We start from the raw sequence: 114676 nt of genomic DNA, 5'->3' as shown, positions 1-114676 counted from the left end.
GCGTCATGAAGTGCCAGAACGCCTTCGGTGGCGCCTCCCTGCCGCCGATCCCGATCGTCGAGTGCGCCCGCCCCTGGGGGTCCACCAGCCGGTTCCTGCCGGTCCCGGTGAGCATCCTGGGTGAGTCGACCCCGGGGATGTCGATGAGCGCCCACGGTATCGAGTGCCCGGTCGGCAGCGTGGCGTGCCGGCCGTCGACGCCGGTGATGGCGTGCCCGTCGTCTCCCGTGGACACACGGAACCCCATCAGGTCCCCACGACTGCCCAAGGGTGACCCGGGTATCCCGCCCGGTAGCGCCACGAGGGAGCTGTAGGTGATGCTCCATTTGTGACCCGCCGGACGTTCCGCGTCGTCGAAGAACGACGGGAACGACACCCGTCCGAGTTCACCGGTGGCGGGGTCGATCTCGTGGACGTCCCACGAGTGGTTCGCCGCCGACCAGAACGTCTCGCCGTCGGTGAGGCCCTTCCAGCGTTGCGCCTCCAGCGTGTCCTGTCCGCGGTGCAGTACCTCGCCGCGACTGAGCAGCCTGCCCTGCGGGTTCAGCAGGTGGTAGCCCTGGTCCTCGCTGCGGTCCCCGATCCAGGAGGTCTTCAGTTCCTCCACCCGGGCGGGGTCGTGACTCCAGTAGAAGTGGTTGGTGCTGTAACTGACGTTCCACACGACCATGAAGGCGTCGTCGGAGTACGTCACGATGATCCGGCTCGGCTTGCCCGCGAATCGCAGTTCGTGTTCGGCGATCCGGCCCTGCGGACCGATCGCGATCGCCTTCTCGGTACTGTAGACGGTCAGGATCGGCCAGCTCGCGGTCATCCGGATCCGACCGTCCAGTTCGGACACCGCCTCGTCGAAGGCCGCCCAACCCAGCTCGCCCGGCAGGCCCGCCCGCAGCGAACGCGCCAGGGTCTCGGCGACGTCGATGTCGATCAACGCGCGGTCCGCCTTGGGGAAGGACTCGAGTTCGACGTGCGTGAACAGCGGCAACACGGCGTCGAGGTCGAGTAGGCCGCAGTCCACGGTGCGTTCCGCCCGCGAGGTGATCCAGTCCTCGATGACGGGCCGCAGCTTCGGGTGGCGTATCGCCTCGGCGTGACCGGCCAACCGGTCGAGCGCCCTGTACAGCATGGGCCGGAACCTCGGGTCGGCCGCTATCGGGTCGATCTCGGTGTTGGCCGACGCGTACCAGTCCCCCGGCCCCAGGTGGGCCTTCGCGTCGGGTTCCTTGATCGCGACGCCCGACGTCAGGCACACGCTGAGCAGGTCCATGTTGATCCGCGGGTTGTACCGACGCTGCTCGGAGCCCAGGTCGAGGCCCGTCAACCGGGGCGCCAACTCCTTCACGAGGTCGATCAGCCGCTGCGGGGCGCTCTGCCTGCGGTCGGAGACCTTCAGCTCCGCGACCGCCCGGTTCATCCACTCCACCGGGGCGTCGGACTCCGCGAGCAGTCGCAACGCGCCCGCGTCGTCGAGCAGGTCCAGCCACCACTCGAAGAACCCGGCGGTGGCGTCCTGGCGTCCGTTGGTCTGCGGGAACAGGAACAGCAGGCTGCGCGCGTGTCGTGGCTCGGAACGCCCCAGCGCCACCAGCGACGCCCGGCACTGTTGCCAGAACTTCACCGGCGCCGACCGCATCGGGGCGGCGTCGAGCAGTTCCGCGAGCAGTCGCCGTTCCTCCGCGGTCGAGTCCCGCCCGGCGGACTTGGTGAGCCGCCGCCACTGCTTGGGCAGGTCGGCCCAGGGCGACAGCCCGCCCCGGATCCTGCCCAGGGTCAGCGACTCGAAGGAGTCGGCGGCGGTGTCGGGGTCGTACCGGCTGGTCAGCTCGTTCAGGTATTCGGTGAGCGCCTTGACCGACAGGGCGCCGGCGAGCGCGAACTCCAGGAACACCGCGCGGCGGAGGTTCTCGTCGACTGGCAGCGCGTGGACGCGTTCGACCTCGCGGGCGCGTCCGAACATCTGGCCCGCGAAGTGGGCGCGGTCGGCGTCGAGGAACGCCCGGCCCGCCTGCTCCCAGAAGGAGGGAAGGTGCGTCTGTGGCAGTTTCGCCGCGATCTGCGTGAATCCGGCCTGCGCGTCCAGCGGCGAGGCCACGGCCTTGCGTGCGGCGCGTTCCATGTCGGGGACGACCGACAGGGCCAACCTGCCGTTGTCGGGATCGTTGATCAACGCCCAGGCGGGGTATCCGGAGCCTCCGGCGACGATGCGTCCCAACGGTTCCGAGATACGCGGTTCGGTGAAGCCGAGGAACTCCAGGGTGCGGTCCTCGGCCTCGGCGACCTGGTCGCCGGCGAGGCGGACGACCGGGCGCGTGCCGAGCGCCGGGTGCGAGTAGGTGCGGGCGCGGAGGGGCATGCCGTCGGGGGCGTCCAACGGTGCCAACCCGGCGCGCAGCAGGGCGTCACTCGTCATCGGTCTTCCTTCCGGCGTAGATCAGTTCGGCCATGCGCACTCCCTCGGACCAGGCGATCGGTCCGACGTCGGTCAACGGGACGGGACGCTCGTCGTCGTCCACCCACAGCAGGTCCCCGGTGTACGCCTCGTAGTCGGGACCGTCGTCGCCCAGCCAGTAGCGCGCCTGGAGTTCGGTGCCGCCGTCGGTGGCGTGGGTGGTGGCGTAGCCGCCTCGGACACCGAAGCCGAACTTGATCGCCCGGCCCTTGGCCTGGCGGAGCTCGTCGAAGACCCCGCCGCCGTACCGTCCGAGGCTGTTGCCCTCGACGGTGTCGGGTTTGGTGAACACCTCCCGGACCAGTTGCGGGACCCGCTGAGAGACACCCAGTTCCACGGCGAAGTCACGTACGTCGTCCAGGTCGGGAAGCAGCACCGGATGCGGGATGTAGAGGCGCTCGGCGTCGATCCACTCGGTCTCGGCGTCGAGGTTGACGACACCGATCCTGCCGTCGTCGTCGATCTGCCGCAGCAGGCCGGGCTCGCCGCCCGGTTCCTCCGCGACCGCCAGGTCGGCCAGTGCCTGACGCCACGCGGGGTCCGGCCAGATCTCCAGGAGCAGCGGCACCGGTATGGGGAGGGCGCCCAGCATCCAGGATTCGACGGTGGCGTGACAGTGCCGTTCGTGTCGTTCCAGGAAGTCGCGGACCGCGAGCAGTTCCTCCGCCACGGCGCCGTCGCGGACCGCCTTGGGAACCGATTTGAGGCGTTTGCCCTTGTCGTTACGGCATACGAGGGTCGCGCCGTCGAGGGCTATCTGGTACTTGTCGGTGGCCTCGCGCCACACCAGGTCTGCGTCGGCCGTCGCGGCCGGAGGGGGAGCCATGGCGACGATAGTGGCACATCGATGCGACATCGCCGTGCCGGTGGCGGGCCCGTCACGGTGGGCTTCCGGTCGCGCGCCGGGTGTGCCCGAGGGCCGGGAGGCCGTGGTGGCGGCGCTCCCGGCGGTCGTTCGTCAGCAGCAGCCGACGTACTCGCGGCAGCAGGTGTCGCAGTGGACGTTGACGTACCGGCGGTACTTGGCGTGTCCGCTGGCGCACACGCCGGAGCGCACGCAGTAGGTCTGCCAGTACGGCGAGCAGGCGGCCTTGGCCGTGGCCTCTCCCACCAGCTTGGACAGCGTCTTGTCGGCGATGCGGTTGATGAGACTCAAAGTGACCATCCTCGAATAGACGGAAGTGGTGCAGGGCGGCACCACCGGGGGATCATATCGAGGAATAAGTGCGCGTCAATGGGGTTGAGCTGTGGGTCCGCGCCCGGTGACGGTCGGCGGTCGCGGCCCTCTCCGTGGGCGCGGGTCAGCAGCAGCCGACGTATTCGACGCAGCAGGTGTCGCAGGTGCCCATGATGTACTTGCGGTACCGGACGTGTCCGCCCGAGCAGATCGCCGGGTTGTACGAGCAGTAGTAGTGCCAGTACGGTGCGCACGCGGCCTTGGCGGTCGATTCGCCGACCAGTTTCGACAGGGCCTTGTCGGCGACGCGGTGGATGCGGTTGACGAGTGTCATGGTGTCTCCCGGGGTGATGCGTTGCAGGGGGCGGGTCGCGATGAAGCACGCCGGTAGGGCGGCGTGCGACGTTGCCGGGGGTCGTGGGGGCACGCCGGTAGGGCGGCGTGCGGGGTCGTGCGTCGTGTCAGCAGCAGCCGACGTGTTGGGTGCAGCAGGCGGTGCAGTCGACCGTGATGTACCGGCGGTATCTGGCGTGGCCGCCGGTGCAGACGGCCGGGTTGAAGGAGCAGTAGTACTCCCAGTAGGGGACGCAGGACGCCTTGGCGGTCGACTTGCCGACCAGTTTGGACAGTGCTTTGTCCGCGATCCGGTTGATGCGCTTCATTCACATACCCCTTGCGTGACGATGCGGCGCAGGCGCGCCGCTGTCGCACATGATATCGAGCCATCCATGGCCGTCAATGTGAATGATGGACGGCCTGTGGATCCGGACGGCGGAGGTTCGCCCGTCGCACGGCCAACCCGCGCGTGCCCGTGCGGTTTCCGTGCGTCGTGAGACGACCATCACGGGATGTATCTCATTCACCTGGGTCCGCTGATCGACGAGAACCACCAACGCCGGGAGAAGGCGATGTCATACGTTCTCATGCCTCTCATGCTCGGGTTCCTCTTCGGTCCCGCGATACCGCTCTACATGATCTCCGAGGAGGTCCGTCCGGTCTGGGCGGTCATACTGGTGAATCTGGTGCTGCTGTCGGTGATCGTGGCGGCGACCTGGCACGGCGTCCAGAAGATGAACGCCGCCAAGCGCGCCGTCGAGCCGACGCGGCAGTGGGAACGGCTGCACGCCGACCGCATCGAGATCGGCTTCGCCGACGGCACCGTGCGGTCGTTGCCGTTGCACGCGGCCGACCTCAGTGTGAGTATCTGTCGGGTGGCCGGATGCCGGTCGACCAGTACGTACTGGCCGCGACCGATCACGAGGGGACGCCGGCGAAGGTCCTGACGGTGAACACACCACGGTGGAACCCCCTGTCGGGATACATGACGACGCCGGTTCGGCAACCCGACCACGTCCTGGCGGCGATCGCGAACGTGGCCGCCGGTTCCCCCCCATCCCACCGGGCGACAGACCGCCACCGCCCTCCGCGGGTTCATCGGTACCCGGGTGACCACGAACGGCTGGGAACACGCCTGACCCGGTTCCCGTCGACGGCACGTGATCTCTCCCGGCACTCGTGCGGGTTCCGTGCCGTTACGCGTCAGGATGACGGCGTGTACCTGACCTACCTCGCCGAAGTGATGGGAGCCCACCACACGTCCAGGGTGCGGGGATACCTCGTCGGCATCCTCGTCCTCGTACTCGGATGCCCGATGCCGGTCGTCCCGTTCATCCTGGTGGAGGAGAACGGTCTGCCCGTCTGGCTCGCCGTGGCGTCGGCGGTGGTGCTGCTGCTCGCGATCGCGGCGGGACTCCGGTACGGCGTCAAGGAGGTCAAGGCCGCACGGCGGGACGGTGGGCCCCGACGACGCTGGGAGTTGTTGACCGCCGACCGGATCTCCATCGGATTCGCCGACGGCCGGATCGCGTCACTGCCGTTGCACACGCCGGACCTCGAATTCGAATACCTGCGTGGCGCCGCCCTGGTACCGGTCGACCAACACGTGCTGTCGGCCACCGGAAACGACGGGCAGCGGATCCGGGTGCTCATCGTGCACACGTCGCGGCGGGCCAGGCAGGTCGGCGCCGCGAGCCTGGCCGGTAGACAGCCCGACCCGGTCCTGGCGGCGATCGCCGCCGTCGCGGAGTCCTCCCCGCACTCCGCCGGTAGGCGGGCCGCCGCCGGCCTGCGCGGTTTCATCGGCACCCGCATGACCACGAGGGGATGGCGGCACTCGGACGCACCCGTGCCGCGCCACCGGCATTCGGAGTTACCCGCGGCGGGTGGGGGCGTTCGGTCGCGCGGAGAGCCCTGCCCCGTGTCGGCGTCGTCCACCCCGCGCGGGGGTGGAGTGGTGCACGATGGAGCGTGACATCGCCGCGTTCGGCTCAGGAGGGGAACACCATGACCGCGACGTACACCTTCGACATCTTCACCAGCGTCGACGGGTTCGGTTCGTACAACGAGAAGGGCGACTGGGGCGGCTACTGGGGCAAGCAGGGGCCGGAGCTGTTGGAGCACCGCCTCGACCAGTACAGGGAGGATCAGCGGCTGGTGCTCGGTGCCACCTCGTTCCGGCAGTTCGCGGAGATGCTGGGGCCGGACGGGGGGCTCCCGGAGACCCGGGACCCCTGGGTGCAGCGGTTCAGGAACCTGCCGACCACCGTGATCTCGAACAGCCTCGACGATACGCTCGGATGGCCGGACGCGACCATCGTGAGAGGGGACGCCGTCGAGGTGGTCGCCCGGCTCAAGGAGGAGTCGGAGGTGCCGTTGCGCTCACACGGCAGCCTGTCGATGAATCGTGCGCTGCTGGCGGCCGGCCTGGTCGACCGCGTTCAGGTGACGATCTTCCCGGTGATCACCGGTCGGTCGGGGAGCGATCCGATCTTCCGCGGCGCCGACGACTTCGACCTGGAACTGCTGGAGACCCGGACACTCGACGGCCGCACGCAGGAACTCGTCTACCGGCCCACCCTGCACCGGTCGTCCACCCGGTGACCGATCTGGCGACCCGTATGCCGGGCGAACCCCCGGTCGCCCGGCTGCGGGTGCACAACGACGCCGAAGAGCCGCTCGAGCTGAGCGTGGAACCGTGGGGGAGCGACCACTGGTTGCACCCGGGGGAGACGGCGCTGGTGTGGACGGTCGGCTCCACCGACGCCGAATCTCCGTGGAGCGGAACGACGCACGGAGACGAGCCGTTCGAGGTGTCGCATCACGGGCGCGGGATCCAGGTGCACTGCAACGGTGTCCGGGCGCACGTGACCGACCCCGACGGCGTCGTACTCGAATGCGGTCACCAACGACCGGAGACGCCCGCACGGTGACGGCCCTCCCTCGCGGTCGGTTCGCCGATACCGTGCTGAGGCACGGCGCACCCGACCCCACTCGGCTTGGTTGGGCAAAATGCTGCCTTGGTTGGTCATACGACGGCCGAAAACCGGACATCAGGGCCTATTCGAGGCATGTCGATCGTCGTACGGCCAACCAAGCCGCGAAATGAGGGCGCTCAGGTGGGTGCCGGGCTACCGGTCGGACTCGACGGCGGCGAGCAGCCCTGCCCATTCGGTGACGGGCACGATCAGGTGCGGGAAGTCGCCGGTGGTGGCCAGTTTCGAGTCACGCAGTGCGATCGCGGCGGCCACCGGCGCGACCTCCAGGCAGGCAGAACCGCCGTTGCCGTTGCTGTGCGTGCTCTTGCGCCACGCGGCGTCGTGGAGGCAGGCCACCTCGACACAGTTGCCGTTGCCTGTTCCGTTACTACGGGTGCTCTTTCGCCATCTTGCGGTGGGAAGCGGATTGCTACGCCTGGTCACGGTGATATTTCCCTTATGAGCGTCTCTATGCATGTCATGCTGTTGGATTCGCTGAGGGCGTCGTCTTGCCAGAGCGAATTGAACGTGTTGGTAAACGAGTGTATGTCGGGTGCTTCCTTGTAGATTGCGCCCGCTGAGGTGTCAACTCCAACAACCGTTGGGAACGGCTCTCGTAGTTCGAAGACCGTGTACTCGGTTGCCATCCCGGCGGCGGTGTGCCTCCAGGCGGTAAGTGGCAGGACCTTCAACTCCACGCGGGGATACGCCGAAAGGCTCAACAAGTTTCTTAGCTGCCCAGCTGTAACCTCCGGGCTCCCCACCTGCTGATGCAGTAGAGCTTCATGGAGCAAAAATCGAAATGAGGGCGATTCCGGCCTTTCGAGAAGCTGTTTCCGTACCAGACGTGCTTCCAGGAGTCGTTTCATCTCGAACTCGTCGTGGCGCTGTGGACCGTTGCTGATAAGCGCGGTGGCATAGTCCGTCGTCTGAAGTAGACCCGAAATCGACGTGAGCCCGAGAAAGCTAACGGCATGGGCGTTGTTCTCCAGCCACACGAAGTCGGCGAAGTTGTTGTTGATGAACGGCCGGTAGCCGTCCCACCAGCCGCGTTGCGCGACGTCTTCGGAGAGTTGTAGAAGGTCGGATCGCTGGCCGATGTCCGAGACGCCGTACAGGTCCAGCATTTGCAGCAGTTCGTTGCTGGGGATGGGGTACTCACCGGATTCGAAGCGGCTGACGGTTCCCTGGTGCCGCTTCAACAGGTCGCCCACCTGCGCGAGTTTCAGCTTCCGTGCCTTGCGGAGTTCCTTCATCTTGCTGCCCAGCCAGCGTGCCCGCAGCGTAGGCCCCATGGTGTCGGTCATGACTTCGCCCCCAACGGCTTCGGTAATCGAAACGCCACTCAGTTTAGAAGATGGCGACTCGCCGCGATTTAGCCACTCCCACAACTTGTGTCGCGCGAGAATCTATGGCAACATGTAGTCGGTACCTCACAGATCGCAAGGGGACTCGCGCGTCGTCGCGCTGAGCAAGGAGGTGGTTCCGGTGGGGATGTCGCGTCGGGAACCGGCAAGGGATGTCTCGGGGGAGGCATGCCGCAAGTTCAAGTGGCGCACCGAAGCCACCCGGGAAGTCGTACTGGAGTGCTTCACCCACGGCCGTTACTGGCCGTGCGACCGGGGCACCGAACCGCGTCCGCCGGAGACCGGCTGACCGAGACATGAACCCGCCCGCGTCCTCGACGGCGGCGGGCGAACGGGAACGGCGGCACCGGTGCTCCTGGTCGCACCGGACGTTCCCGGATCGGGGCGGGTGCGTCGCGATCGCCGTCCTTCCGGCGGACTCCGCCCACCGGGCATCCCCCGATCCCGGTGACGTCCGCCTCGGCGCCGGCGCACCCGCCCATCGACCGTCCACACCGCACGGCGGTGGCCGGACACGTCCAGAGAGGTTGACACCATGGAGTTCCGGCCCCACGGTTACCGGATCGCCGCCGGCGAGCCGACCCGCCCGGCACCCGAACATCCCGACCCGGCCGTCGCGGCACGGCTCGCCACCGTCGCCAGGCGAGTCCGGCCGCGCCGGTTCGCGCTGTGCCAGGCGATCCCGGCCGGGCCGGACGTCGACGACCTGGTGGTCCGGCCGCAGTACCAGGGCCTGCAGAACCCGGACGGCAGTTGCGTCCTGTTGATCGCCGGTCAACCGTACGGCTGGTACCGGTCGATCGACGCCGCGTACGCCCACGCCGAGGGCACCGACCTATGGCTGGTGTGGCTCGACCCGGAACCCGGCCCACCCGAGGCCGAATCGGCAGCCGCCCTCGACGAGGCCCGCGACGGCGACGTCGGAACCTGGCTGGTGGGGCTGCCGTTCCTCGCTCACGGACCCAACGACGCGCGGATCCGCGCCATCGAGATGGCCCACCACCTGGAACCGGCCACGCCCGGTCTCTCCAGGCGTTCCGCGCTGCTGTTCACCGGCGACGACCCGTTGAACCCGATCACGCTGTACTGCCCGACCGCGCCCTGCGCGCGACGGCCGTTCCACGACGGCGAACACCTGCCGCCGAGTCCACAATAGAAAAGGCGGCCGACCGACACCACCGGTAGACCGCCACATCACAAGGGAATGGAGCCCTTGCCATGTCGAAGACGAGCCTAACCCATCAAGACGTCGACTACATACGGTGGGCGAACCGTATCCGGAGAACCCACAGGCCCGTCCGCCGCCGACTCCGCCGGGTCTGCGCCGACTGCGGGAGACCCTGGGGCCACCACGGCTGCCCGAAACACCTGTGGGCTGTCGACTTCCTGTCGCAGTTCTCGGTGATCCTGGTGCCGGGACGACCCGATCGGCCCCGCCGCCGGCACGGTCGCGCCTACGTCGCGGCCCTGCGCGAGGCCACCGACCTCATCACCCGCGCCCACCGCCCGGCCCCCCGCCCCACCTGCCCGCCCGTCCGAAGATCGAGGTTTCGCGGCCCCGTGTCGGTTCGGCGTCACAGTGTCCGCACGCGAACGGTTTCGCTGAAAGCATCGAGGAATGACCCAGGGGAATTCACCCGTGATCGTCACCGACGATCCGACCCTTCTCGCCCGACTCCGGTCACGGTATGAGGAACTGGGCAGCCACAAACTCGCCGAATACGCCTTCACTCTCGGCCTGTTTCCACCACACCACCGGAAAGGCGCTACCGACAGCATCTCGGAGTACTGGCCGCCCGGCGCGGACACGTCCGCGCCGGGCCTGTTGGTGTGGGACTCGACGTTCACCGATGCGTTCGAGGAACACGACGATGAAGACGACGAGGACGACGAGGACGACGACCCGTGGGGCTCCGCCGGTCCACCTGGATCAGCCGGTGGTGACGTAACGAGTCGAAATGGGGGGTGGACCCTCTAGAAAACGACCACTACCACCCTGGGCGTCACGGCCGTACCCCGGATTCCAGTGATCACTGTGGGCGCGCTGTCGGCTCGGCACCATGAGCCGTCGTCTGTCGATATGAGTACGCCGGTATCGAGGGTTGTGATGGGATGTACGCCATGCATGGTCGTCTGTAGGAGCCATCGATATCCGCGCTGGCCGAGCACGGTGTCGGGGTGGGGGCGTTTCTGCCGAACAACGTGTTCATGGAGAACTCCTCACGTCGAAGCCGGGTGACCGTCCACAGTCTGTGTCCGGGCGGTCCGGAGCCGCGACGACACTCGAGGTGTCTTTTCGGTGACCTATTAGGCGTCATTTCGGCGACATGAAGACTGATATCGTTGTGTACATGACGTATCAGGACACCACTCCGAACGCGACACTTCGCGCGGTGCGTCTCGGAATGCTGATGAGCCAGGACGACTTCGCCCGTGCCCTGCGCGAGGCTGGAGTGCGAGCGGGTGTACCCAACGACGCCAACAAGCGGCTTGTGCAGCGATGGGAGGCGGGGACGATCGCCACTCCCCGTCCTGTCTACGCCCGCGCACTCGAATCCGTCACCGGGATGCCGATCGATTCGCTCGGATTCGCCGTCCCGGTGCCGAGAGCGCGCCTGTCGGCCGATGGGCATGGCGGACACGATCTGGAAGCCACATCGAACTCGGCCGAAGCGACGCCGCAGGCGAAGGCTTGGTCGAGCGGCCGTACGACGACCCGCACGAACCATTCCGGCGTATGGCTGAGCCGGTACGAGTACTACTCGAGCGGACGCGACGACACCTTCATCGGGGTGCACCATGTGGTGGTGTTGCAGCACGGTGACCGGCTCACCGTGCGAAGTCTTCCGGGTTCGTCCGACTCTCCGCTGACCATGGACCTGACCGTCGACGGCAACGTGGTCACCGGGACCTGGGTCGAGCAGACCGCTCCCGACGGTTACTACCGTGGGGCGCGGTACCACGGTGCCGTTCAGATGCTTGCCGAGCCCACCGGCCGACGTATTCACGGTAAGTGGGTCGGGTTCGGCAAGGAGATGGAAGTCAACACCGGCCCGTGGGAACTGGTCTTTCGAGACGCTTCGACCAACAAGGCGACGCTCAACCGATACAACCGCCGCCCCGACGAGGCGTGAACCCGCCGCCAAGAGAGTTCCCACCCCGGTGTGTGACGGCCCCGGCTGGTATCGGTCGATCGACGCCGCGTACGCCCACGCCGGGCGGACGTGACCCGCACGCGTGGTCGGCGCGGCGCCGGGACGGCTTGGGCGACAACGCTTGCCAACCGGGTGCGACTGGTCCAAGATGCGACCATGGCCACACCGCACCGACCCGGACTCACCCGCGCCCGAGTGGCCGTCACCGTCGCGTTCATCGCCCACGGCGTCGTGTTCGCCTCCTGGCTGCCACACATCCCGCAGATCAAGGACGACCTCGGGCTCTCCGAGGGCGGCCTCGGCCTGATCCTGCTCGCACCGCCGGCCGGAGCCATCGCCGCGATGTCGCTGACCGGCGCGGCCTGTGCCCGGTTCGGCAGTGCCGCCGTCACCCGCGTCACCGCGGTCGCCTACACCCTCGGGCTCACCTTCATAGGACTCGGAGCCGGGAACGCCTGGACACTCGCGGCGGCCCTGCTGCTCGCGGGCGCGCTGGTCGGCGCCTTCGACGTGGCCATGAACTCCCAGGCGGCCACGGTGGAACGCGCGACGGCGAAGCCGATCATGGGCTCGTTCCACGCCGCGTGGAGCCTCGCGGCGGCCGCCGGAGCCGGCATCGGTGGAGTGGCCGCGCAGTACGAGGTTCCGTTGTGGATCCAGTTGCTCGTGCTCGGCCTGGTCGCCCTGGCGGCCGTGGCGGTGTTCTTCCCCGCCTTCATCCCCGACGCCGTCGCGGTCGCGGCGGGACCCGCCCGGCGGTGGCGGTTCGAGAAGGCCCTCGTCCTGTTGTCGCTCGTGGCGTTCGCGGCCCTGTTGGCGGAGGGGGCGGCGGCCGACTGGAGCGCCGTGTTCCTGTCCGACACGCAGGGCGCGTCGGCCCTGGTCGCCGCCTGGGGATACGGACTGTTCTCGGTCGCGATGTTCCTGGGACGGCTCGCTGGCGACCGGTTGGTGCACCGGATCGGCCGCAGCCGCAGCATCTTCACCGCCGCGCTGACCGGAGGACTCGGCATGTCGGCGAGCCTGGTGGTGGCGCAACTCGCCGGCCCCGGGCCGGTGGCGCAGGCCGCCGTGATCGCCGGGCTGTTCCTGTTGGGCCTGGGCATCGCCGTCATCGTGCCGGTGGTGTTCAGCGCCGCCGGTGACGGTCCGGGTATCGCGATGGTCTCCAACGGCGGATACACCGGTTGGCTGCTCGGCCCGGCGGTGATCGGCGGGCTCGGGGAACTGCTCGGCCTGCCGGCGGCGATCTGGACCATCCCACTCCTCGCGATCGTCGCCGCCCTCCTCGCCCCGATCGGGCTGCGCCACCTGTCACCCGAGCGCGCCACCACCAAGGCCTGACCCCGAGACCGCCCGACCACGGCGCCGACGGTGTGCCACACGTACCATATGTGGTGATTCCGTATGATTCAACGGGAAGGTGAACTCGACCGCTGAGCACCACACGACCGTGGAACCGCGTCGGTGATGGAGAACGACAAGCCCGCCGCAACGCCGACCGGTCCGGAGAAGCCGGAAGATCCCGAAACGGCGGGTGACATCGCCGCCTATGACGCCGCGAAGTCCGAGGACGACGGCACCCGTATTCCCTTGGCCGAGATGCGTCGTAAGTACGGACTGTTACCGACGAGTCGGTCCGTCGAAGTGATCCACGTAGCGCGGCGGCATGAGAATCCACCGGTAGTGATCCGGATGTCACAGGGGTCGGGGAGGATGTACATCGGAGCACCGGTACGTCCTACCGACGGGAGAGACACGTGAACGACGTCGTGCCACGGTTGGCGCCGTTGATGGCGCAGCTCGACATCTCGCTGTCGATGGCGCTGGAGCGGATGGCCGGGATGACCGACGACGAGTACCGCTGGCTGCCCGAACCGGACGCCGCCACGGTCGTCCGGGGCGAGAACGGCCGGTTGCGGCCCGCCCCGGTGCCCGACGACGCGCCGCGCACCCGCAGCATCATCCTGTTGACCGGTCATCTGTACGGGATGGCGAAGCTCCGCGCCGCCTACACGGTCGGCGAATGCCGGTTGACCTACGACGACCTCGACTGGCCCGAGACCGCCGCGTCGGCGGCACCGGCGCTGACCGAGTCGTGGGCGGAGTGGCGGGACGCGGTCACCGCGCTCCGCGACGACGAACTCGACGTGGTGGGGCGCTGCGCCTTCCCGTGGGGCCTCGACCCGACCCTGCCGGTGCTGGACATCGTGTGGTGGATGAACCGCGAACTGATACACCACACCGCCGAGATCGCCTTCGTCCGGGACCTGTACGCCCGCACCGCCTGAACCCGGCCGCCGAGACGGTTCACGGCGTCACTCGAACACCTCGCCGCCGACGGTGAACTCGATCCGTTCGGTCCGGTCGAAGGTGAACCGGACGAGGATCGGCGAGGCGCCGGAGTCGGACGGCATGTGGTGGCGTTCCACCGCCAGCCAGGTCTCGTCCGGGTCGTCGAGCCCGAGAAGGTCGATCGCGGTGAGACGCAGTGCCGCGATGCCGTGCCAGTCGACGTCCGTCACCTCGAACGCGGCACCCGGTGCGGCCGTCACCGGTGAACCCGGGACGTCGCGCTCAAACGCCCGGCCGCGATCCCACTGCCACTCCCGTTCCACCGTCTCCCCCGGGACGACGACGGTCGCGAGGACCCGGCCGTCCTGGTACAGGTGGAGCCCGGTGAACGACGTGGTTCCCGCCGCCTCGGCGATGGCGGCGACCGCCTCGGCCTGCCGGGGGCCGGACGTCATGTCGTTGAGGTCCTCACCGGCCGCGATACTCCGCAGCCCCCAACCGATCTCCTCCGCGTGCAGCGACATGAGCCCGGCGGCGGCGAGCACGGCGACGATCCCTTGGCCGAGCACCTGCCCGGTGCGGGGGCGTCTCCGGGGTGTCCATTCAGGAGCGTCGTGGGGTGCCGCGTCGCGGGCGGCCTCGGCCTTCGCGCGCCACGCGGCGTCGGGTTCGCGCAGCCACCACGCCCGGGGACGGTCGGGGCGGTCACGGACGACGACGATCACGTCACCGGTCTCCGGCGGTTCCTCGAAGGCCCGCAGCGACACCGTGCTCCGGTAGGGCGGGCCGTCGTCGGGGGCCACCACGACCGCGATCTCTTCCTCCTCGGTTCCGGGTGCGGCGGTGACGACCCGGGCGACGGCACCGCGTCCCCGCGCGAGGCCGGCCCGCAGCCGGTGCGGTGGCGGCGTCAGGGAACCCGCCGACAGCCACAGTGCGGCGGTGAGGCAGGTCAGCAGTATCAGCCCGGTGGTCCAGAACCATTCGACGTGGCCGCCCGGCGCACCGGTGACCAGGTTCGTCAGCAGCACGCCGCCGAGTGCGCCGGCGGCCGAGGCGAAGAGCAGTCCGAGGATCACACCACAGCGTACCGATCACGGCCCATCATTCGCGCCGATCGGTGTCCGATCAATGACACTCCGTTGGCATCACCGTTCGTCGATGGATATGGTGGGCCGCAATCCGTTCCCGCGCCGCCGATCCGGAAGCTCACCATCCATTGAGGTCGATATGCCGGCGCGCTCGGGTCCGACCGTGTCGCACGTGTGCGTCACAGGACAGACGACGTCATCGCATCCGGCGGTGACCGTTCCCCAGGAGGCGTCCAGATGGAAGAGTGGGAGTTCGACGAGATCACGAAGTCGTTCGTCGAGACGTTCAAATCGCGCATCCCCAAGCGCTACGAACTCGGATTCAAGTCCGTGATCGACGGCGGTGAGTACACCATGGCCGGTGAGGGACTTTTCCACACCCTCGCCGACGACAAGGTGCCGGTCACGTCACTCGAACACGACACGCTCGGCGACATGCTGGAGTACCTGCGAGACGTCAGCACCGAGTACGACACCCTCACCGACAAGTACAGCAACCTGGTCATCGACGACGACCCGGGCCTCGGCACCGGCAGGACGCCGAGACCACGGATCTGAGAACCGTCCGGGCCGGCGAACCACCGGCCCGGCCCGTCACGACGGTCTGCCGTACACGGCGGCCGTACCCCGGGCCGTCGCACGTGGATCGGCGGCCTTGGCGATCGCCGCCTCGACACCGCCTATCGCGTCCGCCAACAGGCCCAGCGCACCGACCGCACGCGACGCCGGGTCCTCCCCGTCGCCGCCGAGCGCCTGTTCACGCACGAACGCCGCCTTCACCTGCGTCCACCGGTCCGCCTGCTCCGGCGTCAACCGGCCGCGCAACTCCGCCAGCTTCAACAGGTTCGCCTCCGCGCCGGAGGTGAGCGTCTGCGCCTCGCCCAGGTAGTGGTCGTCGATGACGGCCTCCAACTCGGCGTCGTTCATGACCGGGACGACCCGCTCCGCCAGCTTGTTCATGTTCCGGTAGGAACCCTGCAGGCCGAACGGCGGCTCGGTACGGGACGAGTCGGCCTGCGCCGCCGACGCGATGTACGCCTGGTTGTTGCGCAGCACCACGTCCCGCACCCGCAACAGCTTCCGCAGCACCGAAAGGATCTGCTCCAGCTCGGCCGCCGGATACGCGTACGACAACGCCTCCGCGTTCGCGGTGGCGTCCCGCCCGGCGAGCCTCACCAGCAGCTCCAGGTCGCCGCGTTCCCGCGACGCCAGCGGCGCCAGCACCGGGTTGGAGGTCAACGCGTTCTCCAGGTAGCTCGACGCGAACACCTCCTCGCGGCCCGACAGCACGTCACCCAGGTTCCACACGTCGGCCCGGTTGGCGAGCATGTCCGGGATACGGAACCGCTTCCCCGACTCGGTGTACGGGTTGCCCGCCATGACGACCGCGAACCGCTTGCCCCGCAGGTCGTAGGTGCGGGTGCGGCCCCGCCACACGCCCTCCATCCGCCGTTGCCCGTCGCACAGCGAGATGAACTTCTGCAACAGCTCCGGGTTGGTGTGCTGGATGTCGTCCAGGTACAACATGACGTTGTTGCCGGCCTCCAGGGCGAACGAGATCTTCTCGACCTCCTGCCGCGCGGTGGCGTCCGGGGCGTCGGCGGGGTCCAGCGAGGTGACCTCGTGACCCAGGGACGGGCCGTTCACCTTGACGAACACCATGCCCAGCCGGCTCGCCACGTACTCCATCAACGTGGTCTTGCCGTAGCCGGGAGGCGAGATCAACAGCAGCATCCCGGACTGGTCGGTGCGTTTGGCGTCGCCCGCCGCGCCCATCTGCTTGGCGAGGTTCGCGCCGATCAACGGCAGGTACACGTCGTCGAGCAGCCGGTTCCGGACGAACGCGCTCATCACCTTCGGCTGGAACTCGTCCACCCGCAGCCGTTCCCGCTCCGCGGCCACCAGGGCGTTGCGGCGCCGCAGGAACTCGCGGAACCGGGGGACGCGGTCTCGCCGGAACACCCGGGTACGTGACAACAGTTCGTCCAGCCGCACCGGCAGGCTCCGGCCCGAGACGCGGGGATGGGTGCCCAGCAGTTCGTCCACCGTCCCGGTCAGTTCCGCGGCGGAGTCGTACCGCTCGACCCGTTCCCCCAACAGTTCCAGAGCCACCGCCTCGGGCAGTTCCATCGGCGGCCCGTCACCGTCCTCACCGGACACGAACGCGTCCAGCCAGGCGGCCACCAGTTCCCGGCGCGTCGCGAGCCCGCCGACGTCGTCGGGGAGCGCCGCGAGGTGGCCCCGGAACTCGGCGACCCCTTCGCGCCCCAGCCTGCGGTGGAACCGTTTCCACAGCGCGCGGGCGGTGTCGCTCGTGACGAAACCGGGTTCGTCGGCGGCGAGTTCCTCGCACAGGTACTCACCTGCGAGACCGGCGTCGAACTCCACCGGGACGCCCGCCGACACGTGGAAGGCGGAGATCGCCTCGGCCAGTTCGTCCGCCAACTCCGTCATCGCCGCGGCCCGCCCGAACACGGCGCGGGCCGCCGCCAGTGAGCGGCTGCGCGCCGACCACACCGGGCGGGTCGCGTCGTCGGTGCCGTACGCCCAGAACAGGGCCGCCGCCGCGCGTTCGGCCGGCGGGTAGCGCAACAGGCCGGCCCCGGCCTCCAGCCGCAGCACGACGCGCAGGATCGCGGCGGCGTCGTGATCGTGGACGCCCCGCTGGTATCCCTCGTCGAAGCGGCGTTCGGCGTGGTCACGGACCAGCGACAACAGGTCCGCATCGGACAGTGCGGCCTGCCGCAGCACCGCCCGGTCGGTCTCGGCGAGGACCACCGTCGCCAGGTGTTCGGCGCGGTACACCTCCGGTGTCTCCGACACCACCAGTTGGTTCCAGAACTCCCGGGTGTCGTCGAACGCCGGATCGTCCACCACGGACCGGTAGTCGGTGCCCGACAGCGAGAACGCCAACCGGTCACCCGCCGGGACCAGCGTCAGCTCCATCGGCTGCGTGTTGACCGGGAGCCGGTGGCCGCCCAGCGTGATGGTGTCGCCGTCGTACAGGTCCTGCCGGTCCCGCAGCGACCGGCCCGCCTCCTGGCGGGCGGCCTTGATGCGGCCCAGCAGTTCCTCGGCGCGCACCTGGTCGCCCAGCCCGCGCAGTTCCTCTGCGATGCCGCGCAGTTTCACGACCATCGGGTCGGTCGCGAAGTACGTGTTTACCGCGTCGACGGACTCCAATGTGGCGCACCGACGCGCGACGCTGGTCAGGATCCGGTCCGCGGAGGTGGTGAGCCGTTCGCCGCGGCGGGCGCGTTCGTCCAACAGCGCCTGTTTGCGCGTCGCGAACGCCTCGTAGACGTCGGTGCGTTTGTCTCCCAGCCGGGCGAGGAAGTCGTCGAACTCGCTGAACCGGGACTCCAGGTTCTCCAGTTGCAGCATCAGCTTGCCGAGTTGCTCGTCGCACGCCTCGGGGCTGTCGGCCGCCGCCAGTCCCGCGGTGACGGCCTGCCCGAACAGCGCGAACTCGGCGGCGAACTCCGCGCGTCCCTCGGAGTCGAGCAGTTCCCGGCGCCTGGCGGTGAGGATCGCCCTCGCCCGGTTGACCGCCGCGAGCACCTCCGCGATGCGTTCCAGGATGCCGGTCCGCACCGTCACGTCGTCGATGTCCAGACTGGACACGACCTCGGTGAGGACCTCCAGTCCGTCGCTCTGCTCCGACAACCGGGCCGTCAACGGCGCCGCCTGCGCCACCGACTCCAGGCCGCCCGCCTCCTCGGCGAGCGCGTCGATCTGCCGGTGGTAGTCGGTGAAGGCCTCGGCCCCACCCAGGAACGCGACCGCGCGCCGCCCCGCCGACGCCGACTCCGCGACCACCGACTCCGACAACGCCGCGACACCGGCCGCGTCGATGTAACGCATCTCCGACAGGGTCACCAAGCGGCCCTGCGCGGCCCGGAGCTCCGCCAACTGCGTCACCCAGGCGTCGGCGCTCTTGGGCGCCTCCCCGCTCGACCGCCGGATGACCGCGGTGACGTCGCGGCCCGCGTCCCGCAACGCGTCGGCGGCACGCTGCCGCAACGCCGCGACCGTCTCGTACTCCTCCAACACCGCCTGCGCGGTGTCCCGGACCGCCGCCAACGGCTCGTCCAGACCGCCGAACGCCGCGTCCGACAACCAGTGGTAGGCGTCGAAGGCGCGGGTACAGGCCGCGATCAGCGCCTCGAACACCTCCGCCGACGGCGCCATGTCCGCGACCATCCGCGACACCGACAACGCGTCCGAAACACCCCGCACCAGGTCGGCGTTGCCCAACCGCTCCATCGGACTGTCACCCACCGGCTGCGCCGCGGCGTAGGTGTCCGACACGAACGGCGTCTGCCACACCTGCATCGGGTGCACCCGGGTCGGCTCCTCCGAACTCGCCCGGAACGCCACCATCGTGCCGTCCTCGAAGATCGAGTAACCGTGGCACGGCAGCGGAGTGCTGATCTCCTTACGGATCACGTTGTACGGCAACAGCAGGCTCCGCCCGTCCTCACGGGCGTGGAAGACGTACAGGACGTCCTCGCCGTTGGGGGAGCGGACGACCCGCTCGAACTCCAAGCCCGTGACGTCGGTGTCGAAGGTCTTGTGCACACCCGTCGCCAGGTAGTAGCCGCCGGGGAAGATGACCCCCTGCTCCTCCGGCAGGCTCCGGCACGCCTCACCGATACCGTCGGCGCGCGTGACGGTCTTGGTGCGGGTGTTGAACACCAGGTACCGCCACACCGTCTCGTTGTACGGCAGTATCTTCAACAGGATCAGCGGACCGATGCGGGCGTACGACACGTCGGCGTCGGCGAGACTCTGCAACTTCTCCGTCACCGGCTCGGAGTAGATGCCCTCCCCGGTGGAGGTGTTGTCCTCGATCTTGACGGTCAACGTCCCGCCGACGCACTCGACGAAGACCTCGCCCTCGATCGAGATGTGCGGATGCCGGCCGCCGATGTGGTCGTCGCGGGTCGTCGGCGTCCACTCGAAGTCGTGCTGTTCGGGGAACACGTGATCGCGTTCGCCCCGTGAGTCCAGGTACGCGACCGTGTCACCCGGCGGAGTCACCTCCCATCGCAGCACCCGGATGTCGTCGATCTTCTCGCCGATCCGGAACACCGCCAACAGCCGCCCCGCGACCCGACGCAACTGGAGCAGCTGCGCCTGCCGGTAATACCGGTACAGCTCCGCGAAGTCCGCCCGGAACGCCGGGTCACCCAGCAGCGCGTCGTCCTCGGCGGGCGCGAACGAGAACGCCTCACCGTCCCGCCGGAACGAGTGCAACGCGAACACGTCCGACACGTCGGTCTGCGGCTTCAACCCGATGAACACGTTGTAGCCGAACAGCATCCGGCCACCCACCTGCACGATGTCACGCGGGACGCAGTTGTTCTCGGTGCGGATCCGGTCGGTGCCCAACAGGCGCATCTCGGTGCCGCCGAACACCTTCAGCCGCTCGTCGTTCAACGCCTCGGCGCGGCGGGCGAGTTCGGCGGCGTGCTGCGCCAACCGATCGCGCAGCACCTCGTACGTCCCGGCGTCCAGTTCGGCACTCGGGCTCGGGGTTTCCAATTCGCTCAACGGTGATCCTCACGGGCACGAAACGGACCGGTCGAATGGTGAACCGGGGCCGCCACACGCGGAGTGGCGGCCCCGGGTGGTGTCAGCGCGTACTCGCGGCCAGCGCCGCCAACGGGGTCTCGGCGACCCCGATGGTCCGCGCCGAATCCAGCAGGCTGTTGAGTTTGGCCGTGTCCGGCCCGCCCTGCGCGATCAGTCTCGTCAACAGCGCCGCGATCGACAGGTTCTTCAGGTCGTTGCTGTCGACCCCGGCCAGCAGGCCCGTCAGGTCGTCGGTGAACTCGCGGGAACCGTTCAACCAGGCACCCGCCAGGCCGTTGACGACCTCGGACCCCTGCACGAAACCGTCGACGGCCTTGCCCATGCCGACGGCGCCGGTGACCCGGTCGAAGAACGCGCCGTCGCCACCCACGATCGAGATGTCGGCCTTCTCCAGCCCGGTCGCGAGGACGCTCGCCTGCGCCTGCGCGATCTCCCGCTGCGCGTTGACGTGCGCCAACCGGATGTCCTTCTCGGTCTCCAGCCGCAGCCGGTACTCCTCGTGCTCCCGGGACGCCGCGTCCAGCGCCGCCATCGCGGCGGCCTTCTCGGTGAGGCCGTCGGCCTCGCCGCGCAGCCGCTCCCGCAGCGCCGTCGCCTCGGCGACACCGGTCAGCTCGGTCGCCTGCGCGGTGGCCCGACCCTTCGCCTCGGTGACCTCCGCCTCCGCGCGGCCCCGCGCCTCGGCGGCCTTCGCCTCCGCGATACCGGCCTTCTCCAGCGCCTCCGCCTCGGCCTCCATCACCTCGGCGTGTGCCAGGCCGGCGGCGGCCTCGTCGGCCTTCTTGCCCTCGGCGAGCCGGATCATGGCCTGCGCCTCCAGCTCCGCGGCCTGCTGCCGGCCCTCGGCCAGCGTCAGGTTCTCCCGGGCCCGGTGCTTGGCGGCGGCCTCGGCGGCCTCGGCCGCCTTGATGTCCTTGACGAGTCGTTCCTGCGCCTCGGCCTCCGCGGCGATGATCGCCGCCTGCCGCAGCCGCTCGGCCTCCTCGACGGTGCGGAGCCGCTTGATGGCCTCCTCCTGCTCGGCCACCGTCCGCTCCACGGCGATGCGTTCCCGCACCACGTCGGCGATGTCGCGCTTCTCGCCCTCGACCTCCTTGTTCTTGGCGATGGTGGCGAGTTCGATCTCGCGTTCCCTGCCCACCACCTCCAGCAGGCGGTCCTTCTCGATGCGTTCACTCTCGATGGCCAGGACCCGTTCCCGGTTCTTCTCGGCCACCGCGATCTCACGCTGCTGGTTCTCGCGCTGGATGCCGAGGGTCTCGTCGGTGCGGATCTCGGCCTCCTGCGCCTTCAGCCGCTCCTCCGCCCGGACCCGGTTGATCATGGCCTCCTCGCGGGCGCGGACCGTCTCGATCTCGCGGCGCTGCTTCATCTCGGCGTCGGCCTGGCGGCGTTCCAGCTCGAGGATGGCCTCCCGGGCCTCGACGTTCTGCCGGGTCAGCTCCTTCTCCTCGTTGCGCCGGTAGTCGTTGGTGCGGACCGCCTCGATCGCCGTCAACTCGGTGATCTTGCGGATGCCCTGCGCGTCGAGGATGTTCTGCGGGTCGAGACTGTCGAGCGGCGTCTGCTCCAGGTAGTCGATCGCGGCGTCCTCGAGGCTGTAACCGTTGAGGTCGGTGCCGATGACACGGATGATCTGGTCGCGGAACTGGTCGCGCTGCGTGTACAGGTCGACGAAGTCGAGCTGCTTGCCGACCGTCTTCAACGCCTCGGAGAACTTCGCGTTGAACAGTTCCTGCAGCGTCTCGCGGCTGCTGGCGCGCTCCGAACCGATGGCCTGCGCCACCTTGATGACGTCCTCCTTGGTCTTGTTGACCCGGACGAAGAACGAGATGCGGATGTCGGCGCGGATGTTGTCCCGGCAGATCAGGCCCTCCTGGCCGGTGCGCGAGATGTCGATCGTCTTGACGGAGATGTCCATCAGCTCGGCGCGGTGAAGCACCGGCAGCACCACGGCACTGGTGAACGTGACGTCGACGCGCCGCATCTTGGAGATGATGAGCGCCTTGCCCTGTTCCACTTTCCGGAACAGGCGGACGATGATGAGCAGGATGGCGAGCAGGATCAGCAGTGCCACGCCGATGAGCAGGCCGAAGCCCGCGGTGATGGCTTCCATCTAGATGGGACCTCCGATGTGACGCGGATGGGGGCGGGGGCGGAACGGTGCGTGTCAGCGCACGGGCGGATTGGGACCGGTCGCCAGATCGAACGGCGCGACCAGGAAGAACTCCCCGTGTGGGTCGTACTCGTATACGAGAGCGGTGTCTCCCGCCTTCAGTTCTCCGACGTCCCGGCCGTGAGTACGGACCGGGATGATCGCGGAGGAACCGTCGGTGGAGGTGATCTCGGCCTGACCGAAGTCCGCGCCCACCGTCTGGGTGCGGATCCGGCAGGTCCTGCCGACGAAGTCGTGCCGGGACGCCGCGGGCGCCTCGCCGTAGAACCGGCCCAGCGGCCACACCACCAGAGTGGTGGCGACCCAGGCCAGTACCGCCGCGAAGACCGGTGTCAGCAGTCCCAGGAGCACACCGGCGGTGCCGCCGGGCTCCCACTGCCGCAACAGGACGGTCGCCGCGACCGAGCCGAACCAGGCCAGTGCGATCCACAGCGACAGCACCACCGTCACCGGTACCGACCGGGAGGCCCGGGTCACCGGGAGCAGTCCGGTGATGCCGCCGGAGGAGCCGCCGGTGTCGGTCTCGGTGTCGAGGACGTCGCTGCCGACCAGGCCGCACAGCGCGACCAGCCAGAAGAGTATGACGACGATGAAGGCGAAACTGAAGACGACGGTGGGGAAACCGAAACTGATCTCCACCAGGTCGCCCATCGCGCCTCCACTCCCGTGTTCCCGTGCAGGTGTCGCCGAGTCACACGGTACAAGCGGGCCGCAACCGGGTGTGTCGACGATCTTGAAGATATGCGACCGGCCACGGTGGCGTCATCGGACGAACGGTGGGTGGCGGCCCGCCCACCCGGCGAGATCCACTCCACTGGGGAGTCAGGATCCGCCGCCCAGGGCCTCCCGCATCATCGCCAGGTACTCCTCGTGGCGGCCGTCGGCCATCGCCTGCAGTTCGTACATGGTCTTGCCGTCCAACGCCTCGCGGACCAGGTCGGCATGCCCGGCGTGCCGTGCCAGCTCCTCGACCAGGTGCGCGAGCATCCACCGCAGCGACCACGCCGTCACGTCCTTCGGGAACCACGGCACGCCCGCGGGTACCGGCACCGGATGGTCCATGTCGAGCCCCGAGAGGGCGGCACGGGTCTCACGGCCGCACGCGGCGAGGTCCGCGAGCAGCACCTTCAGCGTCTCCTCCGGCAGCATCGTGAACCCCTCGGGGTCGTAGCCGGGTGGCGTACCGTCCACCGCCAGCGCCACCCAGCCGCGTTCCATCTGGGCGACGTGTTTGACGAGGCCGCCGATGCTCAGCTCACTGGTGGGTACCGGCCGCCGCCGGGCCTGCTCGTCGGTGAGACCGTGCGCGACCTGCCGGAACGCGTCGCGCTGTTGATCCACGTAGGCGAACAGGTTGTGCGTCTCGTCGTCGGTCGGTGGCACCATACTGGCCATTGTGGGCTCCTCTCCGTGGTCGGTCCGTCTCATGGTGCCACCCGGGTACGACGGGACGCGGCCGGTGCCGCCGGGCTATGGTGACGGGACTTCCACCGCCCACAGTGAAAGGCGTGCCGCGCGATGACCGAGCCGGACAAGACCTACGACCTGAACGGGGACGGCGTCCCCGACGAACTGACCAGGATCGGGGACCACACCTACATCGACTACAACCGGGACGGCAAGTTCGACGCGGTCGTCACCCCCGAGGGCGAGGTGTACGCCGACCTCGACGGCGACCACACGTACCGGACCCGGGTCGTCGACTCCGACGGTGACGGCGTCTACGACACCCTGGAGACCGACGTCGACGGCGACGGCGAACCCGACGTCATCGAACGCGACACCACCGGTGACGGCGTCCTCGACTCCGTCGTGAAACCGGCTCCGGCGGAGTAGGAGCTCTAAGCCACCGCGCCGTTCGCGGCGCCGTCACCATGCTCTACCGTGTGTGAACATGTTGACCGGTGATGACTTCCTGCGGCCAGAGCGTCGGATCGTGTCGGGAGCGGTTCACTACTTCCGCGTCCACCCGCGGCAGTGGGAACACCGGTTGCGGATGCTGCGCGCAATGGGAGCCGAGTGCGTCGAGACGTACGTCCCGTGGAACCTCCACGAACGCCGCCGCGGCGAATACGACTTCACCGGCCTCGCCGACCTGACCGGATTTCTCGACACCGCCGCCCGGCTCGACCTCGCCGTCATCGCCCGCCCCGGCCCCTACATCTGCGCCGAATGGGAGAACGGCGGCCTCCCGGCGTGGCTGCGGGCGGCGGACCGCCACGCGCCACTACGGTGCGCCGACCCCGCGTTCCTCACCGCCGTCGACACCTGGTTCGACGTCCTCATACCCCGGATCGCGGAACGGCAGACCGACCGAGGCGGCAACGTCGTCGCCGTCCAGATCGAGAACGAGTACGGCTCCTACGGAAGCGACGCCGCCTACCTGCGCCACCTCGCCGACCGGTTGACCGCACTCGGTATCACCGTGCCGCTGTTCACCTCCGACGGACCCACCGACGCCATGCTCACCGCCGGAACCGTTCCCGGCGCACTCGCCACCGTCAACTTCGGCTCCCGCCCCGAGACCGCGTTCGCGACCCTCGCACACCACCGGCCCGGCGACAAGCACTGGTGCATGGAGTTCTGGAACGGCTGGTTCGACCACTGGGGCGAATCCCACCACGTCCGCGACGCCGCGGACGCCGCCGACGTCCTCGACCGCATGCTGACCTCCGGTGCCTCCGTCAACATCTACATGGCGCACGGCGGCACCAACTTCGGGCTCTGGGCCGGCGCCAACCACGAGGCCGGATACCAGCCGACCGTCACCTCCTACGACTACGACGCACCCATCGACGAGACCGGCCGCCCCACCGCCAAGTTCCACGCCTTCCGGGAGGTCATCGGCCGCCACCTCCCCGTCGGCGAGCTCCCGCCCGAACCACCCCGGCTCGCACCCGCCGTCGTACCGCTCACCGAACGGCGACCACTGCTCGACGCACTCCCCGACCTCCCCGCCACCGAACGACCGCTGCCGCCACGGTTCGAGGAACTCGGCCACGACCAGGGCATGGTGCTGTACCGGCACGAACTGCGCGGGCCACGGCAACAGGAGACCCTGGAACTCGCCGGACTCGCCGACCTGGCCCAGGTCTTCGTCGACGGCTCACTCATCGCCGTACTGCGACGCGACGAGACCACCGGCACACCGTTGGCCTCCGCCGCCGACCGGGCCGACCTCGACATCCTCGTGGAATCACTGGGCCGGGTGAACTTCGGGCCGATGCTCGGCGAGTCCAAGGGGATCCTCGACGGTGTCCGGCACGGCCGCCAGACCCTACACGGCTGGCGGGCACTGCCCATCGACCTCGACGACATCGGCTGGCTCACCTGGGGAACCGGCGACCGCGACACCCCCGGCCCCGCGTTCCACCGCGGCGTCCTCACCGTCACCGAACCCGGCGACAGCCACCTGCGCGTCGTCGACGGCGACGCCGGGTACGTATGGGTCAACGGATTCTGCCTCGGCCGATACCGCGCAGAAGGTCCACAACAGACGATGTACCTGCCGTGGCCGCTGCTGCGTGAGGGCGACAACGAGATAGTCGTCCTGGAGACCGGCGCCCGCACCCCACGACACGTCACACTGGACCGCGACGCCGACCTCGGCACCCCCACCGCCGCACCGGCCGACTGACCGCGCTGCGCGCCTTCGCTACCGTGTCGGCATGACATCCCACTCGCCGCAGCCGACAGATCCCGCAGACACCGTTGTCAAGGCCAACATCGGGATCTCGGCGGCGGCCACGGGTGGCGCGGCGGCCTCCGCCGCGATCCTCGCCGGACAGTCCGCCCCCGCCGCCTCCGCCGCCACGACCGCCGCCCAACACGCCGCGCACCTGCACACCCAGGCGGCGGCGCAGGCGCAGGCCGCCGCGGCCGGCGGCACCGCGAGCGGGCTCGGCGTCAAGATCGGCGCCGGGATCGGCGTGGTCGTACTCGCCGGCGCCGCGGTCACCGGAGGCGTACTGCTGTCCGACTCCGGTGGCGGCGCCACCGCGCCCATCGTGGAGCCCGTCATGGACGAGTCCGCGACCGGCGTCGACCTCATGAACACCACGGTGCTCATTCCCAGTACGTACCGTCCCGGCACCGAGACCCGCGAGGTCACCATCACCGACGGCGGGTTCACCCAGGAGGGCGCGACACCGTTCGAGACGGTCGTCTACGAGTACATACACGAACCCGTGTACGCCGACCTCGACGGCGACATGGACCTCGACGCGGTGGCCGTCATGGACGAACTCGCGTACGAGTACGGCTACCCGTACCTGCTGGTCTGGTTGTGGGAGGACGGCGAACTCGTCCAGATGGACCGCACGATCGCCGGACTGTGCTCCATCGACGCCGTCACCGCCGAGGACGGCGCAGTCCACCTCGACGTCAGCGGCGTCGCCGCCGGAGCCCGCTGCTACGGAGTCGGCAACGACGAGACCCTCACCGAAACCCTCACCGTCTCCGTCGTCGACGGCGAACTCGTCCAGACCGCGCCGGTGTTCGGTGCCGTGGACCGGTGCCACCCGCTGTTCTACCAGTCCGTCACCCCGGTCGAAGGCGACCTGACGCCACGGGTGTCGCCGGACGAGACCGCCACCCCCGTCGCCGAACCCGGAACCTACGACGAGATCCGCCGGCTCGGTCCCGTCGACGGCATCACCCAGTCCGAGTGGTACATCGTGCAGGTCGACGTCGACGGCACCACCTCCTGCGGCTGGGTCAGCCACGCCGACATCCTCGGCTGACGGTTCCCATCCCCAGTGGACCACCGGGCGAAATCGGCGCGACGGCGACTCGAAACGGTGTGACGATGATCCGATGAGCGTTCTCACCGACTACGACCGGGCCGCGGCGGTGATGCGGGAGCTGCTGTGCGACCTGACATCCCGCCAGTACGCGCTACCGACACCGTGCGAGGGGTGGAACGTGCGCCGACTGCTCGACCACCTCGTATACGGGCAGCTGTGGACCGACACGGTGCTGAACGGCGAACCGCCACCCGACCCGTCCCCCGGCCATCCGAGTACCGACCCGGTCGCCGCGTTCGACGCGGCGGTCGCGCACACCCGGGCACTGCTCGCCGCCGACGGGGTCCTGGAACGCGTCACGCCGACACCGTACGGCGAACTCACGGGTACCGTGATCGCCCGGATGCGGATCCACGAGTTCCTGGCGCACGGCTGGGACCTCGCCCGCGCCACCGGCCGGCCCACCGACCTGGAACCCGAACTGGCCGAGGCGGCACTACGGCAACTCCGGGCCCGGATGGCACGCAGGCCCCGCGACCCCGGCCGCTTCGCACCCGAACAACCGGCACCGCCCACCGCCACCGCCGCCGACCAGCTGGCCGCCTTCCTGGGCAGACGGATCGCCTGACGACCACGACCCGACGTGTCCGGCCGGTTGCGTTACGGCGCTATACATGACACCGTACGGATTCGAGGCGTCACGGAGCCTTCGAGACCGCCCGATCCGGAGCGAGCCCCTTCGACGACCGCGACTCGACAACGGGAAGCCGAGCCCACGGAGGAATCCCCCTTGCCGCAGGAACTCGCCACCATCGCCGTGGAGCTGTTCTCCCGCTGCCGGAGACTGTCGGCACGTTGCGACGCCACCGGCCGCATACACCTGACGGCCGACGACACCGAGCGTGGTGACTGGAGCGAGGACGAACTCGCCGAAACCCTGGAAGACCTCATCCGGCGACTCGTCGCCGAAGTCCGCGCCCGCCGGGCCGAGGTTGTCACCCGGTACCGAGGTGAGAAACCGGCGAAGCTCGACGACATCCCCGGCGGCCACCGGCTGTGGCGGGACTACAAGAGACGATGCCGAGAGGAGTCGGAGCGTCTGGAGAGACGCGCCGAGCGATTGTCGGGCTCCGTGGTCGTGGAGTTGTGCGGTGACGGCGACGTCATCGTCGGGCTCTCACCGGGAACCCTCGACGGCCGTTCACTCCAGGACCTGCTGGACATCGTGTCCGACACGACCTCGGACGCCGCCCGGGCCCTGGACGAGGCGCTCCGTGAGACCCGACGAGCCATCGACACGCAGATGCGACGACTGAGGGAGGAAGCCGCACATGGTCAATGAGGAACCCTCCGGCGACGGCACCGACATCAGCGGATTCGCGACCGACTGCATGAACCTGTGGAGAGCCGGACACGTATACCTGCCCACAGTGGCCAACGCCTACGCGCTGGCCTCCCAGTACCTGAGCTACACCTACGAGCGGGTGGACGAGGAGACGACGTTCAGTAACAGGAGAGGGAGCGGGAAGTCGCTCGCCTACGACGATTGGCGAGACCTCCGGGACCTGACCCAGGCGATCCTCGGCCGTACCGCGCAGAACCTCTACGACGTCGGCACGGTACTGAAGAAGTCCGCCCTGGCGTTCGCGGCGGCCGACACCGACAACGCCACGGCGCTCGGGACCGTCGTCGACCAGCTCGACCATCTGATCGACACCCACGACGCCGAGGTCGCCGAAGACCTCGTCGACGAGGACTGGGACGACCTGGCCGATGCCCCCGGCATCCCGGTCAACCCCGACATCCCGGACACCGCCGTGGTCGCCGAGATACTGCCGGAGGACAAGTGACGACGAACGACGACCTCAGGGCGATCGCCCGCGAGGTGTTCATGGCGGCCTGCCACGCCAGGGAGGTGGAACGCATCCGTGAATACGGTGACACCGACAGCATGATGTGGCCGGAGGAGGACGTCGAAGGGAACTACCGTTCGATCCTCGTGGAGTTCGAGAAGTTCACGACCCCGGACCTCGGCGGGTTCGCCGACATCGCCACGCACCTCGAATCCGCCATCACCACCGTCAGCCTCGGGGACGCCGCGCTGCTCAAGGATTCCCTACTCGGCCTCGACGGCTGGCAGGGCACCGCGAAACGGGCGTTCGACGAGAACTACGTCGCCAGATGGGACGACTACCGCGACATCCACGCCACCCTGATCGAATCGCTGCGGTCGGCGGTCACAGTACACACCGAGCTGTATGACCGCATGCGCGACAAGGCGTTCCAGATCGGAGAGACCGCCAAGGCCGCCCTGGAGGGCATCGACTCGTGGCCGTTGTGGCTGTCCGCGAAGGAGGGGGCGGAGATCACCGTCAAGGTGGCCGGATTGGTGACCAGCGCGTTGACGTCGGTGGGCGGCAAACTCGGAACGGTGATGATCGGCGTAGTCACCGCCGACACGGCTCTGGCGGGAACCAATGCGGCCGTGACCGTGGAGGGTCAGTGGGTGCGCGAGATCCTCGACAGCATGCACCAGGCGCTCGTCGGTCTCGACATCGAGATCTCCTATGAGGAGGAGAAGATTCGGCGGACGCTGGCCGACAACGTCTTCGAGATCGAGGAGAGACTCGCCCTGATCGTTCCGCCGGAACCCGAGTTGGCGGCCGTCGATCCGAACGCACCGGGCGACGACCTCGCCCCGACCACATGATCGGGGGCGCGCATGCCCGTTGAAGCCACCGCCGAGCAGACCGTGCGGCGTGAACTGCGGCCCTCGACCGTGGTGTTCCGTGTCCTGATCGCAATGGCCCTGGTCGCCCTCGTGGGGTGGTGGGTATGGCCGGAGCCCGAGCCTCCGCCGAGTGGCATCGACCAGGTGTTCCGCCTCGACGAGGCGGAGTTCCACCTGCTCGACCAGGGAATACCCACCGATCCCGCGCGGTTGAACGGCGGCGTGTACTACCCGTCCGGCATCGACGGACCGTACATGCGGGCGACCGGTGAACCGACGTACGCCGACCTCGACGGAGACGACGACTGGGACGCCGCCGCGGTACTGGAGTGGACCGACCCGGCGGACGAGAGCCGAAGCTGGCGGGCGGTGTACTTCTGGTTGTGGGACGACGGCGAGGTCGTCACGGTGAAATGGCCCGCGGCATGGTTGTGGAACTGTGTGAACGCCGGATTCTCGGATGAGCGGGAGTTCGGCCCGTCGAACCGTGTCGCTCCGGCCGGTGTCATGGTCGAACGATTCGAAGCGAACACGTGCGACGACGAACGGACGGAACCGGTCCGGTCCCGTCCGGTCCCGGTCGCCGTGGAGGACGGTGTTCCGGTCGTCAAGTACACCGCCGACTTCACCACCGCGACCGAGATGTGCCCCGGTGGCATGCCCGCCGCCGACCGTACCGGCCTGGAGCTGGTCGACATCACCGGTGTCACGCCCGCCCTCGTCCAGCCGGTCCCGGGGGCAGCCGAGGTCGAGGGCGTGCTGGAGGACCTGGGCGAGTTCACGGTCGAGATCGCGGTCGGTGACCCGCCGACCGCCGAGTACCTGGAGCTGCACAACGGCTACGTGACGGCCCTGGTCGACTGGGACGGCCTGACCGGTTGCGGCTGGGTCGAGTGGGAGGCCGTGGCCTTCGCCTTCGAGTGATGGGGCGCGGAGGTGGGCGCCGTCGGCACCGTCCACGACGGATCGGTGATGGTCCGTCGGTGTGCCCGGTATCGCAGGTGCGGCCGGAATCGGGTGCCGGGATCGGTCGTTGGGCGGGGTACGGCGCGCCCCGCGCCATCGGTCGAGTTCGGAGGAGGACCCCGATGTACAGCCTTTACGGATTCGTCACCCCGGCACCGGGCATGCGCTCGGAGCTGCGGGAGGTGCTGCTGTCACTGGTCGCACCGTCCCGTGCGGAACCCGGCAACGTCGAATACCACCTGCACGAGGAGGACGACGGCCGGTTCTTCCTGTACGAGGTGTGGCGCGGCGACGCCGACTTCGCGGCGCACATGGAAACCCCGCACATGACCGGTTTCGCCCGCCGCGCCGGTGACCTGATCGCGGGGGCACCGGAGGCGTATCACGGCCGGATGATCAGTCCACCCGTGTCCGTGCGGGCGCCGGTGTGACCGCCTCCCGAGGGCTCCGCTCAACCCTCCACATCAGATTATCCACAACCGGTGGTTCGTCCACAACCGGTGCCGGTCACGGCTTGACCCGTCACGCGTGCCCGCCGATAGGCTGGTATCCAACGGGGAGGAGGTTGGAGGCCCCCGAGAGAGCCCCGCCGTGGGGGAGGGCCGATACCCGCCCCGGTCACAGTTCCGCGACCCCCGGCAACTGCCGTCGGCATGGTCGTGGTGATCGATGCGGAGGCGTCAGCGTCCCCGGTAGACCAGCCCCGACAGCCGGTCTGCCAACATCCGGCGGAACCGGGGATTCAGCGACACCACCCGCAGGACGTTGTTGCGGACGAGCCGTCGCAGGCCGGTGGCGACACCCATCCTGGTGAGCCGGTCGGCGAGTGTGATGACCTCGGCGGCGACCGGTCGTCGCCGGTCGACGTACTCGTCCAGGACCTTCTCCGGACCACCGTTCAGTACCGTGGACAGTGCCTCGGCCAGGACCGCGGCGTCCTGGATGCCGATGTTCATCCCCTGCCCCCCGGCCGGGCTGTGGACGTGGGCCGCGTCCCCGGCGATGAGCACCCGGCCGTCCCGGTAGGTGTCGGCGATGCGGTGGTGCACCCGGAACCTCGACCCCCACAGCACCCGCTCCACCTTCACGCGGTGCGAACGCGGTCCACGTCGGTCGAGGAGTTCCTGCACGAACGCGACATCCGGCGTGGACGGTGCCTCGGGCACGGGTGCGACGAACCGGAACTCGCCGCCGGGCAGCGGGGCGGACACCAGTGTCCCCTCGGGTGCGAAGTACAGGATCACCTCGTCCTCGGGTAGCCCGCCGGAGACGACGACGTCGGCGAGCGCGAACGACTCACCGTAGGCGTCGCCAGGGAAGCCGATCCCGGCGATGTCCCGGACGGTGCTGTGCATGCCGTCGGCGCCGACCAGGTATCGCGCGGTGATGGTGTCGCCGTCGTCCAGCTCGGCCACGACGGAGTCGGCCTCCTGGCGGTAACCGGTGAGAATCGCCGGTCGCCGGACCTCGCCGCCGAGCGCGCCGAACCGTTCGAGCAGCGTTCGCTCGGTGACGGCCTGGGAGATCATCAGGCTGTACGGGTACCGGGTGGGGAGGTTGTCGAACCGGATCGGGACCAGCGTCCTGTCTCGGTCCCGGATCGTGAAGCGGGGGGCCTCGATGCCCTGGGCGACGAGTGCGTCCGACACGCCCAAGGGCTCCAACACCTCCAGGGTGCGGGCGTGGACGACCGCCGCGCGCGAGGTGTTGTCGCCCTCGGCCTGGCGGTCGATGATCGTGACGTGATGGCCGGCCCGGGCCAGGCCCACGGCGACGGTGAGGCCGGTGGGGCCGGCGCCGACTACGAGGACGTCGGTGGCGGTATGCATGGCGAGGCTCCTCACAGTATGCCAACATTTGTTGGCCAACGCTTGTTGGCATAATGTAGCACCGCGCCCCCGGCATGTCAACACGTGTTGGCCTACACTCGTGGGCATGACGTCCGAGCAGGTGAGACCCAGATCCGCCGAGACCCGCGCCCGCATCCTCGCCACGGCGCGCGATCACTTCTCCCGACACGGCTACGACCGGACGACGATCCGCCGCATCGCCGCCGACGCCGAGATCGACCCCTCCATGGTCATGCGGTACTTCGGAAACAAGGAGCGACTGTTCGCCGCCGCCGCCGAGTTCGAACTGCGGCTTCCCGACCTGTCGGCGCTGCCGCCCGAGCGCGTCGGCGCGGCCCTGGTGGAGCACTTCGTGGAACGTTGGGACGGCGACGACACACTCATGGCGTTGCTGCGCCGGGGAGCCACCGACCCGGCCGCCGCCGACCGGATGCGAGAGGTCTTCGCAGGACAGTTGGTCCCCGTCATCGCCGCCCTGCACACCGACCCGGCGGAGGCCGCGTCACGGGCCGCGCTGGCCGCGAGCCAGATCCTCGGCGTCGCGTTGTGCCGATACGTGCTGTGTTTCCCACCCGTGGTGGACATGCCGAAACGGGAACTGGTCGCGTGGGTCGGTCCGACCGTGCAGCGGTACCTGACCGCGCCCCACCCCTGAACGCGACGGCGGGCCACCGGATCACCGGTGGCCCGCCGACCGTGGTGTTACGCCTTGCCCATCCGGTCCAGGATCCAGGCGAGGTTGAACGCCTCCTCGTGCCAGGCGTCGTACCTGCCGGAGCGGCCGCCGTGCCCGGCCTCCATCTCCGTCTTCAACAGGAACGGCCCGCCGGTGGCCTCCGCCCGCAACCTCGCGACCCACTTGGCGGGCTCGTGGAAGCCCACCCGCGTGTCGTTGAGGCTGGTGACCGCCAGGATCGGCGGGTAGTCCGTCGCGGTGACGTTCTCGTACGGACTGTACGACTTCATGTACCGGTACACCTCGGGGTCGTGCAGCGGGTCGCCCCACTCGTCCCATTCGATGACCGTCAACGGCAGCGACGGGTCGAGGATCGTGTTGAGGGCGTCCACGAACGGCACCTCCGCGCACACGCCCGCGAACCGGTCCGGGGCCAGGTTCGTGACCGCGCCCATCAGCAGGCCACCGGCGGATCCGCCGCGTGCGACGAGCCCGTCCGGAGCCGACCAGCCCGCCGACACCATGTGCTCGGCACAGGCGACGAAGTCGGTGAACGTGTTCTTCTTGTGCAGCATCTTGCCGTTCTCGTACCAGTGGCGGCCCATCTCGCCACCACCGCGCACGTGGGCGATCGCGTACACCACGCCACGGTCCAGAAGCGACAGCCGCACGGCCGAGAAGTACGGGTCGATGCTGGTCTCGTAGCTGCCGTAGCCGTACAGCAGGCAGGGCGCCGTACCGTCCGGGGTCACGTCCGCGCGGTGCACGATCGAGATCGGGATCCGGGTGCCGTCCGCGGCCGTCGCCCAGTCGCGCTGCTGCCGGTAGTCCTCGGGACGGTAACCGCCGAGCACGGGCTTCTGCTTGCGCAGCAACAGTTCCCCAGTCGCGATGTCGTAGTCGTACACCGAGTCCGGTGTCACCAGCGACTGGTACGACAGCCGCAGCATGCCCGTCCGGTACTCGGGGTTGGTGGTCGGGCGCGCCGTGTACACCGGCTCGTCGAACCGGATGTCGCGCGCCGGGCCGTCATTCGGGAGGATCCGGATCCCCGACAGTCCCTCCGACCGCAGGTGCACCACGATGTGGTCCGCGAACGCCTCCGCGCCCTCCAGCCGGGTGTCGTCGCGGTGTTCGATGAGGGTGTGGAACCGGGTCGTGTCGTCCACCGGCGTCCAACCGAGCACGAAGTTTTCCGCGCCGTCGTTGTGCAGCACGATGAACCGGTCACCCTGGTGGTCGACGCTGACCTCGATGCCGGTGCGGCGGCCCGGTCCCATCACGGTGAACTCGCCGGTCGGGTCGCCGGCGGCCAGGAACCGGATCTCCGACGTCACCTTCGAATGCGACTCCAGGAACAGGTACTCCTCACTGCGGGACAGCTCGATACCGGTCCAGAAGCGTTCGTCGGTCTCGGTGTAGACCAGCGGGTCGTCACCGGTGTCGCCGAGCCGGTGCCGCCAGATCTTGTCCGGCCGCCACGTCTCGTCGACCGTGGCGTAGAAGAAGTAGTCGCCCGAACGGCTCCACGCGCCACCGTAGAAGACGCCCTCGATGACGTCCGGCAGGTCGACGCCGGTGCCCAGGTCCTTGAACTTCAGGGTGAACCGTTCGTTCCCCGCGAAGTCCACGGCGTAGGCCAACAGGTTGCCGTCGCATGACACGTCGAACACGCCCAGCGAGAAGAAGTCATGCCCCTCCGCGAGCGCGTTCTCGTCCAACAACACCTCCTCGCCCGGCAACGCCGAACCGTCACCCAGTTCCGGCGGCGTGTCGCCGTCGGCCTTCACCCGGCAGTGGATGCCGTACTGCCGGCCCTCCACGGTCCGGGTGTAGTACCACCACCCGCCCTTGCGGAACGGCACGGACAGGTCGGTCTCCTGGGTGCGGTTCTTTATCTCGTCGAATATCTCGCCGCGCAGCCCGGCCAGATGACCGGTGAGTCCTTCGGTGTACTCGTTCTCCGCCTTGAGGTGGGCGATCGTCTCGGGGTTGTCGGAGTCACGGAGCCAGGCATACGGGTCGTTCACGGTGTCGCCGTGATGGGTACGGGGGCTGTCGACGCGTTTCGCGACCGGTGGATTCTGCATCCGGTCAGGCTACCCGCCAATGTCGTGACCGGACGGTGCCCGCCGCACGGCTCCCGCACCCCGTGTGCCGTCACACCGTCGTCCCACCCGGCGCGTACCGTTCGGTTCCCAGCGCCCACCACACCGAGCGAGGACACCGTGGAAACCACCGCAGACGCCTTCATCACGGAACTGGCGACGCACGAACGCCGGGACGGCGGGGCCGAGAGACCCCGGCACTTCCACGGCGGCGAGGACACGCTGTTCATGGGCCTGCGCATGAGAGACGTCTTCGACACCGCGAAACGCCACGTCGCGATGCCGCCGGCCGAGGTGGAACGCCTACTGGAGAGCCGGTACTACGAGGCCCGCGTCGGAGCGGTCGCCGTCCTCGACTTCAAGGTGCGCCGCCGCCGCGTCACGGACGAGGAGAGGCGCCTGTGCTACGAGCTCTACCTGCGGCGGCACGACCGGATCGACAACTGGGACCTGGTGGACCGGGCGGCGCCCAGGGTGGTCGGCGGGTACCTGCTGGACAAGCCACGTGACCCGTTGTTCCGGCTCGCGGAATCCACCGACCGGTGGGAACGCCGCACCGCGATCACCGCCGCGTTCTGGATCATCCGGCAGGGCGACCTCGACGACCCCCTCGCACTGGCGGAACGGCTGCGCGACGACCCGGAGGAGCTGGTGAACAAGTCGGTGGGGGTGGCGCTGCGGGAGATCGGCCGCGTCGACGAATCCCGGCTGCGCGACTTCCTCGACCGCTTCCCCGGCCTGCCCCGCGTCACACTGCGCTACGCCGTCGAGAGACTGACCCCGGAACTACGCCGCCACTACCTGTCCCGGCGGTGACCCGTCAGGTCTCGTTGGCCAGTACCAGGATCGCCATGTCGTCGTGGCGGTCGCGCGAGACGTCGACTAACCCGCCTTGGGCCGGTCCACGAAGGACACCGACAGTTCGGTGGACAACGCCTTCGCAAGGCGGGCGAGAACGGGGATCGTCGGGACCGCGGCCCCCGCCTCGAACCTGGCCACGGCCGATTGCGTCATCCCGGCAGCGACGGCGAGCTGTTCCTGCGTCCATCGATTCTCGATACGGAGCCGATGAACCTGCGCGCCCAGTTCGTATGCCACCTCGGCTGCGCGATAAGCGTCGGCCGCCCCCGGTTCGGCCATGCGTCGGTTCCGTAGTGAACGCCAACTCTCCTCAGTCGCCATCCTGTTCCTCCACCACGCATGCACCGGATCATGGCCCAGCGTGCCCGCGTGATCTCGCGTCGCTCACGCATCCGGGCCTTCCGGAACACCGTCAGCAGAATTATCCGCCGGCCGGGTGTTATCCAATAGCGACGATGCTATTCGAGTAACGAATCGAAATGCTTCCGTAGTCGTCAGGTCTCGTTGGCCAGTACCAGGATCGCCATGTCGTCGCGGGGGTCCTCGTCGGAGAAGTTCAGCACCTCGGTGCGCAGCTTCGTCGCGATCACCTTCGCCGGATAGCCACCGAGCGGACGCAACGCCCGGCAGATCCCCGAGTGCCCGAACAACTGGTTCCCGTGCCGCCGCTCCGTCACCCCGTCGGTGTAGAACACCAGGGCGTCACCGGGCCGCAGCGACAGCCGCGCCGGGTTCACCGCCAGGTTCGGCAGCAGGCCCACCGCCGTTCCCAGGCTCCCCACGTAGTCGCACCGGCCGTCGGCGTGCAGCAGCAACGGCCGTTCGTGGCCCGACAGGTACAACGTCACCGCGAGGTCGTCGCCGTCCGGTTCCGCCAACGCCGTCGCCAGGGTCGCGTACCGTCCCTCCTCGGGCTGCTCCAGCAGTGTGTGGTTCAACAACTCCAGGGTGCGGGGCAACGGCCGCTCGTCCCGCGCCATCACGCGCAGCACGTCCCGGACCAGTCCCGTCACGGCCGCCGCCTGCGCGCCCTTGCCGCACACGTCGCCCACCGACACGCTGAACCGGCCACCGGACAGCTCCACGACGTCGTAGAAGTCCCCGCCGACGTCGGTGCCCGTCGACGCCGGAACGTACTCGGCGGCGAACCCGACGCCCTCGGCCACCGGCAGCGCCGACGGCAACAACGCCTGCTGGAACGCCTGCGCGATCTGATGCCGGTCGGAGTGGATCCGGGCGTTGTCGATCGCCAACGCCGCCCGCCGCGCCGCGTCCTCCAGGATCGTTATGTCGTCGGGCGTGTGCGTACGGTCGACGGGCCGTCCCACCGTCAACGTCCCCAACACCTGGCCGCGCGCCGTCAACGGCACCACCACGCCCTCCAGGGGAGGCGGCAACGGGACCACCGCGCCACCCGACCGCGCCTCCGCCAACCGGGCGGCTCCCGCACCGCCCAGCAACTGCTTCAACCTGGGGAGTTTCGACTCGTCGGTGTGCAGCACCGCGGCGAGCTTCAGCTCGTTCCACTCGTCGATGACGTGCACCGCGGACCACTCACCCAGCCGAGGCACCATGATCTGCGGAATCAGCGCCAACGTCAGATCGACGTCCAGCGACTGCGCCAACAGTTCACCGGCCTCGGCCAGGAACGTCAGCCAGTTCCGGCGCCGCCGGTCGGTGTGCGCGATCCGGTCGGTCTCGATGGCCAGGCCCATCCGGTCGGCCGACAACGCCGCCAGCGACAACCAGTACGGTGGCGCGGGCCGGTCCGGGAACACCTCCAGGTGCCCGGAGTCCGGCAGCGTCAACGGCAACGGCACCCGCACCGGCGGCGCCGTGCCCGTGGTGCCCTGCCTCGCCAGTGCCACCGGGCCGTCCCCGCCGTCGAGCCACACCACGCCACCGGCGGCGCCCACGACCTCGCACAGCCGCAGCAGCATCTCCGACAACAGCTGCGTCAACGTCAGGCGTTGCCGCAACTCGTCGTTGACGTGGATCAGCCACGACACGCGCTCCGCGGCGCGGGCGGTCGCCTCCACGTCCTCCTCCGACACCTCCGCCGACGCCACCGGGGGCGGCTCCTCCGCGCCACGCTCGGCGGTGCCCGCCGACTTCCCGTGCCGGTCGAGGCGGAACCACACGCCCTTGCCGGACGCGTCGTGGCTGGTGCCCCACGACGACGCGAACTGGTCCACCAGGAGCAGGCCCCGGCCGTGTTCGGCCATCTCGTCGGGTGGTGTCAACGTCGTCGGCTCTATCGGACCGGACCGATAGTCGGTTACGGTTACTGTGACCCCGGAGTCATCGGCCACGACGTTGACGTCGATATCCGTACCGGCGTGAACGACGCCGTTGGTGGCCAGCTCGGTGGTGAGCAGAAGCGCCTCGTCCAGCAGGTCCGTCAGGCCCACTTCGGCGAGGACTTCACGCACCACGGCGCGTGCCGCGGCGGGCGACCGGTGATCAGCCGGCAGTCGAAGCTGTTTACGTGCACGAACAGACACCACCTGAGTCTCCCGCACCGGTGAAGCCGGGATGCGGGGGAGGGCGGAAAACACGACGGGTGATCCCGTGATCACGCCGAAGAGACCCCGGTGAGACGAATTGTGAGGACGACATGACAGGCACCCAGGTGGCCGTCACCGACGACACCCTGCTGGAGTCACTTGCCGAAGGACTTCGCAAGCTGGAGGCCGGCGACTTCACGGTCCGGCTGCCGCGCGGGGAGGGTGTCGCGGGGCTGGTGGCCGACCGGTTCAACGGCCTCGCCGAACGCTCCGACCGGCACACCCGTGAACTCCAGTTGATCAGCCGGGTCGTGGGCCGGGAGGGCAGGCTCAACGAACGGCTCGACGTGGAACACCTCGACGGTTCGTGGCGCACCGGTGCCGAAGCGGTCAACGGCCTGGTAGACGACGTGGTCCGGCCCACCTCCGAGATCGCCCGCGTCCTGAACGCCGTCGCCGAGGGCGACCTGGCGCAACGCGCCCACCTGGAGATCGAGGGGCGGCCGCTGCGGGGGGAGTTCCGCGGCATCGCCGAGACGGTCAACCGCATGGTCGACCTGCTCGCCGCGTTCGCGGACGAGGTGACCCGAGTGGCACGTGAGGTGGGCGTCGACGGGAAACTGGGCGGCCAGGCCGACATCCAGGGCGTCTCGGGCCGTTGGCGGTCGCTCACCGACTCGGTCAACACGATGGCGTCGAACCTGACCAACCAGGTGCGCTCCATCGCCCGCGTCACCAACGCGATCGCCGCCGGTGACCTCGACCAGACCGTCGACGTCGACGCCAAGGGGGAGGTCGCCGAACTCGCCGACACGATCAACTCCCTCACCAACACGCTCCAGGTGTTCGCGGGGGAGGTCACCCGGGTCGCCCGGGAGGTCGGCACCGAGGGCAAACTCGGCGGCCAGGCCGAGGTGCCGGGTGTCGCGGGCACCTGGAAGGACCTCACCGAGAACGTCAACTCGATGGCGTCGAACCTGACCGAGCAGGTCCGTAACATCGCCACGGTCGCGACCGCGGTCGCGCAGGGCGACCTGTCGCAGAAGATCTCCGTCGCCGCGCAGGGCGAGATCCTGGAGTTGAAGAACACCGTCAACACGATGGTGGACCAGTTGTCCAGCTTCGCCGGCGAGGTGACCCGGGTCGCCCGCGAGGTCGGCACCGAGGGCCGCCTCGGCGGCCAGGCGCAGGTCTACGGGGTGTCCGGCACGTGGCGGGACCTCACCGAGAACGTCAACCAGCTCGCCCGCAACCTCACCGACCAGGTCCGCAACATCGCGTCGGTCACGAAGGCCGTCGCGCAGGGCGACATGTCGCAGAAGATCACCGTCGACGCGCAGGGCGAGGTCGCGGCGCTGAAGAACACCGTCAACACGATGGTCGACCAGTTGTCCAGCTTCGGTGACGAGGTCAACCGGTTGGCGCGGGAGGTCGGCACACAGGGCCGCCTCGGCGGTCAGGCCAACGTCAGCGGCGTCTCCGGCATCTGGAAGGACCTCACCCAGAACGTCAACCTCATGGCGTTCAACCTGACCGAACAGGTCCGCAACATCTCGGCCGTCGCGACCGCGGTGGCGCTGGGCGACCTGTCGCAGAAGATCACCGTGGACGCGCAGGGCGAGATCCACGAACTCAAGAACACCATGAACACCATGGTGGAACAGCTGTCCCGGTTCGCGGACGAGGTGACCCGGGTCGCCCGGGAGGTCGGCACCGAGGGCCGCCTGGGCGGTCAGGCGAACGTCCGGGAGGCGTCCGGCATCTGGAAGGAGTTGACGGACAACGTCAACCAGATGGCGTCGAACCTGACCGAGCAGGTCCGCAACATCGCCACCGTCGCCACCGCCGTCGCCGAAGGCGACCTGTCCCAGACCATCACCGTGGACGCGCAGGGCGAGATCCTGCAGTTGAAGAACACCATGAACACGATGGTGGACCAGTTGTCCAGTTTCGCCGGCGAGGTGACCCGGGTCGCCCGGGAGGTCGGCACCGAGGGGAAGTTGGGCGGTCAGGCGGAGGTGCGGGGCGTTTCCGGCACCTGGAAGGACCTCACCGACAACGTCAACTCGATGGCGTCGAACCTCACCGAGCAGGTCCGCAACATCGCCACCGTCACCAAGGCCGTGGAGCAGGGCGACCTCAACCAGAAGATCACCGTCGACGCGCAGGGCGAGATCCTGGAACTGAAGAACACCGTCAACACGATGGTCGACCAGTTGTCCAGCTTCGCCGGTGAGGTCACCAGGGTCGCCCGCGAGGTCGGCACCGAGGGCCGCCTCGGCGGCCAGGCGGAGGTCAAGGACGTCTCCGGCACGTGGCGGGCACTCACCGACAACGTCAACGGCCTGGCGACCACCCTCACCAACCAGTTGCGGTCGATCGCACAGGTCGCCGACTCCGTCGCGCAGGGCGACCTCACCCAGTCGGTCAACGTCGAAGCGGCCGGCGAGGTCGCCGAACTGCGCGAGAGCATCAACCAGATGATCGTGGCGCTGCGCGAGACCACCACCAAGAACGCCGACGCCGACTGGATGAACTCCAACCTCGCCCGGGTGTCCGGCCTCCTCCAGGGCCAGCGGGAGGTCGGCGAGGTCTGCCGCATGATCATGAACGAGGTGACCCCGCTGGTCGAAGCCCAGACCGGCACCTTCTTCACCAAGGAGACCAAGGGCGACGGAAGCGAACGCTTCAGCCTCACCGGCTGGTACGGCTACGCCCAACCCGGCACCGAGGTCGTGTACGCGCCCGGCGAGGGACTCGTCGGGCAGGCGGCGGCGTCGCGCCACACCATCCGGGTCACCGACATCCCCGACGGCTACCTCACGATCCGTTCGGGCCTGGGCGAGGCCACGCCCGCCGACGTCGTCATCATGCCCATCCAGTTCGAGGGCGAGCCGTTGGGCGTCGTCGAGTTCGCGTCGTTCCACAAGTTCTCGCCGCTGCACATCTCCTTCCTGGAACGGCTCGGCACCAACATCGGCACCGCGTTGAACAACATCGCCGCCAACGCCAGGCAGGACGCGCTGCTCACCGAGTCCCGCCGGATGGCCGACGAGATCCGAGAACGCTCCTACGAGCTGCAACGCGCCAACGACGAACTGGAGGAGACCGCCCGGCAGCTCGGCGCCCAGAACCGCGAGATCGAGATCAAGAACCGGGACGTCGAGAACGCCCGCATCGGGCTCGAGGAGAAGGCCGAACAGCTCGCGCAGGCGTCCCGCTACAAGAGCGAGTTCCTGGCCAACATCAGCCACGAGCTGCGGACGCCGCTGAACTCGCTGCTGCTGCTGGCGCGGCTGCTCGCCGAGAACACCGAGGCCAACCTCACCGACAAGCAGATCGACTTCGCCAAGACCATCCACAGTGCCGGATCCGACCTGCTGGCGCTCATCGACGACATCCTCGACCTGTCGAAGATCGAGGCGGGCCGGATGGACGTCGATCCGCACGAGGTGTCGTTCGCGGAACTGTTCGGGCACGCCGAACAGAACTTCCGGCCGCAGGCAGAGGAGAAGGGCCTCGACTTCAGCGTCGAGATCGCGCCGGGCACCCCGGCGACGTTCGTCACCGACTCACAGAAACTCCAGCAGGTGCTGCGGAACCTGCTGTCGAACGCCGTCAAGTTCACCGACTCCGGTGGGTCGGTGTCACTGCGGGTCGACACGGTCGCCTCGGACGTCATGTTCGGCATCCCGTCGCTCGACAACGCCGAACGCGTATACGGGTTCTCCGTCACCGACAGCGGGATCGGCATCTCCGACGACAAGCTGACGCTGATCTTCGAGCCGTTCCAGCAGGCCGACGGCGGCACCGCCCGCAAGTACGGCGGCACCGGGCTCGGCCTGTCGATCAGCAAGTCGTACGCGGAACTGCTCGGCGGCACCGTCACCATCGACACCCGCGAGGGAGAGGGCAGCACCTTCACGCTGTACGTCCCCGACCGGCTCGCCGCCGAACCGTTCAACGTCAGCGACCTGCCGATGGCCCTGCCGGAGCCCGAACCCGCCGAAGGCGACTCCGGGGACTGGCAGAACCGCCCCATCCTGCGCGGCGGCTCCGGATCGAGCGAGGACCACCGCCCCGCCATGGCGGAACTGGAGGGCTCCACGGTCCTGATCGTCGACGACGACGTGCGGAACGTGTTCGCGTTGACGGCCGCACTGGAGATGCACGGCATCACCGTCGTCTACGCCGACAACGGCGCCGACGGCATCGCCCGCCTCACCGAACGCGAAGACGTCGACATCGTCCTGATGGACGCGATGATGCCGGACATGGACGGCAACGAGACCACCCGGGCGATCCGCCGCATCCCCAGGTTCGCCGACCTGCCGGTGATCTTCCTGACCGCGAAGGCGATGCCCGCCGACCGGGACGCCAGCTTCGACGCGGGCGCCTCGTCCTATGTCACCAAGCCGGTCGACCTCGATGAGCTCCTCGACCTGATGGCATATTGGATCGCGGGCGGCGACAACGCCGCGGCCGGACAGGAGGACGCGGGATGAGCGGGACACGCCAGGCGAGGGTGCTGCTGGTCGACGACCGGCGGGAGAACCTGGTGGCCCTCGAGGCGATCATGCAGGGCATGCCGGTGTCCACGGTGGCGGTCACGTCCGGGGAGGGGGCGTTGAAGAAACTCCTCACCGAGGAGTTCGCGGTCATCCTGCTCGACGCCCAGATGCCCGGCATGGACGGCTTCGAGACGGCGCAACGCATCAAACAGCGGGAGGCCACCCGGCACACCCCGATCATCTTCCTGACCGCCGCCGACAAGGACTCCCACATGGCGTTCCGCGGGTACGCCGCCGGGGCCGTCGACTACATCACCAAACCGTTCGATCCGTGGGCGCTCCGCGCCAAGGTGTCGATATTCGTCGACCTGTGGAGCATGAAGGAGCGCACCAAGTCGGAGGTGGCGCGGATGGCGTCCATAGTGGCGGAACGGGACAGGCTGCGCGGGCTCGCCGCCGAGGCGACCCGCATCCTGCGGGAGGGCAACAGCGACCAGCCGCCGGAGAACGTCGCCAAGGCACTGGAGGTGCTGGCCCAGGCGGTGGAGTGACCCTCGGGCGCGCCACCCCGCCGCAACCCGTCCGACCCGTTACGACCGGGCCGCGGTGACCGTCGCGCACCCCCGGGTGTCACGACTTTCACGCAACCTTCCGATCGGTCAAATCGTTGGCGGGGGAGTTCGGTTACCCTTGGCGATGTGGGACGCCCGGATTTGGAGATTTCGGTGCGTCACGAATCGGATAGAGCGGTCGTGACGCTGGCCGGTGAGATCGATATCGGAACCGCACCGCGCCTGACGGCGGCGGTGGAGAACGCGCTGGAGGCGCAGCCGCTGCGCGTGGTCCTCGACATGTCCCAGGTGACCTTCTGCGACTCTCAGGGGCTCGGCACGCTCGTCGTGCTGAACCGTGCCGCGACGAGGTCGCGAAGCGTCCTCGTCCTGGACAACCTGACCGAGTTCCTGGACCGGCTGCTGCACGTCACCGGCCTGCATCAGGCCTTCACCATCTCGGGCGACAACGCGGGCGACAAGAACTGACCGGCCGCCCCCCCCGGGCGACAACACCGGCGTGTCGGATCCACCGCGCGTGCCGACGCCGGACGTCGGATCGAACCCGGTGCGGCGGCGAGCGGCCGGGCGAGCGCTCGGTGTGTGGACGACGAGGAACGACGCCCCGCCCGGTGTGGCCGTGGTGACGAGACCCCCTGTGAACCGCCGAGTGACCGCGCGCGGGCCGTGGCTTGCCGCCGAGACGGACGTGGCGACGTGAGCCGCCGAGACGACGACCCGGTATGGCGGGCCACCTGCGGTGGGTCGGCCCGATCGGGAGGTGTTTTCGCAGGTACGGGCCGGACTCGAACGACATGGCACCTGGCGAGCCTCCGGGTCGGCGGTGAACCGACCGAGACGGCGTGCGGATCGACGCGGGCCGCCGACACGGCAGGCGACTACTGACCGACACGGTGTGTGGCGCCGGACCGCACCGGACACCCTGACCCACACCGGCTGATCCAATCCGGGCGGTGATGACGCGCCCGGTCGTCCCCGCGCCAGCCATGATGACGTCCCGCATCCACGCGCCGGCCATGACGCCCCCGGGTTCGCCGTCCTACGACGGCCCCGGAGGCTCCGTGTAATGACGCCGCCCCGCAGGTCGGGATGACGGGGGCCGTGCTGCCGCCCCTCACCTCGCCGGGGACGTGATGAACCCGGCCGTGAGGCCCTGCCGGCTGTGATGACCCGTCGGCCGTGATGACCGGTCGGTCGTGATGACCGGTCGGTCGTGATGCCCCGCCATCCCCTTACCGTGTCCCCCACTTCAGGGCCACCGGCCTCCACCCCTTCGGATTCGAGCCTATCGGACGCCATTCACGGCGAGTCAAACCGCGACCCGGGGAGGCTGTGGACGAACCCGAGGTTGTGGAAAACCCCGGCGTTATCCACAACCGGCCGGTTATCCACAGGCGACGATCGTCGTGCTTGTCATCGCCGGGCACGCCATCGACAGTGGATGCATCACGCCGTTCCACATTCGAGGAGCATCCATGGGGACCACGCCGCTCGACACCGCGGTTCAGCAGCGACCGCTGTTCATCACCGCCGACACCGCCGTCGCGGGCCGGCTCACGGAGCTCGCCTCGGCCGCGGGCGTCTCGGCGTGGACGGTGCCCGACGCCGAGACGGCGGCCCGGTTCTGGTCCTCCGCGTCGGTCGTCGTCATCGGTGAGGACGCCGTGCGCTCCTGCGCCGACGCCCGGTTCCCGCCACGCGACGGAGTCGTCCTGCTCACCGGCCCTGGCATGCCCTACGACCGGGCGTGGCCCATGGCGCTGACGATGGGCGCCGATCAGGTCGCAAGCCTGCCGGAGGCGGCGCCGTGGCTGGTGACCCGCCTGGCGCCGCAGCCGTCGCGGCGGCCCCGGGCACCGGTGATCTCGGTGTCCGGGGCGCGTGGCGGTGCGGGCGCCAGCACACTCGCGACAGCCGTCGCGATCCGTGCCGCCCGGCAGCGCCGCAGAACGATCCTCATCGACGCCGACCCACACGGCGCCGGCCTGGACCTCGCGATGGGCTGGGAACGGTCCAGCGGCCTGCGCTGGCACGACCTGGCCAACATGCCGGGACCGTTCGACCCGGTGAAGCTCCGGGACAGCCTCCCCCGCGAAGGCGATCTGACCCTGTTGTCGCACACACGGGGCGGTGGCCCGGTCGGTCGAGACCAGTTCGCCGCCGTCATCGACGCGGCAGGACGCGGACACGACCTCGTGGTGCTGGACCTGCCCCGGTCTGGGGCGGGCTGTTCACCTAGGCTCCCCGGCGCGGGGAACCTCCTGGTGGTCGTGGTGCCGGGGGAGGTGCGCGCGGTGGCGGCTGCACCGCACGTACTGGCCGCCCACGCCGGCACCGCCGAGCGCGCCGCCCTCGTCGTGCGGGATCCGCGACGTCTCGCCGTCGCCCAGATCGCGCAGACCGTGGGGGTGCCCGTAGTCGGGCGCATCTGCAGCGACCCGAAGCTACCGGCGGCCGTCGAGTCGGGGGCGGCACTGCCCAGACTCCGGCGAGGTGATCTCGCCGTCGTGGCCGCCGCCGTGGTGGCGGCGGCGGGGGATCACCGCACCGCCGGTACGGGAGCGCCGAGATGACCACGGCGTTGTTGAAGGCGGTGCGCCGCCAACTGCTCTCGGATACACGAGACGACGTGTCCGGTGGCGACGTGGCTGCGGCACTGCACGCGACAGGGCGCGCCCCCGTGACGGGTCCCGCCCTGCTGGGCCTCGCGGGCCGGTTGACCGACGACCTGACCGGGGCCGGGCGGTTGCAACCGCTCCTCGACACGCCCGACGTGACGGACGTCCTGGTGAACGGCCCGGGCGTGGTGTGGGCCGACTCGGGCGAGGGGCTGCGACCCACCGACGTGTGTTTCCCCGACGCCGCCTCGGTGCGGGAGTTGGCGGCGCGGTTGGCGACCGCGGCCGGGCGGCGCCTGGACGACGCGCACCCGTTCGTGGACGTGCGGCTCCCGGACGGGACGCGGCTGCACGCGGTCCTGCCTCCGCTGGCGGTCGCGGGGCCGTACCTGAGCCTGCGGACCCATCGACCGGTCGCGTTCGACATGGCGGGGCTGATCCAGGCCGGCACGTTCACGCCGGAGTCGGCGCAGTGGGTGGCTCGTATCGTGGCTAGGCGTCTGCCGTTCCTGGTGTCGGGCGGTACCGGCAGCGGCAAGACCACACTGTTGCGCAGCCTGCTGGAGTCGGTTCCGGACGGTGAACGCATCGTGGTCGTCGAGGATTCACCGGAGCTCGCGCCACGGCACCCGCAGGTGGTGAGCCTGCGAACCAGGCAGGCCAACGTGGACGGTGCCGGTGAGGTGAACCTGGCGTCGCTGGTCCGGCAGGCGCTGCGGATGCGTCCGGACCGGATCGTGGTCGGTGAGTGCCGGGGCGCCGAGGTCATCGAACTCCTCGCGGCCCTCAACACCGGGCACGACGGGAGCGCCGGAACGGTCCACGCCAACACGGCCGCCGACGTACCCGCCCGGTTGGCGGCGTTGGCGCTGCCGCACGGCCTGTCACGGCCCGGCCTGTACGCATTGATCGCGGCGGCGCTTCGGGTGGTCGTCCACATGCGCAGGATCGGTGCCCGGCGGGTGGTGTCGGAGATATCGCTGCTGGAGGTCGACCCGGATCACGGCCGGATCAGGGTGAGTCCGGCCTGGCGGATCACCGGCGGTGCCACACCGGGCAGGCCCAGGCTCACGAGACTGTTGTCGGCGGAGGAGCGGCCGTGGGAGCCGTCGTGTTTACCGGTAGCCCGCTGGACCGGCTGTCCACGACACCCGAGCCGGGCCACCGGCGGAGAACGGCGGCCGTGGCGGCGTGGGCGGAGCGTCACCCGGTGCGCGCCGCGGCGGCCGCGGCGGTGCTGGCGGCGGCCCCCGTGATGTGGGCGGGTCCGGTCGCGCCGGTCCTCGCGGCGGGGTACGCGGTCGCGGGTGTCGTCGTGTCGCGGGGAGCCCGTAGGCGGAAACGCGCGGAACGGTTCACCGACCGGGCGTACCGCGGTGTTGAACTGCTGGCGGCGGACGTCCGGGCCGGCCTGAGCCCTCCCGCGGAGATGGCGGCGCTCGCCGCTTCCATAGAGTTGGACGGTGAACCGGCGACCCGCGGGATCGCGCGGCGGCTCCGTGGGATCGCACGTGTGGTGGAGACGACGGGCGCTCCCGCGGCGGAGCTGCTCGACCGTCTCGCCGTCGAACTGCGATCGGCGGCGGCGGCCCGTGCCGCCCTCGCCGCCCACACGGCGGGCACCCGCGCCACCGTCGTCCTGCTCGCGTTGCTTCCGTTGGCCGGTCCGCTCCTCGGTGCGCTCGTCGGCGCCGACACCTTGACGTTGCTGTTCACCACACCGGTGGGGGCCGCGTGCCTGTCGGCCGCCGCGGCACTCCAGGTGGTGGGGTTGTGGTGGAGCCACCGGATCCACCTGGCGGTCACCCGGGACGAGGCGGTGGCGGCGTGAAGGCGACCCGACGGCTCCGCGCCCTGTCCCCGGCCGCGGCGGACGTACCGCGGCGACGGCTGCTTCACGGGTGGCCGGTCACGGTCGCCACCGGCCTCGCCGTCGCGGTGGTGGTCGGCGGTGTCGCGGGGGTGGTGGCGGGCGCGGCCACCGTGGCGGCCACCAGGTACGCCACCACCCGTACCGGTGAGGAGCGTCGCCGCGCGCGGCGACGCCGCCTGGCCGCCGAACTGCCGTCCGCGCTCGACGTGGCGGGGGCGTGCCTGTCGGCGGGCGCACCGCTCCCGCACGCCGTGATCGCCGCCGGCAACGCCGGTGACGGTGAACTGGCGGACCTGCTGGCCCGGTACGGCCGGGCGCTGCTGTGGGGCGAGTCGGCGGCCGACGCGGCGGCGGGACTGCGGGAGATCCCCGGAGCCGAATGGTTCGCGGCGGCGGTGGAACGCAGCCGCTGGTCCGGGGCGGCCCTCGCCGAGGGGATGCACCGGCTCGCCGAACGGTTGCGCGCCGAACACGCGGTCGCCACCGCCGCACGCGCACAACGGGCAGGAGTGTGGCTGGTGTTGCCGTTGTGCCTGTGTTTCCTGCCGGCCTTCGTGGCGGCCGGTCTCATTCCGATCGTGATGTCACTCATGGCATCCGTCGTTTCCCTTCCATGACTCGAAAGGAGTCGTACATGTCCACTTTGAGGTGTATCGGTGAACGTTGGCGGCGGAGGTTGCGCGGCGACGCGGGCATGAGTACCGCGGAGTACGCGGTGGGCACGATCGCCGCGGTCGCGTTCGCGGGCCTGCTGTTGAAGGTGTTGACGTCCGACACGGTCTCGGCCGCGTTGACGGGCATCGTCGAGAAGGCGTTGAAATGATCCGCCGACGACGTCCCGGCGGCGACGCCGGGCACGCGACGGCCGAGCTGGCGGTGGCGTTCCCCGCCGTGCTGCTGCTGTTGGCGGCGGTCGTCGGGGGAGTGTACGCGGCCGTCGCCCAGGTCCGGTGCGTCGACGCGGCGCGGGAGGCGGCGTTGGCGGAGGCCAGGGGCGAGGCGGGGGCACTCGTGGGGGCGTCCCGCGCCCCGGAGGGCGCCCGGGTCCGTATCGACACCACGGCGGACACGGTGACGGCGGTGGTGACCGTGGAGGTGCGGCCGTGGGCGGAGTGGCTTCCCGGCGTCCCGTTGCGCGCCGACGCGACCGCCGCCCGGGAGGACGTCGGTGTCCGTTGAGACCGCGCGCGGCGACGCCCGAGACGGTGACGCCGGAAGCGCGACCGTGATGGTGCTGGCGGTGGCGGCGGTGCTGGTCCTCACCGGAGCGGTGGCGCTGTCGGTGACGGCGGCGGTGCGGGCACGTCACCAGGCACAGTGGGCGGCCGACGCGGCGGCGCTGGCGGCTGCCATGCGGCTGGGAGCCACCCGCGACGATCCGTGTGACGTCGCGGGCCGGCTCGCGGACGCGAACCTCGCGCGCCTCACCGACTGCCGGGTATCGGACGGCCTGGTCACGGTGGAGGTGGAGCGCGGGTTGCCGCCGATCCTGGCCGGTTTCGGACCGGTGCGGGCACGGGCGGTCGCGGGGTCGGCGCCGGTCACCAGCTCCGTGCCGCCGCCAGCACCTCATCCCGGTACGCCCGTCCGAAGAGGGCGGTGTGCACCAGCAGCAGGTGAAGTTGGTGCGCGGGGGTCCGGTCACGCCATCCGTCGGCGAGCGGCCACACCTCCCGGTATCCGGCGTGGATGTCCGCGAGACGGGGAGCGCCTCCCCACAGCGCCAGGGTCGCCAGGTCGGTCTCGCGGTGTCCGCCCTGGGCGGCCGGATCGATCAGGAACGCCCGGTCGGCCGACCACAACACGTTGCCCGGCCACAGGTCACCGTGGATACGGGCGACCGGTTCGGTGGGGTCGGACCGGCCCGCGTGCCCGGGCAACCGGTCGATCGCCGCCGACACCAGGGCCGTGTCGGCCGCGTCGAGGGTTCCGGCGTCACGTGACATCCGCAGGTAGGGCAGCAGCCGCCGCGTCGCGTACCAGCCCGCCCAGTCGGTCTCGGCTCCCGAGTTGTCCAACGGGAGCCGCCCGATGAAACCGGGCCAGTCCGCGCCGAAGCGGTCGGCGCCGGAGCGGTGCAGCCGGGCCAACGCGCGGCCGAACGCGGCGGCGTTGTCGGCGGTGGGCGCCGCCTCCGGGATCCAGTCGGTGACCAGTAGTTCCGGTGTGGACGCCCACACCCGGGGGACCGGTGCACCGGCGGCGGCGAGCCAGTCGAGGCCGCGTCGTTCCGCGTCGATCAGCCCTTCCGGGCCGGTCTCGTGGAGTTTCGCGAACACGTCGGTGCCGTCGTCCAAGGTGAGCCGTTGCGCGACGCTGGTCGATCCGCCCGGGACCGGTGTGAACCGGATCCGTTGGTGGTCGATGAGCATCGGCAGCCGTTCGGGGTGGGCACGCAGGTATTCCAGGTCCACACCGCAACGGTACGGCGGGCGTCACTCGGAGCGGTTGGGGGTCACCTTGTCGCGGAACCGGCGCAGCGTGTCGACCAGCGGGTCACCGGAACGGTTGAACGCGTCCCGGTAGTGGCGTGCCGCGGCCTTCGCCTCGTCGGTGATGCTGACGTTGTCGTCGTCGTCCCGGCGGGGGTAGTCGCCGCCGAGGATGTCGCGGTACTCCCCTTCGGACACCCAGTGTTGGAGCGCGGCGGCGCGTTCCACCGGGACGTCGTGACTCAGGTTCTCCAGCATCGCCAGCTTCAGGAGGCTGTCGCGCAGGTCGCCGCCCGACTCGTAGTCCTTGGCCTGCTCCAGGAACGCCGCGATGTCGATCTGGGACAGGTCGCCGCCTCCGGCGATCCGCGCCAGCACCCGGATCGCGGTGTTGGGGTTCTGCACCGCGAGCAGGCCGGCGCGGTCGGCGGTCAGTTCCGACTTGCGACGCCATTCGCTGAGCGCGGCGAGGATCACACGAAGACCGACCGAACCGACCGGCAACCAGGCCAGATTGGAGGTCAGGCGCAGCACCCAGACGAACAGCGTCCGGTACAGGGCGTGTCCGCTGGCGGCGTGGCCGAGTTCGTGACCGAGCAGGAAACGCAGCTCCTGGTCGTCGAGCATCTGGACGGCACCGGAACTGATCGACACGATCGGTTTGTCGATGCCCATGGTGACGCCGGCCAGGTCGGGGTTGCGGTGGACGTACAGCTCCGGCGGTTCGGGGATGTCGAGGACCGCCGCGACCTGGAGGTAGTGCCGGTGCACGTCGGCGTACTGGTGACGGTCCACCCGGATGGCGCTGCCCAGGAAGTCCAGCCGCATCTGGCGTTCCTTCACCAGGCTGGCGAGCTTACGCAGCACGATGTCGAAGCCGCGCAGTTCCCGCAGCGCCACCAGGGCGCCCCGGTCGGCGGGGTGCTCCCAGGCGCGGGAGCTGATGCCTCGCAGGATGACGGGTTCACGGTCGGGACGAGTCATGATGCTGCTCCAGCGTCGATGGGGTGCGTGCCTGTTCTCGTTGGTCCGGTGGCGTGCGGTTCGCCGCGGCCGACTCTGGGTACGGTACCCGCCCGACGCACGTCCCCCGCCGTCGTCGCGGCGCCGTGGGCGGCGGCTCTGCGGGTTTCCGGGGTCGGGAGGGGCCGTTGCGGGTAAGAAGAGGACATGAGTGTCGAGATTCGTGGCTTCCGTCCGGCGGACCACGCCGCCTGTCGCGACCTGTGGATCGAGATGGTGGCCGACCACGGCCGGTTGTACGACGAGCCCGGCCTCGGTGGTGACGACCCGGGCGCCGGTTTCGAGGAGTACCTGACCCGTCTGAACCTGTCGGGCATGTGGGTCGCCGAACAGGCCGACGTGGTCGTCGGGTTCGCGGGCCTGCTCATCGAGGACCGGCACGGCGAGGTGCGTCCCCTGGTGGTCACCGAGTCGATGCGGGACACCGGGGTCGGTTCGCGGTTGCTGGCGCAGGTGACCGAGGAGGCCCGGAACCGTCGACTGCGTCACCTGGCGTTGCGCCCCGCCGCCCGGAACCTCGCCGGTATGCACTGCGCCCACGAGGCCGGATTCGACGTCCTCACGGAGGTCACCCTCGTCAACGACCTGACCGGGCGTCGATGGCGGGAAGGGCTGAGTCTGCACGACCTGCCGTTCGACTACTTACCGGTGTGGCCGGTGAGCCGCCGGATGGTGTCGGCCATGCTCGGCAGGAGCGGTGTCGTAGCCATGGCCGCGATCGGCAGCCACGACGGTGAGCGCGTCGTGCCGTCGGGTTCGTCGCGCAGTGTCCCGCCGGTCACCCTCACCCGGTACACGAAGTAGACACAGTGGAAGTCGACCGGCCCGGACGGGAACGGGATCGTCCGGTGATCGGAACCGACGGTCGTCAGTCCCTCGACCGTGACGTCGAGCCCGGTCTCCTCCGCGACCTCCCGTACGACCGCCTGTGCGGGGTGTTCGCCGTGTTCGACGCCGCCACCCGGCAGCATCCACGTCCCTGCCTCGTCGGGCAGCGTCCCGCCGACCCGCACCAGCAGGACGGCGCCGTCTCGTTCGGCGTGGGCGTACGCGGCGATCCGCTGGACCCGGCCGGGTACCGGGTCAGCCGTCATGGCCGTGCAGCATCAGTGTGAGCCGGTCCTCGCCGTCGCGCGTGACCGTGACCGGCACCCCCCAGTCCTGCCGGGTGAGGTGGCACGCCGGGTTGGGTACGTCGATGTCGCAGCTCGCCGCCTGCGCCACCACCTGCAGCACCCCGGAGGGGACGCCGTCGGCGACGCGCAGCCGCCGGGTCAGGTCGGTGCCTTCGCCGGCGCCTTCGGCGAGCAGTTCGGGCGGGTCGGAGGTCACGGTCAACCGGGTCGGCGGCCCGAAGCTGTCGTCGAGTTTGCGGCCGGGCGGCGGCGTGAACACCACCTCCAGGACGAGTGCGCCGGGGGCGAGCGGGGTGGCGGACCGGACGACCTGTTGCGCGTGCCCGCCGACGACGGTCTCGGTGCCGCGCAGCGGCGTGAGCCGGTGCGCGGCCGACTCCACCACCCACACCCGGTCACCGTCGACGGTCAGCCCGCTCGGTTCGGCCAGGCCCGTCGCCAGTGTGGACACCGTGTTCTCGGCGGGGTCGTAGCAGCGGACGGCGCCGTTGTAGGTGTCCGCGATCCCGATCCTGCCGTCGGGCAACACCGCGACCCCCAACGGGTGTTGCAGGAGGGCGTCACCGGCGGGCCCGTCGACGTGCCCGAAGTCGAAGAGGCCCTGTCCGACGGCGGTGTGCATGACGCCCGCCTCGACACGTCGCAGCGCCGAGGTCTCGGCGTCGACGAACCACAACCGGTCGCCGTCGACGGCCAACCCGGACGGCTGCGCCAGCCACACGTCCGGTATCGGCCCGTCGCGCAGGCTCTCCACGGTGGTGCCCGCGTAGACACCGGTCCGCGCCCCGATCGGGTCGAACCACCACAGTTGGTGGATTCCCGCCATCGCCACCACGACCCGGCCGTCGTACCAGGCGACGTCCCACGGTGACGACAGGTCGGTGGTGAGGGCGTCGTGTGCCTCGTCGTCGACCTGGGAACGCCACGGGTCTCCGCTGCCGGCGACCGTCGTGACGTGCCCGTCCGAGAGCCGCAGCCCCCGCAACCGGTGGTTGACGGTGTCGGCGACGACCACGTCGTATCCGACCCGGGACGCCACCTCGGCGGGGAGCACGCACAGTCCCTGCGGCTCGTTGAACGCCGCCTCTCCGGGGCCGCCGTCGCGGTGGCCGCGCTCTCCCGCGCCGTAGGTCCGGATCAGGGTCTCGCCGTCGGCGGCGAGGTGCGCGATCCGGTGGTGGGCGGAGTCGGCGACCAGTAGACCGCCGCCGGGCGTGGGGACCGCCTTGCCGGGGAACCGCAGGGTGGTCTCCGGTACGGGTGGCGGCGTGTACGGGCCGGGGCCGGTGTCGAGGGTGCCCGCGCGCGCGTGCCGGTCGACGAGGTCGCCGACGATCCGGTCGAGGCTGTCGGCGTGCCCCTCGCCGGCCATGGTGGCGACGACGTAACCGTCGGGGTCGATGAGGACGAGGGTGGGCCACGCCCGGGCGGCATAGGCGTCCCAGACGGTCAGGTCGGCGTCGTTGAGGACCGGATGCGCCACGCCGTAGCGTTCCACGGCGGCGGTGAGCGCCTCGTGGTCGCGTTCGTGCGCGAACTTGGGGGAGTGGACGCCGATGACGACGAGCGCGTCACCGTACTTCGCCTCCAGCGGCCGGAGTTCGTCGAGGACGTGGAGGCAGTTGACGCAGCAGAACGTCCAGAAGTCCAACAGGACGACCTTGCCGCGCAGGTCGGTGAGGCGCAGCCCGGCCTCCCCGGTGTTGAGCCAGGGGCCGGCGGGCAGTTCCGGGGCGCGGACACGTGAGGTCATGCGACAAGGGTGCCACCGGCGCGGCCGGACCGACGCGATGGCGTGGCCGCCGATCGCGCCCGAATCCGCTGGTGGTCACGCCCGTGGACCCGGGGAGCGGTCACAGGCAGTGGGCGCGTTCGTGGCGGGGTTCATACAGCCGGACCTCGCCGCCGCCGGGCAACCGCAGCATGGTGATGAGTCCCCACCCCTCGTCGTTGACGGGTTCGGTGAACCGCACTCCCTTCGCGGTGAGTTCCGCGACGGTGGCGTGGATGTCGTCGCACATCAGCAGGAGTTCGTGCGAGGAGGTGTCCGAGGGGTGCATGGCGATCTCGGACGGCGGTGACTTGAAGATGAACCAGCCGTTGCCCGCGTCGACGTACGGGTAGTTCAGCACGTCCCGGAAGAAGCCGCAGTCGGCGGCCGCGTCGTTGGTGTGTATGGCGATGTGCGCCCCGTTGATCATGGCTGGGAGCGTAACGCCGTGAGGCCCCCGGAGGCCCCGTGTCGGGGAACGTGCGCGCCGGAGGGGCGGGACCGGATCGGTCCCGCCCCTCCGGTGTCGGTCATTCGCCTTCGGTCTGTCCGTACGGCTTCAGGCAGTAGATGTCCCCGGAGCCCTCGATCTCGACGATCGGTTGGGTCGGGTCGTCGCACTCGGCCTGGTCGGCGACCTTCTCGGTGATCTCGTAGACGGCGCCTTCGCTCTCACCGGCGTCCGCGCAGTCGATGGCGACGGCCTCGTTGCCGTCCTGGCGGACGCAGCCGCCGACGGCGAAGTCCTGGCCGCCGAACAGCGCCATGCCCGCCCACACGAGCGCACCCAGCAGCACGAGGACGGCGACGATGACGCCGACCAGCATCAGTGTGTTCGGTTTCTTGCTGGGCTTCTGCGGAGGCATGCCCGGGATGTCACCCATGCCGGGGCCGCCCGGCGGCATACCGGGGCCGCCCGGGAATCCGGGCTGTCCGGGAGCGCCGTAGCCGGGCTGCCCGGGCTGTCCGGGAGCGCCGAACTCGGGCTGCGCACCGGTCTGGCCCGGTGCGCCGAACTCCGGCTGTCCGGGTTGGCCCGGCGCGCCGCTGGTGGGTTGCGCGGGGGCGCCCCACGGGTTGCCGGGCGTCGAGTCGCCCATGGGGGTGGGGGTCTCCGCCGGCGCGCCCCATTGGGGCTGTCCGGGCTGCGGGGCCGCCGGGGGCGGCGGTGCGCCGAATCCGCCCTGTCCGGGCGGCGGGGTGGGGGCGCCGGTCTGTCCGCCCCACAGCGGGACTCCGGGCTGGAGTTCGGTGGGTGGGTTGCCCTGCGGCGGGTGGCCGGGCGCGGAGGGCGCACCGGAGGCTGGGGCGGCGGGAGGTGCGGAGGGCGCACCGGAGGCCGGGGCCGCGGGGGGCGTGGAGACGGGGCCGGCGGGGGGCGCCGACGAGGGTGGTGGTGTCGGTGGGCCGTAACCCGGCGGCGGGGTGGGCGGTGTCGCCGGGGCGGCGGGTGCCGCCATGGGCGGGGGTGGCGGCGCGGCGCCGGGCTGCCCGGTCTCGATGCGCTGGGTGACGTCGCTGCCGGACGGTGGTGCCGGTGGTGCGGCGGGCGGCGGCGGTTGGTAGCCGGGGGGAGTCGGGTATCCGCTTCCGGGCGGGCCGGGAGGGGTCTGTGGGCCGGTGGGCGGCCGGGGGGTCTGGTTCGCGGGGTTGATCACGGTGGTCGCCGGGTCGCCGCCGCCCTGGGGGGGACCGCTGACGGGCGGGGTCGGCCCGCTCACCGGGGCGTGGGGTGGTCCACTCACCGGCTGCTGGCTGGGCTGCCCGGGCCGGATCACGGCGGTGTTCTCTTCGTCGTGCTGGGGATCGTTGGCCGGCGGCTGGGCGGCGGGATCGCCCGGCGACGCCGACGGGTTGTTCTGTTCGGACGTCATTACGCCTCCTGCAATGCGGACGTGCACCTGCCGCACGTGGTGTCTCGAACCTGACAGTCGGGTACACGCTACCGGGTTGTCTCAAAGGGGTGTGAACGCCGGTCACTTCACGGCTTTCCCGGGCGAGGCGGTGGACGGGCGATGAAAAACCGGTAACCGGGGCTCGTCAGCCGCGGTTACCGGTTCTTCGGCGGGCGCCGGAGGTGAGGGTCGGCCCTGGGATGGCCGGTCACCGGGAGGCGCCCCGGGGAGGGAGGAGTCGGGACTTGGACGCGCGTTTACATGATTCGGTTCGTGTAAAGCAGCATTTCCATGCGGGTGGTGTCGTTGTGGGGCTGGAAGTCGCGGCGCTGCATGACCCGGGTGGCGGCCAGCTCGGCGCGACGGCGGCGGTAGCTCTTGAACTTGGCGATGGTGCTCACGGTGTCTTCTCCCCAGAGGATTCTGATGTCTTCGTCCCATCTATTACAACGCAGGACGGAGGAAAATTCCATCGATTTTAAGGTGAAGACCCTCACGTGACGTCGATAACATGGCGATCTCAATATATGACCGGAAGATGTCCGGCAGATCGCCGGTGATGCCGAATCGGGTGTCCGGGCGGGAACCGGGGAAACGGAGACCGGCCCCCCGCCGGTGGGCGGAGGGCCGGTGACGTGCGATTCCGTCAGGCCCAGGCGAGCATGAGCGTTCCCGGGTCGGCCAGGAAGCGGCCCACGTCGGCGAGGAACCGCGAACCGAGTTCCCCGTCGATGATCCGGTGGTCGAAGGACAGGCTCAGCGTCGTCACCTTGCGCGGCACGACCTGGCCCTCGTGAACCCACGGGGTGTCCCGGATGGCGCCGAAGCACAGGATCGCCGACTCGCCCGGGGGCAGGATCGGCGTACCGGTGTCCACGCCGAACACGCCGACGTTGGTGATCGTCATGGTGCCACCCGACATGTCGGCGGGGGAGGTCTTGCCCTCCCTGGCGGTGACGGTCAGCTCGGTCAGCGCCTCGGCCAGCTCCCGCAGGCCCAGCGAGTCCGCGTTCTTGATGTTGGGGACCAGGAGCCCGCGAGGGGTCGCCGCCGCGATGCCGAGGTTCACGTAGTGCTTCACCACGATCTCCCCGGCGGCCTCGTCCCACGACGAGTTGACCATCGGATGCCGCCGCGCCGCCAGGAGCAGCGCCTTGGCCACCAACAGCAGCGGAGACACCTTCACGCCCTCGAACTCCGGGAGCGTCTTCAACCGGGCCACGGCGGCCATGGTCTCTGTGACGTCCAGGGTCAGGAACTCCGTCACGTGCGGTGCGGTGAACGCGCTCGCCACCATGTTCTCGGCCGTGAACTTGCGGACTCCCTTGATCGGGATCCGCTCCTCACCGCCGGAGACGACCGCGGGCCGCGCCGTCGCCGCCGGAGCGGAGACGGCCGACTGCACGTCGTCCCGGGTGATCGAACCGTTCGGGCCGGTACCGGTGAGCGTGGTCAGGTCGACCCCGAGGTCCTTCGCCAGCTTCCGTACCGGTGGCTTCGCCAGCACCGGTACGGAACCGCCGGGGGCCGCCGCCGGGATCGGGGCGGAACCGGGAGCCGGTGCCGGACTCGGTTGCGGCGGGGCGGGCGCCGACACCGCGACCGGTGCCGCCACCTGTTCGCCCAACGGCGCGGTGGTGGACTTGCGCGGCCGCCGCTTCGCGGTGACCGACTTCGGGCCGTAGCCGACCAACACGGCGGTACGGCCGTCGGCGGTCTCCTCACCGATCAGCGCGCCGGTCTCGGCCGGCGGCTCGTCGCCTCCGGACGCGCCACCGGGGTCGGTGTCGATCGTGATGAGCGGCTGCCCGACGTCGACGGTGGTGCCCTCCTCGTGGTGGAGGGTCTTGACCTCGCCCGCGTAGGGCGACGGGATCTCGGTGAGCGCCTTGGCGGTCTCCACCTCGACGATCGGCTGGTTGAGCTCGACGGTGTCGCCGGGCGAGACCAGCCATTTGATGATCTCGGCGTCGACCAGGCCCTCGGCGAGGTCGGGCAGGTTGAACTGTTGCAGTTTCGGCATGGCGCTCCCTCTAGTACCCGAAGGTCCGGTCGACGGCGTCGAGTACCCGGTCGAGGTCGGGCAGGTACTCCTCCTCCAGCCGGGCGGCGGGGTAGGGGGTGTCGTAGCCGGTGACCCGGAGGACCGGCGATTCCAGCGAGTAGAAGCAGTCCTGCGTGACGCGGGCGGCGATCTCCGCGCCGATGCCGACGTTGGAGGGGGCCTCGTGCACGACGACCATCCGGCCGGTCTTGCGGACCGACGCGTAGACCGGCTCCATGTCCAGCGGGGACAGGGTGCGCAGGTTGACGACCTCCAGGGACCGGCCCTCCTCGGCGGCCGCGGTGGCGGCGTCGTGGGCGACCTTCACCATGGAACCCCAGGCGACCACGGTCGCGTCGTCGCCCTCACGCTCGACCTTCGTCGAGAACAGCGGGTACGCCTGCGACAGGTCACCGGAGGTGTCGACCTCGCCCTTCTCCTGGTAGCGCCGCAGCGGCTCGAAGAAGATGACGGGATCGTCCGAGGCGATGGCCTGCTGGATCATCCAGTACGCGTCGTGGGAGTTGGAGCAGGAGACGACCTTCAGGCCCGCGGTGTGGGCGAAGTACGCCTCGGGGGACTCGGAGTGGTGTTCCACCGCGCCGATGCCGCCGCCGCAGGGGATGCGCACCACGATCGGCAGGGGCACGGTGCCCTGCGACCGGTAGTGCATCTTGGCGAGCTGGCAGACGATCTGGTCGAACGCCGGGTAGACGAACCCGTTGAACTGGATCTCGCACACCGGCCGCCAGCCGCGGATGGCCAGGCCGATGGCGGTCCCGAGGATGCCGGACTCGGCCAGTGGAGTGTCGATGACCCGGTCTTCGCCGAAGTCCTTCTGGAGGCCGTCGGTGACCCGGAAGACACCGCCGAGCTTGCCGACGTCCTCGCCCATCAGGATGACCTTGGGGTCGTCCTCCATGGCGCGGCGCAGGCCGGCGCCGACGGCGCCTCCGATGCGTAGCGTCTGCGACATCAGTGCTCACTCCCCTCGAAGGACGCGTGGTACGCCTGGAACTCCTCGCGCTCGCGCTCGACCAGCGGCGAGCCGCCGGAGTAGACGTGGTCGAAGATGGCGCCGGGCTCGGGGTCGGGCAGCGCGATGACGCGTTCCCGCAGGTCGAGGGCGTGCTGTTGTGCTTCGGCGTCGATGCCGTCGAAGTAGTCGGTGTCGGCGATCGACTGCCGCTCCAGGAAGGTGCGCATCCGGGAGACGGGGTCCTTGGCGCGCCAGGCCTCCACCTCTCCGGAGTCCCGGTAGCGGGTCGGGTCGTCGGTGGTGGTGTGCGCGCCCATCCGGTACGTGTAGGCCTCGATGAAGGTGGGGCCGTTGCCGTGGCGGGCGTTGTCCATGGCGCGGGTGGTGACGGCCAGGGTGGCGAGCACGTCGTTGCCGTCGACGCGGACACCGGGGAAGCCGAAACCGTCGGCGCGCTTGTACAGCGGCGCCTTCGCCTGCCGGATGACCGGTTCGGAGATGGCGTACTGGTTGTTCTGGCAGAAGAACACCACGGGTGCGTTGTAGACGCTGGCCCACACGAACGACTCGTTGACGTCGCCCTGGCTGGAGGCGCCGTCTCCGAAGTAGGCGATGACGGCCTCACCGTCGTCGCCGCCCACCTTGCCGTCCTTGGTGATGCCCATGGCGTAGCCGGTGGCGTGCAGGCTCTGCGCGCCGATAACGATCGTGTACATCTGGAACCGGTACTTGCGGGAGTCCCAGCCGCCCAGGTCGATGCCCCGGAACAGCCCGAAGGGCATGATCGGGTCGATGTCCCTGGTCCACAGCACGCCGTGTTCCCGGTAGGTCGGGAAGACCATGTCCTGTTTGGCGAGTGCCCGCCCGGATCCGATCTGCGCCGCCTCCTGTCCGAGGAGGCTCGCCCAGATGCCGAGCTGGCCCTGCCGCTGGAGGGCGGTGCCCTCGGCGTCGAGCCGCCGCACGATCACCATGTCGCGGTAGAGATCGCGGTACTGCTGGTCGCTGAGGTCGACGTCGTACTCGGGGTGCGAGACCCGCTCACCTTCGGGCGTGAGCAGTTGCACCATGTCGACGGGACCGGTGGCCGCCGCGGCGGGCTTCTTGCGTCCGCGTGCGGCCTTCTTCTTGGGACCAGCACGGTTCTGATCGCCGTTGACCATCTACGTCCTCCCTGTTCAGGTGTGCGGAAGCCCGGGGTGGCCGGTCTTGCGCGATGGCCGATACATATTGGGGTGCCCCCAGCATTCCAGAAGGCTCCCGTGACCACACGTGGTGATCATCAAATTTACTGAATGTATCCACCGATTCACGCTTGGTAAGATCTCCCGAGTCTGGATTTCGCCGGACCGGTCGGCGTGTCGCCCGGTCGCGAGGTGGCGGCCCCGGTGGCCGGGTCGCGTCGCGCGGCGCGGTGATGACGGGTCGTCCGGTGGCATCCACTGATACACCAAGCGAAGTCGGCGTCGACGGCCGACCGGTCGGCACCCGGGGGTGGCATGGGCGGTTTCCTCGACGAGGACGACCGGGCCGGGGTGGGCTGGCTGCGGCGGCACACCGCGGGGATCGTCGTCCTCGCCATGACCACGTCGATGTCGGTGGGGGTCGCCGCCGCCGGCGGTATGGCGGAGATCACCGACGAGCCGGCGGTCCCGGCTCCCGTCGTCGCGGGGCCGCCGTCCTCGCCGGTCCCGCCGGTGGTGGTGCCGCCCCGGCCGCCGGCCCCGTTCGCGCAGCCCGCCCCGCCGCCGGAGGTGCCGGCGACGCCCGACCCGGCGCCTTCGCCGGCGGTCACGTTCATCGTCCGTCCCGAGTCGATGACGGGTGGTTGGCGCGTCGAGGAGCCGGAGCCCGAACCCGTGCCGGACGACACCGCGTCACCGGGCGGATCCGACGACTGTGGACCGGGACTCGGCTGGTCGCCCGGCCGCCGGTGGCGGTGACTTCGGTGTCGGCGCAGCCGGTTCCGCCCGTCCTCACCTCGATCCCCTTCGATGGGTCATCGCGGGATTCCACACCGTGAGCCGTTACCTGCATGTGCGGTTTTCGTTGAACCGGACAAGAGGATTGCCTTGATCGGCAAGAAGGTGGGGTCGATGGTCATGGATCGATTTTCTAGAACACTTCTGGCGGCCGCCGCGGAGTCCGGCCTCGCCACGATCACACTCAGCCGCCACGTCCCGAGCTTCCGTCGCAGCGTGCCCGCCGACGACGAGGTGGTCATGCTGGCGCACTGCCTGCGTCCCGACGGCCATCTGTCCGGCGACCACCTGCTGTTGCTGACGCGGCGGCGGCTCGTGGTCACCAAGCAGTCGCGGGTGCTGAACCGGGTCCGGATCGATGTGGACGCCGGGCTCGCCGAGCTGGTGGACGTGCGCTGGACGGCGGACCCGTCGCTTCCGGGGGTGGAGCTGGCGTTCACCGCCGGGGACGTCCGTCACCGGTTCTGGATGGACGCCAGGCACGGCAAACAGGTGTGGCGGGTGGACGCGTTGCTGGCCCGGATGTTCCACCGCCCGTCGGTGACGGTCGCGACTTTAGCCGCGCACGCCAGGGGGTTCGTGTGATCCGGCCGGTTCGTCGCCGGCGTCGCCGTGGCCGCGTCCGGTCCGGGTCCCCCCGGGTCGGACGCGGCCGTCGTTTTCCACAGTGGTCGCGCTGACGGCCGGGTTCGCCGTCGTGACCAAGTATCTGAAGGTTCTTCACATTACCCGCGCGTAACGGTAGTCTCCCAACAAGTCATCAATGTCGATGTCTCGATAGGAGACTGTTGTGACAACCACTCGGACCCGGCACGCGTCCACAGCCCCACCGCCCCGGCCACGCCCCGCCATCCGGCGACTCGCCCTGCTCGGCGCCCTGGTCATGGCCGCGACGACGCCGCTCGCGGCCCCCGCCTCCGCCGACCCCGCCACCCCCGCGGTCCAGGACCTTCCCCCCGCACTGGAGGAGATCCGCGCCGCCCAGGCCGTCGAACTCTACGGCAGCCCCGAGATCCGCCCCCGTGAGGAACGGCTCAGCTCACTGGTCACCATGGGCGACAGCCAGATCTCCGGGGAGGGCGTGGGCAACTACGAACCCGACACCCACCGCGACGGCAACTGGTGCGACCGCTCCTACGACCAGGCGGTGTTCCGCACCGGCATCGCCAGCGACGTGCAGTACAACATCGCCTGTTCGGGGGCCGCCAGTCCCCACCTCGTCCAGTCCACCGGCGCGACCCAGTGGGACGAACTGAACCAGGGCGACCAACTGGCGATCAAGGCCCGCAACACCGACATCGAACTCATCTGGATCACCATCGGCGCCAACGACGACGGCGGTATCGAGTTCGGGCCGGTCGCGACACAGTGCATCACCGACCGCGTACTGTTCCGCGGACCGTGCTGGTCGGACTACACCGACGGCTGGGCCGCCCGCGTCGAGGTCACCGAGGACGGCGTCGAGAACGCCATCGACGGCATCCGCCAGACCATGACCGACGCCGGATACCTGGCGACCGACTACCAGTTCGTCGTCATGTCCTACGGCAGCCCCGCCAGCCCCGACGTCGAGGACAACCCCGACTTCCCCGGCTGGTACCGGGGCGGCTGCCTCATGTACCTCGCCGACGCCGCGTTCGCCCGCAACAAGGCCGTCCCGCTGTTCGAGGCCGGCGTGCGGGAGGCGGCGCTGTCCAAGGGCGTCCGTTACCTCGATGCCGGCCGGCTCATGGACGGCCACGCCGTCTGCGACGACAACACCTGGGTGCGCGGCCTCACCGTCGAGGTCGGTGTCCTGCCCTCCGAACACGCGTTCCGGCAGTCCATGCATCCCAACTACCGTGGACACGGCGCGTTCGCCCAGTGCGTCACCCAGTTCTACGCCAACCCGTCCTGGCAGGCCGGGACGTGTGTGGACCCGGCGAGCACCGGGAACGCCGTCGTCTACGAGGGACTGTTCGAGTTCCGGGACATTCGGGACGGCACCACCGGACTGTGCGTCGACGCCGAGGGATACGACTCCCGCAACGGCACGGCCCTACAGGCGTACGGCTGCCACGGCGGCCGCAACCAGGGCTTCTACCAGGACCAGACGCAACAGTCACTGCACGTGGAACTCAGTCACGACCGCTGCGTCGACGTCGCCGACGGCGACATGTCGGTCGGAGGCCGGCTCGTGCTGTGGGACTGCCACGGCGGCACCAACCAGGACTTCACCGTCGACTCCACCGGCATCCACCCGGTCGCGGCCCCGTCGCTGTGCCTCGGGTTCGAATCGCCGGCCGCCGGAGCCGCCCTCGTGCTGACCGACTGCGGCACCGCCGGAAGCCTGCGACTCACCGCCCGCGACTACGCCGACCCGGTCGGCTACGGGCACGACGACTGGATCGGTGCCTCGGTCTACTGATCCCGCCGCCACGAGAGAGTGCGTCCGGCCGAGCCGGACGCACTCTTCACACATCCACTCCGGGCTATCAGGCGCGCTCGTTCCATCGGGTCGGTGCGACTTCGCGTCACCGGCCCGAAGTGCCGTCCCGCGGCCGGTCGCACGTGGGTTCCCGGCGGCTGTGTCGGGATGTCCGTGTCGATCGCTTCGAGATCGTGTCCGTAGAGCGTCGGCGGATGTCCCTTACTCCTTTCTACTCCCCTACCAGGCGGTAGACAACAGTCACGGCACGATTACCGTTACCGTGACGCCACCGGATGCCGTTGCGGCGCTAGCCTTCTGGTTACCCACGAGTAATAGGAGTCCCGGTGATGCCGTCACACCGACCGCACGAAGTCTTCAACCAGCCCCCGCCCATGACCGGCCGCAACCTGTACACCGCCGACACGGCACTGCGCGACGCCGCCGGATGGACCGGCGCCGGCTGGGTCGCCGAGACCGCCACCGAACTCGGTGAACGGTTGTCCACCGCCGCCACCGCCTCCGCCGCCGAGGCCGCCCACCGGCACCCGCCGGTGCTGCGCACCCACGACCGGGTCGGCAACCGCGTCGACGAGGTCGACTTCCATCCCGCATGGCACCGGTTCATGGACCTCGCCGTCGGATACGGCGTCCACGCCTCACCGTGGCGCGACCCCCGGCCCGGCGCCCACGCCGCCCGCGCCGTCCTGTTCTCCCTCCTGGCCCAGGTCGAACCCGGACACGGCTGCCCGATGTCGATGACCTACGCCTCGGTTCCCGCGCTGCGCGCCGCGCCCGAACTCGCCGCCCGGTGGACGCCGAAGATCACCTCCGGCGTGTACGACCCCGGGCTGCGCCCCATGGCCGACAAGGCCGGCGTCCTGCTCGGCATGGCGATGACCGAACGCCAGGGCGGCTCCGACGTCCGCGCCAACACCACCACCGCCACCCCCACGGCCACCGGTGAGTACCTGCTCCGCGGACACAAGTGGTTCTGCTCGGCGCCGATGAGCGACGCCTTCCTCGTTCTCGCCCAGGCGCCCGGCGGCCTGTCCTGCTTCCTGCTGCCCAGGGTCCTGCCCGACGGCACCCGCAACGCCATCCGGTTCCAACGCCTGAAGGACAAGCTCGGCAACCGCTCCAACGCCTCCGCCGAACCCGAGTTCCACGACGCCGTCGCACACCTCGTCGGCGAGGAGGGACGCGGCGTCCGCACCATCATCGAGATGGTCAACCACACCAGGCTCGACTGCGTCATCGCCACCGCCGCCGGGATGCGGCAGTCCGCGGCCGAGGCGGTCTGGCACACCCGGCACCGGTCGGCGTTCGGGCGGCGTCTCGTCGACCAGCCGTTGATGACCCGCGTCCTGGCCGACCTGTGCGTCGAATCCGAGGCCGCCACCGTCACCATGATGCGGCTCGCCGCCGCCTACGACGACCCCGCGCAGGCCGCCTTCCGGCGCCTCGCCACCGCCGTCGCCAAGTACTGGGTGTGCAAACGCGGACCCGGCCACGCCGCCGAAGCCCTGGAATGCCTGGGCGGCAACGGCTACATCGAGGACTTTCCGCTGGCCCGCAGGTACCGCGAACAACCCCTGATGTCGATCTGGGAGGGATCGGGCAACGTCATCTGCCTCGACGTCCTGCGCGCAGTGCAGACCGCGCCCGAATCACTCGACGCGTTCTTCGCCGAACTCGACACCACCCGGGGCACCGACCAGCACCTCGACGCCCACACCGACCGGTTGAGGGACCGGTTCACCGGTACCGTCGCGCCGGGCGACGCGCGGCGCGTCACCGAGGACATGGCGCTCGCACTACAGGCGTCACTGCTGTGGCGGTACGCGCCTGAACCCGTCGCCAGGGGCTTCGTCGCCGCCCGGCTCGCCGCGGGCCGCGGCCTCGTGTACGGCGACCTGCCCTCCGACGTCGACGCCGCCGCCGTCGTCGACCGGTACCTGCCCGAGTGAGACTGCCGGCACCCCGAGCGGAACCCGGGACGGAATCGGGTGTTTTCCCCGATGCCGGGAGGCCACCACGGGAATAACCTGACGGAGACGACCCGTCACCGGTCCCCGGAACGCCGCCCACGCCGACCACACCACCGGTGACGACATCCCGACGCCCCCACTACGACCTAGGAGCCCGAATGTCCGACGACACGGACACCCGCCGCATGCCCCGAGGCGGCAAGATCGCGCTGTCACTGGTCCTCGGCGTGGTGATCCTCGCCGGCGCCGCCGCCGCCGGATGGGCGATCTGGCGGAGCACGGTGCCCGACCACGTCGAGTCCCGCAGCCAGATGTACCAACAACCCATCGACCGCCTCGTCGTCGACAACGACTCCGGAGACGTCGAGGTCGTCGCGGGCACCGGAGACGGCGTCGTCGTGGAGCGCACCCTGCGCTACGGCGACCGGGAACCCGAGGCGGTCGAGACCTGGTCCGGCGAGGTCCTGACCATCGACTTCAAGGGCTGCGGCCGCGAGTTCCTGCCCGCCGGCGCCTGCAGCATCGACTACCGGATCGAGGTCCCCGCCGACACGGTGGTGGAACTCGAGGTCGACTCCGGGAACATCGTCGTGGAGGGGATCACCGCCGACCTGAACCTCTCGGCCGACTCCGGCAACATCGACCTCGAGAACGTCACCGGCCGGCTCGACCTGTCGGCCGACTCCGGGGACCTCAGGGGCGACGACCTGGCCAGCACCGACGTCACCTTCGACGTCGACTCCGGGGACGTGGAACTGGGGTTCGTCGAACCACCGGCCAACATCGCCGGTGAGGCCGACTCCGGTTCGGTGACCCTGGTCGTGCCCGACGACGGAGCCCCGTACCGCGTCGACGCGACCGTCGACAGCGGCAGCTCCCAGGTCGAGGTCGCCGTCTCCGACACCGCGACCCGCGCCGCCACGGTGACCGTCAACTCCGGCGACTTCACATTCCGCCACCCCTGATCCGACCACACGACCGCCCGGTCCTGTACGGGTCCGGGCGGTCGTCGTGTGACGATCGGGGGGTTGACCCCACCGACACACACGCCCTGACCGGCGAGAATGGGTACATGGTGCACACCTCGGTCTCCTACTCACAGACCCTCCGCGGCCGGTTCGGCCGGCGGCTCACCCAGGTCGGTCTCGCGGTCTGCCTGATCGGTCTCGCGGTGGCGGGGACCGCCCTCCTGGTCCTCACCATCGTGTCGATCCCGCTGGTCCTGCTGTCCATCGGCATCCCGCTGTGCATCGGCGCGGTGTGGCTGACCCGTGGCCTCACCCGCGCCGAACGCGCGCTATACCGCAGGATCAACGGCGACCGCATCGAGCAGCCGTACGGCCGCTGGCCGAAGGGGCACATCGGGATGCAACTGCTGGCGCTCACCCGCGACGTCACCGTGTGGCGTGACATCGCCTGGCACGCCGTGAACCTCCCGCTCGGCCTGCTCGTGCACCTCACCACGATCGCGCTGTTCCTCAGCCCGTTCTTCTACCTCGTGTACCCGGTGCTGTGGTGGAGCTGGCCGAACGTCTTCAACAGCTTCTTCGGCTTGTTCCACTTCGACACCCTCGGCGGCGCCCTGTGGGCGTGGCCCATCGCCGGTGTCATGTTCACCCTGTGGTGGTGGCTGGGCGACCTCCTGCAGACGTCCTACGCGAAACTCGCCGCCCTGCTGCTGCGCCCCACCCGGTCGGCGCGCCTGCAGCAGCGCGTCGAACAGCTCACCGAGTCCCGCGCCGACACCGTCGACTCCTCCGCCGCCGAACTGCGCCGCATCGAACGGGACCTCCACGACGGTGCGCAGGCACGGCTCGTCGCCCTGGGTATGAGCCTGGGCATGGCGGAGGAACTGCTCGACACCGACCCGGCCGCCGCCGCCCGCCTGCTCGCCGAGGCACGGGAGAACTCCGGCGCCGCCCTGGTCGAGCTGCGGAACCTGGTGCGGGGCATCCACCCGCCGGTCCTGGCCGACCGGGGTCTCGCCAAGGCGGTGGAGGCACTGGCCCTGGCCCACCCGCTGCCGGTCACGGTGACCGATGACCTGCCGGGGCGTCCACCCGCACCGGTGGAGTCGGCGGCGTACTTCGCCATCGCCGAGGCACTCACCAACGTCGCCAAGTACGCCGGTGCCACCACCGTCCGGGTCCGGATCGGGCACTTCGGGGCCCTGCCCGCCCCGGGGGCGCGGCGCCACGAGGACCAGCCGGTGCCACGCCTTGGCATCACCATCCGCGACGACGGCCACGGCGGTGCCCGGGTCACACCGGGCGGCGGCCTGGACGGCCTGGTGCGGCGGCTCGCCGCGTTCGACGGCACCGTCACCGTCACCTCCCCCGAAGGCGGCCCCACCGTCATCGCCCTGGAGATCCCCTGCGAGTTGACGGCGGTCGCCTCCGCCTGAGCGCGCGCCGTAATCTCGACGGGTGACCCCAGATTCCTCCTCTCGGCGCCCGCGGGTGGTGGTGGCCGAAGACCACGCGCTGCTGGCCGACGGCCTCACCCGGTTGCTGACCGCGCACGGTTTCGACGTCGTCGAACTGGTCGACAACGGCCCCCGGCTGGCACCGGCGTTGTTGGAGCACCGTCCGGACGTGTCGGTGATCGACGTCCGGCTTCCCCCCACCTTCACCGACGAGGGGCTGCGCGCGGTGATCGAGGCGCGGGCGCGGATCCCCGGGTTGCCGGTGCTGGTGCTGTCCCAGTACGTGGAGCAGCTCTACGCCCGTGAACTGATGCGCGACCGGGCGGGCGGCGTCGGTTACCTGCTGAAGGACCGGGTGTCGAACATCGCCGAGTTCGTGGAGTCGCTGCACCGGGTCGCCTCGGGCGGGACCGCGATGGACCCCGACGTGATCACGCAGCTGCTCGGCGGTCAACGGTCCCGGCTGGACGAGTTGACGCCCCGGGAACAGGAGGTGCTGGCGTTGATGGCGGAGGGACGTTCCAACTCGGCGATCGCGGCGGCGCTGTACGTGACCGACAAGGCCGTGGACAAGCACAGCAACAACGTGTTCCGGAAACTCGGGTTGACGCAGTCCAGTGACGACAACCGGCGGGTGCTGGCGGTACTGGCCTACCTGAACGGTTGACCGGCCGCCGCGCCCGGTGACCTACCAGTCGATGCCGACCATGGTCGGCTCCGGCCGCAGCCTGACCCCGAACCGCTCTTCGACCCGGTCGCGGATCTCACGGGCCAGCGACAGCAGCGCCTTGCTGGAACCCTCACCCCGGTTGGTCAACGCCAACAGGTGTTTGCCGGAGATCGCGACGCCGTCGTGCCCGTAGCCGCGCCGGAATCCGGCCTGGCCGATGAGCCACGCCGCCGACAGCTTCACCCCGCCGTCGACCCGCCAGTGCGGCGGCGTGGTGGTGGCCGCGGCGGCGACCGCGTCGAAACGTGCCGTGTCGACGACCGGGTTGATGAAGAAGGAGCCCGCGCTGTAGGTGTCGGGATCCGAGGGGTCGAGGACCATGCCCTTGCCGCGTCGCAAGGTGAGGACCGTCTGCCGGGCCACCGCCAGCGGCACGGTCTCACCCACGGCGACGTCCAGGGCGGCGGCGGTCTCGGGGTACCGGATGGGTTGCGACAGCGGCGACTTCGCCAGCCGGTAGGTGACCTCCAGGACGACGTACCGGTCCCTGGCGTGTTTGAAGACGCTGTCCCGGTAGCCGAAGTGGCATTCGGGGCCGGTGAAGCGGCGGATCTCGCCGCTGTGCCGGTCGAGTACGTCGGTGTGCCGGAACACCGACGAGATCTCCTGTCCGTAGGCGCCGACGTTCTGGATGGGGGTGGCGCCGGCCGAGCCGGGGATGCCCGAGAGGAATTCGAGCCCGGACCAGCCCTCCGCGCAGGACCGGGCGACGAGGGCGTCCCAGTTCTCACCGGCCGCGACGGTGACCTCGACGTGGTCGGCGTCGTCGGTCACGGTCACGCCCCGGGAACGCAGCAGCACGGTGACGCCGCGGAAGCCCTCGTCGGAGACGACCAGGTTGCTGCCGCCCGCCACCAGAAGCACCGGCTCGCCGACCGCGTCGGCGCCGGTGACGGCCGCGACGATCCGATCCCGGTCGGTGGCCTCGACGAGTGAGTCGGTCGGCCCGCCCAGCCGCAGCGTGGTGTGGTCGGCCAGCCGGCCCCGGTTCGTTTCAGACACGGTTGCCAGCTTAGAGGTTGTCTTCGGTCCTCGTTCGTCGTGAGCGGTGTCCGGTCGAGTGGATCGCAAGGCGGAGGAGGCGATGCTCTGGAAGATCCGTGCGTACCGGTGTTGTAGCGGGGCCTGCGACAACGCCGCGAGGTGCCGACCGGGCGACGCGCGGCAGAACGGCGGGATCGGAGACGACCTCTCAAGGCTCCTGGGTGCGGGCGGTCCCGGACGCGGCGTCGTGGTGGAGGCGGTCGCATGACGACCCGGCGGTCCCGGGTGGCCGTGCGCGCATAAGCTGATCGGGGTGACATCCGGGCAACCGCAGACAGGATAGGGAATTGGAAAAGTCTGAATACATAGCCCACTGGCGGTCGAACCTGGAAGCCCTCCACGCCGCCGTCGTACCGGCCGACCTGGACGTTCCGGTGCCGAGCTGTCCGGAATGGACTCTGCGGGAACTCGTGGCGCACATGGACACGGTGTGCCGCCGCTACGCCCTCCGCATCACCAGCGCCGAGCCGCCGCAGGAGCAGCCGTCCGACGCCACCGACGACCCCGACCCACGCCCGGCCCTCGTCGAGTCCGGCCGCATACTCACCGAGGCCCTCACCGCCGCCGACCCCGACACCCCCGCGTGGAACTGGGCGCCCCAACCCGACGAGGCCCGGTTCTGGCTGCGACGGGCCGCCTGCGAGGCCGCGATCCACCGCTGGGACGCCCAGATGGCCGTCGGCGCCACCGAACCGGTCGCGGCCGCCGTGGCGGTCGAAGGCGTCTCGGAGGTCCTCGACTCGTTCATCCCCGCCGACCGCCGCGCCAGTCGCGAGGAGGTCGCCGGTCTACTGCACCTGTTCGCCTCCGATGTGGAGGAGGAGTGGTACGTGCGGTGGCGCGACGCCAAGTACACACTGGTCAGTCCCGACGACGTCGACCTGCCGGGACAGCCGGTGCAGGCCCGAGCCGTCGGACCGGCCTCCGACCTCTTCCTCGCGCTGTGGGGCCGGGTGCCGTTCAACGTCCTCGACTGCGAAGGCGACCCCGAACTGCTGGAGGCCATCCGCGCCAGGTGAACCCCTGGTGACCATATTGCGCGGTGTCGCATCCACTCCGTAGTCTGTGCCGCATGAACACGCACAGCGAACTCATTCGGCGACATCCCGTCACCACTGCCGGTCCACTTCGCTGCCGCGGGGTGATCGCATGATCGCGGACGGCTGGCACACCGGCCCACTCCTGGGCTTCGACACCGAGACCACCGGAGTGACGGGCGCAGAGGACCGCATCGTCACCGCCGCCGTGGTCGACGGCGCCGACGTGTCCACCTGGCTCATCGACCCCGGAGTGGAGATACCCGCCGAGGCCACCCGGATCCACGGCATCACGACGCAGCACGCCCGCGACCACGGAGTGGCGCCACACCTGGCACTACCCGAGATCGCACGCATCCTCGTCAAGGCCGCCGAGGAACGCATACCCGTCGTCGCCTACCGAGCCGGGTTCGACCTCACCCTGCTGGCCTACGAACTCGAACGGCACGGACTGGAACCCGTCCCGTGGAACCGGTTGTACGTCATCGACCCGTTCGTGCTCGACAAGAAGTGCGACAAGTGGCGCAAGGGGAAACGCACCCTGTCGGCCGTCTGCGAACAGTACGGTGTCGCGCTGTCACACGCGCACAGCGCGGTGGCGGACGCGACCGCCGCCGTGGCCCTGGCGAGGGCGATCGGCGCCCGGTACCCGAAGATCGCCCAGATGAGCCTCGGCGAACTCCACGTCTCCCAGATGGGCTGGCACGCCGACGACGCGGCCTCCCTGGAGGCGTACCTGCGGCGGCAGGGCCGCGACGAGACCGTGGACCGTCGCTGGCCGTTGCAACTGTGACCCGTTCCCGGCCGGCCGGTACCCCCGGCCGGTCAGGAACCGAAGCCCTCTGACAGCACCCCGTCCCGGATCGTCACGGCGCGCCCCGCGTGTCCGGCTATCTCGTCGTCGTGGGTGATGATCAGCACCGTCAGGCCCGCCGCGTTCAACTCGTCCAGGGTGTTCATCACGGACTCGGCGGTCTTGGAGTCGAGGTTGCCGGTCGGCTCGTCGCACAACAGCAGTGAGGGCGCGGCGGCCAGGGCGCGCGCGATCGCCACCCGTTGACGTTCACCGCCGGACAGGGTGGTCGGAACCGCGCCGAGCCGATGCCCGAGACCGACGTGTTCGAGCATGTCACGGGCCTTCTCGCGGCGCCGCCGCGCCGGGATGCCCTGATACACCAGCGACAACGCGACGTTCTCCTCGGCGGTGCGGTGCGGCATCAGGTGGAACGACTGGAACACGAAGCCGATGGTGCGGGCCCGCAGCGCCGTGCGCTGCTTCTCCGACATGAGCGAGGTGTCGTTCCCGTCCAACAGATACCGGCCGCACGTCGGCCTGTCGAGCAGGCCGAGCAGGTTCAGCAGTGTGGACTTGCCGGACCCCGACGGGCCCACGATGGCCACGTACTCACCCGAGTCGATCCGCAGGTCGCACGGCCGCAACGCCTCCACTGGCGGGGGGCCGGGGTAGGTGAGACCGACGCCGTCGAGGTGGATGAGACCGGTGTCGGCGGAGTCCGCCTCGACGGTCACGTCGCCGACGGTCACCGGTTCGGCGGTCGAAGGGCTGTGGACCATGGGCTTCCGTCTCTCGGTGGTGGCGGAGTAGGAGGTGGACGGCCGATCGCGCCGCATCCGGCCGTCCACCGACATAGACGTCGTGGAGGGGGCCGGAGGTTGTCACCCGGCCGTGTCCTTCCGGTGGCACGCGGTTCGCGCGGGGTCGGGTGAGTCGGTGCCGCGGACGTGCGGGTCCGCGCGGCGATCGGACGGCCGTCGTGGCGAACACCGTCATGTCGCTCCACTGTGGCTTTTCCACAATCCCCCGGTCGTCCACACCGCCCCGTTCACCGCCTCGACGGCCCACCGGTTCCGGACCTAGGCTCGACGCCATGGGGAGGAGGAGTGGCGGCCCCCGAAGACGGGCGGGCAGGGCCGTCACCGCACACCGCGACAACGTAACGGAGTGGCGGTGCTGTGCATCCGCAGGGCCATGAGGGTTCCGGTGATCCGCATCCGCGTCTCCGGGTCGGTGAAGATGCCCGACTCGCCGAGCGTGGAGCGGTCGACCGGAATCCGGCGGCACGCGTCCTCGACGATCCTGGCACCGGTGTACTCCAGCGCGACCCGCAGCGCCGCCTCCGCGCCGCCACCGCGACCCGGTGGGGCCGCCGTGATCCACCCGACGGGCTTGTCGTCGATCTCCGCACCGCCGACCGTCCAGTCCAGCAGGTTCTTGAACGACCCGGGCAGCCCGCCGGCGTACTCCGGGGTGCAGATCAGCAGCGCGTCGGCCCATTCGACGGCCGAACGCAGCGCGGCCACCGGCGGCGGCAACGGGTCCACGTCGTCGTCAGGATCGAAGTGGGGCAGGTCCGCCGTGCCGTCGAACAGCACGCCCCGCGCCATGCCGACCGCCGCCTTGGCGGTACGCAACACCGCCCGGTGGACGGATCCGTCCCGCAGGCTTCCCGGCAACAGCAGCACCCGCGGCACGATCGTCATGTACCGGACCCGCGCGGTCGTTCCGGCGATCGCCGCACCGGCCCACCGCCGTTCATCGCCTCACCGGTCCTGGAACAGCGGGTGGACCGCGGTCGAGAGCAACGCCGCCACGTCACCGAGCCGGTGGCGTCGTTCGGTCACGACCCGGCGGCCCGCCGCGACCACGTCGGTGACGTCGGCCGCGGTCGCGGCGAACACGGTCGCGGCCACCGGATCGTCGGCACCGGCGAGCCGGACCGAACCGGTGTCCACGGCGATGAGGTCGGCCCGGAACCCGGCGGCGATGCGTCCGGCGCTGTCGCGTTGACCGGCGCTCGCCGCGCCGCCGGCCGTGGCGGCGGCGAGTAGTTCGGTCGCGCCGTGCCCGCCGCGCCGCATCGTGCGGAGCCGTTCGTTGAGTTCGACGGCCCGGGCCTCCTCGAACAGGTCGATGACGGCGTGACTGTCGGACCCCAGTGACAGGCCGGCGCCCGCGTCGCGCAGTGCCGTCGCCGGGCCGATGCCGTCGGCGAGGTCCCGTTCGGTGGTGGGGCAGAAGCCGGCGATCGTGCCGTGCCCGCCCAGCAGCGCGATGTCGGCGTCGGTGAGGTGGGTGGCGTGTACCGCCGTGGTGTCGGCGTCGAGGACACCGGTGTCGGCGCACAACTGCGCCGGGGTGCGGCCGTACCGGGCCAGACACGCCGCGTTCTCCTTCACCTGCTCGGACAGGTGGATGTGCAGCGGCACGGCGTTGTGTCGCGCCCATTCGGCGGCGAACCGCATGGCCTCGGGCGGGCAACCCCGCACCGAGTGGATGGCGGCGCCGGTGGACAGGCCCGGCCCGGTCGGGGCCGCCTCGACACGGGCGAGCCACCGGTCGGGGTCGCCGTCCCCGAACCGCGACTGCGGTCCCGTCAACGGTGAACCGTCCACATCGGCCTGCAGGTACAGCGTGTCCAGCAGCACCAGGTGCACCCCGGCGTCGGCGGCCGCCGACGCCAACGCGTGCGACATCTCCGCGGGGTCGCGGTACGGGGTGCCGCCCGGCGCGTGGTGTAGATAGTGGAACTCCACGACGGTGGTGATGCCGGCGCACGCCATCTCCGCGTAGCAGGCGCGGGCCAGCGCGAGATAACCGTCGGGCGTCAACCGGTCGGCCACCGTGTACATCTGTTCCCGCCACGACCAGAAGTCGCCGCGTCCGGTGTGGGTGCGGCCGCGCAACGCCCGGTGGAACGCGTGGGAGTGGGCGTTGACGAGGCCCGGCATGACGAGACCGGGCAGCCGGACCGCGTCGTTCGGCCGCCCACCGGACGACACGGCGGTGATCCGGTCGCCGGTCACCTCGATCGTCACCGAATCGGCGAGCCCGTCGTCGGGACCCAGCCAGGCCCGCTCGGCGAAGTACCGGGTCAGCACGCCAGTTCCCGCAGGACGTCGGCGAGGGCGTGGACGCCGGCGATGCAGTCCGACATCTCGGCGGACTCGGCGGGGGAGTGCGACACGCCGGTGGGGTTCCGCACGAACAGCATCGCGGTGGGTATCGCGGCGGCGAGGATCCCGGCGTCGTGCCCGGCGCCGGTCGCCAGGACGGGGACACCGCCCAGGACCCCGGCGAGCCGGTCACGAAGGGCCGCGTCGAACGCGACCTCGGGACTGAACGACTCCCGGGTGACGGTCACCTCGGTGCCGTCCCGCTCGGCGCGTTGCAGTGTGGCGGTCTCCAGTTCCTCGACGACCCGGTCGAGGGCGGCGCGGTCCTCCGCGCGCGCGTCGAGCCACCCCAGGACCCGGGACGGGATGGCGTTGGTGCCGTTGGGTTCGCAGAACACCCGGCCCACCGTGGCGACCGCACCGGCGAGTCTGGCCTTCTTCCGGGCCGCCAGCACGGTGTTGGCGTAGGTGAGCATCGGGTCGGCGCGGTCGTCGAGCCGGGTGGTGCCGGCGTGGTCCGCCCGGCCCCGGAACTCCATCCGCCACCGCCCGTGCGGCCAGATGGCGCTGCCGACCGCGACGGGGGCGTCCATGTCCACCTGGGCGCGTCCCTGCTCGATGTGCAGCTCGACGTAGACCGCGATGCGGGAGAGCCGGTCCGGGTCGGGGCCGAGCAGGCCCGGGTCCGATCCGGCGGCGGCCATGGTCTCGTCGAGCCGGTTGCCGTCGGCGTCGGTGAGCGCGGCGGCGACGGCCGGGTCGACGGCGCCGGTGAGAAGCCGGGAACCCAGGCACGCGATGCCGAACCGGCCACCCTCCTCCTCGGTGAACGCGGCGACCCCGACGGGCCGGACCGGGACGTCACCGGACGCGCGCAGCAGGTCTATCGCGGCGAATCCGCTGACCACGCCCAACGGGCCGTCGAACGCGCCGCCGTCGGGGACGGAGTCGAGGTGGCTGCCGGTGACGACGGCGTTCCCGGCGGCGGGGTCACCCCACCATGCCCACAGGTTGCCGTTCCCGTCCGCCTCCATGGCCATGCCGCGCCGCCGGGCCTCCGCCGCGAACCAGGCGCGGCATTCGAGTTCCGCCGCGCCGAACGCGAACCGCCGGTAGCCGCCGGTCGCGGAGAACCGCCCCACCGGGGCCAGGTCGTACCACATCTCTTCGAATCGCACGCCTTGAGGCTAAGCCCCGGCGGTGGGTCGCCGGGCCGCCGGTGGGGCCCGGGCGGGTCAGCGGTGCCCGGGCGCGACGGCCGGGTGCGGCCGCGCGGGCACCGTCACGGGTTCACCGAGGACGTCGCGGGCCAGCAGCGTCCCACCGGCCACGGCGGCGGGCATGACCAGGACGGCCCCCAGCGGGATGAGGAACAGCAGGAAGATCCCCACGCCGAAGCCGACCGCCATGGGGCGCCGTTTCGCCAGCATCGCCCGGTACTGCCGGTACCGGATGCCCCGCCGGTTGAACGGGTACGAGGTGACCTCGACCGCGAGGAACCAGCCGCCCACGAGACCGCCGAGAACCAGTGCCACGATCGTGCCGACGACGGGGATGAGTCCGATGAGGAACAGCAGGACGCTCAGCGGCAGTGACACCGCGAGCAGCCGCAGCCCGTCGACGATCGACTGTTTGACGCCCTGCCAGACGCTCTGCTCGACCTCGTGGCAGCCGCCGTAGTAGGTCTCCACGCGCCGGTTGATGGCCTCGTAGAACGGGTCGCCGATGGTCAGGGTGATCGCGGTGAACAGGATCACGGAGAGCCATCCGGCGATGGCGAACACGATGACGCCCGCCGCGATCTGGATCGCGTCGGCGAGCCCGGTGGGCCACCCGGCGCTGAAACCGGTCAACCACGCGGTCAGGTCGGCGATGTTCCACGCCAGGGCGACGAACGCGGCGAGGAGCAGTGCCCCGGCCAGCAGCGCGGGGATCGCTCCGAGCAACATGACGCCGGGGCGGCGCCCCCAGAAACCGAATCCCTTGACCAGGTAGCCGATCCCGGCACCGATATCACGCATTCACACAGCTTAATCGGCGCCGCCACAGTGGTTCCGGTACGCGTGCGGTCGTCACACCGTCTCGCCGGAGAGGAAGCCGCCGACCAGTTCCCGCAGGCGCCGCCGACCGGTCCACAGGACGGCGGGGTCGTCGAACACGTGCAACCGGGCGCGGGGGAGGTGGGCGGCGAGGCGTTCGGCGACGGCGACCGGGTGGGCGTCGTCGCCCCGGCTGCCCAGTACGAGGGCCTCCGCGGTGACGCCCCGCAGGTCGGCGGCCGATTCGACGGCCGGCGTCGAGGCGAGCAGTCGCGGTACGTGCCGCATGCTGGGCAGGCAGATCGTGTCGGCGTGCCGTCTGGCGTACTCGCGTGCCGTGGCGGTGTCGCGCACGTCGGCGGGCAGTTCGTCGCGCAGCAGCCGGGCGACGCCGTCGTGGTCGCCGGCGGCGGCGAGCCGGTCGAGGCGTGACAGCCGGTCGTGGGCGGAGGGTTCCCTGACCTCGTCGAGCACGCCGGGGAGCAGGAACACGACCCGCCGGAACCGGTCCGGTGTCCGCGACAGGAGCCGGCACAGCGCTCCGGCGCCCATGCTGACCCCGAACGCCTGGTCGGCGGCGTACCGGTCGGCCACCTCGCGCAGTTGCGCGGCCAGTGCCGGGTGACCGAACCCGGGCGCGTCGACGCCGTCGTGGGCGAGGGCGGTGTAGAAGACGCGGGTGCCTCCGACGGCGCCGCCGAAGGGGCGGCTGTCGGCGGCGGTGGCGCCGAATCCGTGGGCGAAGACCGTGACGGGGGTGCCGGTGCCGCGCACCAGCGGGTCGGTTCCGGTGGTCACCAGGAGTTTCCGTCGGAGCCGCGGAGGGCACGCCGGATGTCGAGCAGGTACACCAGCGAGGCGATGAGGCCGATGATGCCGAACAGGCCGAGGGTGCCGCCGCCGAAGCCCAGCGCCGTCAACAGGAGCGTGCCGCCGAGGATCGCGAGCCACGCGCCCTTGCTGAGCGGCCCGGCGGCGGAGAACGCGTCGGGGCGTTGGATGGCGCAGTGCACCAACGCGACCAGGCTCAGCAGGCTGCACACCGAGGTGATGACGAGGGTGCTGTAAAACTCGATCGTATGCGCCGCGTTCATGGTGGAAGCCTAACCGGATTCGCGCGGTGCCGCCGCCGCCCCGTCTCACCGGAACGCGCCACCGCGCCGTTCCAGCAGTGAGTGCAGGGTCTGTTGGATGGTCTCCTTGACCCGGTCGGCGAGGTTGAAGACCTCCATCGGGTCGTCGGCGAGGTCGGACATGCCCTCGGTGCTGATCGGTTCCCCGAACTGGATGAACCACTTGCTGGGCAGCGGTACCGCACCGAGCGGCCCCAGTAGCGGGAACGTGGGTGTGACGGGGAAGTACGGGATGCCCAAGAGCCTGGCGAGGACCGGGACGTTGCCGAGGATCGGGTAGATCTCCTCCGCGCCGACGATCGACACGGGGATGATCGGGGTGCCCGTCGCCAGTGCGGTGGACACGAAACCGCCCCGCCCGAACCGCTGCAGTTTGTAGCGGTCCCACACGGGTTTCCCGGTGCCCTTGACCCCCTCCGGGAACACGCCGAGGAGTTCCCCGGCGCGCAGGAGCCGTTCCGCGTCGGGGTTGGACGCGAGGGTGGCGCCGGTCTTGCGGGCGTACTCGCCCAGCAACGGGGTCTTGAACACGAAGTCCGCGGCCAGGAGCCGCAGTCTCCGGTGGGCGGGGTGCTCGTCGAACAGGGCCAGTTGCAGCATCATGGCGTCGACGGCGATCGTGCCGGAGTGGTTCCCCACCAGGAGGGCGGGTCCCTCCGCGGGCACGTGGTCGATGTCGATGACCTCCACCCGGAACCACTTGCGGTACAGCGGCCGCAGTACCGGCAGGGTGAGTTGTTCGGTCAGTTCGGGGTCGAATCCGAACTCGTCGACCTCGTAGTCGCCGGAGAGTCTCCGGGACACCAGCCGGTACAGCTCGTCCAGTTTCTCCGCGACCCGGTCGTTGCCGCTCAATCCCCGGTTCCCTTCGTGCCGATGACGTCGCGTATCCGTTCGGCGAAGGACGGCCCGTCCGGAGTGGGATCCGGGGCGCCCAGCACCGACATCAAGGCGTGTCCGGCGACGAAGTCGGCGAACGCCTCGGGGGTGGGGCGGGGGGTGATGTGGTGGACGCGGGTGAGTTTCCCGCAGTCGACGACGCGGCCGAACCGCAGGAAGTCGAGCTGGTCGAGGGAGAAGTCGACGATGTTGCGGCCCCGGGCGGCGGTGGCGACGGTCCGCAGCATCACCTCGGGTGTCGGGGCGGCCAGCCGCCCGGCGCGCCGGATCGCCTGCGACAGCAGCAGCACGCCGGGACCCGCCACGTTGAACACCTCCGGCCGCCCGGCGGTGCCGGTGCGGTCGTCGAGGGTGACGCGGTGCAGCACCTCCAGGGCGTCGTCGATGTGGAGGAACTGCACACGGGGGTCGAATCCGAGGACCGTGGGCACCACCGGCAGTGAGAAGTACCGGGTGAGGGAGGTGTCCGACGTGGGGCCGATGAGCGGGGCCAGCCGCAGCACCGTGACGGTGACGTCCTTGCGGCGGCGGGCGAACCCCCTGGTGTAGGCCTCGACGTCCGCGATGTCGGCGGCGAACTCACCGCGCGGTTTGGCGCGCAGTTCGGTCTCCTCGGTGAACACCGCGGGGTCGCGCGCCGAGGCGCCGTACGCGGCGACCGAGGACTTCACCACCAGGCTGCGGACCGTGTCGCTGCGTTGGCACGCCGCCAGGAGGTGCATGGTCCCGATGACGTTCGACTCCTTCTGGGCGCTGCGCCCACCGGAGCGGACCGCCGAGGCCGCCACCGCCGCGTGCACGACCGTGTCCACCCGGGCGCGGGTGAGCAGCCGGCTGAGTGCGCCGTTGTGCATGGCGCCGGTCTCCACGCCGACGACGTCGGCGACCCGGGGGTCGGCGGCCAGGGACTCGATGAGCTGCCCGCCGAGATAACGGTCGGAGCCGGTGACCATGACGGTCCGGCGGCTCGACCGGGCGGTCGGCTTCGAGTGTGGCATCAGCGTCGCCTTTCACCTGCTCGATGAGGTGACTTCCCGCGGCGCGCCGCGGGTCGGTCCGGGGACCGGACGGGTCGGGAGGCCGCTGCCGGCGACCTCCCGCCGCGTGCTGTGTCGCCGAGTCGGTGCGTCACCGGGGCGCCGCACCGGGTGGGCGCTACTTGCCTTGGCGGCGGCGTTGCACGCGGGTCCGGCGCAGCAGCTTGCGGTGCTTCTTCTTCGCCATACGCTTGCGCCGCTTCTTGACGACCGAACCCATAGATGTTCCTCGCAGTGTTAGTCATGAGACGGGGTGTCACCTGCCGTCGAGGCCCCCGTGGGGTCGTCGACAGGCCGGTCAACCCTATCGACCCGTCCGGGACACCCGGAGCGGGATTCAGCTTGTCGGTTCCCGTCGGATCCGGTCGCCGCGGCCTTCGGCCGCCACGTTCCGGCGACGGGTCGGTTCTAGGCTAGCGTGGTGACGAGCGTCTACATCCGGGAGGGCGGCCACGCGGCCCCGTCGCCGCGGCGCCGCGGCGGGCGGACCGTCGCGGCAGGGTCGTGCGGCGACCCTGCCGCCGGTCCGTGTCGCGACTCTCAGGAGTCCTTGAACGTGGACGCCAGGTAGTCCTGGACGGCGTTCTCCGGTACCCGAAACGACCGGCCGACCCGGACCGCGGCCAGGTCACCGGCGTGTACCAGCCGGTACACGGTCATCTTCGAGACTCGCATCAGGGACGCGACCTCCGCCACGGTCAGGAACTTGACCTCTTCGAGAAGACTGCGTGAACCCATGACTTCTCCCACCATGCCCTTCAGTCGGCCTGCCGGGTATTACCCGGAATCACCGCGACACACCCCACTGATGCGTCGAATACCAACAGTAATGTGGTAATGCGGGTGGTGGCCATGGTTCGGGGTGTTGTCCCTGTTACCGTCCGTATGGGCTACCCTGCGACCTCCGCCACGAAGTCGGTGCACTCGGTGACCAGCGCGTCGTACGACATGCCGTAGACGGCCTGCGCGGACGCGTCCGGGTCCTCGCCCTTGCGGGCCACCCGCTCGAACAGGTCCATGAACTTGTCCTTGCCGTACTCCTGGAACAGGTAGTAGACCGAGTACATGGCGATGCCGTACTTCGCCGAGCCGGTCAACGCGTCGTCGCCGCTGAAGGCGGGGACGAGGTCGTTGTTCCACAGGTCCTCGTCGATGTAGGCGGCCACGTCCGACTTGCGCAGGTAGCCGTCGAGGGGCGTCTCGGGGCCGTGGTCGATGACCTCGGCGACCCCCTCGACCATCCACCAGTCCTCTTCCAGCGGCACGTGCTCGGGGCTGTGGTGCAGGGTCGCGACGTGGCCGAGTTCGTGCCGCATGGTGGAGGTGAACTCCACGTCGTCACGGACCCGGTCGACGTGCATCACGACCTCGGAGCCGCCCTGTTGGAGCTGGCCGTTCTCGCCCAGCATCGGCACCGGCATGGCGAAGCCCACGACGTTGTCCATGTTGGCGCCCTCGAGGCCGTACCACTTGCTGAACTCGGCGTCGCCCGCCAGGAAGATGATGTACTTCTCGACCTCGCCGTAGACGGCGTACTGGTCGGCGTTCTCGGCGGCGGCCTCCGCCTCCGGGAGCGCGCGTTCGAGCTCGTCGGCGTAACGGGCGGGCGCGGCGACGATGACCTTCTCGCCGCTGACGGCCTTGATGTCGTCGACCTCCCAGGGACGGGGGCCGACCTGGTCGGACTCGCTGACCTCGACGATGCGGTAACCGTCGTCGTCGTCGGCCCACATGGTGTCGAACACGATGGTCGAGGCGGCGCACTCCTCACCGACGGTCCCGCCGAAGCAGTAGCTGGCGGCCAGGCGCATCTCGAACCGGTCGGTGTCGCGCTCCACCGGGTCGTGCTGCCGCTGGTACTCGTACTGCGACACCTCCATGGCGCGCAGTCCGTCGAACTGCTGCGACATGTCGTCGTGCAGCGACTCGTCGAAGATCTCGAGCCAGCCGGCCTCGTCGTCGGCGAGTAGGGCGTCGGAGTGCTCCTCGAGCATGGCGTCGGCGCGGGCGCCCAGGTAGTCGACGCGGACCTGCGGGTCGTCGCCGTCGGTGGGGCTGGGGATGGCGGCCGGCCCCAGGGCGGCGCTGTGACCGTTGGACGCGACGACCGCGCTGACACTGAACGCGAGCGCGCAGAGCAGGACGACGACGAGACTCAGGACCACCCTGCGCTGCCGCCGGCCGTCGCCGGGCGGCGGGTACATCGGCGGATAACCCGGGGGCGGGTACCCGGGGGCGGTGCCGTACGGCTGGCCGGTGTGGCCCGGCGGCTGCGGCGGGCGCAGCGTGCCGGGGGCGGCCGGCTGCTGCGGGATGTGCGGGACCGCCGGTGCGGCGGGTGTCGACTGTGGAGCCGAGTACTGTGGGACGGCCGTCCCGTGGGGGTGGCCGACGGACGGCCCTTGTGGATCACCGGCGGTGCCGGGAACACGTTGCTGCGGTGGCGCCCACTGGTTCTCGTCGCCGGATGACGGGTTCTGCCGAGGCTGACCGGAGGGAGGCGCACCATAAGTCACCGCAACACACTATGAGGGCTATGCCAACCCCGCCATGCGGCCTGATTGCGATTGCATAACGATCCCCCTATGGCGGGGTATGTCCAAAATGTCCCTCTATGGTGTCGTCAGGGCGTTACCGGACGGCTACTCGATCGTTGTGTGAGCCGAGAGGACCACCGCTCCGTGACCGGCTCGGCGCCTACCCCGCCGCCGGGCACCCGCTCGGCCGCCCCGCCGGTCCACGTCGTACCCGAAAGGCCCGCACCATGCCCAACCCGTCCCCCGAACCCCGTGACAGTCCGTCGCTGCACCGGCGCAGGCTCGGCGCGGTGCTGCGCCGATTCCGGGAACGGTCGCTCATCTCGCGTGAAGTGGCCGGACAGGCCCTCGACTGTTCGGAGTCGAAGATCTCCCGCATCGAGAACGGCGACGTCCGGGTGCACCAGCGGGACCTGTACGCGCTGCTGGACCTGTACACCGTCACCGACACCCGGGTGCGCACCGAACTGCGTGAACTGGCGGCGGCCGGCGGGAAACGCGGTGGGTGGTGGACCAAGTACAACAACGAGGTCACCGGCAGCTTCCGCCGGTTCATGGAACTGGAGACCGTGGCCACGGCCATCCGGCGGGTCTCGGTGACCGCCGTTCCGGGAATCCTCCAGACCCAGGACTACGCCCGGGAGGTCATCACGGCCACCGCACCGCACTATTCGGACGATCTGGTGTCACGGCAGTTGTCGCTGCGCGCCGAACGGCAACGCCGGTTGACCGAGCCCAACCCGCCGGACAACTGGATCATCCTCGACGAGGCGGTACTGCGGCGCGCGGTGGGCGGCCGCCGGGTGATGCTCGCGCAGTTGCATCGCCTGCTGTCGGCGGCGGAGCAGCCCGGCATCCGGATGCAGTTGCTGCCGTTCGCGGCGGGCGCGCACCAGGCCATGCCGGGTTCGTTCGCGATCATGCGTTTCCTCCCACCGGATCCCGACGTTGTATACAGCGAGGGGTTCACCGGCGAGGTAACGCTGGATGATCCGGCCGAGCTGCGCACGTGTTCCCTCGTGTTCGACCGGCTCGCCGCCGAGGCGCTCAGTCCCGAGCGCACCAGGCGATTCATCGAGCAGGTGATTCACGACTACAGATAGTTCACGACGAGGAGGATTCATGCGAGTGTACGAGAGCACACCAGTGGTGTGGCGGAAGAGCAGCAGGAGCTTCGCCGGCAACGAGTGCGTCGAGGTCGCGACGCAGGGCGCGGTCGTGTGGCTGCGCGATTCGAAACTCGCGCCGGACGCGCCGATGTTGCTCACTCCCGCCGCGACCTGGCGGGGATTCGTCGCCGAGGTGAAGAACCGGCGCTTCGACCACTGAGTGAGAGAACGCACGCTGGACACTGATAAACCGGTGCCGTACCGGTGGTTCGGGTCCAGCCCGAGCGATCCGAACGCTCACGACCCGCAACGGGTGCCGAATCCCTCCGACACCTCCGAAGACCTCAGACCTTGCGCCCCAGCGAACGCAGGAACAACCCCAGGTTCGCCGGCTTCTCCGCCATCCGCCGCATCAGGTAGCCGTACCACTCGTCCCCGTAGGGCACGTAGACCCGCACCTGGTAGCCCTCGTCCGCGAGCCGCCGCTGCTCCTCCGGGCGGATCCCGTACAGCATCTGGAACTCGAACGAGTGCGGTCCCCGGTCGAACCACTTCGCGCGGTCGATGCCGATCTCGACGAGCCGCGGATCGTGGGTGGCGAGCATCGGGTAGCCGTCGCCGCGCATCAACGCGTTGAGGCAGCGCACGTAGGACCGGTCGATGTCGAGCCGGCTCTGGTAGGCCACCGACTCGGGCTCGGCATAGGCGCCCTTGCACAACCGGACCCGGGAACCCTTGGCCGCGAACTCCCGACAGTCGGCCTCGGTGCGGCGCAGGTACGACTGCAGCACGGCGCCGGTCCCCGGGTACGTCTCCCGGAGCCGGTGGATCGCGTCCAATGTGGTGTCGGTGACGGTGTGGTCCTCCATGTCGATGGTGACCGTCGTCCCCGAGGTCTCGGCCGCCGCGCAGATCTCCTCCGCGAGCCGCACCGACATCTCCTCGTCGAACCGCTGGCCGAGAGCGGACAGCTTGACGCTCACCTCCGCGGCCGGAGTCAGGCCGTCCGCGCGCAGGGACGCCAGCAACCGCAGGTACTCGTCCCGGGTGGCTTCGGCCTGATGGGTGTGGAACGTGTCCTCGCCGAGGTAGTCGAGCGTGACCTTCAGGCCGCCCTCGACCAGTTCCCGGGTGACTCGCAGGGCGTCCTCGGTCCGGGTGCCCGCCACGTAGTTGGACACGATGTTCCGGCTGACCGGCGCCGTCGCCACCAGCTTCTCCATCCGGGATGAGCGGGCAGCGGCGAGGATGATGGATCGCAGCATGACTGCGAGCGTATCCGCACGGAAGGTGAAAGTGGCGCGGGGGAGCGTTCCAGTGTGATGGAGGACCGCCCGCGCGGTGGCCGCCGCGCCTCGCGCGACCTGCGGCGCGACCGGAGCCATGTAAGGTACTACTGGTTGTACGGCGGTGAGTTGTCTACCGTGGGGATGTGGACTTCGACGCCTACGCCCAGACCGCTGCCGACCTCGCCAACCTCGAACTGACCGATCTGGCGGACCTGCGTGCGTTCTTCGGCGATCGGCCCTGGTGGTCCGAACGCCTCACCGAGCGAGATCTGGCGGTGTTCCGCCGCGCCAAACGCAAGTTCCGGGACGTGTTCGTCAAGGGCGCCGAAGGCGACGACCACGCCGCCGTGGACGTCCTCAACGGCCTGCTGGAGCAGTTCCCGGTGCAGCCCCGCATCGCCGGTCACCGTGGCGGAGACTGGCACATGCACGTCACCGGGCGCGGTTCCTCGGTCGCGTCCGAGTTCATCGCCGGCGCCGCGTGGGGCCTGTCGGCCTGGTTGTGCCGCTTCAAGGGCGCCCGGTTCGGGGTGTGCGCCGACAACAGGTGCGGAAACGTGTACCTGGACACCTCGTCCAACCGGTGCCGCCGCTTCTGCTCGGAACGGTGTGCCACCCGTTCCCACGTCGCCGCCCACCGCGCCCGCAAGAAGGAGGCGGCCGCCGCGGCCTTAGCGGCCGTCGTCGACCCCGCTGTTCCGCTGCGCGTCGCCCGGTCGGCGCCTCGCGGCGTTGTCGGACGTGCCGCGTACCACACCGGTACGCACAGGTCTTCCAGAGCATTGCGTCCCCGCGCCTTGCGATCCACTCGACCGGACGCTCGCGACGAACGAGGACCGAAGACGGTGTCTTACGCGCCTCAGCCGGTCCGTACCGCCAGGTGCCGGCGCGCGAAGTTCAACGACTCCGCCAGGTCGGCCTCCCGGACCGCCCGGTGACCGGCCTTGCGGGTGGACACCTCCACGGCGACGGAGAAGTCGCCGCGCCGGGCCGCCAACCGGTTCAGCAGTTCGGCGCACGGCTGGTTCCCGCGTCCCGGGACGGCGTGCTCGTCCATGCCGGGACCCGAGCCGTCCCCGAGGTGGACGTGGGTCAGGCCGTCACCCATCCGGTCGGCCAGGTCGAGGGCGTCCACCTGCGAGGCCGCGCAGTGCGACAGGTCGAGCGTGTAGTGGTCGTAGCCGGGGTTCGTCGGGTCCCAGTGCGGCGAGTACGGCGCGAATCCCCGGTTGGCCATCTTGATCGGGTACATGTTCTCCACCGCGAACCTGATGCCGGGGAAGCGCTGCGCGAGTCTTCCCAACCCCTCGGGGAACTGTTTGGCGTAGCCCCGCTGCCACGCGAACGGCGGATGGATGACCACGGTCGAGGCGTCCAGCCGTTCCGCCATGGCGGCGGCCCTGCGCAGCCGCTCCCACGGGTTCTTGCTCCACACCCGCTGCGTCATCAACAGGCATGGGGCGTGCACCGAACGCACCGGGACGCCGTAGTGCGCCACCAGGGTGGCGAGGGTCTCGGCGTCCTGGCTGACCTTGTCGGTCCAGACCATCACCTCGATGCCGTCGTAACCCAGTTTCGCCGCCAGCTCGAAGGCGACCGCCGTGGGCTCCGGATAGACCGAAGAGGTCGACAACAGCACGGGTGGAGTCTCACCGTCCATCACGTAAGCGTAACGACACCGGGCTGTGGCGAAGCCGACACGTTGCCGGTTCGCCCGTTGTGACCGGTCCCGCGTCGCCGTTCGCACCGTCCCGGGACGGCGCCGGACGCGGGCGTCGCCCCAGCTAGGCCGAGACACCGCCGTATGGTTGGCCCCGGTGAGTCGTCGAAATGGGGAGATCATGTCTGAGCCAGCCGTGCCCGAGACCGGGCTGGATTTTCCACGGGAGTGGATCGAGTTCCCGGATCCCGACGAGGAGAACGGCGTCATCCGGGCCGACCTGACGTGGCTGTTGTCGTCGTGGACGTGTGTCTTCGGGCAGGGCTGTCCCGGAATCGAACCGGACCAGCCCGACGACGGCTGCTGCGTCCACGGCGCGTTCTACACCGACAGGGACGACGAGAAACGGGTCCGTAAGGCGGCGGCCCGGTTGACCCCCGAGACCTGGCAGCACCACCGGCGGCGGTTCGCCGACACCGTCGCCGCCGACACGCTGCCCGACGACGACGGGGTGGAGCGGCCCGCGCGCAAGACCGCCGTCGTCGACGGCGCCTGCGTGTTCCACAACCGGCCGGGCTTCGAGGGCGGCACGGGCTGCGCCCTGCACGCGCAGGCGCTGCGGGACGGCGTGCACCCGTTGGAGTACAAGCCGGAGGTGTGCTGGCAGCTCCCGATCAAACGGGACTTCTCGACCGTCGACCGCAACGACGAGACCAGCCTGCACGTCACGTGGATCGGGGAGTTCGACCGGCGCGGTTGGGGACCGGGCGGACACGACTTCGCGTGGTGGTGCACGTCGTCGCCGCTGGCGCATCGCGGCGCCGAACCGGTGTACCGCAGCAACCGCGCCGAACTGGTCGCGTTGCTGGGCGAGGAGGGCTACGCGCGGCTGGCGGAACTGTGCGACGCGCGGTACGCCGCCGGGCAGATCGCGCCGCACCCCGCCACGACGCGGGCACGGCAACTGAAACTGACACCGGTGCGGCACCCGGTGGAGTCCGCGAACGGGTTAGTCGTGCGGTGATCGGTCGCGCCACAACGGTTCTGCCGGGAGGGCGCGCCGTGTCAGCGGCGTGTCAGGCCACCGACAGGGCGGTGAAAGGGCGGGCGCCGAAGCTCGACACATGACCGAGAACAACACCTCCACCGCATCGTCCTCCACCGGCACCGACCGGGCGGTTCTCCAGGAGATCGTCGACGGCCTCGTCGAAGGCGGCATCACCGGCGTGCGACTGCGTTTCCGCGACGCGCACGGCGAGTGGACCGGCGCCGCCGGTACGGGCGAACTCGACGGGACCGAGGCACCCCCGGCCGACGGCCACTACCGGATCGGCAGCAACACCAAGACGTTCACCGCCGTCGTCGTCCTGCGCCTCGTGGCCGAGGGACGGATCGACCTCGACACCGCCGTCGCCGAGTACCTGCCCGAGATCGGGATCGACCCGCGGATAACCGTCCGGATGTTGCTGCAGCACACCACCGGCGTCTTCAACCACACCGGTGAGGTCTACGAGGACGGCACGGTCGTCACCGGGATCCCCTTCCAGGGAAGGGAATGGGTGGAGGGCCGCTTCAAGTCGTACCGACCCGGAGAACTGGTGGCGTTCTCGTTGGCCAGGCCGTCGCGTTTCGAACCGGGCACCGACTGGAGCTACGCCAACACCAACTACGTCCTGGCCCGCCTCGTGGTCGAGAAGGTCACCGGCCGCGGCCTCGCCGAGGAACTGGACCGCCTGATCGTCGGGCCGCTCGGGTTGACCGGCACCTCGCTGCCCGACGGCACGACCGAGCTTCCGACACCGCACGCGCACGCCTACTACCGTTACGACCACGACGGTGAGGAGCGGATCGCCGACGTCACCGCACAGGACCCGTCGTGGGTGAGCACCGGTGGCGACATGGTCTCCACGCCACGGGACCTGCAGGTGTTCATCACCGCACTCGTCGGCGGCCGGCTGCTGCCCGCGTCACTGCTGGCCGAGATGTTCACCGTGCACGAGAAGGTCCCATACGGCCTCGGGGTGTTCGTCCACGAGGTGCCGGGCGGCGGCACCGTCATCACCCACAACGGCGGGATCGCGGGTCACGCCGCGCTCATGTACGCCTCGGCGGACGGCTCCCGGGTCCTCACCGCCGGACTGAACTACGTGGACGACAAGGACCTGTCGATGTCGGGACCGTTCCAGGCGGTGAACCAGCGAATCGTCCAGGAGGTGTTCGGCGTCGGACCCGCCGAGTAGTCCTCATCGGGCGCGGGGTGGACGGACCGTCCGCCCCGCGTCAAACCGTCGGCGGGTGGGTCACCGAGTCCCGCACGACGATGTGGGTGCCCAGCAGCACCGGCTCGGTCGGCGGCACCGGCGCCAACGCCAACCGGACCGCCGTCCGGCCGAGCTCGTCGGCCGGGATGTGCACGGTCGTCAACAACGGACTGAGGTCCTTGGCGGGAATGCTGTCGTTGTAACCCACTATGGACACCTCCGCCGGCAACGAGACGCCCGCCTCCCGCAGCGCCCGCATCGCGCCCGACGCCACCGAGTCGTCGGCGGCGAAGATCGCCGTGTAGTCCGGGCGGCCCCCGTTGGCGCGCAACCGTTCCGCGACGTTCCGATGACCGGACTCCCGGTTGAAGCCACCGTGGACCACCAGGCCCGGATCCGGATCCAGGCCGTGCCTGCGCACCGCCGACCGGTAACCGTCCACCCGCTCGGCCGCGGTGGTGTTGCCGGACGCCCCCGCCAGGTGCAGGATCCGCCGATGGCCGTACGACGCCAGGTGACTCGTGATCGCCGCCGCGCCCTCGGCGTTGTCGTAACCGACCACGATGGCCGGTTGCCCGGGACCGATTCCCGGGCGGCCACACAACACCAGACGACTACCCGCCGCCGTCAGGTTCGCCGCGTACTTCGCCATCCGCCGGTCGTACTCCTCCGTCGGCACGACACCGCCCATGAGGATCACCGCGTCCGCCTGCTGCTGCCGCATCAACGACACGATCGCCAGCTCCGACTCCGCGTCGCCCTGACTGCTGGCGTACATGCACAACCGGTCCTGGGCGGCGGCCTCACTGGCGACACCCTGCGCGATGTCGGCGTAGAACGGCGAGTTCATCGTCGCGCCCACCATCGCGATGAGCTTCGGCCGGGAACCCGACAGCGCGCGGGCGTGCGCGTTGGCGACGTAGTCGAGCTCGTCGACGGCACGCAGCACCTTGCCGCGCATCCTGCCCGTCACCGGGTAGTCGCTGCCGGAAAGTACCCGCGACGCCGTCGCGACGGACACGCCCGCGCGGGCGGCGACATCGCGGATCGTGGCGCGTTTGCCGGGCGCCGGACCGGTCATGGTGACTCCCATCTACGTCGAACGGCGGCGCGCGTGGCGAGGAGGGAGTTACCGGGGAGACACCCGGTCACGTGAAGCCGCCGTGGCGACGACATCCGGTGCCCGGCCGGTGCCGTCCAGTACCGACACATCTTACGACCGGCGAAGTGGACACGTTCCCTGCACCGGCGCGGCCACGCCTCGACGCCACCCGATCGTGCGCGCCGGACCGTGATCCGGCGCGCACGACGACCCGGTCAGCCGTTCGCGGCCTCGTACTCGGCCTCGAACTCGGCGGCGGCCTGGCTGCCGCCGTCCTCCATCCACTTCTGCATCGCCTCGTCGAACGCGGAGATGTCCGCGCCACGGAAGATGACGTCCCCGTAGGCGTCCCGCAACGACTGCTCCAGCTCGGCGCCCTTCTCGGTCCAGGTCTGCGAACGCAGCCCGTTGCGGGGGTCGGGCACGATCAGCGGCGCGACCAGCTTCTCCCACTCGTAGACACGTTCGGCGCCCTCCGGGTATCCGTTGTAGTACAGGACCAGCGGCGCCGAGGCCACATAGGTCATCGGCAGGTTGGTCTTGTTCTCGGTCTCCCACAGTTCCGTCTGCGTCGGCGCGCCGTCGTCGCCGCGGGTGAAGTGGAGGTCCTCGACGCCGTAGTTGAACAGCTCGAACTCCTTGGTGCCGAACGGCGACGCCAGGAAGTTGCAGATGTTCAACAACATCTTGATCCGCTTCTCGTCGGCCTTCTTGAACGCGACGTACCCGTACCGGCCCTGGCCGCCCCACATGTTGCCGCCGCTGAACGGGTTCCCGAAGTCCGGTGTGAAGCCCTGCGCGTTGGTGAAGGCGTAGGTTCCCATCGCGCCCCAGCCGTCCCGGTAACAGGCGATGGTCTGGTTGAAGAAGCGGGTCTTCATGTCCGTCGCGGGGAGGTTCGCGCCGTCGGGGTACGCCTGGCCCTCCGCGAACAGCTGCGCGAGCATCGAGATCGTGTCCCGGTACTCGTCGGTGGTGTACGCGGACGTGAACTTGCCGCCCTCCACCCTCCACACGTTCGGCGCGCCCATCGACCCCGCCCAGTAGTCGGGGTTGAAGTCGCCGGTGAGCCCGACACCGTACTTGTTGCCGGCGGTGAGTTCCCGCATCGCCGCCAGGTAGTCCTCCTTCGTCCAGTCGACCGGCGCGCCGACCTCCTCCAGGGCGGTCCGGTTCACCATCAGGCAGCCGCCGAAGATCGGACGCTCGGTCGGGATCCCGTACAGGCGGCCACCGATGCGGCCCAGACCCTCCCACGAGTAGGGCGGGATGTTCGCCAGCGCCGGGTAGTCCTTGATGTTGTCGCCGGAGATGAGGTCGGAGAGGTCCTGGCAGTTGGCCTGGATGAACTGCTCCTCACGGGGCACGACGTGGCCGCCGCCGAACATCATGATGTCGGGGAAGTCGTCCCCGGTCATCATGGTCGACATCTTCTCCAGGAACGTCGCGGCGGGGATCAGCGTCAGGTTCAGCTTCACGCCCAGCGCGGTGTTGAACGCCTGGTACAGCTTGTTGTTCTCCAGGTCGCTCGGCGGCGTGCCGTAGGTGACGATGCTGATGCGCACCTCGGAACCGTCGCCGGGGGTGTCGAAACCGGCGTTCTGCACGTCCTGCGGGTAGCGGGTGTACAGCGGCTGCACACCGGAGGCGTCACCGGGCATGTCGGGTTCCGGTCCGGCGAACGGGATGTACGTCGGGTAGGGCGCGAGGTCCTTGCCCTGGTTTCCTACGTCACCGGCGCCGCCGCCACCGCCGCAGCCGACCAGTGCCGGTCCGGCGGTTCCGGCCAGGGCGGCGACACCGCCGAGCCGCAGCAGATTGCGTCTGTTGAGGGAGGTCATGTCGGGGGCCTTTCAGGATTTGATGGCGCCGGTCAGGACGCCCTTGGTGAAGAACCGTTGAATGAAGGGGTAGACCAGCACGATCGGGATCGTGGCCATGACGACGACGGCCATCTTCACCGACTGCGGCGAGTTCACCATGGTCTGTTCGGAGGTGTCGGTCAGCGCCGCGCCCTGGCTGACGTACTGCCGGAGTACGGCCTGGATGGGCCATTTCGAGGAGTCGTCGAGGTAGATGATCGCGTTGAAGAACGAGTTCCAGTACGCCACCGCGTAGAACAACCCGACCACCGCGATGACCGCTTTGGACAGTGGCATCACGATCCTGGTGAGGATGCGGAGGTCTCCGGCACCGTCCAGCCGCGCCGCCTCGATCAGTTCCCCGGGGACGCTCTGGAAGAAGCCGCGCATGACCACCAGGTTGAACACGTTGATCAGCACGGGCAGGATGAGCGCGGCGTACTCGTCGAACAGCCCGGTCTCCCGGACCACCAGGAACGACGGGATCATCGCCGGCGGGAACAGGAACGTGAACAGCACCAGCAGCAGCACGCCCCGGCCGCCGACCACTCCGGGCCGGGCCAGCGCGTAGGCCAGGAAGATCGTGGCGACCAGGCTCGCGGCGGTGCCGATGACGGTGATCCCGGCGCTGACGGCGAGCGCGTTGGTGATCACGCCGCCCTCGAAGACGTCGGTGTAGGCCGAGAAGGACAGCGTCGTGGGGATGACCACCCAGCCGCCGTTGGCGATCACCTCCTCGGGTGTGGCGATCGACGTGGCGACGATCGTCCAGAACGGGAAGATCACCAGCAGCACGACGACGGTCAACGCGACGGCCTTGGCCGTCCGGACGACCGGACTCGGTCGCCCCATCCACGCGGGTCGGTTGGCGCTCATGAGGACTTGTACACCCCCTGTTCTCCCATCCGGTGTGCGATCTTGTTGGCGGAGTAGACCAGGACCAGGCCGATGGCGCCCTTCATCAGGCCCGCCGCGGTGGCCGTGCCGAAGTCGCCGGAGCCGATGCCGGTGTAGTAGACGAAGGTGTCGAGCACCTCTCCGGCGGCCGGGCCGACGGCGTTGCGTTGCAGGAAGAACTGCTCGAACCCGACGGTGAGGATGTCGCCCAGCCGCAGGATCAGCAGCAGGATCACGACCGGCCGGATCGCCGGGAGGGTCACGTGCCAGAACCGGCGCCACCAGCCGGCGCCGTCGATGGCGGCGGCCTCGTAGAGCTGTTCGTTGACGTTGGTGAGCGCGGCCAGGAAGATGATGGTCCCCCAGCCGCACTCCTTCCAGATGACCTGCGCGATGACCAGCGGCCGGTACGCGTCGGGGTTACCGATGATGTCCACGGCGGACAGGCCCATGTCGCCGAGGACGCCGTTCAGCACGCCGATGTCGCCCAGCACCTGTTGGAACAGGGCCACCACGATCACCCACGAGATGAAGTGGGGCAGGTACACGACGCTCTGCACGAACCGGCGCAGCGTGTCACCCGCGAGGCTGTGCAGCAGCAGCGCCAGCGCCAGCGGCGCCGGGAAGTAGAACAGCAGTTGGAGGCCGGCGATGCTGACCGTGTTCCACGCGGCGTGCCAGAAGTCCCCGTCGGACAGCAGGGACGTGAAGTTCTCCATGCCGACCCACGGGCTGTCCCACACGCCGATGAACGGCACGTAGTCCTTGAAGGCGATCAGGTTGCCGAACAGCGCTCCGTAGTGGAACACCAGGAAGTACAGGACGCCCGGAAGCATCAGCGCGAGCAGTGCCCAGTCGCGGCGGACGCGCCGCCGGAGTGGCTCACGGCCGCGGCGGGGCGGCGACGCCTTCGGGTCCACCTCCGGCGGGGTGGACGGCGGCGCTTCGCCGTTGCGGGTCGAAGTGGCGACCAACGGTGAGCCTCCTCACTGAGAACTTAGACGCAAGATATGCGGTTTCTGTGATCTTGGCAAGGGTTTGCCGTCAGCTTTTTTCGAGGATTCTTCCCAAAGGGGTAACCGGCACGGGCAACGAAGGACTGCTAGGTTTCAGAAACCGATTTCTCGTCCTGTTGTGGAGGTACGGTGTCCCAACGCCCCTACGGCGTGCTGGCGATGAGCCGATACGCACGTGAAACGGCCTTCCCCGCTCCGGTGCTGCACCGTCTCGACGGCCACGCCGAGGTGCCCGGCACCGTCCTGATCGACGACTTCGCCGCCGCGGACGTCCGCGAACACCTGGAACGGGCCGAAATCCTCGTCACCGGTTGGGGCTGCCCGCCCATCACCGCCGACGTCCTCGACGCCGCCCCCCGCCTACGGCTCGTTGCCCACGCCGCCGGGTCGGTGAAACACCACGTCACCCCGGCCGTGTGGGAACGCGGGATCGCCGTGTCCTCCGCCGCCGACGCCAACGCCGAACCGGTCGCCGAGTACACCAGGGCGATGATCCTGCTGGGACTCAAGGGCGCGCTGCGCCACGCCGCCGAGTACCCGGCGCTCGGCTGGCCCGGCGAGGCCAGGCGGGGCGACTGCGGATACGTCGGGCGTGTCGTCGGAGTCGTCGGGGCCTCCCGGATAGGCCGCAGGGTCATGGCGTTGCTGCGCGACTGGGACACCACACTGCTGGTCAGCGACCCCTATCTGACCCCCGACGAGGCGGTCGCGCTCGGCGCGCGCCTCGTCGACCTCGACGAACTGTGCGCGACCAGCGACCTGGTCAGCGTCCACGCGCCCGAACTCCCCGAGACCCGGCACCTGCTGGACGACCGGCGACTGGCCATGATGCGCGACGGCGCCGTCCTGGTGAACACCGCTCGCGGGTCCATCGTGGACACCGAGGCGCTGGTCCGTCACTGCGTCTCCGGGCGGCTGTCGGCGGTCCTCGACGTCACCGAGCCCGAGCCGCTGCCCGCCGACCACCCGCTCCTGCACCTGCCGAACGTGACCGTGACACCCCACGTGGCCGGAGCCCAGGGGACCGAGATCGCGCTGCTCGGCGACTACGCGGTCGCCGAGATCGCCCGCTTCCTCGCCGGCGAGCCGCTACGCGGTGAGGTCACCGCCGCCGACCTGCCCCGCCTCGCCTGACCCTCGGCCGGCCCTCGGCGCCCGGCACCGACCCCGGGCAAACCGCTTGGTCCCCGCCGTAAGGCGCTTGGTCCCCGCCATATCGGACGATCGGCATGAAATCGGGCATTACAGCGAGATTCCGGCAACCGGGCGGGGACCAAGTGAGGCATCCCGTCGGGTCCGGAGGGCGGTCAGGGCACCTCGCCGGGGCGGTCAGCGGCGGGCCCGTGAACCCTCGACGTCGTAGACGGTCTCGGGATCGTCGGCCACGTTGCGCCGCAGCAACGCCAGGGCCACCATCCCGTCCTCGTAGTGGCGGCCCGCCGTACCCACCCGGCCCGCCGTGCGGGGTCCGGCCTTCACGTCGGCGCCCACCGCCGGCGGGTGCTCCTCGCTGCCGTCCAGGTGCAACGACACCAGGCGGCGCGGCGGCTTGCCCAGGTGGTGCACGCGCGCGACCGTCTCCTGCCCCCGGTAACAGCCCTTGTCGAGGTGGACGGCGCAGGCCAGTAGCGCGGCCGCCTCGTGGGGGATCGTGCGGTGATCGGTGTCCACGCCCACGACGGGACGTTCCGCCGGGATCCGCAGCACGTCGAACGCCCACCGGCCCGACACCGGCAGCCCCGACCGCTCCGGTACCGACGCCGACTCCACCCTCGGCACCAGCATGTCCACTGTGGCTATACCGAGTTGGTCGGTGCGGCGCCGGAACCCGCCCGACGTCGTCGATTCCCCGTGGTAGATCACCGACGGCCTCGGCGGCAGCGTCCCGGCGGCGAACTTCGCCTCCGGGACCGGCAACCGGTCCGGTTCCGTGAGTGAGTCGTCCCCGGTGTAGGTGACCAGCGCCCAGTCCGCCGTGACGTCCGCGATCTCCACCGGGGTGAAGAACCTCATCCGCTCCAGGTAGCCGCGCAACCCGTCGCCGTCGGCCGCCTCGGTGTCCAGCCAGGTGGTCTCCCCGTCGTCGAACACGTTCGCGTGGTGCTCGACGTGCCCGTTCGGGGACAGCACCAGCAGTTCGGTACCCCGGCCGGCCTCCAGCGCGGTCAGGTGCTGGGTCGTGAGGCTGTGCAGCCACGTCAACCGTTCCGCGCCGGTGACGGTGAGGATCCGGCGGTCACCGCGATCCACGACCGCACCCTCACCGGCGAGCCGCCGCTGCTCCCGCAACGGGTCGCCGTAGTGCCAGGCGACCTCGTCGCCCGGGTTCTCCACGACCGCGCCGTCACGTTTCAACCACTCCGAAGTCACCGATTCACCGTTTCGCAGGAGGAACAGATTCCGAACAGCGCAACGTGCCCCACGTCGAGCAGGAAGCCGCGCTGCTCCTCCAGGGAACGCCGCAGGTCGCCGAACACTTCCGGGGACACCTCGTCGACCGCGCCACACCGGTGACACACCAGGTGGACGTGGCCGCGGTCTCCCGCCAGGTGGTAGACCGGCGCACCGTGCGACAGGTGGGTGTGCGCCACCAGGTTCAGCGTCTCCAGGAGATCGAGCGTGCGGTACACCGTGGTGATGTTGACGCCCGCGACCTTCCCGCAGATCGCCTCGTGAACCTGCTCGGCGGTCGCGTGGCCGAGCGCGGCCACCGCGTCGAGCACCAACTGCCGCTGCGCCGTCATCCGGAGTCCGTTGGCTCTGAGGACCTCGGCCAACGGCGGAGCATCACTGGACATCCTGGGATCATATTCCGGCCCGCCGCCGACCGCACCCGCAGCGCGCCCACCGCTTTGCCCCTCCCACAGACCGGCTTTCCCTGCCCGGTGCCGGTAGTGTGCGGTCATGGCTGAAGTTGTGGCAGTGCTGGGCCGGGGAGTGATCCCGGCCGACGAGCCGTTCCTGCACGGCGATGATCTGGGAGTCCTCCGAGGGGACGGCATATTCGAGACCGCGAACGTCCGCGGTGGTGAACCCTTCCTGCTGGACGAACACCTCGCCCGGATGGCCCGTTCGGCGCAGCGGATGGAGCTGGACCTGCCGGACGCGGCGGTGCTGAAGCGGCTCGCCGCCCAGGCGTGCGAGGCGTTCGGTGCCGGAAAGGAGGGGGCGCTGCGCATCATCTGCACGCGCGGCCCCGAACAGGGTGGCCCGCCGACCGTGTACATGACGCTCAACCCGGTGCCGGAGGCGCAGATCAACGCCCGCCGGGACGGACTGAACCTGGCGGTGCTGACGCTGGGATACCCGGTCGACACCCGGGGACAGGCCCCGTGGCTGCTGGGCGGCGCGAAGTGCCTGTCGTACGCGGTCGCGATGGCCGCGCAGCGGCACGCCCGTGCCACCGGGCACGACGACCTGTTGTGGCGTTCGGAGGACGGATTCGCGCTGGAGGGTCCGACGTCGACCCTGGTGTGGTGGCAGAACCAGACCCTCTACACGGTTCCGGCCGACACCGGGATCCTCGCGGGAACCACCGCCCGCTTCGTGTTCGACCGCGCGGAGGAGGCGGGCATCCGCACCGCCGAACGCCGGGTCCTGGTGGCGGAACTGATGTCCGCCGACGGCATCTGGATGACCTCGTCGGTGCGCGGCGTGGCCCCCGTCCACACCCTCGACGGTGTCACCATCAACCAGAGCGACCTGACGGCGACCCTGAGTGAGATGGCGGGCTTTCCCGTGCCGGGCAAGTGAACGGCTCCCGCTCCGAAATTCCCAGTGATTTCCCAGGATTCCTCAAGCCGCAATTCAGGAGTCGTGGCCATAGTTAAATCAGTTCCGGTCACGCCGACATGTTGATCGATTCGACTCGGGCATTCGATCGATCGACGCGGAACGACTCTGGGGGCACCACCGCCGGGGTGAGCCAACGGGCACGGCTCACCCCGGCGCCAATTGAATAAAGCGGATATCTCCGTTTTTCCACGCCGTGGCGCTCGGGCAAGCGCCACGGCGTGGTTTTTTCGCCCACCACGCCGGTTTCATAGCTATATTGATGATCATTGCGGTGATCGTGTCGCAACCGTGATGCGTACGTGTCCTGAAATTGCCCGCTATATGCCTAATTTGTCCACATGTCGGACACCGGGTGGGTAGCGGGTGACGGCGACGGCCGGGAGCGCGTCTCCGCCGCCGCCCTCATCACCGCCGTGCTCGCCGCCGTCCTCGGCGCCGGACAGCTCTGGGTCGGCAACGCCGTGGGCGTCCTCGCCTGGCGCGGCGACGAATCGCCCGGCGGTGTGGTCGACGAGTCGGCGATCGTCGTCTGGATCACCGCCGCCACCGTCAGTCTCGCCGCGGCCGCACCGATCCTGCTTCGACGGACCGCGCCCTCGGCCTCACTGCGGCGCCGCCTCGTCGCGATGGCCGTCGTCGGCGCGTCGATCACCGCACCGGTAGCCATCGGCATCGCATCCTGGCAGCAGATGTTCGGCGGTGACCTCCCGCAGTCACGCATCATGCTGCTCGTCACCACCGGCGTGGTCCTCGGCGGTGGCGTGGCCTTCCTCACCGCGCGATCCCAGCCGGCGGCGTGGAGCCAGCTCTACTGGCTGGTGATCGGTTGGGGACTGATGTGCGTGTCGGTGGCCGCCGACCCCCGCACCTCCCCGACCCTCGGGCACCTGGACCCCGGGCCCGACTGGAGCGCCGACAGCCGCCAGTGGCAGGGACGACTCGTACTGCTGGCGGTGGCGGCCGTCGTCGGGACGACGCTCGGCGCCTCCGCCAGGATCCTCCGGTGGCGGGTCGGCTGCCACGGTCCCGAACGCCCACTGCTACCGGTGCTGTCGACGGCGGCGGGCCCCGGCCTCATGCTCACCTCGTACGCCGTCGCCGCCGGACTGGAGGGACAGTGGCGGATCGGCCCTCTCGCGGATCTGGTCGCCGCGGGATTCGCGACCGTCCTGACCGGCTACCTCGGCATCACACTGATCCGCCGTTGCCGCCCCGCCCCGGCGACCGGAACCTGAATCCCACCTGAATAACCGATCGACGCCGTTTCGCCCGATTCGGCAGACTTCGACGTGAGGGTGGCCCGCCCCCGGATGGGGTGGGGCGTGGCCGTGCCGGGTCGCCGTACGGGGTGGCACGGCCTGATAACGTCGCGCGGCATGACGGCGCCACGACGGATCATGGTCATCGGATGCAGTGGCGCGGGGAAATCCACCATCACCCGGGAACTGGAGTCGGCACTGGGCCTGCCGTCGGTCCACCTCGACGCCCACTATTGGCGTCCCGGCTGGGAACGACCGCCCGACACCGAATGGGAGACCGTCCTCGCCCGGCTCGTCGCGGCGGACCGGTGGATCCACGACGGCAACTACGTCACCACCATGCCGATGCGGCTGCCGCGCGCCGACCTGGTCGTGTTCCTGGACGTCGGCCGGTGGCGCTGCCTGTGGCGCGTGGTGACCCGCGCCGCGCGCCGCGAGGAGATGGCACCCGGCACACCGCACCGCGTCGCCCTCCGGCACCTGCGTTACGTCTGGCGGTTCCCGAAGGACTCACGGCCGAAGGTGTCGGCCGCGCTGACCGACCACGACGGCCCCGTGGTGCGGCTCCGCACGCCCCGGCAGGTGCGCCGGTTCATCGCGGGACTGCCCGGGACCACCACGGCTCGACCGTGACACCGGAGCACGGCCCTCGCCCGATCAGCGCAACACCTTGCCGGGATTGAACAACCCCGCCGGGTCGAGCGCGTCCTTGATCGCCTGCTGCACCCGCAATCCGGTCGGGCCGATCTCCGCCGCCAACCAGTCCCGCTTCAGCAGTCCGACACCGTGCTCACCCGTGCAGGTCCCACCCAGTTCCGCCGCCAACCGCATGATGTCGTCGAAGGCCGCCTGGCCCGCCGCGACGCTCGCGGGATCCGACCGGTCCACCAGGATGTTCGGGTGCAGGTTCCCGTCCCCGGCGTGCGCGATCACACCGATCACGACCTTGTGACGTTCCGCGGCCGCCGCAACCCCGTCCAGGGCCTCGGCAAGGCGTGACCTCGGCACCGACATGTCGTCGACGATGACCGCGCCGAGCCGTTCCACGGCGGGCAGCGCCATCCGCCGCGCCGACAGCAGCATGTCCGCCTCCAGGGCGTCGGTGGCCTGGTGGACCTCGGTCGCGCCCGCCTCCGTGCACAACCGTGCGATCCGGTCTAGGTCTTCCGGAACGCCGGAGTCGCTGGCCGCCAACAGCAGCGCCGCCGCGTCGGTGTCCAGTCCCATCGGCCGGTACTCCTCGATCGCCCGCAGATGCACCTGGTCGATCAGCTCCAGCAGGCTCGGGACGAGACCCGCTGCGGTGATCGCCGACACCGCGGCACCCGCCGCCGACGTCGACGGGAACACCGCCGCGATCGACAACGCCTCGCGCGGGATCGGCTGCAACCGCACGGTGATCTCGGTGATGACCCCGAGCGTGCCCTCGCTACCGGTGAACAACCGGACCAGGTCGTAACCGGCGACACCCTTCACGGTGCGGCGTCCGCAACGCAGCACCTCGCCGTCCGCGAGCACCACCTCCAAGCCGAGGACGTACTCGGTGGTGACGCCGTACTTGACGCAGCACATACCGCCCGCGTTGGTGGCGACGTTCCCGCCGATCGTCGAGGACTCCCACGAACCCGGGTCGGGCGCATACCGCAGGCCGTGCGGGGCGGTCGCCTTGGAGATGTCGGCGTTGACGACGCCGGGCTGCACGACCGCGATCCGGTTGGCGGGGTCGATCTCCAGGATCCGGTCGAGTGCCTGCGTCGACAACAGGATGCAACCGTCTACGGCGTTGGCCGCGCCGGCCAGGCCCGTGCGGGCGCCCTGCGGGACCACCGGGACGCCGTGCGCGGCGGCGATCCGGACCACCGCCTGCACCCCGGAGGTGTCGCTGGGGCGCACCAGCACCCGGGGCGTGCCGGCCTCGCAGAGCGCGGCCTCGTCGCGGGCGTGCCCGGCCAGGATGTCGGGATCGGTGATGACGGCGGCGTCGCCCAGGGCGGCACGCAGTTCTTGCAGCATGGCCTGAGAATGCCAGGTTCGGGATGTGGACGAAACCTAGGTCCGCGTTTGTGCGTCGGACCACTATGAGACACCACCGAATCACGATCACGGCAGGTGTGGCGCTGATGCTCGCGGTGGCCGGGTGCGGCGGAGCCGGTGAGGGGGCGACCGGCGCGGAACCGGCACCGGTGTCGGGGCTTCCCGCGGCGTTGACGGTCAGCAGGACCGGCGGCATCGCCGGGCTCGCCGAACACCTGACGGTGTCGTCCGACGGCACGTGGACCTACGAGGTGGCGCGGCGCGCCCCCGAGACCGGCGAGTTCACCGACGGCGAGGTGGAACAGTTGGCGGCCCTGGCGTGGAGTACCGGCTTCACCGTCACCTCGGAGCCCTCCGGAGACGGCTGCGCCGACGCCTTCGTCTGGTCGGTGACACGTGGCGCGGCCACCGGCCACCCCGAGGCCACCGTGACCGGCGACGACTGCGGCGGAGCGCCCAACGCCGACTTCGCGCAGCTGATCACCCTGGTCACCGAGGCCACGCCGCTGTGATCTCAGGCGGGGGAGGGTGTCGGGTGGCCGCCCACTCCCACCGATGTGGGGGCCGCCACTCCTCCTCCCCATGGCGTCGAGCCTATGGCCCGCCGGTGCGACCGTCGAGCGCGCCGGGCCGGGCCTGTGGACGAGCCACCGGTTGTGGAGAATCCCGTGTGGACGGTGCGCGGCGGTGGTGCCGTCGTGCTCGGCGACACGGGTTCCGGTGACCACCCACCGCACCCCGCGACCTCCCGCATCTCACCGAAGCACCCCGACGACCACCCGCCACACCCGCCCCGGGTACGAGAACGCCGGGGCGACCCGTGGGCCACCCCGGCGATCACACCGGCGGGAGACGGTCACCGGCTCCCGCCGTCACCTCAGTAGGCGTCGCGCACCAGTTGCGCGGCCTCCTCCGCCCAGTAGGTGCAGATCAGCTCGGCACCCGCCCGCCGGATCGAGGTCAGCGTCTCCACGATCATCCGTTCGCGGTCGAGCCAGCCGTTGGCCGCCGCCGCCTCCACCATCGCGTACTCGCCCGACACCTGGTAGGCGGCGACCGGAACGGTCACCCGGTCGGCCACCGCGGCGACCACGTCGAGGTAGGGGAGCGCCGGCTTGACCATGACGACGTCGGCGCCCTCGGCGACGTCGAGGTCGACCTCGCGCAGCGACTCGCGTAGGTTCGCCGGGTCCTGCTGGTAGGTGCGCCGGTCTCCTTCCAGGGCCGACTCCACGGCGTCCCGGAACGGTCCGAAGCAGGCCGACGCGTACTTGGCGGCGTACGCCAGGATCGCCGTGTCGGTGTGGCCCGCCACGTCCAGGGCGGCGCGTACCCGCCCGACCTGACCGTCCATCATGCCCGAAGCGCCGAGCATGTGGGCTCCCGCCTCCGCCTGCGCCCGCGCCATCTCGGCGTAACGCTCCAATGTGGCGTCGTTGTCGACCCTGCCCGCGGCGTCGAGGACGCCGCAGTGTCCGTGGTCGGTGAACTCGTCCAGGCACAGGTCGGACATGACCACGAGGGAGTCGCCCACTTCACTCACCACGTCTGCGATGGCGGTGTTGAGGATCCCGTCGGGGTCGATGCCTCCGGAGCCGGAGGCGTCGCGCTGCGCCGGGATGCCGAAGAGCATCACGCCGCCGATCCCCGACCGGGCCGCCGAGGCGACCGCCTTGCGCAGCGAGTCCCGGGTGTGCTGGACCACGCCGGGCATCGACGCCACCTCGCGTGGCGCGTCGAGGCCCTCCCTGACGAACATCGGCAGCACCAGCGACGCCGGGTGCACCCGGGTCTCGGCGACCAGGCGCCGCATCGCGGGCGTGGTGCGCAGCCGACGCGGCCGGTGGTTCGGGAAGCCGGTCATGACCGGAACCGCAGTGCGGTCGGGCCCTGCACCTTGGCGCCGCGTCGCTGTTTCACCGGGGCCTCGGCCATCCGCTTCTTCAGTTCGACGGCGTACTCGGCGAGTGCCTCGACGAGGGCCGGGACGCTGGCGTGTTCGGGACGGGCGTCGACCCGCAGCCCGAACTCGGTGGCGGTCTCGGCGGTGTGCGGGCCGATCACGGCGACGACCGTCCGGGCGTGCGGCTTACCGGCGATGCCGACCAGGTTGCGCACTGTGGACGACGACGTGAACAGTACGGCGTCGAAGCCGCCGGACTTGATGGCGTCGCGGATCTCGGCGGGCGGCGGCGACGCGCGGACCGTCCGGTACGCGGTGACGTCGTCCACCTCCCAGCCGCGTTCCTGGAGTCCCGCCGACAGGACCTCGGTGGCGATGTCGGCGCGGGGCAGCAGGACCCGGCCGACCGGGTCCAGTACCGGGTCGTGCGGTGGGAAGTCGGCGAGCAGTCCCTCGCCGGACTGTTCGCCGCCGGGCAGCAGTTCCGGTTCGATGCCGAAGGACCGCACCTTGTCGGCGGTGGCCTGACCGACGCACGCGATCTTGATGCCGCCGAAGGCGCGGGCGTCGAGCCCGTGTTCGCCGAACTTCTCCCAGATCGCCTTGACGGCGTTGGCGGAGGTGAACACGATCCACGCGTAGCGGCCGTCGACGAGGCCCTTCACCGCGCGCTCCATCTGCGCGGGGGTGCGGGGCGGTTCGACGGCGATGGTCGGCACCTCGCAGGGGATCGCGCCGTAGGCACGCAGCTTCTCGCTCATCGTGCCGGCCTGTTCCTTGGTGCGGGGGATGAGCACCTTCCAGCCGTACAGCGGCCGGTTCTCCCACCAGCCGAGCCGGCCGCGTTCGGCGACGGTGTCGCCCAGCGTGATGACGACCCGGCCCGCGAAGCCCAGCGCCGCCTCCACGAAGGTGTCCACGGTGGATCCGGTGGTGAACTGGGTCTCGCCGGTGACGTCGCCGGTGACGGCGACCGGCGTGGTCGGGCTGAGCCCGGCCATCAGCAGCACGTCCCGCAGTCCCGCCAGGTCGGTGATGTCGGCGGTGAACACGACGGTGCCGCGTTCGACCGCGGCCGCGATCGTGGCCGGGTCGAGCCCGGAGACGTCGTCGATGTCGACGAGGGTGCGCAGCTCGCCGGGCGGCATGCCCGCGTAGTCGGCGGTGGCGGCGGCGTAGCTGATCCCGGGGATGACCTCGACCGGCACCTCGGTGGCGGCGATGTCGGAGACCTCGGTCACGATGGAGGAGCGCGGATACGGGTCGCCCGACACCAGCCGGGCGACCTGGCGGCCGTCACGGGCGGCGGCCAGCAGGTCCTTGACCAGTTCACTGGGGGAGGTCTCGGAAAGCGTGAAGACCGCCTGTTCGCCGGCGTGGCGCTGCGCGGCCTCCAGAAGCTGTTGCGGCAAGGTCCGGTCGTGCACCACCAGGTCCGCCCCGGCGATCGCGTCGATCGCGCGCTGGGTCAGCAGCCCGGGGTCACCCGGCCCGGTGCCGACGTAGCGCACCCGGCCGGCAATATTGTGGACACTTGTCATTTATCTCGCTCCATCGATGTGATTGCGGTTCGGCGGAGGGTGTGGGCGCATGGCGGCTGGGCGCCCCGCATACCCCCGCCCAGGGACGTGAACAGGTCTCGTCGGTCGTCGAGGGTACCGAACAACCGGGAGAATGTCACTTTCAAGTCCATTGTGGCTACTACTGTCGAGGGTCCACGGTCTCCGGTGTGACGCGCAACGCCTCAGCCGTCACATCCGGCTCCACCGCGGACAGGTCCGGCGCCTCCAGCGCGAACAACTCCCGCAGCGCGGCGGCGTAACTCTCACCACCGGGTTCGCTGGCGAGCTGACGCACCCGCACCGTCGGCTGGTGCAGCAGTTGCCGCACCACCCGGTGGACCGTGTGGGCGATCTCGGCGCGCTGTTCGTCGGACAGGTCCGGGCGACGCCGCCGCAACCGCGCCAGTTCGCCGTCGACGACCTCGTCCGCGCGACTACGCAACGCCGCCACCGTCGGGGCCACCTGCGCGGCGCGGGCCACCCCGAGGAAGGCGTCGATCTCCTCCACGAGGATCCGCTCGGCCGCCTCCAGGTAACGCGCCCCCGGTCCCGGCCGGTCGCTGTCGCCCAACCCGCCGATGTCGACCACGTGCACGCCCGGCAGCGCCGCGACCGACGCCGCCACGTCCCGGGGTACCGCCAGGTCGCACACCAGGAGACCACCGCGGCGATCCGCCAGCGTCGTCTCGTCGATCACCGGAGCCGGAGCCCCGGTGGCCGACACGATCACGTCCACGTGCGGCACGACCGTCGCCAGCGCGTCCCACGCCACCGCCTCGGCGTCGTGGTTGGCGGCCAGCCGCACGGCACGATCGAAGTCCCGGTTGACGACGTAGCAGCGGCCCGCGCCCGCCCGCCGCAACGCGGCGAGGCTCAGCGCCCCCATGGCGCCGGCGCCGACCACCAGGGCGTCGGCCCCGGCCAGCTCACGGCCGGTGTGTTCCACACCCACGGCCAGCGCCGCCGTCACGACGCTGGGCGCGGCGGCCCCCACCTGCGCCTCCGACTGGACCCGTTTGCCGACCCGCAACGCCTGTTGCAGCAGTTCGTGCAGCAGGCGTCCGGCGTGGCCGGACTCCCGGGCCGACTCGTAGGCGTCGCGGAGCTGGCCGAGGATCTGCGCCTCCCCGGCGACCATCGAGTCCAGGCCGGCGGCCACCGTGAACGCGTGCCGCACCGCCTGCGCCTCGTGCCGCACGTACAGGTGGCCCGACAGGTCGTCCACGGCCATGCCGCCGTGCGCGGCCAACCGGCCCGCGATCTCGGTCAGGCCGCCGTGGAAGCCCGACACCGCCGCGTACACCTCGACCCGGTTGCAGGTGGACAGCACCACCGCCTCGCCCACGTACCGGCCCGCGACCAGTCCGGTCGCCAGTTCGGCCGCGCGGTCGGCGGTCAACGCCAGCCGCTCCAGGACCTCCACCGGTGCCGTACGGTGGGACGCCCCCACCACCAGCAGGTTCACGTGGCCACCTTTCCGTTGCGGGACTTGCGGTGCTCGTGGAATGACAGGATCTGCAACTCCACCGCCAGGTCCACCTTCCGGACGTCGACGTTGCCGGGGACGTCCAGCACGCACGGCGCGAAGTTGAGGATGCTCGTCACACCAGCTCTAACGAGCGAGTCGGCGACACGCTGTGCGGCGAGCGGGGGTGTGGTGATGACGGCGATGGAGATCCCCTCGGCGGAGACCACCTCCGCCAGTTCGTCGAGGTGCCGGACCGGCAGCCCGTTCAGCACGGTCCCGACCCGGTCCTCGGCGATGTCGAACAGCGCCGCGATCCCGAATCCGCGGTTGGCGAACCCGCCGTAGCCCGCGAGCGCCTGACCGAGGTGACCGACCCCGACCAGGGCGACGGCGCGATGCTGCCGCAGCCCCAGCACGTCCGAGATCTGGGTCGTCAGCACGGCGATGTCGTAACCGACGCCGCGGATGCCGTAGGAGCCGAGGTGCGACAGGTCCTTGCGCAACTTCGCGGAGTTGACCCCGGCGGCCACCGCCAGCCCCTCGCTGGACACCGTGGCGATGCCGGTCTCGGCAAGGGTGTGCAACGCGTGCAGGTACTCCGGAAGCCGCGACACGGTGGCGTCGGGAATGTCCCGAGGGTCTGCCCCGGCGGGAAGTTCGGTCGGCAATTGGTTCTCCGAAGCGGGGTGTGGCCCGGCGGCCGGCGGACGATGGCGTGCTGCGTCGTGTGGCGGACCGGTCGGGCACGGGCGTACACCACACGACGGCCCCTGCGGCCCGCGTGGACGACCCCCGCCGGCCGGGGCCGGTGACGTCACGCGGTTCAGCTTAGGACCTTGTGAAGGTTTGCACAAATCGGTGCCGCCCCGTGTCGGGGACGAATGACCAGGTCACACGCGGTGACCGCCGCCGGACGGTGTCGGGCGGGTCACCCCAGTCGCGCGGTCTCGACCGCCTCGGCGAGGGTGTCGACGACCGGGAAACCGGTCGCGCGGAGCAGCCGCTCGCTGGTGGTCCCGCCGGAATAGAGCACGCACCCGGCACCGGCCGCGACCGCCGCGTCCGCGTCGTCCACCGAGTCGCCGATCATGACGACCTCGGTGGCCTGGACGTTCAACTCCGACAGGTGCGCCACCAGGTACCGGTGCTTCCCGCCGTGGTCGGTGGCGCGCAGCCCGTCGACCCGCGCGAAGTGCTCGGCGAGCCCGAACCGGGTCACCAGCGGCACCAGGTCGGCGTGCCGCCACATCGACAGCAGCGACTGGGTGCCGTTCCAGCCCGTGACGGCCTCCAGGGCGCCCTCCGCGAGACGGCACTCGGCGATCCGTTCGAGGTACCCGGAGTGGAACAGCTCGTTCAGCCGTTCGAACTCGGCCTCGGTGAGTTCGCGGCCCAGCTGCTCGTTGTAGAAGTCGGTGATCGGGCGGCGGTACTTCTCGCGATGGGTCGCGCCGTCGAAGGCCGTCCCGCCCAAGGCGACGACGGCGGCGCTGGAGGCGGCCACCACGGCCTCGAAGTCGTCGAGCAGTGTGCCGTTCCAGTCCCAGACCAAGTGCTTCGCCATCGGGCAATCCTAATGATCTCCGCGCGGTCGTGGCGGCCGCCGGGCGGGATAAACCGGCGTGGCCGAGGTCCCGCAGCAGTCGTTCCTCCTCGACACGCCAGTAGCCGTGCTCACGGCCGTCGAGCAGCACCACCGGAAGCCGGTCGCCGTACTCGCGGGCCAGTCCGGGGTCGGTGGACACGTCGGTCTCGCGCCACGACACGCCCGAGTCGCGGGAAACCCGGTCCATCGCCTGCCGGGCCGTCTCGCATAGATGACATTCTTTGGTGGTGAGTAGAACCAGCCGGTCCATCGGGTCCCTCCGCCGCTTCGGCGACCGGCCGGTTCCCGGCCGGTGACGACGCCTCTGAGCTGGGAACCGAATCTACCGGCCGGGTCCGGGCGCCATCCGGCCCGTTCGGGCGATCCCGAACGGGTGACACGTACGGGTATGTCGCACAGCGGGTCCGTCCGACGGGGACGCGGCCGGGGACACAATCCTTGGACGAGTAATCACGTCCACACGATTAGGCGATTTTGGCCCTATCATCATCCGGGTCGGTTCGCCCTACGACCTTGGGAACCGACATCCCCTCACCCGAGGAGGCCAATAGTGCCCGGCACTGTACCGGCGGTCACCGCAGACATCGTCGCGCCCACCGCGCGCGCCCACGCCGCGCTCGCCGGCGGACTGGGAGCCCTGTGGCGGTTGCTCAGCGTGGAGCTGAGCCCCGGGCGGGCGCGCAGATCGCGGGTGGAGCCGCCGCGCCGCCGGGCCGATCCGGCGGAGGTACCGGGCCGGCGTTCGGGGACCGGCGCGGGCGCGCCCTCTCCCCGCCCCACCGACCGCGGCGCCGAGGAGGCGGGTCCGGCGGAGGTCCGGGAACTGGTCGCCGACGCCCAGGACGGCGACGTCGAGGCGTTCGGCCGCATCTACGACCGCTACAACGAGACGGTCTTCCGGTACATCTACTTCCGGGTCGGGAACCGGCCGCTGGCCGAGGACCTGACGTCGGAGACGTTCCTGCGGGCGTTGCGCCGCATCAACAGTTTCACGTGGCAGGGCAGGGACTTCGGGGCGTGGCTCGTCACGATCGCCCGGAACCTGGTCGCCGACCACTTCAAGTCCGGGCGTTACCGCCTGGAGATGTCGACGGCCGAGGTGCTGGACGTCGACCGCGAGGAGCGGTCACCGGAGGGCAACCCCGAGGCCATGGTGTGCGACAAGCTCACCAACATCACGCTCCTCCAGGCCGTGCGGGAGCTCAACCCCGACCAGCAGGAGTGCATCGTCCTGCGTTTCCTGCAGGGGTTCTCGGTCGCCGAGACCGCGCGGGCCATGCAGAAGAACGAGGGCGCCATCAAGGCCCTGCAGTACCGTGCGGTCCGTACCCTGGCCCGGCTCCTGCCGGAGGGTTTCAGTCGATGAACCGGCCGCCGGCCGCCGGTGCGGACCGTCCGGTCACGGTGCCGCCTCGCGATGACCCGGCCGTGATGTCGCATCTGCGACATGTCGGGGGACGAACCGGGGGATTCCCGGCGAATCGCCGGGTGGCCGCCGCCACGTCTCGCCCGCCGACCGTAACCTCCCGCCCGCCGGCGCGTTGGTACGGGTGCAATGGTCGGCACCGCGCGACGAGAGGGGGTGCGCGACTTTGATCGGCAATCCGATTGAGAAACGCCGAGCGGAACGCCTGTCCGAACTGCTGGAGGAGGCCGACGGGGGAATCCGCAGGCACGGGCGCGGCGGTGACCGGGACGGCGACATGGCGCAACTGGTGTCAGTCGGGCAGGCACTGCGGCAGGCGGCCCCGGCCGCTCACACCGCCAGTGCACCCGACCCGGCGTTCCAGGCGTCGCTGCGGCATCGGCTGCTCGCCGAGGCCGCGGCCACGGGCATCGGTTCCACCACACCGGATCCCGTACCGGTACGGGCGTCCAGGCGTAAGAGGTTCACCATCGCGGCGACGGTCGCCGGTCTGCTGCTGGGCCTGTCGGGCGTCGCCACGGCCAGCGCCGACGCGGTCCCCGGCGACGCGCTGTACCCGGTGAAACGCTCCACCGAGCGCGCCCAGCTCGCCCTGGCCGGCTCGGACGTCAGCCGGGGGCAGCTCTACCTCGAATTCGCCCACGGGCGGCTCGAGGAGGCGCAGGGACTGTCCGGAGAGGACGCGGCCTTGGCCACCGCGTTCGCCGACATGGACTCCGACACGGTCGAGGGGGTCAGGTCGCTGACCTCGGAGGCGATCGCTCGCGAGGATCCCGCGCTGCTGGGATACGTCGACGACTTCGTCGCCGACCAGCGCCCGGGGCTCGAATCGCTACGGGACTCCCTGTCGGGTCCGGCGGCGGAACTCGCCGACGAGTCGCTGGACCTGTTGGCCGACGTCGCCGAACGCAGCGACGGCCTGCACACCATGCTGCTGTGCAGCGGGGTGCGCGCCGACGAGGCGGACCGGCTCGGGCCGGTACCGGTGGAGTGCAGTGCCCTGCCGGGCACCGAAGGCGAACAGGTGGTCCCCGGCCCGTCCGGGACGACCCCGGGAGAATCGGGCGACACGCCGGACACCGGCACGTCACCGTCCGAGGAACCCGCGTCGAGCGCGTCGGAACCGTCCGCATCGGGCAGTCCCAGCGGAGAACCCGGCGACGACCCGACCGACGAGGAGCCCGGCGGCGGCCTGTTGTCCGAACTGGGCGATCTGCTGTCCGGCCTGCTCGGATAGTCCACCACGAACGGTCTCGGATGCGGTCGCGTCGTCGGCCGCATCCGTCACCCGTCGTGACCGCCGCCCCGGCCCGGTCGCGACGGTGCCGGGCGATGCCGACCGGATCGCCCGCCGCCGTAGCATCTTCACCCTGATATCCGGATTCAGATTCGTCTTTGACGCTACCGAAGGCTAGGCTCGACGCTGTGGAACGTGACGGCTCGGAACCCCGTACCGCCATCGACAACGCCCCGGTCGCCCGGGAACGCGCGGCGGCGTTCTTCGACGTCGACAACACGCTGGTGCACGGGGCGTCCATCTACTGGTTCGCGCGTGGTCTCGCCGCGCGCCGGTTCTTCAACAGCCGTGACCTGCTCCGTTTCGGGTGGCAGCAGGCTCGGTTCCGGCTTCGCGGCACCGAGAACCACGACCACATCGCGGCCATCAAGGCGTCCGCGTTGGCGTTCGTGGCCGGTCGCGAGGTGTCCGAGATCGTGGCGCTCGGCGAGGAGATCTTCGACGACACCATCGAGGCGCGGATCTGGGCGGGCACCCAGGCACTGGCCGACGCGCACCTGGCCGCCGGGCAGCGTGTCTGGCTGGTGACGGCGACCCCCGTCGAGCTCGCCGCCATCATCGCGCGACGCCTCGGGTTCACCGGCGCCATCGGCACCGTCGGCGAGGTCCGCGACGGCCGGTACACCGGCCGCCTGGTGAGCGACATCATGCACGGCCCCGCCAAGGCCGAGGCGATCCGGGAACTCGCCGCCGTCGAGGGGCTCGACCTGTCGCTGTGCACCGCGTACAGCGACTCCAGCAACGACCTGCCGATGCTGTCGGCGGTCGGTCACGCGGTCGCGGTGAACCCCGACCAGACGTTGCGCCGCCAGGCCCGGATGCGGGGCTGGCAGGTCCGTGACTTCCGCACCGGCCGTAAGGCGGTGCGCGCGGCCGTCCCCACCGCGATGGCCGCGGGCCTGGTCGCCGGTGCCGTCGCGGGCGGCGCGGCGTGGCGGCGGAGGCGTTCGGCGGCCCGCCGCGACGGCCGGTTACCGTCGAGACGTGACCGCGCGACCCGCCTCGCCCCTCATCATGGGGATCCTCAACGTCACCCCCGACTCGTTCAGTGACGGGGGCAGGTACCTCGACGTGTCGGCGGCGGTCGCGCACGGTCTGCGGCTGCGCGACGACGGCGCCGACATCGTCGACGTCGGCGGCGAGTCGACCAGGCCGGGCGCGCAACGGGTGGACGCCGACACCGAGGCCGCCCGGGTCGGCGACGTCGTCGCGGCGCTCGCCGCGGACGGCGTGCCGGTCAGTGTCGACACCACGCGCGCCTCGGTCGCCCGGGTGGCGCTGGACCGTGGCGCGGTACTGGTCAACGACGTGTCCGGTGGGCTCGCCGACCCGGGGATGCTGCCGTTGGCGGCGGAGTCGGGGTGCCGGATCGTGCTCATGCACTGGCGGGCGCACTCGGCGACGATGCAACATCACGCCGAATACGGCGACGTGGTCGCCGAGGTGTCGGCCGAACTGTCCGGCCGGGTGGCGGCCGCACGCGACGCGGGCGTCGCCGACGACCGTATCGTCCTCGACCCGGGCCTGGGGTTCTCCAAGCTGCCCGCGCACAACTGGGAGCTCTCGGCGCGGCTGCCGGAGCTGCGGGACCTGGGGTTCCCGATCCTGTTCGGGGCGTCCCGGAAGTCGTACCTGGGCGCGCTGCTGGCCGAGGGCGACGCGCCGAGGCCGCCCGACGCCAGGGACGCCGCGACACTGGCGACGTCGGTGCTGGCGTTCGACGCCGGGGCGTGGGCGGTGCGGGTGCACGACGTGCGCGGCACCGCCGACGCCCGCGCCGTGTGGCAGGCGACGCGCCGCGCCGGGTAACCGCGCGCACGGCACCCCGCTGCCGTACCGTGACATCGTGGTTGACCAACCCGACCGAATCACCTTGACCGGTCTGCGGGTTCACGCGCATCACGGCGTGTACGAATCCGAACGCCGCACCGGCCAGGACTTCCTCATCGACGTCACCCTGCACCTCGACACCTCCGCCGCAGCCAAGAGCGACGACGTCGCCGACACCGTGCACTATGGAGCGCTCGCGGAGGCGCTGGTGCGGCTGGTGTCGGCGATGCGCGTCAACCTGCTCGAAACCCTCGCCGAACGGATCGCCGCCGAATGCCTGCGCGACGGCCGGGTGGACCGCTGCGAGGTCACCGTGCACAAGCCACAGGCCCCCATCCCGTACCAGTTCACCGACGTCGCCGTGACCGTCGTCAGGAGGCGGACGTGACACGGGCGGTGTTGAGCCTGGGCGCGAACCTCGGCGACCGGTCGGCGGCACTGCGCGCGGCGACCGGGGCACTGCGACCCGAACGGGTGTCGGACGTGTACGAGACACCGCCGTGGGGCGACGACGACCAGCCGACCTACTACAACGTGGCGATGATCGTGTCCGACCCGGCGAAGTCGCCGCGGGACTGGCTGGCCGCCGCCTCCGAGTGCGAACGCGCCGCCGGGCGGGTACGCGACCCCGCGCGCCGCTTCGGCCCCCGCGTCCTCGACGTGGACGTCATCGCGGTGTGGCGGGACTCCGGCGAACCGGTGTTCTGCGACGAGCCGGACCTGACCGTGCCGCATCCCCGGGCGCACCTGCGGGCGTTCGTGCTGGTGCCGTGGCTGTCGATCGACGCCGAGGCCGCCATCCCCGGCAGGGGCAGGGTCAGGGACCTGTTGCGGGACCCCGGTCTGGCCGCCGACGCGCGCACCCTGCGGCGGCTGGGCGGGCTAGAGTCGAAACACGATGCCTGAACAGAGGAAACCGAAGCCGTCGCTCACACCGACCACGCCGTCCACCCTGTTCGTGACGGCGTTGGCCGCCGGTGCGGTGACGTTGTTGATCGCGACCCGGTTCTACGAACGGCTGCCCGCCATGTCGTGGCTGACGCCGGTGCTGCTGCTGGCGTTGGCGGTGGTGATCGGCCTGTTGGCGCGCAACACGAAGGCCCGCATCGAACGGCGGCCCGGCAGCGGCCCCGTGGAACCGTTGACGGTCGCCAGGTACGCGGCGCTCGCGAAGGCGTGCGCCGTCGGGGGCGCGTTGCTGGCGGGGGCGTACGCGGGACTGGTCGTGTACACCGTGGCGCAGCAGCGTCTCACCGCCGCGCAGGCCGACCTGCCGGTCGTCGCGTTCGGTTTCGTGGTGTGCCTGGTGCTGGTGGCGGCGGCCCTGTGGCTGGAACGGGCCTGCCGGGTCCCGCCGCAGGAGGACGACGACTCGGATCCCCCCACGGAGTGACGTGGGGCACCCGTGGCGGGTGTCGAGCCGCTAGGGTGCCATTGACAACTCTCGAACCAACCGGCAAGGCGACCGAGATGCTCCTCGACGACGGCCCCGCGGCGCGACACGCCGACGACGCACCCGATGACACCCGGCCGGACCGGCTCGGTGTGCACGTCGCGTGGGAGGCGCTGCTGGCGGTCGCCTTCGCCGGCGCGTTGTTCTGGCTGTACCGCAGTGGCTCACCACTGTCCACGACGGAGGGCCGGGACGCGGTCATCGTCGCGCTCATACCGTTGCTGCTGCTGGCGACCGCCGCGTGTGTCACGTTCCGCGCCGGAAACGTCAACCTGGCGGGCGGTGCGTTCGCCGCCATGGCGGCCGTCCTGTTCGCGGAGAACACCCGGAACGGTGTCGCGATCGCGCTGCTGATCGCCGTGGGCGTGGTCCTGATCGCGGGCGTGGTCCTGGCGGCCCTGGTGGTGGTACTACGTACCCCCGGGTGGCTCGCGTCGGCGGGGATCGCCGCGGTGATCCTGTTGTGGCTGCACGAACACGTCACCCTCGCGCAACTGTCCACCGCACCACTCGGTCGCCTGACCACGTCGTCGGCGTGGATCTGGTTGATCGGCGTCGCCGCACTGTCCATATTCGCCGGTGTGGTGAGTGCCCTCAACGGCCCCCGGCACCGGTTCGCGGCCTGCCGCCGCGCCGCCGCCGACGGCCCACGTGACCGTGCCACCGTCTGGACGACCGCGGCCGTGCTCGTCGGATCCTCCGTCCTCGCCGGGTTCGCGGGCGTGTGGGTGATGTGGACGGCCGCCGACG

General features: G+C 70.2%; 112 protein-coding genes and 4 pseudogenes (2 of these 116 running past the window's edge). 61 read left to right on the top strand and 55 right to left on the bottom strand.

The window, feature by feature from the left end; all coding sequences use genetic code 11:
• From LX16_RS20910 to LX16_RS20890, 5 genes are all read right to left on the bottom strand, one after another.
• A protein-coding gene (locus LX16_RS20910) for a hypothetical protein (RefSeq protein WP_147141887.1) crosses the window boundary here: on the bottom strand, window positions 1-2410 show its 5' portion. Its footprint begins 2087 nt before the window's first position; the window shows 2410 of its 4497 coding nt (coding positions 1-2410); its start codon is at window positions 2408-2410; the stop codon falls past the left edge of the window.
• Window positions 2400-3275: a DUF4132 domain-containing protein gene (locus tag LX16_RS20905; RefSeq protein WP_211354658.1), complete on the bottom strand. Its 876-nt coding sequence runs from the start codon at window positions 3273-3275 to the stop codon at window positions 2400-2402. The genes LX16_RS20910 and LX16_RS20905 overlap by 11 nt, the downstream gene beginning before the upstream one ends.
• 132 nt (window positions 3276-3407) lie before the next feature.
• The gene (locus tag LX16_RS20900; RefSeq protein ID WP_147141881.1) at window positions 3408-3605 is read right to left on the bottom strand and encodes a hypothetical protein; all 198 of its coding nucleotides are present in this window, start codon (window positions 3603-3605) and stop codon (window positions 3408-3410) included.
• A gap of 145 nt (window positions 3606-3750) precedes the next feature.
• Entirely contained in the window at window positions 3751-3960 is a 210-nt protein-coding gene (locus tag LX16_RS20895) for a hypothetical protein (protein WP_147141877.1), read from the bottom strand.
• A 127-nt stretch (window positions 3961-4087) separates the two neighbouring features.
• Window positions 4088-4288 carry a hypothetical protein gene (locus tag LX16_RS20890; RefSeq protein ID WP_147141874.1) on the bottom strand — a complete coding sequence of 67 codons (201 nt, stop codon included), beginning with the start codon at window positions 4286-4288 and terminating at the stop codon, window positions 4088-4090.
• A gap of 186 nt (window positions 4289-4474) precedes the next feature.
• Here LX16_RS20890 and LX16_RS20885 point away from each other — a divergent pair, with 186 nt between their 5' ends.
• From LX16_RS20885 to LX16_RS20870, 4 genes are all read left to right on the top strand, one after another.
• Window positions 4475-4909, top strand: coding sequence for a hypothetical protein (locus tag LX16_RS20885; protein ID WP_147141872.1), 435 nt, complete (start codon window positions 4475-4477; stop codon window positions 4907-4909).
• Window positions 4910-5178: 269 nt separating this feature from the next.
• Window positions 5179-5937, top strand: coding sequence for a hypothetical protein (locus LX16_RS20880; protein ID WP_147141869.1), 759 nt, complete (start codon window positions 5179-5181; stop codon window positions 5935-5937).
• 32 nt (window positions 5938-5969) lie between these two features.
• Window positions 5970-6566, top strand: a complete 597-nt coding sequence (locus LX16_RS20875) for a dihydrofolate reductase family protein (protein WP_147141866.1) — start codon at window positions 5970-5972, stop codon at window positions 6564-6566.
• Window positions 6563-6895 carry a hypothetical protein gene (locus tag LX16_RS20870; protein WP_147141863.1) on the top strand — a complete coding sequence of 111 codons (333 nt, stop codon included), beginning with the start codon at window positions 6563-6565 and terminating at the stop codon, window positions 6893-6895. Before LX16_RS20875 ends, LX16_RS20870 begins: the two co-directional genes overlap by 4 nt.
• Before the next feature lie 198 nt (window positions 6896-7093).
• Here the strand turns inward: LX16_RS20870 and LX16_RS20865 are convergent, their stop codons facing one another.
• Together LX16_RS20865 and LX16_RS20860 are read right to left on the bottom strand one after the other, a co-directional pair.
• Window positions 7094-7384, bottom strand: a complete 291-nt coding sequence (locus LX16_RS20865; RefSeq protein WP_211354657.1) for a DUF397 domain-containing protein — start codon at window positions 7382-7384, stop codon at window positions 7094-7096.
• Window positions 7381-8247 carry a helix-turn-helix domain-containing protein gene (locus tag LX16_RS20860; protein WP_147141858.1) on the bottom strand — a complete coding sequence of 289 codons (867 nt, stop codon included), beginning with the start codon at window positions 8245-8247 and terminating at the stop codon, window positions 7381-7383. The genes LX16_RS20865 and LX16_RS20860 overlap by 4 nt, the downstream gene beginning before the upstream one ends.
• Window positions 8248-8842: 595 nt before the next feature.
• Here LX16_RS20860 and LX16_RS20855 point away from each other — a divergent pair.
• From LX16_RS20855 to LX16_RS20830, 6 genes are all read left to right on the top strand, one after another.
• A complete protein-coding gene (locus LX16_RS20855) occupies window positions 8843-9463 on the top strand; it encodes a hypothetical protein (protein ID WP_147141855.1) in 621 nt (206 codons plus the stop codon).
• A gap of 483 nt (window positions 9464-9946) precedes the next feature.
• Window positions 9947-10285, top strand: a complete 339-nt coding sequence (locus tag LX16_RS20850; RefSeq protein ID WP_147141853.1) for a hypothetical protein — start codon at window positions 9947-9949, stop codon at window positions 10283-10285.
• A gap of 373 nt (window positions 10286-10658) precedes the next feature.
• Window positions 10659-11441: a helix-turn-helix domain-containing protein gene (locus tag LX16_RS20845; RefSeq protein ID WP_147141850.1), complete on the top strand. Its 783-nt coding sequence runs from the start codon at window positions 10659-10661 to the stop codon at window positions 11439-11441.
• 177 nt (window positions 11442-11618) lie between these two features.
• Window positions 11619-12806: an MFS transporter gene (locus tag LX16_RS20840; protein ID WP_147141847.1), complete on the top strand. Its 1188-nt coding sequence runs from the start codon at window positions 11619-11621 to the stop codon at window positions 12804-12806.
• A gap of 126 nt (window positions 12807-12932) precedes the next feature.
• A complete protein-coding gene (locus LX16_RS20835) occupies window positions 12933-13226 on the top strand; it encodes a hypothetical protein (RefSeq protein ID WP_147141844.1) in 294 nt (97 codons plus the stop codon).
• The gene (locus tag LX16_RS20830) at window positions 13223-13753 is read left to right on the top strand and encodes a DinB family protein (protein ID WP_147141842.1); all 531 of its coding nucleotides are present in this window, start codon (window positions 13223-13225) and stop codon (window positions 13751-13753) included. Before LX16_RS20835 ends, LX16_RS20830 begins: the two co-directional genes overlap by 4 nt.
• 27 nt (window positions 13754-13780) lie before the next feature.
• Here the strand turns inward: LX16_RS20830 and LX16_RS20825 are convergent, their stop codons facing one another.
• Entirely contained in the window at window positions 13781-14836 is a 1056-nt protein-coding gene (locus LX16_RS20825; RefSeq protein ID WP_147141839.1) for a hypothetical protein, read from the bottom strand.
• A 249-nt stretch (window positions 14837-15085) separates the two neighbouring features.
• Here LX16_RS20825 and LX16_RS20820 point away from each other — a divergent pair, with 249 nt between their 5' ends.
• Window positions 15086-15406, top strand: coding sequence for a hypothetical protein (locus LX16_RS20820; protein ID WP_147141834.1), 321 nt, complete (start codon window positions 15086-15088; stop codon window positions 15404-15406).
• Between the two features lie 36 nt (window positions 15407-15442).
• On the opposite strand, the gene LX16_RS20815 is transcribed toward LX16_RS20820, so the two are convergent.
• The 4 genes from LX16_RS20815 to LX16_RS20800 form a co-directional block, all read right to left on the bottom strand.
• On the bottom strand, window positions 15443-20404 hold the full coding sequence (locus tag LX16_RS20815; protein ID WP_211354656.1) for a DNA repair ATPase: 4962 nt from the start codon (window positions 20402-20404) through the stop codon (window positions 15443-15445).
• An 82-nt stretch (window positions 20405-20486) separates the two neighbouring features.
• Entirely contained in the window at window positions 20487-22562 is a 2076-nt protein-coding gene (locus LX16_RS20810) for a flotillin family protein (protein ID WP_147141831.1), read from the bottom strand.
• A gap of 54 nt (window positions 22563-22616) precedes the next feature.
• Window positions 22617-23273 (bottom strand): hypothetical protein, encoded by a 657-nt coding sequence (locus tag LX16_RS20805; protein WP_147141828.1) that lies wholly within the window; start codon window positions 23271-23273, stop codon window positions 22617-22619.
• Window positions 23274-23444: 171 nt separating this feature from the next.
• Window positions 23445-24017, bottom strand: coding sequence for a DinB family protein (locus LX16_RS20800; RefSeq protein WP_147141826.1), 573 nt, complete (start codon window positions 24015-24017; stop codon window positions 23445-23447).
• Window positions 24018-24140: 123 nt separating this feature from the next.
• Between LX16_RS20800 and LX16_RS20795 the strand changes: the two genes are divergently transcribed.
• The 9 genes from LX16_RS20795 (at window position 24141) to LX16_RS20755 (ending at window position 31495) form a co-directional block, all read left to right on the top strand.
• Window positions 24141-24458, top strand: coding sequence for a hypothetical protein (locus LX16_RS20795; protein ID WP_147141821.1), 318 nt, complete (start codon window positions 24141-24143; stop codon window positions 24456-24458).
• 58 nt (window positions 24459-24516) lie between these two features.
• Window positions 24517-26259, top strand: a complete 1743-nt coding sequence (locus LX16_RS20790) for a glycoside hydrolase family 35 protein (RefSeq protein ID WP_147141818.1) — start codon at window positions 24517-24519, stop codon at window positions 26257-26259.
• Window positions 26260-26290: 31 nt separating this feature from the next.
• Complete coding sequence (locus tag LX16_RS20785; protein WP_147141814.1) at window positions 26291-27364, top strand: hypothetical protein; 1074 nt, start codon at window positions 26291-26293, stop codon at window positions 27362-27364.
• Window positions 27365-27437: 73 nt separating this feature from the next.
• Complete coding sequence (locus tag LX16_RS20780; protein ID WP_147141811.1) at window positions 27438-27995, top strand: TIGR03086 family metal-binding protein; 558 nt, start codon at window positions 27438-27440, stop codon at window positions 27993-27995.
• Window positions 27996-28157: 162 nt separating this feature from the next.
• Window positions 28158-28709, top strand: coding sequence for a hypothetical protein (locus LX16_RS20775; protein WP_147141808.1), 552 nt, complete (start codon window positions 28158-28160; stop codon window positions 28707-28709).
• Window positions 28699-29217, top strand: a complete 519-nt coding sequence (locus tag LX16_RS20770; RefSeq protein ID WP_147141806.1) for a hypothetical protein — start codon at window positions 28699-28701, stop codon at window positions 29215-29217. The genes LX16_RS20775 and LX16_RS20770 overlap by 11 nt, the downstream gene beginning before the upstream one ends.
• A complete protein-coding gene (locus tag LX16_RS20765) occupies window positions 29214-30077 on the top strand; it encodes a hypothetical protein (protein WP_147141803.1) in 864 nt (287 codons plus the stop codon). The genes LX16_RS20770 and LX16_RS20765 overlap by 4 nt, the downstream gene beginning before the upstream one ends.
• A 12-nt stretch (window positions 30078-30089) precedes the next feature.
• On the top strand, window positions 30090-31022 hold the full coding sequence (locus tag LX16_RS20760; protein WP_147141800.1) for a hypothetical protein: 933 nt from the start codon (window positions 30090-30092) through the stop codon (window positions 31020-31022).
• A 164-nt stretch (window positions 31023-31186) separates the two neighbouring features.
• A complete protein-coding gene (locus tag LX16_RS20755; protein WP_147141797.1) occupies window positions 31187-31495 on the top strand; it encodes a putative quinol monooxygenase in 309 nt (102 codons plus the stop codon).
• A gap of 249 nt (window positions 31496-31744) precedes the next feature.
• Here the strand turns inward: LX16_RS20755 and LX16_RS20750 are convergent, their stop codons facing one another.
• On the bottom strand, window positions 31745-32893 hold the full coding sequence (locus tag LX16_RS20750) for an FAD-dependent oxidoreductase (protein ID WP_147141794.1): 1149 nt from the start codon (window positions 32891-32893) through the stop codon (window positions 31745-31747).
• A gap of 106 nt (window positions 32894-32999) precedes the next feature.
• On the opposite strand from LX16_RS20750, the gene LX16_RS20745 reads away from it, so the two are divergent.
• Window positions 33000-33569: a TetR/AcrR family transcriptional regulator gene (locus LX16_RS20745; protein ID WP_147141790.1), complete on the top strand. Its 570-nt coding sequence runs from the start codon at window positions 33000-33002 to the stop codon at window positions 33567-33569.
• Window positions 33570-33616: 47 nt separating this feature from the next.
• Here the strand turns inward: LX16_RS20745 and LX16_RS20740 are convergent, their stop codons facing one another.
• Window positions 33617-35680, bottom strand: coding sequence for a S9 family peptidase (locus tag LX16_RS20740; RefSeq protein ID WP_147141787.1), 2064 nt, complete (start codon window positions 35678-35680; stop codon window positions 33617-33619).
• A gap of 138 nt (window positions 35681-35818) precedes the next feature.
• On the opposite strand from LX16_RS20740, the gene LX16_RS20735 reads away from it, so the two are divergent.
• Complete coding sequence (locus tag LX16_RS20735) at window positions 35819-36514, top strand: DNA alkylation repair protein (RefSeq protein ID WP_211354655.1); 696 nt, start codon at window positions 35819-35821, stop codon at window positions 36512-36514.
• Window positions 36515-36580: 66 nt separating this feature from the next.
• Here LX16_RS20735 and LX16_RS20730 read toward each other — a convergent pair whose 3' ends face one another.
• On the bottom strand, window positions 36581-36880 hold the full coding sequence (locus LX16_RS20730) for a helix-turn-helix domain-containing protein (RefSeq protein ID WP_147141782.1): 300 nt from the start codon (window positions 36878-36880) through the stop codon (window positions 36581-36583).
• 173 nt (window positions 36881-37053) lie between these two features.
• Entirely contained in the window at window positions 37054-39063 is a 2010-nt protein-coding gene (locus LX16_RS20720) for a SpoIIE family protein phosphatase (protein ID WP_211354654.1), read from the bottom strand.
• Window positions 39064-39176: 113 nt separating this feature from the next.
• On the opposite strand from LX16_RS20720, the gene LX16_RS20715 reads away from it, so the two are divergent.
• The 10 genes and pseudogenes from LX16_RS20715 to LX16_RS28295 form a co-directional block, all read left to right on the top strand.
• Window positions 39177-43571, top strand: coding sequence for a HAMP domain-containing protein (locus tag LX16_RS20715; protein ID WP_147141776.1), 4395 nt, complete (start codon window positions 39177-39179; stop codon window positions 43569-43571).
• The gene (locus tag LX16_RS20710) at window positions 43568-44128 is read left to right on the top strand and encodes a response regulator (RefSeq protein WP_147141773.1); all 561 of its coding nucleotides are present in this window, start codon (window positions 43568-43570) and stop codon (window positions 44126-44128) included. The genes LX16_RS20715 and LX16_RS20710 overlap by 4 nt, the downstream gene beginning before the upstream one ends.
• A gap of 147 nt (window positions 44129-44275) precedes the next feature.
• On the top strand, window positions 44276-44617 hold the full coding sequence (locus LX16_RS20705; RefSeq protein ID WP_147141770.1) for an STAS domain-containing protein: 342 nt from the start codon (window positions 44276-44278) through the stop codon (window positions 44615-44617).
• A 1007-nt stretch (window positions 44618-45624) separates the two neighbouring features.
• On the top strand, window positions 45625-46722 hold the full coding sequence (ssd, locus tag LX16_RS20700) for a septum site-determining protein Ssd (RefSeq protein ID WP_147141768.1): 1098 nt from the start codon (window positions 45625-45627) through the stop codon (window positions 46720-46722).
• Window positions 46719-48023: a TadA family conjugal transfer-associated ATPase gene (locus LX16_RS20695; protein WP_147141765.1), complete on the top strand. Its 1305-nt coding sequence runs from the start codon at window positions 46719-46721 to the stop codon at window positions 48021-48023. Before ssd ends, LX16_RS20695 begins: the two co-directional genes overlap by 4 nt.
• Window positions 47978-48598 carry a hypothetical protein gene (locus LX16_RS26715; protein ID WP_158645671.1) on the top strand — a complete coding sequence of 207 codons (621 nt, stop codon included), beginning with the start codon at window positions 47978-47980 and terminating at the stop codon, window positions 48596-48598. Before LX16_RS20695 ends, LX16_RS26715 begins: the two co-directional genes overlap by 46 nt.
• Window positions 48595-49257, top strand: a complete 663-nt coding sequence (locus tag LX16_RS20690) for a type II secretion system F family protein (protein WP_158645670.1) — start codon at window positions 48595-48597, stop codon at window positions 49255-49257. Before LX16_RS26715 ends, LX16_RS20690 begins: the two co-directional genes overlap by 4 nt.
• A gap of 17 nt (window positions 49258-49274) precedes the next feature.
• The gene (locus LX16_RS20685) at window positions 49275-49463 is read left to right on the top strand and encodes a DUF4244 domain-containing protein (RefSeq protein WP_147141759.1); all 189 of its coding nucleotides are present in this window, start codon (window positions 49275-49277) and stop codon (window positions 49461-49463) included.
• On the top strand, window positions 49460-49819 hold the full coding sequence (locus tag LX16_RS20680; RefSeq protein WP_147141756.1) for a TadE family type IV pilus minor pilin: 360 nt from the start codon (window positions 49460-49462) through the stop codon (window positions 49817-49819). The genes LX16_RS20685 and LX16_RS20680 overlap by 4 nt, the downstream gene beginning before the upstream one ends.
• Window positions 49809-50111: pseudogene (locus LX16_RS28295) on the top strand (Rv3654c family TadE-like protein); the annotation flags it as partial. The gene LX16_RS20680 and the pseudogene LX16_RS28295, both read left to right, overlap by 11 nt.
• A gap of 70 nt (window positions 50112-50181) precedes the next feature.
• On the opposite strand, the gene LX16_RS20670 reads toward LX16_RS28295, so the two are convergent.
• Both LX16_RS20670 and LX16_RS20665 read right to left on the bottom strand, forming a co-directional pair.
• Window positions 50182-51054, bottom strand: coding sequence for a fructosamine kinase family protein (locus tag LX16_RS20670; protein ID WP_147141753.1), 873 nt, complete (start codon window positions 51052-51054; stop codon window positions 50182-50184).
• A gap of 21 nt (window positions 51055-51075) precedes the next feature.
• Complete coding sequence (locus LX16_RS20665) at window positions 51076-52056, bottom strand: M48 family metallopeptidase (RefSeq protein ID WP_147141750.1); 981 nt, start codon at window positions 52054-52056, stop codon at window positions 51076-51078.
• Window positions 52057-52242: 186 nt separating this feature from the next.
• On the opposite strand from LX16_RS20665, the pseudogene LX16_RS28115 reads away from it, so the two are divergent.
• A pseudogene (locus LX16_RS28115) lies at window positions 52243-52635 on the top strand (GNAT family N-acetyltransferase); the annotation flags it as partial.
• 98 nt (window positions 52636-52733) lie between these two features.
• Here the strand turns inward: LX16_RS28115 and LX16_RS28110 are convergent.
• The 8 genes from LX16_RS28110 to pdhA all read right to left on the bottom strand — a co-directional run bounded on the left by LX16_RS28110 (window position 52734) and on the right by pdhA (window position 61083).
• Entirely contained in the window at window positions 52734-53189 is a 456-nt protein-coding gene (locus LX16_RS28110) for an NUDIX hydrolase (RefSeq protein ID WP_147141744.1), read from the bottom strand.
• Window positions 53179-54984, bottom strand: coding sequence for an NHL domain-containing thioredoxin family protein (locus tag LX16_RS20650; RefSeq protein WP_147141741.1), 1806 nt, complete (start codon window positions 54982-54984; stop codon window positions 53179-53181). Before LX16_RS20650 ends, LX16_RS28110 begins: the two co-directional genes overlap by 11 nt.
• Before the next feature lie 100 nt (window positions 54985-55084).
• On the bottom strand, window positions 55085-55432 hold the full coding sequence (locus LX16_RS20645; protein ID WP_147141738.1) for a VOC family protein: 348 nt from the start codon (window positions 55430-55432) through the stop codon (window positions 55085-55087).
• A 100-nt stretch (window positions 55433-55532) separates the two neighbouring features.
• Window positions 55533-56876: a hypothetical protein gene (locus tag LX16_RS20640; RefSeq protein WP_147141735.1), complete on the bottom strand. Its 1344-nt coding sequence runs from the start codon at window positions 56874-56876 to the stop codon at window positions 55533-55535.
• A gap of 278 nt (window positions 56877-57154) precedes the next feature.
• Complete coding sequence (locus tag LX16_RS26710; protein WP_158645669.1) at window positions 57155-57298, bottom strand: hypothetical protein; 144 nt, start codon at window positions 57296-57298, stop codon at window positions 57155-57157.
• Between the two features lie 245 nt (window positions 57299-57543).
• The gene (locus LX16_RS20635; protein ID WP_147141732.1) at window positions 57544-58920 is read right to left on the bottom strand and encodes a dihydrolipoamide acetyltransferase family protein; all 1377 of its coding nucleotides are present in this window, start codon (window positions 58918-58920) and stop codon (window positions 57544-57546) included.
• 10 nt (window positions 58921-58930) lie between these two features.
• Window positions 58931-59917 (bottom strand): alpha-ketoacid dehydrogenase subunit beta, encoded by a 987-nt coding sequence (locus LX16_RS20630; protein ID WP_211354652.1) that lies wholly within the window; start codon window positions 59915-59917, stop codon window positions 58931-58933.
• The gene (gene pdhA, locus LX16_RS20625; protein WP_147141725.1) at window positions 59917-61083 is read right to left on the bottom strand and encodes a pyruvate dehydrogenase (acetyl-transferring) E1 component subunit alpha; all 1167 of its coding nucleotides are present in this window, start codon (window positions 61081-61083) and stop codon (window positions 59917-59919) included. Before pdhA ends, LX16_RS20630 begins: the two co-directional genes overlap by 1 nt.
• Before the next feature lie 336 nt (window positions 61084-61419).
• Here pdhA and LX16_RS20620 point away from each other — a divergent pair, with 336 nt between their 5' ends.
• From LX16_RS20620 to LX16_RS20590, 7 genes are all read left to right on the top strand, one after another.
• Complete coding sequence (locus LX16_RS20620; RefSeq protein WP_147141722.1) at window positions 61420-61863, top strand: hypothetical protein; 444 nt, start codon at window positions 61420-61422, stop codon at window positions 61861-61863.
• Between the two features lie 153 nt (window positions 61864-62016).
• Window positions 62017-62487, top strand: a complete 471-nt coding sequence (locus LX16_RS20615) for a hypothetical protein (protein ID WP_244615920.1) — start codon at window positions 62017-62019, stop codon at window positions 62485-62487.
• Window positions 62488-62692: 205 nt separating this feature from the next.
• On the top strand, window positions 62693-64309 hold the full coding sequence (locus LX16_RS20610) for a ricin-type beta-trefoil lectin domain protein (RefSeq protein ID WP_244615919.1): 1617 nt from the start codon (window positions 62693-62695) through the stop codon (window positions 64307-64309).
• A 350-nt stretch (window positions 64310-64659) separates the two neighbouring features.
• Complete coding sequence (locus LX16_RS20605) at window positions 64660-66279, top strand: acyl-CoA dehydrogenase family protein (RefSeq protein WP_147141719.1); 1620 nt, start codon at window positions 64660-64662, stop codon at window positions 66277-66279.
• 179 nt (window positions 66280-66458) lie between these two features.
• Window positions 66459-67265 (top strand): DUF4097 family beta strand repeat-containing protein, encoded by an 807-nt coding sequence (locus LX16_RS20600; RefSeq protein WP_147141716.1) that lies wholly within the window; start codon window positions 66459-66461, stop codon window positions 67263-67265.
• 107 nt (window positions 67266-67372) lie between these two features.
• Window positions 67373-68704 carry a sensor histidine kinase gene (locus tag LX16_RS20595; protein WP_147141715.1) on the top strand — a complete coding sequence of 444 codons (1332 nt, stop codon included), beginning with the start codon at window positions 67373-67375 and terminating at the stop codon, window positions 68702-68704.
• Between the two features lie 22 nt (window positions 68705-68726).
• The gene (locus tag LX16_RS20590; protein ID WP_147141712.1) at window positions 68727-69392 is read left to right on the top strand and encodes a response regulator; all 666 of its coding nucleotides are present in this window, start codon (window positions 68727-68729) and stop codon (window positions 69390-69392) included.
• 21 nt (window positions 69393-69413) lie between these two features.
• Here LX16_RS20590 and LX16_RS20585 read toward each other — a convergent pair whose 3' ends face one another.
• A complete protein-coding gene (locus LX16_RS20585) occupies window positions 69414-70466 on the bottom strand; it encodes a UDP-N-acetylmuramate dehydrogenase (RefSeq protein ID WP_147142097.1) in 1053 nt (350 codons plus the stop codon).
• 49 nt (window positions 70467-70515) lie between these two features.
• On the opposite strand from LX16_RS20585, the gene LX16_RS26705 reads away from it, so the two are divergent.
• The 3 genes from LX16_RS26705 to LX16_RS20575 all read left to right on the top strand — a co-directional run bounded on the left by LX16_RS26705 (window position 70516) and on the right by LX16_RS20575 (window position 72329).
• Window positions 70516-70707: a hypothetical protein gene (locus LX16_RS26705; RefSeq protein WP_211354678.1), complete on the top strand. Its 192-nt coding sequence runs from the start codon at window positions 70516-70518 to the stop codon at window positions 70705-70707.
• 79 nt (window positions 70708-70786) lie between these two features.
• Window positions 70787-71518 carry a maleylpyruvate isomerase family mycothiol-dependent enzyme gene (locus LX16_RS20580; protein ID WP_147141709.1) on the top strand — a complete coding sequence of 244 codons (732 nt, stop codon included), beginning with the start codon at window positions 70787-70789 and terminating at the stop codon, window positions 71516-71518.
• Window positions 71519-71648: 130 nt separating this feature from the next.
• Window positions 71649-72329, top strand: coding sequence for an exonuclease domain-containing protein (locus LX16_RS20575; protein WP_147141706.1), 681 nt, complete (start codon window positions 71649-71651; stop codon window positions 72327-72329).
• 32 nt (window positions 72330-72361) lie between these two features.
• Here the strand turns inward: LX16_RS20575 and LX16_RS20570 are convergent, their stop codons facing one another.
• From LX16_RS20570 to LX16_RS20515, 12 genes are all read right to left on the bottom strand, one after another.
• Window positions 72362-73111 (bottom strand): ABC transporter ATP-binding protein, encoded by a 750-nt coding sequence (locus tag LX16_RS20570; protein ID WP_147141704.1) that lies wholly within the window; start codon window positions 73109-73111, stop codon window positions 72362-72364.
• A 360-nt stretch (window positions 73112-73471) separates the two neighbouring features.
• Window positions 73472-74038, bottom strand: coding sequence for an NADPH-dependent FMN reductase (locus LX16_RS20565; RefSeq protein ID WP_147141701.1), 567 nt, complete (start codon window positions 74036-74038; stop codon window positions 73472-73474).
• A gap of 60 nt (window positions 74039-74098) precedes the next feature.
• Entirely contained in the window at window positions 74099-75433 is a 1335-nt protein-coding gene (locus tag LX16_RS20560; RefSeq protein WP_147142091.1) for a formimidoylglutamate deiminase, read from the bottom strand.
• Window positions 75430-76614, bottom strand: coding sequence for an allantoate amidohydrolase (locus tag LX16_RS20555; RefSeq protein ID WP_147142094.1), 1185 nt, complete (start codon window positions 76612-76614; stop codon window positions 75430-75432). The genes LX16_RS20560 and LX16_RS20555 overlap by 4 nt, the downstream gene beginning before the upstream one ends.
• Window positions 76615-76686: 72 nt before the next feature.
• Window positions 76687-77472: an EI24 domain-containing protein gene (locus tag LX16_RS20550; protein WP_147141698.1), complete on the bottom strand. Its 786-nt coding sequence runs from the start codon at window positions 77470-77472 to the stop codon at window positions 76687-76689.
• A gap of 51 nt (window positions 77473-77523) precedes the next feature.
• Complete coding sequence (locus tag LX16_RS20545; protein WP_211354650.1) at window positions 77524-78288, bottom strand: alpha/beta fold hydrolase; 765 nt, start codon at window positions 78286-78288, stop codon at window positions 77524-77526.
• Window positions 78285-78584 (bottom strand): DUF2516 family protein, encoded by a 300-nt coding sequence (locus LX16_RS20540; protein WP_147141694.1) that lies wholly within the window; start codon window positions 78582-78584, stop codon window positions 78285-78287. The genes LX16_RS20545 and LX16_RS20540 overlap by 4 nt, the downstream gene beginning before the upstream one ends.
• Window positions 78585-78629: 45 nt before the next feature.
• The gene (locus LX16_RS20535) at window positions 78630-79478 is read right to left on the bottom strand and encodes a lysophospholipid acyltransferase family protein (protein WP_147141691.1); all 849 of its coding nucleotides are present in this window, start codon (window positions 79476-79478) and stop codon (window positions 78630-78632) included.
• Window positions 79475-80521, bottom strand: a complete 1047-nt coding sequence (locus LX16_RS20530) for an NAD-dependent epimerase/dehydratase family protein (RefSeq protein WP_147141687.1) — start codon at window positions 80519-80521, stop codon at window positions 79475-79477. The genes LX16_RS20535 and LX16_RS20530 overlap by 4 nt, the downstream gene beginning before the upstream one ends.
• A 157-nt stretch (window positions 80522-80678) precedes the next feature.
• Window positions 80679-80780: a 30S ribosomal protein bS22 gene (locus LX16_RS20525; protein WP_013020966.1), complete on the bottom strand. Its 102-nt coding sequence runs from the start codon at window positions 80778-80780 to the stop codon at window positions 80679-80681.
• Between the two features lie 320 nt (window positions 80781-81100).
• Complete coding sequence (locus LX16_RS20520) at window positions 81101-81298, bottom strand: helix-turn-helix domain-containing protein (RefSeq protein ID WP_147141684.1); 198 nt, start codon at window positions 81296-81298, stop codon at window positions 81101-81103.
• Window positions 81299-81450: 152 nt separating this feature from the next.
• Window positions 81451-83076, bottom strand: a complete 1626-nt coding sequence (locus LX16_RS20515) for a hypothetical protein (protein ID WP_147141681.1) — start codon at window positions 83074-83076, stop codon at window positions 81451-81453.
• Between the two features lie 248 nt (window positions 83077-83324).
• Between LX16_RS20515 and LX16_RS20510 the strand changes: the two genes are divergently transcribed.
• Together LX16_RS20510 and LX16_RS20505 are read left to right on the top strand one after the other, a co-directional pair.
• Window positions 83325-84200 carry a helix-turn-helix domain-containing protein gene (locus LX16_RS20510; RefSeq protein WP_147141678.1) on the top strand — a complete coding sequence of 292 codons (876 nt, stop codon included), beginning with the start codon at window positions 83325-83327 and terminating at the stop codon, window positions 84198-84200.
• A gap of 19 nt (window positions 84201-84219) precedes the next feature.
• Window positions 84220-84426, top strand: coding sequence for a DUF397 domain-containing protein (locus LX16_RS20505; protein ID WP_211354649.1), 207 nt, complete (start codon window positions 84220-84222; stop codon window positions 84424-84426).
• 124 nt (window positions 84427-84550) lie between these two features.
• Here the strand turns inward: LX16_RS20505 and LX16_RS20500 are convergent, their stop codons facing one another.
• Window positions 84551-85471: a proline dehydrogenase family protein gene (locus LX16_RS20500; RefSeq protein ID WP_147141675.1), complete on the bottom strand. Its 921-nt coding sequence runs from the start codon at window positions 85469-85471 to the stop codon at window positions 84551-84553.
• Window positions 85472-85638: 167 nt separating this feature from the next.
• On the opposite strand from LX16_RS20500, the pseudogene LX16_RS20495 reads away from it, so the two are divergent.
• Window positions 85639-86196, top strand: a pseudogene (locus LX16_RS20495) (CGNR zinc finger domain-containing protein); the annotation flags it as partial.
• Window positions 86197-86354: 158 nt separating this feature from the next.
• Here LX16_RS20495 and LX16_RS20490 read toward each other — a convergent pair.
• The gene (locus tag LX16_RS20490; RefSeq protein WP_147141669.1) at window positions 86355-87155 is read right to left on the bottom strand and encodes a sugar phosphate isomerase/epimerase family protein; all 801 of its coding nucleotides are present in this window, start codon (window positions 87153-87155) and stop codon (window positions 86355-86357) included.
• Window positions 87156-87336: 181 nt separating this feature from the next.
• Here LX16_RS20490 and LX16_RS20485 point away from each other — a divergent pair, with 181 nt between their 5' ends.
• Both LX16_RS20485 and LX16_RS20480 read left to right on the top strand, forming a co-directional pair.
• On the top strand, window positions 87337-88179 hold the full coding sequence (locus LX16_RS20485) for a DUF3109 family protein (RefSeq protein ID WP_147141664.1): 843 nt from the start codon (window positions 87337-87339) through the stop codon (window positions 88177-88179).
• Between the two features lie 100 nt (window positions 88180-88279).
• Window positions 88280-89395: a serine hydrolase domain-containing protein gene (locus LX16_RS20480; protein ID WP_147141660.1), complete on the top strand. Its 1116-nt coding sequence runs from the start codon at window positions 88280-88282 to the stop codon at window positions 89393-89395.
• 40 nt (window positions 89396-89435) lie between these two features.
• On the opposite strand, the gene LX16_RS20475 is transcribed toward LX16_RS20480, so the two are convergent.
• The 4 genes from LX16_RS20475 to LX16_RS20460 all read right to left on the bottom strand — a co-directional run bounded on the left by LX16_RS20475 (window position 89436) and on the right by LX16_RS20460 (window position 94113).
• Window positions 89436-90497, bottom strand: a complete 1062-nt coding sequence (locus tag LX16_RS20475; protein WP_147141657.1) for a LacI family DNA-binding transcriptional regulator — start codon at window positions 90495-90497, stop codon at window positions 89436-89438.
• Window positions 90498-90733: 236 nt separating this feature from the next.
• Window positions 90734-92359 (bottom strand): extracellular solute-binding protein, encoded by a 1626-nt coding sequence (locus LX16_RS20470; protein ID WP_147141654.1) that lies wholly within the window; start codon window positions 92357-92359, stop codon window positions 90734-90736.
• A 12-nt stretch (window positions 92360-92371) separates the two neighbouring features.
• A complete protein-coding gene (locus tag LX16_RS20465) occupies window positions 92372-93256 on the bottom strand; it encodes a carbohydrate ABC transporter permease (protein WP_147141652.1) in 885 nt (294 codons plus the stop codon).
• Window positions 93253-94113: an ABC transporter permease subunit gene (locus LX16_RS20460; RefSeq protein ID WP_147142082.1), complete on the bottom strand. Its 861-nt coding sequence runs from the start codon at window positions 94111-94113 to the stop codon at window positions 93253-93255. The genes LX16_RS20465 and LX16_RS20460 overlap by 4 nt, the downstream gene beginning before the upstream one ends.
• Window positions 94114-94422: 309 nt before the next feature.
• Here LX16_RS20460 and LX16_RS20455 point away from each other — a divergent pair, with 309 nt between their 5' ends.
• Window positions 94423-95427, top strand: a complete 1005-nt coding sequence (locus LX16_RS20455) for a hydroxyacid dehydrogenase (RefSeq protein ID WP_211354648.1) — start codon at window positions 94423-94425, stop codon at window positions 95425-95427.
• Between the two features lie 195 nt (window positions 95428-95622).
• Here the strand turns inward: LX16_RS20455 and ygfZ are convergent, their stop codons facing one another.
• Both ygfZ and LX16_RS20445 read right to left on the bottom strand, forming a co-directional pair.
• Window positions 95623-96663 (bottom strand): CAF17-like 4Fe-4S cluster assembly/insertion protein YgfZ, encoded by a 1041-nt coding sequence (gene ygfZ / locus LX16_RS20450; RefSeq protein ID WP_211354647.1) that lies wholly within the window; start codon window positions 96661-96663, stop codon window positions 95623-95625.
• Window positions 96660-97091, bottom strand: a complete 432-nt coding sequence (locus LX16_RS20445; RefSeq protein WP_147141649.1) for a Fur family transcriptional regulator — start codon at window positions 97089-97091, stop codon at window positions 96660-96662. The genes ygfZ and LX16_RS20445 overlap by 4 nt, the downstream gene beginning before the upstream one ends.
• Before the next feature lie 106 nt (window positions 97092-97197).
• Here LX16_RS20445 and LX16_RS20440 point away from each other — a divergent pair, with 106 nt between their 5' ends.
• Window positions 97198-98046 (top strand): aminotransferase class IV, encoded by an 849-nt coding sequence (locus tag LX16_RS20440; protein WP_147141646.1) that lies wholly within the window; start codon window positions 97198-97200, stop codon window positions 98044-98046.
• Window positions 98047-98134: 88 nt separating this feature from the next.
• On the opposite strand, the gene LX16_RS20435 is transcribed toward LX16_RS20440, so the two are convergent.
• Window positions 98135-98374: a hypothetical protein gene (locus tag LX16_RS20435; RefSeq protein ID WP_147141644.1), complete on the bottom strand. Its 240-nt coding sequence runs from the start codon at window positions 98372-98374 to the stop codon at window positions 98135-98137.
• Between the two features lie 52 nt (window positions 98375-98426).
• Between LX16_RS20435 and LX16_RS20430 the strand changes: the two genes are divergently transcribed.
• On the top strand, window positions 98427-99323 hold the full coding sequence (locus LX16_RS20430) for a hypothetical protein (protein ID WP_147141641.1): 897 nt from the start codon (window positions 98427-98429) through the stop codon (window positions 99321-99323).
• A 141-nt stretch (window positions 99324-99464) separates the two neighbouring features.
• Window positions 99465-99980, top strand: coding sequence for a P-loop NTPase family protein (locus LX16_RS20425; protein ID WP_211354646.1), 516 nt, complete (start codon window positions 99465-99467; stop codon window positions 99978-99980).
• Between the two features lie 24 nt (window positions 99981-100004).
• Here LX16_RS20425 and LX16_RS20420 read toward each other — a convergent pair whose 3' ends face one another.
• Window positions 100005-101360, bottom strand: a complete 1356-nt coding sequence (locus tag LX16_RS20420) for an FAD-binding oxidoreductase (protein ID WP_147141636.1) — start codon at window positions 101358-101360, stop codon at window positions 100005-100007.
• A gap of 65 nt (window positions 101361-101425) precedes the next feature.
• Here LX16_RS20420 and LX16_RS20415 point away from each other — a divergent pair, with 65 nt between their 5' ends.
• Window positions 101426-101893: a hypothetical protein gene (locus LX16_RS20415; RefSeq protein ID WP_147141634.1), complete on the top strand. Its 468-nt coding sequence runs from the start codon at window positions 101426-101428 to the stop codon at window positions 101891-101893.
• Between the two features lie 365 nt (window positions 101894-102258).
• Here LX16_RS20415 and hemB read toward each other — a convergent pair whose 3' ends face one another.
• From hemB to LX16_RS28015, 6 genes and pseudogenes are all read right to left on the bottom strand, one after another.
• Window positions 102259-103245: a porphobilinogen synthase gene (gene hemB / locus LX16_RS20410; RefSeq protein ID WP_147141631.1), complete on the bottom strand. Its 987-nt coding sequence runs from the start codon at window positions 103243-103245 to the stop codon at window positions 102259-102261.
• The gene (locus tag LX16_RS20405) at window positions 103242-104825 is read right to left on the bottom strand and encodes a bifunctional uroporphyrinogen-III C-methyltransferase/uroporphyrinogen-III synthase (RefSeq protein ID WP_147141628.1); all 1584 of its coding nucleotides are present in this window, start codon (window positions 104823-104825) and stop codon (window positions 103242-103244) included. The genes hemB and LX16_RS20405 overlap by 4 nt, the downstream gene beginning before the upstream one ends.
• A 160-nt stretch (window positions 104826-104985) precedes the next feature.
• Window positions 104986-106311, bottom strand: a complete 1326-nt coding sequence (locus LX16_RS20400) for a glutamyl-tRNA reductase (RefSeq protein ID WP_147141626.1) — start codon at window positions 106309-106311, stop codon at window positions 104986-104988.
• A complete protein-coding gene (locus LX16_RS20395) occupies window positions 106308-106982 on the bottom strand; it encodes a redox-sensing transcriptional repressor Rex (RefSeq protein ID WP_147141620.1) in 675 nt (224 codons plus the stop codon). Before LX16_RS20395 ends, LX16_RS20400 begins: the two co-directional genes overlap by 4 nt.
• 260 nt (window positions 106983-107242) lie before the next feature.
• Complete coding sequence (locus LX16_RS20390) at window positions 107243-107878, bottom strand: HAD family hydrolase (RefSeq protein ID WP_147141617.1); 636 nt, start codon at window positions 107876-107878, stop codon at window positions 107243-107245.
• Window positions 107879-107942: 64 nt separating this feature from the next.
• Window positions 107943-108170 (bottom strand): annotated as a pseudogene (locus LX16_RS28015) (glutaredoxin family protein); the annotation flags it as partial.
• 297 nt (window positions 108171-108467) lie between these two features.
• On the opposite strand from LX16_RS28015, the gene LX16_RS20380 reads away from it, so the two are divergent.
• The 8 genes from LX16_RS20380 to LX16_RS20340 all read left to right on the top strand — a co-directional run.
• Window positions 108468-109286, top strand: a complete 819-nt coding sequence (locus tag LX16_RS20380; protein ID WP_425304438.1) for an ECF subfamily RNA polymerase sigma factor, BldN family — start codon at window positions 108468-108470, stop codon at window positions 109284-109286.
• 226 nt (window positions 109287-109512) lie between these two features.
• Window positions 109513-110583: a DUF5667 domain-containing protein gene (locus LX16_RS26700; RefSeq protein WP_158645667.1), complete on the top strand. Its 1071-nt coding sequence runs from the start codon at window positions 109513-109515 to the stop codon at window positions 110581-110583.
• Window positions 110584-110771: 188 nt separating this feature from the next.
• Entirely contained in the window at window positions 110772-111695 is a 924-nt protein-coding gene (locus tag LX16_RS20365) for an HAD family hydrolase (RefSeq protein ID WP_211354645.1), read from the top strand.
• Window positions 111658-112452: a dihydropteroate synthase gene (folP, locus tag LX16_RS20360; RefSeq protein WP_147142072.1), complete on the top strand. Its 795-nt coding sequence runs from the start codon at window positions 111658-111660 to the stop codon at window positions 112450-112452. The genes LX16_RS20365 and folP overlap by 38 nt, the downstream gene beginning before the upstream one ends.
• A 37-nt stretch (window positions 112453-112489) precedes the next feature.
• On the top strand, window positions 112490-112861 hold the full coding sequence (gene folB, locus LX16_RS20355) for a dihydroneopterin aldolase (protein ID WP_147141602.1): 372 nt from the start codon (window positions 112490-112492) through the stop codon (window positions 112859-112861).
• Entirely contained in the window at window positions 112858-113379 is a 522-nt protein-coding gene (gene folK / locus LX16_RS20350; protein ID WP_147141599.1) for a 2-amino-4-hydroxy-6-hydroxymethyldihydropteridine diphosphokinase, read from the top strand. Before folB ends, folK begins: the two co-directional genes overlap by 4 nt.
• Window positions 113372-113866: a DUF3180 domain-containing protein gene (locus LX16_RS20345; RefSeq protein WP_147141596.1), complete on the top strand. Its 495-nt coding sequence runs from the start codon at window positions 113372-113374 to the stop codon at window positions 113864-113866. Before folK ends, LX16_RS20345 begins: the two co-directional genes overlap by 8 nt.
• Window positions 113867-113907: 41 nt before the next feature.
• Window positions 113908-114676 carry the 5' portion of a hypothetical protein gene (locus LX16_RS20340; protein ID WP_147141593.1) on the top strand. 398 nt of this gene lie beyond the right edge of the window, so the window shows 769 of its 1167 coding nt (coding positions 1-769); the start codon lies at window positions 113908-113910; its stop codon lies beyond the right edge, outside the window.

This window comes from Stackebrandtia albiflava (assembly GCF_007994225.1).
GTDB classification, from domain to species: Bacteria; Actinomycetota; Actinomycetes; order Mycobacteriales; family Micromonosporaceae; genus Stackebrandtia; species Stackebrandtia albiflava.
Note: the sequence above shows the minus strand (reverse complement) of the source record. Positions and strands in the feature narration are given on the sequence as shown.

Excerpts from the sequence above, each read along its gene's own strand:
- LX16_RS20440 (WP_147141646.1), top strand. The coding sequence starts at position 97,198 with ATGGCTGAAGTTGTGGCAGTGCTGGGCCGGGGAGTGATCCCGGCCGAC.
- LX16_RS20785 (WP_147141814.1), top strand. The coding sequence starts at position 26,291 with ATGACATCCCACTCGCCGCAGCCGACAGATCCCGCAGACACCGTTGTC.
- LX16_RS20875 (WP_147141866.1), top strand. The coding sequence starts at position 5,970 with ATGACCGCGACGTACACCTTCGACATCTTCACCAGCGTCGACGGGTTC.
- LX16_RS20445 (WP_147141649.1), bottom strand. The coding sequence starts at position 97,091 with ATGTCCAGTGATGCTCCGCCGTTGGCCGAGGTCCTCAGAGCCAACGGA.
- LX16_RS20525 (WP_013020966.1), bottom strand. The coding sequence starts at position 80,780 with ATGGGTTCGGTCGTCAAGAAGCGGCGCAAGCGTATGGCGAAGAAGAAG.
- LX16_RS20555 (WP_147142094.1), bottom strand. The coding sequence starts at position 76,614 with ATGTGGTACGACCTGGCCCCGGTGGGGCGGTTCTCCGCGACCGGCGGC.
- LX16_RS20730 (WP_147141782.1), bottom strand. The coding sequence starts at position 36,880 with ATGGCGACTGAGGAGAGTTGGCGTTCACTACGGAACCGACGCATGGCC.
- LX16_RS20895 (WP_147141877.1), bottom strand. The coding sequence starts at position 3,960 with ATGACACTCGTCAACCGCATCCACCGCGTCGCCGACAAGGCCCTGTCG.
- LX16_RS20415 (WP_147141634.1), top strand. The coding sequence starts at position 101,426 with ATGAGACACCACCGAATCACGATCACGGCAGGTGTGGCGCTGATGCTC.
- LX16_RS20905 (WP_211354658.1), bottom strand. The coding sequence starts at position 3,275 with ATGGCTCCCCCTCCGGCCGCGACGGCCGACGCAGACCTGGTGTGGCGC.
- LX16_RS20685 (WP_147141759.1), top strand. The coding sequence starts at position 49,275 with ATGTCCACTTTGAGGTGTATCGGTGAACGTTGGCGGCGGAGGTTGCGC.
- LX16_RS20790 (WP_147141818.1), top strand. The coding sequence starts at position 24,517 with ATGTTGACCGGTGATGACTTCCTGCGGCCAGAGCGTCGGATCGTGTCG.
- LX16_RS20430 (WP_147141641.1), top strand. The coding sequence starts at position 98,427 with ATGTCGGACACCGGGTGGGTAGCGGGTGACGGCGACGGCCGGGAGCGC.
- LX16_RS20510 (WP_147141678.1), top strand. The coding sequence starts at position 83,325 with ATGCCCAACCCGTCCCCCGAACCCCGTGACAGTCCGTCGCTGCACCGG.
- LX16_RS20405 (WP_147141628.1), bottom strand. The coding sequence starts at position 104,825 with ATGACAAGTGTCCACAATATTGCCGGCCGGGTGCGCTACGTCGGCACC.
- LX16_RS20770 (WP_147141806.1), top strand. The coding sequence starts at position 28,699 with ATGGTCAATGAGGAACCCTCCGGCGACGGCACCGACATCAGCGGATTC.
- LX16_RS20540 (WP_147141694.1), bottom strand. The coding sequence starts at position 78,584 with ATGAACGCGGCGCATACGATCGAGTTTTACAGCACCCTCGTCATCACC.
- LX16_RS20755 (WP_147141797.1), top strand. The coding sequence starts at position 31,187 with ATGTACAGCCTTTACGGATTCGTCACCCCGGCACCGGGCATGCGCTCG.
- LX16_RS20715 (WP_147141776.1), top strand. The coding sequence starts at position 39,177 with ATGACAGGCACCCAGGTGGCCGTCACCGACGACACCCTGCTGGAGTCA.
- LX16_RS20820 (WP_147141834.1), top strand. The coding sequence starts at position 15,086 with ATGGAAGAGTGGGAGTTCGACGAGATCACGAAGTCGTTCGTCGAGACG.
- LX16_RS20855 (WP_147141855.1), top strand. The coding sequence starts at position 8,843 with ATGGAGTTCCGGCCCCACGGTTACCGGATCGCCGCCGGCGAGCCGACC.
- LX16_RS20680 (WP_147141756.1), top strand. The coding sequence starts at position 49,460 with ATGATCCGCCGACGACGTCCCGGCGGCGACGCCGGGCACGCGACGGCC.
- pdhA (WP_147141725.1), bottom strand. The coding sequence starts at position 61,083 with ATGGTCAACGGCGATCAGAACCGTGCTGGTCCCAAGAAGAAGGCCGCA.
- LX16_RS20750 (WP_147141794.1), bottom strand. The coding sequence starts at position 32,893 with ATGCATACCGCCACCGACGTCCTCGTAGTCGGCGCCGGCCCCACCGGC.
- LX16_RS20695 (WP_147141765.1), top strand. The coding sequence starts at position 46,719 with ATGACCACGGCGTTGTTGAAGGCGGTGCGCCGCCAACTGCTCTCGGAT.
- LX16_RS20480 (WP_147141660.1), top strand. The coding sequence starts at position 88,280 with ATGACCGAGAACAACACCTCCACCGCATCGTCCTCCACCGGCACCGAC.
- LX16_RS20420 (WP_147141636.1), bottom strand. The coding sequence starts at position 101,360 with ATGCTGCAAGAACTGCGTGCCGCCCTGGGCGACGCCGCCGTCATCACC.
- LX16_RS20605 (WP_147141719.1), top strand. The coding sequence starts at position 64,660 with ATGCCGTCACACCGACCGCACGAAGTCTTCAACCAGCCCCCGCCCATG.
- LX16_RS20745 (WP_147141790.1), top strand. The coding sequence starts at position 33,000 with ATGACGTCCGAGCAGGTGAGACCCAGATCCGCCGAGACCCGCGCCCGC.
- LX16_RS20485 (WP_147141664.1), top strand. The coding sequence starts at position 87,337 with ATGTCTGAGCCAGCCGTGCCCGAGACCGGGCTGGATTTTCCACGGGAG.
- LX16_RS20490 (WP_147141669.1), bottom strand. The coding sequence starts at position 87,155 with ATGGACGGTGAGACTCCACCCGTGCTGTTGTCGACCTCTTCGGTCTAT.
- LX16_RS20390 (WP_147141617.1), bottom strand. The coding sequence starts at position 107,878 with ATGGCGAAGCACTTGGTCTGGGACTGGAACGGCACACTGCTCGACGAC.
- LX16_RS20740 (WP_147141787.1), bottom strand. The coding sequence starts at position 35,680 with ATGCAGAATCCACCGGTCGCGAAACGCGTCGACAGCCCCCGTACCCAT.
- LX16_RS20520 (WP_147141684.1), bottom strand. The coding sequence starts at position 81,298 with ATGGGTTCACGCAGTCTTCTCGAAGAGGTCAAGTTCCTGACCGTGGCG.
- LX16_RS20760 (WP_147141800.1), top strand. The coding sequence starts at position 30,090 with ATGCCCGTTGAAGCCACCGCCGAGCAGACCGTGCGGCGTGAACTGCGG.
- LX16_RS20805 (WP_147141828.1), bottom strand. The coding sequence starts at position 23,273 with ATGGGCGACCTGGTGGAGATCAGTTTCGGTTTCCCCACCGTCGTCTTC.
- LX16_RS20345 (WP_147141596.1), top strand. The coding sequence starts at position 113,372 with ATGCCTGAACAGAGGAAACCGAAGCCGTCGCTCACACCGACCACGCCG.
- LX16_RS20615 (WP_244615920.1), top strand. The coding sequence starts at position 62,017 with ATGGTCATGGATCGATTTTCTAGAACACTTCTGGCGGCCGCCGCGGAG.
- LX16_RS20460 (WP_147142082.1), bottom strand. The coding sequence starts at position 94,113 with ATGCTTCCGGGCGTCCTGTACTTCCTGGTGTTCCACTACGGAGCGCTG.
- LX16_RS20800 (WP_147141826.1), bottom strand. The coding sequence starts at position 24,017 with ATGGCCAGTATGGTGCCACCGACCGACGACGAGACGCACAACCTGTTC.
- LX16_RS20530 (WP_147141687.1), bottom strand. The coding sequence starts at position 80,521 with ATGCCACACTCGAAGCCGACCGCCCGGTCGAGCCGCCGGACCGTCATG.
- LX16_RS20630 (WP_211354652.1), bottom strand. The coding sequence starts at position 59,917 with ATGTCGCAGACGCTACGCATCGGAGGCGCCGTCGGCGCCGGCCTGCGC.
- LX16_RS20500 (WP_147141675.1), bottom strand. The coding sequence starts at position 85,471 with ATGCTGCGATCCATCATCCTCGCCGCTGCCCGCTCATCCCGGATGGAG.
- LX16_RS20565 (WP_147141701.1), bottom strand. The coding sequence starts at position 74,038 with ATGACGATCGTGCCGCGGGTGCTGCTGTTGCCGGGAAGCCTGCGGGAC.
- LX16_RS20635 (WP_147141732.1), bottom strand. The coding sequence starts at position 58,920 with ATGCCGAAACTGCAACAGTTCAACCTGCCCGACCTCGCCGAGGGCCTG.
- LX16_RS20620 (WP_147141722.1), top strand. The coding sequence starts at position 61,420 with ATGGGCGGTTTCCTCGACGAGGACGACCGGGCCGGGGTGGGCTGGCTG.
- LX16_RS20425 (WP_211354646.1), top strand. The coding sequence starts at position 99,465 with ATGACGGCGCCACGACGGATCATGGTCATCGGATGCAGTGGCGCGGGG.
- LX16_RS20890 (WP_147141874.1), bottom strand. The coding sequence starts at position 4,288 with ATGAAGCGCATCAACCGGATCGCGGACAAAGCACTGTCCAAACTGGTC.
- LX16_RS20835 (WP_147141844.1), top strand. The coding sequence starts at position 12,933 with ATGGAGAACGACAAGCCCGCCGCAACGCCGACCGGTCCGGAGAAGCCG.
- LX16_RS20810 (WP_147141831.1), bottom strand. The coding sequence starts at position 22,562 with ATGGAAGCCATCACCGCGGGCTTCGGCCTGCTCATCGGCGTGGCACTG.
- LX16_RS20475 (WP_147141657.1), bottom strand. The coding sequence starts at position 90,497 with ATGACCGGTCCGGCGCCCGGCAAACGCGCCACGATCCGCGATGTCGCC.
- LX16_RS20595 (WP_147141715.1), top strand. The coding sequence starts at position 67,373 with ATGGTGCACACCTCGGTCTCCTACTCACAGACCCTCCGCGGCCGGTTC.
- LX16_RS20795 (WP_147141821.1), top strand. The coding sequence starts at position 24,141 with ATGACCGAGCCGGACAAGACCTACGACCTGAACGGGGACGGCGTCCCC.
- LX16_RS20570 (WP_147141704.1), bottom strand. The coding sequence starts at position 73,111 with ATGGTCCACAGCCCTTCGACCGCCGAACCGGTGACCGTCGGCGACGTG.
- LX16_RS28110 (WP_147141744.1), bottom strand. The coding sequence starts at position 53,189 with ATGACGGCTGACCCGGTACCCGGCCGGGTCCAGCGGATCGCCGCGTAC.
- LX16_RS20780 (WP_147141811.1), top strand. The coding sequence starts at position 27,438 with ATGAGCGTTCTCACCGACTACGACCGGGCCGCGGCGGTGATGCGGGAG.
- LX16_RS20645 (WP_147141738.1), bottom strand. The coding sequence starts at position 55,432 with ATGATCAACGGGGCGCACATCGCCATACACACCAACGACGCGGCCGCC.
- LX16_RS20465 (WP_147141652.1), bottom strand. The coding sequence starts at position 93,256 with ATGAGCGCCAACCGACCCGCGTGGATGGGGCGACCGAGTCCGGTCGTC.
- LX16_RS20505 (WP_211354649.1), top strand. The coding sequence starts at position 84,220 with ATGCGAGTGTACGAGAGCACACCAGTGGTGTGGCGGAAGAGCAGCAGG.
- LX16_RS20600 (WP_147141716.1), top strand. The coding sequence starts at position 66,459 with ATGTCCGACGACACGGACACCCGCCGCATGCCCCGAGGCGGCAAGATC.
- LX16_RS20575 (WP_147141706.1), top strand. The coding sequence starts at position 71,649 with ATGATCGCGGACGGCTGGCACACCGGCCCACTCCTGGGCTTCGACACC.
- LX16_RS20840 (WP_147141847.1), top strand. The coding sequence starts at position 11,619 with ATGGCCACACCGCACCGACCCGGACTCACCCGCGCCCGAGTGGCCGTC.
- LX16_RS20650 (WP_147141741.1), bottom strand. The coding sequence starts at position 54,984 with ATGACCTCACGTGTCCGCGCCCCGGAACTGCCCGCCGGCCCCTGGCTC.
- LX16_RS20640 (WP_147141735.1), bottom strand. The coding sequence starts at position 56,876 with ATGACGTCCGAACAGAACAACCCGTCGGCGTCGCCGGGCGATCCCGCC.
- LX16_RS20710 (WP_147141773.1), top strand. The coding sequence starts at position 43,568 with ATGAGCGGGACACGCCAGGCGAGGGTGCTGCTGGTCGACGACCGGCGG.
- LX16_RS20665 (WP_147141750.1), bottom strand. The coding sequence starts at position 52,056 with ATGACTCGTCCCGACCGTGAACCCGTCATCCTGCGAGGCATCAGCTCC.
- LX16_RS20885 (WP_147141872.1), top strand. The coding sequence starts at position 4,475 with ATGTATCTCATTCACCTGGGTCCGCTGATCGACGAGAACCACCAACGC.
- LX16_RS20845 (WP_147141850.1), top strand. The coding sequence starts at position 10,659 with ATGACGTATCAGGACACCACTCCGAACGCGACACTTCGCGCGGTGCGT.
- LX16_RS20550 (WP_147141698.1), bottom strand. The coding sequence starts at position 77,472 with ATGCGTGATATCGGTGCCGGGATCGGCTACCTGGTCAAGGGATTCGGT.
- hemB (WP_147141631.1), bottom strand. The coding sequence starts at position 103,245 with ATGACCGGCTTCCCGAACCACCGGCCGCGTCGGCTGCGCACCACGCCC.
- LX16_RS20860 (WP_147141858.1), bottom strand. The coding sequence starts at position 8,247 with ATGACCGACACCATGGGGCCTACGCTGCGGGCACGCTGGCTGGGCAGC.
- folP (WP_147142072.1), top strand. The coding sequence starts at position 111,658 with ATGGGGATCCTCAACGTCACCCCCGACTCGTTCAGTGACGGGGGCAGG.
- LX16_RS20470 (WP_147141654.1), bottom strand. The coding sequence starts at position 92,359 with ATGACCTCCCTCAACAGACGCAATCTGCTGCGGCTCGGCGGTGTCGCC.
- ssd (WP_147141768.1), top strand. The coding sequence starts at position 45,625 with ATGGGGACCACGCCGCTCGACACCGCGGTTCAGCAGCGACCGCTGTTC.